Below are 115,343 nucleotides of genomic sequence, written 5' to 3'. Positions count from 1 at the left end.
AAGCAGTTAAACGTCTTTTCAAAGATGTTAAATTAGGTATTGGGCCAGTTATCGAAAATGGTTTTTACTATGATATTGATTCACCGGTACCAATTACTGCTGAAGACTTACCATTAATCGAAAAAGAAATGAAAAAAATTATCAATGAAAATATTGAAATTATTCGTCATGATGTTTCTCGTCAAGTTGCATTTGATAAATTTAAAGAGGATGAGTACAAAGTAGAGCTTCTTGAAGCAATTCCAGAAGGTGAACAAGTTTCGATTTATGAGCAAGGTGATTTCTTTGACCTTTGTCGTGGTGTACATGTTCCATCTACAGGCAAACTTAAGGAGTTCAAACTATTAAGTATTGCTGGTGCATACTGGCGTGGAAATAGTGATAACAAGATGCTTCAACGTATTTACGGTACTGCATTCTTTAAAAAAGAAGAGCTTACACATCATTTGAATATGCTTGAAGAAGCGAAAGAACGCGATCACCGTAAGATTGGGAAAGAGCTAGATTTATTTACAACTTCTCAAAAAGTAGGTCAAGGCTTACCACTTTGGTTACCAAACGGGGCGACAATCCGTCGTGTTATTGAGCGTTATATTGTAGATAAAGAGCTTAAACTTGGCTATAAACACGTATATACACCAGTGTTAGGTTCGAAAGAGCTTTACGAAACATCTGGTCACTGGGATCATTATCAAGATTCTATGTTCCCTCCGATGGAAATGGACAACGAAACATTAGTGTTACGTCCAATGAACTGCCCGCATCATATGATGGTTTTCAAAAATGGTATGCATTCTTACAGAAACCTTCCGCTACGTATTGCTGAGTTAGGTACTATGCACCGTTATGAAATGTCAGGTGCAGTATCAGGATTACAACGTGTACGCGGAATGACATTGAATGATGCGCATTTATTTGTACGTCCAGACCAAATCAAATCCGAATTCCAAAAAGTTGTTGAATTAATCATTTCGGTTTATCAAGACTTTAACTTAGAAGACTACTCTTTCCGTCTTTCTTATCGTGATCCTCAAAACAAAGAAAAATATTTTGATAACGATGAAATGTGGGAAAAAGCACAAAGTATGTTAAAAGAAGCGATGGACGAGCTTGGTTTAGATTACTTCGAAGCGGAAGATGAAGCAGCATTCTACGGACCAAAATTAGATGTTCAAGTGAAAACAGCAATTGGTAAGGAAGAAACTTTATCGACTGTTCAACTAGACTTCTTATTACCAGAACGCTTTGACCTAAATTATGTTGGTGAGGATGGCAAGCAGCATCGTCCAGTTGTTATCCACCGTGGTGTAGTTTCTACAATGGAGCGCTTTGTAGCATTCTTAATCGAAGAGTATAAAGGTGCATTCCCAACTTGGTTAGCACCAGTCCAAGTTGAAATCATTCCAGTTTCAAATGAAGTACATTTTGAATTTGCAAAACAAATTGAAGAGCAATTAGTAGCAGCTAATTTCCGAGTTGAAATGGATGATCGTGAAGAGAAGCTGGGCTATAAGATTCGTGAAGCGCAAATGCAAAAAATTCCGTACATGCTTGTACTGGGTGATAAAGAGCTAGAAGCAGGAAATGTAAACGTTCGTAAATACGGAGAACAAAAATCAGAAAGCATTCCTTTTGCAGAGTTCTTAGAACGATTGAAAGAAGAAGTAGCACATTAATATATTTGGGTGTTGACATGAGTATATCAACATGCTATAGTTAATAAGGTTATTGAATACAAGTTTGCGGTATAAGAAGAGGCTGCCCGCTTCTCACCTGTTTGACACCTACAAGTGTTGTTGACTGGTAAGCACAAGATCGACTGTAACATGTAGTTATTACATGTACTCATATCGGCGGGCAGACATATATCATATGTCTGCCCGCTTTTTTTATGGATCTAAAACGGCGTAACTTATTCGTTTCTACGGAATTTATGCCCAAACCATGTATTCGCGACACTATTTGGAGGTGGATCATTATTAGCAAAGACATGTATGTAAACGATGGCATTCGAGCTCGCGAACTACGAGTTATTGATCAGAATGGTGATCAATTAGGATTAAAAACACGTAACGAAGCACTTGAAATAGCAGGTCGTGTAAATTTGGATCTTGTCCTTGTGGCTCCTCAAGCCAAGCCACCAGTCGCTCGTATCATGGACTATGGTAAATTCAAATTTGAGCAGCAAAAGAAAGATCGTGAAGTTCGTAAAAATCAAAAAATCATCGTGATGAAAGAGGTTCGTTTGAGCCCGACAATCGATGAGCATGATTTCCAAACGAAATTGAAAAACGCGATCAAGTTCCTTGAAAAAGGAGATAAAGTGAAAGCATCTATTCGATTTAAAGGCCGTGCCATTACTCATAAAGAGATAGGACAACGAGTTTTAGATAGATTTGCAGAAGCTTGTACGGAAGTATCCACAATCGAGTCAAAACCGAAAATGGATGGCCGTAGCATGTTCTTAGTGCTTGCACCAAAGAACGAAAAACAGTAATAGAGTACAATTGTTTAGGAGGAATTCGACATGCCGAAAATGAAAACTCACCGTGGAGCTGCAAAGCGTTTCAAAAAAACCGGGACTGGAAAATTAAAACATGACCGTGCTTTTGGAAGCCACTTATTCGCTAACAAATCTACTAAAGCAAAACGTAAACTACGTAAAACTAAAGTAGCATCTTCAGGCGATTACAAACGTATCAAAACTTTATTAACTTACATGAAATAATAACAGAAATTCAATCATTCGAAAGAATAGCAGGAGGTAATGAATCATGCCACGCGTAAAAAGCACACCAGTAACTAAACGTCGTCGTAAAAAAGTATTAAAATTAGCTAAAGGTTATTACGGTTCAAAACATACATTATACAAAGTTGCTAACCAGCAAGTAATGAAGTCATTCATGTATGCATACCGTGATCGTCGTAACAAAAAACGTGATTTCCGTAGACTATGGATTACACGTATCAATGCGGCAGCACGTATGAACGGACTTTCTTATAGCCGTTTAATGCACGGATTGAAATTAGCTGAAATCGAAGTTAACCGTAAAATGTTAGCTGATCTAGCAGTAACAGATTCTCAAGCATTTACACAACTTGCAGATGCAGCTAAAAAAGCAATCGCAAAATAATTTAAGATAAAAAAGCTGATAGAGAATCTATCAGCTTTTTTTGTACAAGGAGCATAATATGTATGACAAACGTTATTCTTATTTTCATATTAATCATGTCCGTTATAGCTTTTTTTGTAATGGGATACGACAAATCACAAGCAAGAAAACATGGTCATCGTATATCGGAAAAAACACTTTGGACACTTGCGATTGTTGGAGGGGGAATCGGAGCGTATATCGGAATGCAACTGTTTCGCCATAAAACGAAGCATACGAACTTTCGTGTTGGATTTTTAATGTTATTGATCTTATATGCTTTCTTGATTTTTTACATATTAACAACAGACAGTTCTATCATTGCATAGGGCTGTCTTTTTTATGTGCTCTGGTTTCAGCGTGAGAGGCCGAGCTTCCTCGGGCGGCGCTAAGCTTCTACCCTGCGGGGTCTCGTCATTCTCGCTGGAGTCGCCGCGTTACACTGCAATCACTAAATTAGTAGATATTAACTTTTAGATTGAATAGAGGTAGTATTATAATAACGATGATTATGAAAAGGGTATATACACAGTAAAGTATTGAGATTTACTTTCTTCATAATTATAGAAATCAAAAATACAAACGAAAACGTATCTTTACATTCATTTATTCAGTGATACAAAGTGGATTCTATTAATTGGAGCGGCTGGCGGCGACTCCAGCGGGAATAGCGCGAGCTGAAAGCCCCGCAGGAACGTAGTGACGAGGAGATTGAAGCCGTGCCCGCGCAAAGCGCCCGCCTAGAGCGGAAATTAGTGTCGCTAGAAATGTGCATTCCGTGTGACAAATGTATATACGTGTATAATATATACACTTCAATCACCGATAGGGAAACTTTCATGTAAAATGTAAAATCAATCACAAAAAGGTTAGTCGAAAACTCTCGACCAACCATTTTTTATTATCACTAGTCATCCTGCATTAATTGCTCAATAGGACTTTTCCAGTTAATTTTGGCATTTGGATAATTCATTTTAATTTCATTTTGTAAGAAACGTAAGTCTTCTTTCGTAAAGCCTTGTAGTTTAGCTGGATCTTTTGTCCATATGAAGATTGAAACGACTTCGAATGCTTGATCGGTCGTTCCTAAATATTTTTCTCCCTCAAATAGAGCACCTTTATACGTGATAAAGAAGTTTTTGCGAACATTTTTTACCTCATCATAATAATAATACTGTTCCTTTTCATATGCCTCATCTAGTTTGCGCTTAGGATCAAATAAATAGCGAAGAATTTTATAAAAAACGTATATGATAAGTATCAAAATAAACAATCTTAGTAAATAGAACATCTCAAATGTCCTCCTTGTAAAATACATTGTACTTGCTATACGATAGAAGAGGTAGTTTGGTTTCAAAATAAATTAAAATATTTGGAGGAAATGATGAATTTATTTAAACTTTTTACAATGCAGCAAGCTTTAGACCAATATATTCAATCAAATAAGCAAGTAACGGAGGATGTTTTTGAAAAAAAGGGGCTGGCACTTATAGTTGAACTCGCGGAACTTGCGAACGAAACTAGATGCTTTAAATTCTGGAGTGAAAAGGGAGCATCAGAACGAAGTGTTATTTTAGAGGAGTATGTTGATTCCATTCATTTTATATTATCGTTAGGAATAGAAAAAGGATTTCAAGATTTAGAGGAATGGCCACATAAAGGTATCGACGGAGATTTAACTGCACTTTTCATAGGCGCAAATAAATCCGTTTTAACGTTTTTAACTGAACCGACTAAAACTCACTACGAAAAAGTGTGGATAATGTATGGTGCAATCGCTAAAAAACTAGGTTTTAGCAATGAAGATGTCTTACAGGCGTATATTGCGAAAAATGAAACGAATTATGAACGTCAAAAAAGTGGTTATTAATTTTGAGTGAAACTTTTTCTCAGACCAGCCGTAAAAATAACAATACATATTAGAATGGCGGTGTAATCTATGAAAAAGTTTCTTTTATCTATTATCTTGGTGTTGCTGTCACTCTCTTTTGGAATAGTAGCAGAAGCAAAGTCCTATTCTATTGAAAAAGTACATATAAAGTCCTGGATTCAACCAAACGGGGATCTTTTAGTAAATGAGGTATTTACATATAATTTTGACGGATCGTTCTCTAGTTTAAGTCGTTCTTTCCCACTGGATCATGGGAAAAACGTAGAACAATTTTATGCATATGAGTTAGCCGGGTTAAACTTGGAACCAGGGTTTATTGATCAGACTATGATGACTCCCTTGACGGTGACCCAAAAAAACAATACGTTCTATTCCAACATAGGTATGCGTGATCAGCAAGTATCGTTTTTATATGCGTATACGCTCAAAAATAGTGTCACTGCCTATGATAATTATAACGAACTAAATGTCGTTTACTTTGAAGATAAGGATGCTCATGATCGGGATTACTTTAATGTAACGATAGATTATATTCTGCCGGAAACAGTTGAAACAAATAGATTTGAAGGAGTTTTATATAATAAAACGAAAGTGGAAACGGAAAAAAATACTTTTGGTATTCGATTTAGCACTCATAGATCCAAAGCTTTTACTGAAACGAAAAGTAGTTTAGTATTTCCGGCAGACCTAATTTCATTTTCTGGAAAAGCCAAAGCACCAATATCCTATAAGGATGCATTGGCTAATGAGAGAGATGAGCAAAAAGAATGGAATAAAAGACTGTCCTACATAGATACAATTATCTCATTCATACCGAAAGTTGCATTTGCAGTGCTAATCATCATTCTATGTTTTCTATTTTTCTTACCACAAAGACATTTTTGGAGAAAAGGAAATAGTGAAGAAGTTTTAAATACGGATGTACTGTATTTGTTTTTTGTTGATAAATGTGGAAAACCACATCCTAAAGCCTTTCTTGTAGGACTCTTTTCATTAGCAGAAAAAGGAGCAGTCAAGGTTAAACATGCAAAGTCTGCACTTCGTTTTAAACACGATCCGAAAGCTCCAGAAGAAACTTTGGACTTCAGGCTTACAGATGGAACTCTGGCGACGTCAGTATTTGAAAAATATATGACTGGTTGGTTATTTACAACTAAAAGTGGCTCTAAAAAGTGGGCATTTCATTTACATGATGCTGCAGGGGCTGCAAAGGATAATAAGAACTCCAAATTCTTTCACACCAAAGTAAAAGTCTTTAAAAAGAAACAAATAGAGTGGCATCAACTAGTAGAAAAAGAGCTAGAAGTGGCGGGAGCTATTAATAGTAAAATTCCTTTACTAGTTATAACTTTTGCTACTCTTATAGTTTCACTGATTACTATGTTCGCTTATTATGCAAATGTACAAAGCTATTTGGCTATTGTTTGTATATGCACATTTACGATTATTTTCTTAGTTATACTTTGGATAAAAAAACGTTCGACATTATTTTTTAGTATATATGCTGTTCTATTATTTTTCTTTATTACCTCCATTGGAAATGATGAGATAGTCGATTTGACCGTTGGACTATTATTGATGGTTGTAATTTTATATTTAGTCATACCAAGAAATATTCTTTCGATGAATGCAGTACGTGCAAAAGATGCAGTACGTTCCTATCGGAAAGAATTAAAGAATGGGATGCCGATTACTTTAAATAATGTTGAACAAGAAAAATGGATAGTTAGAGCTTATTTATTTGGAAGAAAAAATGTAAATATTCCCCTTAAGGATGTCTCTATTCCACTTGCTACAGTGCTACTTGCAAGTACAGATCCGATAGACTATGTGACAAAGTCTTGGTCGTGGACTAAGGTTTCCACTTCATCAGACGGAGCAGGTTCTTACGGAGGAGATTCTTCGGGAGGGGGAGGAGACGGCGGTGGCGGAGCAGGAGCTGATTGAAATTTTATATGTTCAAATTTTGAAAATGTCTTTAATTTAGAATATAATGGAATCGTACATATATTTAGGAGGTCGAAATAATGCCAAAGCTAGATGAAACATTAACGATGTTAAAGGAATTGACAGATGCTAAAGGGATTCCTGGTAACGAGCGTGAACCAAGAGAAGTGATGGAGAAGTACATCGCACCTTTTGCAGATAAAATTGAATACGACAATTTAGGAAGTCTAATTGCTGAAAAAGTTGGAGATGTAAACGGTCCTAAAATTATGGTAGCCGGACATTTAGATGAAGTCGGCTTTATGATTTCAAAAATTGATGACAAAGGGTTTTTGAGCTTTCAAACTGTAGGCGGATGGTGGTCCCAAGTGATGCTTGCGCAGCGAGTAACGATTGTGACACGTAAAGGAGATACGATAACTGGTATTATTGGCTCAAAACCTCCTCATATACTATCTGCAGAAGCGCGTAAAAAAGCAGCGGATGTTAAAGATATGTTCATAGATATAGGTGCATCCTCTAAAGAAGAAGCAATGGAATGGGGCGTATTACCAGGAGATATGGTAGTTCCTTATTTTGAGTTCTCAGTAATGAACAACGAAAAACTTCTGTTAGCTAAAGCGTGGGATAACCGTATTGGTTGTGCAATTGCAATTGATGTATTAAAAGCACTAAAAGATGAAAATCATCCGAACATCGTTTACGGAGTAGGCAATGTCCAAGAAGAGGTTGGCCTTCGTGGTGCCAAAACAACAACTAATAAGATCAAACCTGATATCGGCTTTGCAGTGGACGTAGGTGTTGCTGGAGACACTCCAGGTATTACGGCAAAAGAGTCGACAAGTAAAATGGGTGAGGGTCCACAAATCGTATTATTTGATGCATCTATGGTTTCCCATAAAGGTTTACGTGATTTTGTAACTGATACTGCAGACGAACATAATATACCTTATCAATTTGAAATGATACCGGGTGGGGGAACTGATGCAGGTTCTATGCATATTTCCGTAAATGGTGTTCCTTCTCTATCAATTGGTGTAGCAACTCGCTATATACATTCTCATGCAGGAATCTTGCATAGAGATGATTATGAAAACGCTGTGAAATTAATTGTAGAAGTGATAAAAAAATTAGATCGTGATGCAGTAAACAAAATTACATTCGATTAAATACTAGCGTTTAAAGGATTTAGAATATAAAATCCTTTAAACGTTTTTATTATTTAAAAAATGTATATAAATTCACTTGACTTTATATTTATCCAAACATATAATTGGTATTACATAAATATACGGAAAAAGGAGTTTTTATAAATGAAGTTACTTGAATGGGTGAATTTAAAAGTAGTGGATAGTTTAAAGGGGAAAGACTTATTGACGCTTTTAGATTACTCAAAGGAGGAGGTTAACAGCTTAATCCAGTTGGCTGTTGAGTTGAAGACATTGACTAAGGCTGGGAAATGTCCTCCTTTACTTGAAGGTAAAACATTAGGTATGATTTTTGAAAAACATTCGACTCGTACAAGAATCTCCTTTGAAGTAGGTATGAAACAATTAGGTGGTAATGGTATGTTCATGAATGCACGTGATTTACAGATCGGTCGTGGTGAATCTGTATATGACACAGGGCATGTATTGTCTGGTTATTTAGATGGAATCATGATCCGTGCAAACTCACATGAGATGGTTAAAGAGCTTGCCGAGCATGCTAGTATTCCTGTCATTAATGGATTAACAGATATATTTCATCCATGCCAAGCACTTGCAGACATTTTAACGATTCATGAAGTGAAAGGTTACACTTCAGGACTGAAGCTTGCATATATAGGTGATGGAAATAATGTCGCACATTCACTAGTCATAGCTGCAGCCTATATGGGAATGCATATTTCCGTAGCAACTCCTGTTGGCTATGAAGCTAGTGAGCAAATACTAGAAAAAGCTAAAGCTATTGCTCTAGAAAATGGTGGCTCGTTGTTTGTATCCAACGACCCTGTAGAAGCGGTTGTAAATGCAGATGTTGTATATACAGATGTATGGACTTCGATGGGGCAAGAGGAAGAAGCAGCTAAAAGACTTGCTGATTTTAAAGATTTTCAAATTAATGATGAGTTAGTCGCAAATGCAAAAAAAGATTATATGTTTTTACATTGCTTACCAGCTCATCGTGAAGAAGAGGTTGCAAGCTCTGTAATTGATGGTCCGAATTCGTATATTTTCCAACAAGCAGAAAATCGCTTGCATGCACAAAAAGCGGTACTTGCATCAGTAATGGCTTAAATTAAGTATTAACAAATGGAGAAGACAGGGTTTGTCTCTTTGTTTGGAATTATATATACCGTGATGTCGTTTATCAAGATGGATAACTTCATCACTACATAGGAAGAGTGATTCGGGAGACGCTGAATCACTCTTTATTATTTGTCTAATATTATCTATAGTTACCTTTAAGGCTCTGTAATATTAATAATTTTTTTATTTCTAAGATAAAATTACATAAAAATAAATAGTTGAAACGTTTTACATACCTAGAATATCTAATGATTATAAGAAAGGAGGGGCTATGAATTGTCCGATATAAAGAAGGTACAAAGGGCTAAGAAGGGGAATCATAAGGCATTTCAAGAACTGATTGAAAAAGAAAAAGTGAAGCTTTACAAAATGGCCTATATGTACATGAAGAACGAAGAGGATGCGTTGGAGGTCTTTCAGGAAACTGTATATAAATCTTTTATTTCTATAAAAAACTTAAAAGACGAACGTTACTTTGCCACTTGGTTGACTCGTATTCTTATTAATACAGCCTTAGATCTTATCAAAAAGAAGAGCAGAGTAATCCCTATCGATAGAGAAGCTTTAGAGAGTAAAGTAAATCCTTATATAGCACCTGAAAAAGATCCAGATTTACTTCAAGAAGTTATGAAGCTAGAAGAAAAATATAAAACAGTACTTATCTTACGTTTTTACAGGGATTATACCATTAAGCAAATAGCGGATTTTTTAGAATACCCGGAAGGTACAGTGAAGACTAATATACATCGGGGAGTTAATCTTTTAAGAGAAAAGCTGAAGGAGGAATGTGTAAATGAGTAAACAATGGCCAGATCTAAAAAAAGAAATGGACAAAATATCAGTTCCATTGGATAAGCTCGATTCCATCATTTCTAATACGCTAAAACCAACTAAAAAGAAAAAATCTATAAAAAGAATGACATTCTATTTTGTTAGTGCAGCAATATTAATTATTGGAATTTTTATAAGTACAGCTAGTGTCTCTCCTGCTATGGCTAAGATTGCTGCACAAGTTCCAATTATAGGTGCATTTTTTAATGACGTGCAGGATGAAGGGTTAAAAATAGCAGGGCAAAAAGGATTAACACAAGTTGTAGATCAATCGGCAAAAGATAACGGAATTAGCTTAACGATGAATGAAATTTTTTATGATGGAACCAGACTAACCTTTGGATATACCCAAGAGTCGTTATTTGCTATTGGTGAACTGGAAAGACCGAATATTAAAGTCAATGGAAAAGAAATTAACTTTAGTTCTAGTTCTTCAGGAGATTTTGTTACGCCACAGAAGTACAAAGGAATGATGGATATAAATCCAACTGAAGAACTGCCAGAAGAATTTGATATCAGTATTAGAATCGACGCAATTGGTCTTGTTCCAGGAAAGTGGGAGTTTAACTTTCCAGTGAAACAATCAAATAAAGTGACAGTTATTAGACCGGAGAAAGTAATAACGATTGATAAAGCAGAAGTGAAAATATCATCTTTGAAACTTGGGCCTGCTGGTACTGATCTTGCAGTTCAAGTAATAGCTAGGGAAGAAGAGTCAAAGATAGATCCATTTGATTTAAACTTTTTTGTAGTAGATGAACATGAAAATGTTCTAGATGCATTTAGCAGTAGTGGCCATGGGGATACAGAAGATGGAATGATAAAAGCTAAACTTGATTTTCTTTTTAATCCTTTGAAAGAAGGAGTAAAAAAAGTGAGCGTTATTCCTTATACATTTGCAGAACCGAATGGTGGATTAGAAGAAGTAAGCGTAGATTTGAATAAAAAAATTCCTTTCACACTAAGTCAAGGGGATTTCGGGAATATTCTTATTAAAGATATTCAGTATAAAAAAGATCAAACAATCGTCTACTTTGATGTACAAAGTGATGAAATATACGATAACAGACTATATAGAAATCCAATCTGGCTAAAGGACGCAAGTGGAAATAATTTAATGCTAGAGGATGCTCCTTTTGCAGAAAGAATAGAAGGCAACAGCTTTAAACAAGTATTTAAAGCTAATGAGCAAGAAGGATTACAGTTAGGTACATTTAAGTATCCAAAGCCCGTCACATACGAAGCATTTGAAATAGAATTACCTCAGTAGTTAACGAAAATTAGGTGAAAAATAAAACTGCCTTACAGTCATTTATGACTAGTAAAGCAGTTTTATTTTTATATAAAGCTTCTGAGCATATTTTAAGAAGACGTTTTTAGCATTTTTTCTGAGCTATATTATATTTGAGATGGAGTTTTCTCTAGGATAATAACTTCCTTATTAACTTCCTCTTTAACTGGACGTTTTGACCAGTACGTTGCTAAAATCGGTCCAGAAATATTATGCCATACAGCACCTAATGCACTTGGAAGAGCTGCAAGGGGTCCTAAGTGTGCACCTGCTAGAGCAACACCTAAACCAGAGTTTTGCATACCTACTTCGATAGATATAGCACGACGATCTAGCTCAGATAATCCCATCAGTTTTGCGGCATAATAGCCAAGCAATAAACCTGCTCCATTATGCAAAAATACTCCTAAGAATACTAACAAACCAGCAGAAGCGATATTATTTACATTTCCTGCAACAACAGCAGAAACTATAGTTATTATTGCCAACACGGATATTAAAGGTACAACATTTGTGCTTTTCTCAACGGCAACTGGAAACAATTTTTTCACGATTAATCCAAGTACGATTGGGAAAATTATAACTTGAACGATTGACATAAACATTTCAACTGCATTTACAGGCATCCACTGTCCAGCAAATAAAAGCAATAATGCTGGTGTTAATAGAGGAGCAAGCAGTGTTGAAAAAGATGTCATCGTAATCGATAGTGGCACGTTTCCTTTTGCTAAATATACCATAACATTAGAAGCGGTTCCTCCTGGTACTGAACCAAGTAATACTAGTCCCGCGGCTAACTCACCAGGTAAATTTAACATATAAGCAATTGCAAAAGCGGTAAGTGGCATTATAACAAATTGTGCTATAACGCCGATGATAACTGGTTTAGGGTGTGTTGCGATTAATTTAAAATCGACAGCCTTTAATGTAAGGCCCATACCAAACATAACAACACCTAGTAAAATCGTAATATACTTACCAAATGGTAAAAACGTTTCAGGAGCTAAGAATGCCACTACCCCTACTATAATTACTAGTAGAGCAAAATATTTACCTGCCAAATTACTGATAGATTCCAAAACTTTCATCTTATTCACCAGTACTTTCTATTTTTACGATTTTTTGTGGATTTAATATATTGTTAGGATCAAGGGCTATTTTAATCTTTTCCATCACCTGTAAAGCTGCTCCATGCTCAATAGCTTGGTATTTTTGTTTACCAATACCAACCCCATGTTCTCCTGTACAAGTTCCGTTACGATCTATTGCATAATGCACTATTTTTTCATTAAAACTGTCTGCCCTTGCAACCTCCTCAGCATCATTCATATCAATCATTATTATCGCATGGAAATTACCATCTCCTACATGACCAGTAAGACCGCCAATAAGACCAAGGGAATTTAATTCCTTACGTGCGAAAACCACTGCATCGGCTAGTTCAGAGATTGGTACACACACATCAGTAACCATCATTTTTTTGCCGACATTTCCGTGGATATACGCATACGCTAAGTTATGTCTTGCGTCCCATAGCTTAGTACGTGCTGTATTATCTGTTTCGAATTGGATTTCTTCACAGCCGTGATCTTCCATTATTTCTTTTGTAAACTCGACATCTTGTTTTAAACCTTCTTCATTGCCGTCAAATTCTAAAAATAATGTCGGTCTCTCAGCATAATTCGTTTCGCTAAAACGATTTACTTGTCGGATAGATTCCTCGTCGACCAATTCCACGCGAGCGATTGGAATTCCTGCCTGTAAAATAGAAGTAACGGCTTCTACTGCGTTTTGAACTGTCGGATAGACTGCTCGAGCTGCTGTTGTGAATTCAGGTATCCCGTATACTCTTAAGGTTAATTCTGTAAAACAACCTAGTGACCCTTCAGAACCTACAAATAACCCATTCAAATGATAACCAGAAGCTGATTTTGCTGCTAGACTCCCTGTGTGTATAACAGTGCCATCCGCTAGGACAACTTCTAAATCACGTACCTGATCACGCATCACTCCGTATTTGACAGTCGTTGTGCCACTAGCATTTGTTGCTGCCATACCACCAAGTGTCGCATCTGCTCCAGGATCTACAGAGAAGAATAATCCATATTTTTTTAGCTCTTTGTTTAATTGTGTTCGTGTGACACCAGGTTGCACCTTTACTAGCAGGTCATTTTCACGGACTTCCAATATTTTGTCCATCAATGAAAAATCGATTGTAATTCCATTGTCATAGGGGATTACATGACCTTCTAAGCTTGAACCGCGTCCAAAAGGAACGACGGGTATATGAAGATTGTTAGCAGTCTTTAAAATTTTACTAACCTCATCCGTTTCTTTTGGAAAAACTACTATGTCAGGAAGACTTGCTTCATGATACGACTCATCTTTACTATGTAACTCTCTTACAGTTAGATTGACCGAAATCTGTTCATCGTTTAAAAATTTCTTTAATTCGTTTAACGTATTTTCGATGGATTTACTCATTATTATTCGCCTCTTTAATATATTGATAAATTTATTAGAATATTTACAATGATTCCAATAAAACAATTATAAGCAGTAATTATAAAAAGGTAAACTTATATTATTGTAATTTGTGGATATAAAAGTAATTTAATATATTGTATATTTGGAGAGAATGCTACACGATAGTATTGTAAGCGGTTTAGTAATTTTTGAAATATTTTTTTAAAAAATGAAAAATCCCGCGAAGAATTCAATTTCTTCACGGGATTGCATCATTTTGCAAACGCAGTTGCCAATTCACTCAATACGGATTGTTTGTTCGATTCGTCTGTCATGTTCCACCATTTTTCGAAGAACACACCTAGCCCAGGCAGTAAATGTTCCTCGCCTCTTTGAATCGCGTCTTCTACTACACCTCGAATGTCTGTTGCCGTATGACCTTTCATATTAGCAGTAATAGCTTCTCTAATTTGAAAATCCATTTTCATCACTCCTCGCAATTATCTTCCCCAAACTCTCGCAAGCTATACATGATTTTGTTACACTAAAATAAAAAAGGCGGTTACATATATATGAAACGAATTGAATCTCCCCAAAATTCTCTAGTAAAGCATTGGAAAAAATTATTAAGTGTTAGAAAAGAACGAGACAAAACAGGAGAATTCATTATAGAAGGATATCATTTAGTAGAAGAAGCTATTAAGCAAAAAGAAAATGTACTCACTATAATGATAAGCGATACAGCTGAAGTTCCGGAAAATTGGGATATAGAAAATATGGAAGTTGTAGAAATAAATGATTTGATAAAAAAAGAGCTAGCCGAAACAGAGCATACGCAAGGTATATTTGCGCATTGCAAGCAACAAACTGTGAATGAAGAAGAGCATGTTAACTGGAATCGCATATTATTAATAGATGCGGTGCAAGATCCAGGGAATATCGGCACAATGATTCGTACCGCAGATGCGGCTGGTCTTGATGCTGTTATTCTTGGAAAAGGATCAGCAGATGCCTATAATTCAAAAACATTGCGTTCGGCACAGGGATCTCACTTTCATTTGCCAATCATTAAAGGTAATCTCTCTGATTGGGTAGAAAAGTTGAAAGAACGAAAAGTAACCGTCTATGGTACAGCGTTTGAAAATTCTACACCTTATAATGAAGTGAAAAAAGAAGAATCATTTGCGTTAATCGTCGGAAATGAAGGAAGTGGTATTAGTAAAGATCTTCTTGAGGAAACCGACCAAAATATTATCGTTCCTTTATTAGGACAAGCAGAGTCATTAAATGTCGCAGTAGCTACGGGAATTCTCTTATACGGACTTACGTTAAAATAATTTTGGACCCTGTTATTTTTCTAATTGCTAATTGCTTTATTGATTGAAGTGGAAGGCGGCGACTCCAGCGGGATGAGTGAGACAGATGAGCCATCACAACGGACGCTTGAGCTGTGGTGATGGCTCATCGCTCACCCCGCGGAAAGCGTCCGCCTGAAACGGAAATACTACTTTATAGGTTGTGTGCGCAATGTAGTAGGACTATTATTTTTCTACATTTTCTGAATAAAACAGACTTGAACAAAAATAAAAAAGTCCGTATAATAGATTTAATTTGATAAATAAAAGCTGTAATCGGGAAAAGTATATATGATTATTCGAAATTGAGGGATTTTACACCTTGACTGAAAGTGTAAATGGAGAATGCATATAGAAGTTCACCCCGCTAGCTGCCACCGGGACCAGCAATTGCTGTAAAGGTGTGCCGGTGTAGAGCCGTTAGTCGAATTGAGTGATTGCACTTATCTTAGTGCAATAATCAGGGTGGTACCGCGAAATTAGTCCTCGTCCCTTTTATAGGGGCGGGGTTTTTTATTTTGTCGAAAAGGAGAGTATATAAACATGGAAGCACAACTTCAACAGTTAAAAGAAGAAGTACTACAAAAAATTGAAGCTTCAGGCAACGTTAAAGAACTAAATGACGTGCGTGTTGCCTACTTAGGGAAAAAAGGACCGATTACGGATCTACTAAAAGGAATGGGTAAACTTCCTGCAGAAGAGCGTCCAATAATGGGAGCACTAGTAAATGTCGTTCGTGAAGAGGTAACTACTGTATTAGAAGCGCGTATGACATTACTTCAAGAACAGGCTATCAATGAGCAATTAGAAAAAGAATCTATTGATGTAACTTTACCAGGTCGTCCCGTGAAGACTGGAAATCATCATCCACTTACTCGAGTAGTAGAGGAGATTGAAGATTTATTTATAAGCATGGGTTATGAGATTGCTGAAGGTCCTGAAGTAGAGAAAGACTATTACAATTTTGAAGCATTGAATTTACCAAAAGGTCATCCAGCTCGTGATATGCAGGATTCTTTTTATATTTCAGAGGATATTCTTTTACGTACACACACGTCTCCAGTGCAGGCTCGTACGATGGAAGCAAAGGAAGGCCAACCAATTAAGATTATTTGTCCTGGTAAAGTGTATCGTCGTGATAGTGACGATGCGACACATTCACACCAATTTACACAAATTGAAGGACTTGTTATCGGGGAAAATATTCGCATGAGTGATCTTAAAGGTACTCTTTCTATATTTGCGAAGAAAATGTTTGGGGACGACCGTGAAATCCGTCTACGTCCAAGCTTTTTCCCATTCACGGAGCCTTCTGTGGAAATGGATATTTCTTGCTTTAAATGTGGTGGCGATGGCTGTAACGTTTGTAAGAAAACAGGCTGGCTCGAGATTTTAGGTGCTGGTATGGTTCATCCAAACGTTTTAGAGATGGCTGGCTATGATTCTAAAAAGCTTTCTGGATTTGCATTTGGTATGGGTCCAGAACGTATTGCAATGTTGAAATATGGAGTGGAAGATATTCGTCATTTCTATACGAATGATGTGCGTTTCTTATCGCAATTCCACCGAACAGAAGTGTAAGGAGGAATTTGACATGTTAGTTTCGACGAAATGGTTATCAGAATATGTAAATACACAAGGATTAGATCCAAAAGATTTAGGGGAGAAAATCACGCGTGCAGGTATTGAAGTAGATGCAGTAATTGATCGTTCTCATGGAATGACAAATGTTGTCGTTGGTTATGTGAAAGAAAAAGTTAAGCACCCAGAAGCAGATAAACTAAATATTTGTCAGGTAGATGTTGGTGAAGAAACTACACAAATTATTTGTGGAGCACCTAATGTAGAAGCAGGGCAAAAAGTAATCGTTGCTCGTCCAGGAGCAGTACTTCCAGGGGGCATGAAGATTAAAAAAGCTAAGCTTCGCGGGGAAGAATCGAACGGTATGATTTGTTCTCTTCAAGAATTAGGGATTGAAGGACGACTAGTCTCTAAAGCATATGCTGATGGGATTTATGTTCTTCCCGAAACAGCAGTTCCTGGGGAAAGTGTTCTTCCATTACTAGGTTTAGATGATGTTGTTTTAGAGCTTGGATTAACACCAAACCGTTCGGATGCATTGAGTATGCTTGGTGTAGCGTATGAAGTTGGCGCAATTTTATCCGAAGATATGAAATACCCAGAAGCAGCCTATTCTGAGAGTAATGAAAAAGCAACGGATTACTTAAATCTTAAAGTAGATGCAATCGAAGAAAATCCGATGTATATTGCTAAAGTTGTGAAAAATATTCAAGTAAAAGAATCACCACTTTGGTTACAGCATCGTTTAATGGCTGCTGGAGTTCGCCCACATAATAATGTAGTAGACATTACGAACTATGTACTAATGGAATACGGTCAACCACTTCATGCATTTGACTATGACCGTCTAGAAACAAAAGAAATTGTTGTTCGTCTTGCGGGTGAAGGAGAAAAAATTGTTACCCTTGATGATCAAGAACGTACTTTGAAATCGAATCACTTAGTTATTACAAATGGAAATGAGCCAGTTGCAATTGCCGGTGTGATGGGTGGAGCTAATTCAGAAGTTCACGATGGAACGACGACCGTTGTAATCGAGTCAGCATACTTTGTAGGTGGTTCTGTTCGTCAAACATCAAAAGATCATAACTTACGCAGTGATGCGAGTGCACGTTTTGAAAAAGGTGTCGACCCAAATCGTGTAATTCTTGCGGCTGAGCGTGCAGCAAGCCTTCTTGCAGAGCTTGCAGGAGGAGAAGTGTTGGCGGGTTCTGTGATTGTTGATGAGCTAGACAAAACTCCTATTGAAGTGGTTGTATCTCCAGACTTTATCAATAACCGTTTAGGGATGAAGATTTCCTTAGAGGATATGACATCTATTTTATCTAGATTAAAATTTGATTACCAAGCAGCAAACGGTCTTTTGTACATTAAAGCGCCAACTCGTCGCCAGGATATTAAAATCGAAGAAGATATAATAGAAGAAATTGCTCGTATGTATGGCTATGATGAAATTCCAATGACATTACCAGTCGAGGAATCCAAACCAGGCGGATTATCATCATATCAAGCAAAACGTCGTCAAGTACGTGCCTACTTAGAAGGTGCTGGTCTATATCAAGCAATTACGTATTCATTAACTTCCAAAGAAATGTCACAGAAATTTGCTTTAGAAACTGCTCCAGTGACAGAATTATTAATGCCGATGAGTGAAGAACGTAGCATCCTACGCCAAAGTCTAATCCCGCATTTACTTGAAGCTGTTACGTATAATACAGCTCGTCAAGCGGATACAGTTGCACTATATGAAGTAGGATCAGTTTTCTTAGGTGAAACAGAATCAGGTTTACCTCATGAGCAAGAGCATCTAGCAGCAGTAATCTCTGGTAAATGGTTAGACCATAGCTGGCAAGGTGAGAAAAAAGCAGTGGATTTCTTTGTATTAAAAGGAATTGTGGAAGGATTAATGGACCTTCTTGGACATACAAATGAGCTTACATTTGAGCGTGCAGTAGTAGATGGCTTACATCCTGGACGTACAGCTTCTATTAAGTTAGCAGGAGAAGAAATCGGACTAATCGCTCAATTACACCCATCTGAGCAAAAAGCTCGTGATTTGAAAGAAACATATGTGGTGGAAATGAATTTAGCAAAAGTGCTAAACAAAGAAGTAGAAGCATTATATTATGCACCTGTTTCTAAATTCCCGTCAATTACACGTGATATTGCACTAGTTGTAGACAGTGAAAAAGCTACTGGTGAGCTTCAAGCAATTATTCAACTTTCGGGTGGAAGATTACTGAAAAATGTACATCTATTCGATTTATATGAAGGAGAAAAAATGGAGCCAGGTAAAAAATCGGTTGCATTCTCTCTAACATACTTCGATCCAGAGCGTACCCTTACGGACGAAGAAGTAGTAAATGCACATAACAAAGTATTGAAAGCACTTGCTGAACAAGTAGGAGCAGAGCTTAGAGGATAATATAAAATAATGTAAGGGCAGTACCAAACTATGGTGCTGCTTTTTTCGTATGCTTTTTTTACTACAAGCTTTATATGCATTAAATTATTAAATTAAATTCAGAATAGTGTTTGAATTGTGTGGTACACAGGGAATAGTTCCGAAAGGAGGGATTTCATGGGTTTGAGCTTTTGGACATGGACACTTACGATAGTATTATCACTATTCTTTATCGGAATGTCATTTTTTTTCAAAAAAAAGGCAGATGCTAGTTTTGCACATTATGCAATTGCCGGAGGATCACTACCCTTTTTCTTGCTATTATTTACGGATATTGCGACGATTATGGGTGTCGGGAATTTTGTTGGTCACTCTACAAAGGGGTATGAGATTGGTATAGCGAATATTCCTTTTGTCGTTGGGGAACAGGGAGCAAAGATACTATTTGCAATAGTATTTGCAGGCTTTGCGGCTAAATTTACATATAAAACATTGGCAGAAATGATGGATGATTTAATAGTGCGTGACCGCCTTACTCGTAGTCTGGTCGCAATTTTGACTTCATCTATTATGATTGCTTGGGTAAGTGGGCAGGCTATGGGTATGGGTGCTTTGTTTTCCACCTTTACGGGCACTGATCCAATTCTAATGATACTAGTATTTTCTGCAGTATTTATTATTTATACAGCAGTAGGTGGGATGTACTCCGTTGTGTGGACAGACCTTATACAAGGAGCTATTCTCATTGGAATAGCGGTGTGGTTCTACTTTCAAATATTTAATCGAATTGATTTTAGTTATTCAAATTTAAAAGCTGGTTTGGCCGATGTAGGATCAAGTGAACTAGTTCAAATGAATCTATCTGTAATAGAAGTTATAACACTTTTCGTAACTGGAACTTTAGGTGTTTTAGCTGCTCAAGTATATTGGCAACGCTGCTTTGCTTCCAAAAGTTCAAAGTCAGCAAGTCGTGCCATGCTTATAAGTGGAATTGTAGCAATTATCTTTACGACTCTAGCGACTATTAGTGGATTGGTAGTTAAGATTATAAATCCAACCCTTGATGCAAATAATGCTATTTCGTGGTTGATATTAGAAGAAATGACGCAGCTAGCAGCTCTTGCCTTCTTTATAATGATTTTCATGGCTGCTATATCCAGCGCTTCATCTTTACTTCATTCTGCTGCTGTTGTAATCATCAATGATTTGGTGATTCCGAATATGAAAAAAAAGGAAGATATATTTTATCTCAAGCTAACAAGAGCAAGTGTTGTTGTATTCGGCATGTTCACTATCATTACTGCTATTTGGGCGGATTCTATTATTGACTTGTTTTCTTTAGCATACTCTATGGCAGGAGGAGGAGTGGTACCTGTATTAATTGTAGGGTTAATCTGGAAAAATAATAGAAACTCTACTTTTGTAATGGGTACGAAGAATAGCCGAGTTTCTGTTTGGGGTGCTCGAATCGGTATAGTTTCTGGAGCAATATTCTCCCTAATATTAGGTATTTTATGGGGAGTACTTGCATCCGTAATACTGACAATATTATTCTCAAAACTATTACCTTCAAAAGATATTATGATAAGATCTAGTGAAATGAGTTGATATGACAAAAGAAAAGCCCTGCATTTGCAGGGCTTTTCATTTTGGAGAAATTTGCTTCTGATTAATCCACCAATCAATATGATCCAAATTAAAGACGATCATATCTTTCATTGGTCTTAAGTGAGGAATCTCTTTGTTAATGATGAGATCGTTTATTTCCTCTTCAGTAAGTGGGTATCCAACTGTATCTAAATAAGAAGACAACTTTTTTACCCCATAGGATCTTCTCAATTAATCACCTCCCACCAAAATCTCTTTCTAAAATAAAGAAAGTTTAGTAAAAGGTACTAATTTTAAGGCTATGTATTTTTAATACCCATTTTTAAAGAAAATAATCATACATTAATTTTTTGCTTACGAATAGTCAACAGTATGCCAAAAACTACTCCAATGAAGGACAACGCTGAAATGATGAAATAAAATGTATGCCCACCAAACTCTTTATAGAGAAATCCGCCTGCGTAAGAAGCAATAATGCTAGATAATCCAAAAAATAATAATGCTAGAACAGTTTGTCCCGTAGCACGCCATTCTTTTGGCATAATGTTATACAAGTACTGAATTGCAGCAGTGTAAAAAATAGGGAACGTTAACATCTGCAATAACTGTAATATTGTGAGAGCAATCGGGCTAGTTATAAAACCTGATACAAAAAAACGTAAGAAGTAAAAAAACGTAGCTATCGTAATGATTTCCAATTCTTTACCTTTTCTTAGCCACCAAAAACTAAGAGCAAAAATAATGATTTCACTAGTAGCTGCCAAGAAAAAGGCGATTCCCACCAAGGACGTATCTCCCCCAAGTGCTTTAATATGAATACCTAAAAATGTGTCATTCATTCGAGCAGGTACAGAACTTACAAATACTAATGCTAAAAATAGAAGCATTTCTTTGTTTCGTAATACTGTTTTTAACCCCTCAATAGTCACCGGTTTAGCCGAGGCATGTACATCAGGCATGAACCAAACAATTCCAAACGATAGCATTCCCAATAAAACAAATAAGATCGATAGACTGCTTACCCCAAAATAGTCCATTGCGAATCCAGCTATTAAAGACAAAACTGCATAGCCTAGAGCTCCATATGTGCGAATGGAACCATAGCTAATACGAGCCATTTCGGAAACAGTAAAATTTAAGCTCTCTGTTAATGGATCAAGTGGCATCAGGAAAAAATACACTAACAGAGCAAAAATAATAAGTAACACGAAGCTATCGGAGTTAAATAAAAAGTATCCGGCAACTGCGGTCAAAAAAACAAGCAGAAGCATCACTTTACGAATAGTTTTTGTTCTATCACTTATAAAACCCCATAAAGGCTGGGCAAATAACGTCACAAAACCGCCGGTCCCAATAATAATTCCTATTTCACTCGTAGATAACCCCTGTTCGCCTAAATAAACAGGTAAAAAAGGAATAAAAAGTGCAAGTAAACCAAAAAATAAAAAATTATATCCTTTTAATAAAACATGTGCCTTCAAATAAATTCTCCTTAAGTAAAACCGAAATGATTCCCTTCATTGTAACTGATTTTATCAGCGAATTGTACGGATTATTAGAGGAATAATACTAAATTCAGATATTTATATTAGAAGGAGGAAAAAAACATTTTTAAGAGAATGTAAAAAGTAATGAAGTATGGGGGTGATTTGGTGGATGGAATAGACAAAAGAAATCGTTTAGATGAAAAACCATTCAGTTATAAGATTTCTAAGGATAATACAGTTTTCATAGAATTTCATGGGAAGCGTGTGAAAATATTAAAAGGCAAAGAGGCAGATAAGTTTTTAAAAAGAATAGAAGAGACAGAAAATGATAAGGAACAGCAATTAATTTTAGCAAAAATCACTGGGAACTTTAAACGTGGAAATGAGCGGAAAAAATAGGGGATGTGGGAAAGAGATGTTTAGAAGATACGGCAATCGCTCAGATTGGAAACGAATTATTCAAAGAGAGTACACACAATCTTATGTAGAGAAAAAAGAATTTACAGGATATATCACATTATTAAATATGAAAAAGGTTACAGAGCCACTATGGGTACAGTACGGGGAAAAAAGAATTTGTATTGTAGATGATAATTACATGTGGCTACAGCATTTTCCGATAGGGAAAAATTATTCCGTCACTACGATGTTCGATGCTAGTGGGAAAATAGTGCAGTGGTATATTGATATATGTTATGAAATAGGAATCGAAAATAATGTTCCTTGGTGGGATGACTTGTTTCTAGATATTATCGTATTGCCTACAGGAGAGGTTATTCAACAGGATGAAGATGAACTGGAAGAAGCGCTTGAAAGTGGAAGTATCAATCATAATATGTATGATGTAGCATGGGAGGAAGCAACTAGAATTACTACATGTATTAAGGAAGACCAATTTAAGTTGCTTGGTTTTTCGAAGATCCATAAAGAATTGTTAGAAGAACATTTGCAAGAGGTGAAAAATGAATAAACGTAAAGTATTAGTAGAAAAGTATTCAACTGATTGGAAGAAAAAGTTTGATGAAGAAGCAATACTGCTCCAAAAGATTTTTGGTTTAGAAATTCAAATGATTCATCATATTGGAAGCACGTCTGTAAATGGTTTGAGTGCAAAGCCAATTATCGATATGATGCCCGTTGTACGAGATATAACAAAAATAGATGCATATAACGAAGCAATGATTGCAATCGGCTATGAACCAAAAGGTGAAAATGGACTTTCTGGTCGTAGATACTTCCAAAAAGGAGGAGATAATCGGACGCATCATGTACATATTTATGAACTGGGCAATCGTGAAATTGAAAGACATCTTGCTTTTCGAGATTTTTTGAGAGTGCACCCGGTTATTGCAAAAAAATACGGAGATTTAAAAAAAGCATTAGCTGAGAAATTTCCATACGACATTGACGCCTATATTAATGGAAAAGAAAATCTAGCCAAGGAGATTGAACAACAAGCCATTAAGTGGTATAAGGGAACTGAAAAGAAGAGTATTTGAATTGGATTAAAAACAGTGAATTAGAGATGCAGATTATTATAAAGGACGGACCATGAAACTACGAAAATTAATAAAATCAAACCTCACAAATATTGTAGTTTCAACTGAATAAAGGAATCATCATTAATAGTTTCCTACTCTTTTTTATGAAATCGGAGGCAAAATATGTTTACGAATAATTTTACTAACCTATTAAAAATAGACTTTCCAATTATTCAAGCTCCAATGGCAGGTGGAATTACTACTTCGAAATTCGTAGCTGCTGTTTGCAATAACGGAGCACTCGGAATGATTGGAGCAGGATATATAAGTCCAATCCAATTAAGAGAGCAAATCAGAGAGGTAAAGGAGCTAACTTCGAATAGTTTTGGTGTAAATCTATTTGTCCCTGGCGAATTTGAAATCTCGGAAAACAAGATAGAAATAGCGAATCGTTTATTAAACCGATACCGTGAGCAACTAAACATACAAGAAGAAAAGGTCACTCTTCCAAGTGTAGAAGATGGTTTTCAATCATATATGCAACAGATACAAGTAGTAATAGAAGAAAAAGTACCAATCTGTTCCTTTACATTTGGTGTTCCAACTGCTGATGTCATGAGAAAATTTAAACAACACAATGTAACTACGATTGGAACAGCTACGACTGTGGCAGAGGCAATCTCTATTGAAAAGCTTGGAATGGATGCGGTGGTTGTGCAAGGTAGTGAAGCTGGAGGGCATAGGGGAAACTTTATAGGTGATCATGAGGAAAGCTTAATCGGTTTGATGACTTTGATTCCACAAGTTGCAGACATTGTAAATATTCCAGTAATTGCAGCTGGTGGCATTATGGACGGACGGGGACTAATGGCTTCATTATGTTCAGGAGCAAAGGCTGTTCAAATGGGCACTGCTTTTTTGACTTGTGAAGAAAGTGGTGCGCATCCTTTACATAAAGAAGCAATCATGCATTCGAAGGATGGGGATACGACATTAACTCGTACATTTTCAGGAAAATGGGCAAGAGGCATTAACAATAAATTTATTATGGAAATGGGAGAATACGAAGACACTATTCCAAACTTTCCAATACAAAATGCACTAACCCAATCGATTCGAAAAGCTTCTGCACATCAAAATAACAAAGAATATATGTCACTATGGGCTGGTCAAAATGCGAAACTTGCTAGAGTTGAGACTGTGGAACAACTTGTTCAAAGAGTTATGAATGAAGCGAGAAAAGTGAATGGATAATCTTCAATCAAGTCGAAGATCACCTGCAATTGTTGTAGTTTTAACTATTTAGGGGGAGTTTAGTTGAAAATCGACCATTTAGTTATGAATGTTAGCAAAGATGTTCAGGAAGATAAAAATATGATAGATAGAATTCGTTCAATAGGTTTACCATATGAGCCAAAATGGGGGAAAGGAACAAATGGATTTAAAGTATCGAATATATGGATTGGAAATGAGTATTTTGAATTGGTCAGAATTAAAACGCCAGACGGTGGAGGATGGATACAAAGCTGGACAGAAAAATACCTAAGAGGGCACAGGGGTCTTATAGGTTTTGCATTAGAAGTGGAGGATATAGAAACTACATATCAAAATCTAGTTAGACAAAACATTCAAGTTTCAAAACCTGAACCATTAAAGTTCAGATGGTTCTTCAATCTTTTTAGTAAAACAATGCCTTGGAAAAACTCATATTTATCAGAGTTTGAAGGTATCCCTGTTCAATTCTTTCTACAACAACTTAACGATGAAAAAAGTAAAGTTTATATGCAAAAATATATGGTGCCAAATAGTAAAGATAAACATATTAATGGGATAGTAGAAGTAATGATATATGGCATGTTAACAGAAAGCGATAAAAAAATTATTAGAGCCCTTTTTCAGAATTATAGTGAACAGGACGGTAAAATCCTAATAACTATTGGAGAACAATTAATTTCATTTGTAGAATCAGAGAAACATTCAACAGAAGTAATATTAAATTGCACTAATGAATTGTATTCTTCGCAAGATGTAATGATAGAAAATGTTCACATTCGAAACAGTTAAATTTGTAACATAGGGGGATGAAGAATCCCCCCCTAATTTATATCTCACTATTTAAATTTAACTATGCTTATCTATAATGTTTAACACCAAACAATAATTTCATAGGGTGTGGTTTGAGCAGGGATACTTCTTGTGGTAGGACCGTAGATAACGATCAGATTTCGGTTTGCGGGGTTTCTTGTAAAAGCTTGCCCGTTTGTCAATAATATTGGAGTATATGGTGATATATTTAATTTTAATTGACCATCACTACTTTCAAACTGGCTGTTAAAGAAGTCTACTTTTACATTTTGATTTGGATTATCTTTAACTATGACAAGTGCTCGATATTGAGGTGGGAAAATAAGAGGAACAGGTGCATTTGCATCATAATACCCAGTCACCCGATCTCCTACTACTACCTTTACATGGTCTACAAAATAAGTAGTGGGAGACACCACGAAATTTACTGAAGCTCCATTGCCGTTATCTACGGACATTAATGTATAACAACCTTCTCCTTCACCATTAGACCCTATCATAAAATCACTAATCATGGTAACAGTACCATGAAAACTTTGAAAACTAATCATATTCAATCCTCCATCGCTATTTAAACATGTACTTATCCATATCCATGTTATGCATTACTAAGGCTCTGTGTTACCTGTACTAATTTGCCGATGAGCGGGGCCATAGGAGGAGAAGTGATTCGTTTTATAAGTACAATGTTAAAATTTTTTCTTATTTATCAGCTTAATCGCTTTTTGTGTATTGGCAAAATGCCATTTTGTTATCGACTTAAGAAATTCTTCTCCGTACTTCAAATAAATCTTAGCGGCGATTTCATCGACTTTTGCACTCGCTCCTTTTGGTATCGTGGTATTTGCTAGTGCAGTTAGACGATCCATTTCTTTTAAGAATGCATATCTTGCTATAATAGATGCCGCTGCAACTGAAACATGAAGCTGCTCAGCTTTTGTAGAAAACAATACGTTTTCACGTATGATTTCTTTCTCCGCTTTAATATGATTATAGTAAATGCTACGCTCCGCAAACTGATCTATTAATATAAATGCTGGTTTTTCAGTACCCATTTTTTTCAACACATGATTAAGTGCTTGGTTATGCATAAGTGCTTTTATTTTTCCTTGGGACCACCCGCGAGACTGAATGTCATTGTATTTTTCATTTTTCAACACTAGGACGCTATGTGTTAAAGTCGCCATTAAGTCGGGCGCCATTTTACGCATTACATCATCTGTTAACATTTTAGAATCCTTGACACCTAATTCTTTGACTAGCTCAACTTGCTCGCTACTTACAAAACAAGCTGCAACCGTAATTGGACCGAAATAATCTCCAGTTCCTGTTTCATCAGATCCTAGAACGGATAAAGAAGAAAAGTTAGGAGGTAAAATATCACCCTTAGTTACACTAGTTACTATTGTTTTATTGGCACTTGTACCCCATAAAGATGCCTCCCGTGTAGCACCGTTTCCTTGAAACATAACCTTGCCTGATTTATAGATAGTTATTGTTGTATCTAATAGCTTTGCTGCAAATACCACACCGGGAGCAGAGCGTTCCACCTTAAATTTCATATAATGAGATTTTACTTTTTCTATTTCATTTGGCTTCATTAACAAGACTTCGTTTGACATTCGTTCGTTCCTTTCTTCACATCGTAATCTATTTCGTGTTATTATTAGTATTAGGATTTTCTGAGGAGGGTTATGGCTTTGTCAGAACAAGAAAAAACACGAATTTCGGTTGATATATACGGACAGAATTATAAAATGGTAGGTTCTGAATCTTCAGGCCATATGAGACTAGTAGCTTCAATAGTGGATGATAAAATGAGAGAAATACATTCACATAATAGTCAGCTAGATATTGCAAAGCTTGCAGTGCTCACAGCTGTAAATACTGTACATGATTACATAAAAGTAAAAGAACAATTAGAGCTACTTGAAGAAGAATTGAAAAGGTTAAAGGACTGAAAATATGTTAGATATAATTATATTAATATTACTTGTGGGCGGTTTAATAACTGGCGCAAAGCGTGGGTTGATTGTTCAACTGATCCACATGACTGGTTTTATAATCGCACTAATAGTAGCTTACTCTTATTATAAACCACTTGCAGATAAATTTGTTTTATGGATTCCATTTCCTGCTGTAACTGCTGGTTCTAAATTGACAATTGCAGTAGAAAGTTTAGATTTGGCTCAAACATTTTATCGAATTATTGCCTTTGCGCTTATTTTTATAGTGGTGAAATTTGCCTTGCAAATGATTGCATCTATGTTTGATTTTTTAAAGTATTTACCTATTTTAGGTTTTGTAAGCAATATTGTAGGTGCAATCTTAGGACTTATCGAATTTTATTTTATTTTATTTGTATTACTATATGTGTTTGCTCTTTTACCAATCGATTTTATCCAAAATTTAATATCAGGTTCAGTTTTAACCGGATGGATGTTAGATCATACCCCGATCCTATCGGAAATGGTTAAAAATTGGTGGTATATTTATATTGAAAAGTAACTTCTCTCGGTAGAGGGAAGTTTTTTTAAAGATTAAGAAAGTATATAAAAGTTTCCATTGAACACTGGGTCCATGGGACTTTTAAGAATGAATAATACAGCTGATTTCCGTTTCAGGTGGAGACAAAGGAACGATGGCTAAGAACGCCACCACGCGAGCGCAACGCCTTCGTGACCAACATCCTGTCGGAGTCGCCATCTTTCACTACAATCAATGTAATGTGTAGTACTAAACTATAAGAAGTAGTAAAGGCTATCGCTTAGATGGTAATAGTAGTCAAAGTTAATATATTGATAAGATCATCTGTTGAATTAGGATACTATTCTGTAATGAAGGATGAAAAAAGTAGATTTTCTTTTATACTAGTGGAAATACAGTGAAATAGTAATTGTTTACTAAATAAAGAAGTGAAATAACGAACGAAATTGCATCTTCGGGGCCCGCGTGATGCGGGTCAGGCAGTCGTTGCGACACGATGTCGCGTACCTAGACTGTCATCCCCTCTATGAATAGGACAGTATCTTTTCTTTAGTTATCCCAAAAAGCACTTACCTGTTTCTAAGAGTTTGTAGGAGGGTGACGGACAGATGAACGCCATAAGATTACCGACAAAGAGTGATATTGGTTTTGACGTCCGTCACAACCAATATCACTAAAAATTCACTCGGTAAAAATATAGCAAAACGTCTGTCCAAAGCCCTTCGAAAACAATAGAAACAGGTTTTGAACTTAAAGGAACGGGCATGTTTTTGTCCGATTTTACTTAAGTTAGCTATATTAGTTAATTGAAATGAAAGAGGTGTTATCGTTGGATAAGAAGACGATTATTAAAACTTTAGAAAAAATTGCGTTATATATGGAATTACAAGGAGAAAATCCTTTTAAAGTATCTGCTTTTCGAAAAGCTGCACAAGTTCTAGAATTAGATGACAGAAGTCTATCCGAAATGGATAATATTTTATCTTTAAAAGGGATTGGAGCAGCAACTGGAGCTGTAATAGAGGATTTAATCACTACTGGTGAATCCTCTTTGCTTATGGAGCTACAAGAAACAGTTCCTAGTGGTTTACTACCGATGCTAAAAATTCCAGGACTTGGCGGTAAGAAAATTGCTAAGCTTTATAAGGAATTACATATTGACTCCGTTGACGCATTGAAGATTGCGTGTGAAGAAGGAAAAGTTCAGAGTCTTCCCGGGTTTGCTAAGAAGACAGAAGAGAAAATATTATTAGAAATAGTAAACCTTCAATCTAAACCGGAACGAACTGCTGTTTGGCAAATTGAACCTATCGTAGAGCTAATTGAGCACAAACTTTCGTCCATTTCATTAATTGATAAGTTTTCTGTTGCTGGATCGTTCAGAAGGGTAAAAGAAGCGAGTAAGGATATCGATTTTATAATCGCTACAAGTTCACCACAAGCGGTTAGGGAAGAATTATTAAAAGTACTTCCTGTACAGAAGATAATTGCTGCTGGAGATACGAAAGTTTCAGTAACTCTAGATGTGGAAGTGGAGATTGATGTCGATTTCCGACTTGTGGAGTTAAACCAGTATGCCTCTGCATTAAATCATTTTACCGGTTCGAAAGACCATAATATTAAAATGCGTCAGATCGCAAAAGACCAGGGTAAGAAAATCAGTGAATATGGTGTTGAGCTACCAGATGGAAGTGTGGAGCATTTTGAATCCGAAGAAGATTTTTATGCTTATTTTGATTTACCTTTTATACCTCCAACAGTTCGTGAAGACGGATCGGAATTTTCCAAGCTAGATCAGCTACCTTCATTAGTTAAGCTAAGAGATATACAAGGCGATTTTCATATGCATACTACTTGGTCGGATGGGGCTCACTCTATAGAAGAAATGGTAGAAGCTTGCCGTACGAAGGGCTATTCACATATGGTGATTACGGATCATTCCCACTATTTAAAAGTAGCTAACGGGCTTTCTAAAGAAAGATTATTAAACCAAATTGACATCATACATGAGCTTAATGAAAAATACACAGATATTGAAATACTTACTGGTACCGAGATGGATATACTACCGGATGGCTCACTCGATTTTGAGGATGATGTGCTTTCGCAACTAGATTTTGTGATAGCTTCTATCCATTCTAGTTTTAGTCAGCCTCAAGAAAAGATTATGGAAAGACTCTTAACGGCAGTGAAAAATCCGTATGTACATATGATTGCACATCCAACTGGAAGAATAATCGAACAGAGAGATGGTTATAATCCTGATGTTCCAACTCTTATCGGATGGGCAAAAGAATATGGCAAGATTTTGGAGTTAAATGCAAATCCTTATCGTCTCGATTTAAACACAGAATATTTAAAGTTAGCGCAAGAAAAGGGTGTTCCAATAGCCATTAATACGGATGCTCATCATATTGATCAGCTGAGATATATGGATATTGGTGTTCGATATGCTCAAAAAGCCTGGTTGCATAAAGACAATATCGTGAACACTTGGTCCTTTGAGAACTTTAAGGAATATATCAGAAATAAATAGGAGGTGCCTCGGTTGATAGCTGAAAGAGCACTTAGAACTTTAGAGTATTATAAAATTCGAGAAGAAGTTTCGAATTACTGTACTTCTTCAATTGGAAAAAGCCATATAGATAAACTTATACCTTCAGTTGAGTTTACAGAAGTAACGAAGCTGTTAGAGGAAATGGATGAAGGTATGGCAATTCTTCGATTACGTGGGAATGTTCCGATGGGGGGGATGACAGATATCCGACCTCATGCTAAACGTGCCCAAATTGGAGGTATGCTTAGCCCTACGGAATTAATGGAGATTGCAAGTACTATACGTGCAAGTAAAATATTACGCCAATTTTTAGAAAATGTAGCGGAATCGGAGGATGTTAAAATTCCTCACTTCCTTAGGATAAAAGAGGATATTCCAGTTTTAACTGCCCTTGAACATGAAATTAATGATTGTATAGATGAAAACGGTTCAGTGTTAGATAGCGCTAGTAGTACATTACGCTCTATTCGCCAGCAATTACGCATTCAAGTTAGTCGTGTGCGTGAAAAACTAGAAAGCTATACAAGAGGGGCTAATGCTGCGAAAATGCTTTCAGATTCGATTATTACAATCCGAAATGATCGATATGTTATTCCCGTTAAGTCTGAATATCGTAGTCATTACGGTGGGATTATCCATGACCAATCCTCTTCGGGACAAACTTTGTTTATAGAGCCTTCAGCAGTAGTACAAATAAACAATGATATACGAAGCTTAAAAGTGAAGGAACAGGAAGAGATTAATCGTATTCTCATCAAATTGACAGCTGAGGTAGAAATAGTGGGGCATGACATTTTTCTTTTAGTAAATGTACTGGGAGAAGTTGATGTTATATTAGCTAAAGCAAAATACGGTCAAGCCCAGAAATGTACGATGCCAATCATTAATAACGAAGGATATATCCGTTTAGTGAAAGCAAGACATCCACTTATTCCAATAGAGACAGCTGTGCCAAATACAATCGAATTCGGGAAAGAAATTACAACTATTGTAATCACTGGACCGAATACTGGTGGTAAAACGGTTACACTGAAAACAGTTGGTCTTTGTACATTAATGGCACAAAGTGGACTTCCTATTCCTGCCTTGGATGGCTCTGAAGTGGCGTTATTTGAATCAGTATTTGCAGATATCGGAGATGAGCAATCTATTGAGCAAAGTCTAAGTACATTTTCTTCTCACATGGTTAATATTGTCGATATATTAAAAAAATATGATGATAAATCATTGATTATATTTGATGAGCTTGGAGCAGGAACCGATCCACAAGAAGGTGCGGCACTCGCAATTTCTATATTGGATGCAGTACATGGGACAGGCGCCCGAGTAATGGCTACGACACATTATCCTGAACTAAAGGCATATGGATACAACAGACCTGGTGTTGCTAATGCAAGTGTCGAATTCGACATAGAAACTCTAAGTCCAACTTATAAACTGCTTATAGGCGTTCCTGGTAGAAGTAATGCTTTTGAAATATCCGAGCGACTTGGATTACCAGAATATATTATCAACCAAGCACAAACCTTTACGGGGACAGACCGTGGAGAAGTGAACTCCATGATTGCATCCTTAGAGGACAGTCGTCGTCAAGCAGAAAAAGATGCCGAAGAAACGGAAGTTCATTTAGAAGAAGCACGTAAAGTAAAAATAGATTTAGAACTAAGATTAGCTGAATTGGAACAGAGCAAAGAAAAATTAGAACAAAAAGCAAAAGACAAAGCAAAGAAAATTGTAGATGAGGCTCGTCGAGAAGCAGATGATATTATCAGTGAACTGCGTAAAATGCAATCTAATACTCATAAGCTCGTAAAAGAACACGAATTGATCGATGCAAAAAAACGTCTAGATGCTGCTTTGCCAGATAATCCAGTATTGAAGAAACAAAAGAAGTTAAATGAAATGGCTAAAGAGTTGAAAGCTGGAGATGAAGTGAAAGTAGTAAGCTTCGGTCAAAAAGGAACTCTGCTAGAGAAACTCTCTAACACGGAATGGTCTGTTCAAATTGGTATGTTAAAAATGAAACTAGACGAATCAGATTTAGAATTTGTCAAACCAGAGAAACAAAAACAGACCGTTTCTGTGAATTCAATCCGTGGTAGAGACTCACATGTAAAATTAGAATTAGATCTCCGTGGAGAACGATATGAAGATGCTATAATGCGTACAGAAAAGTATTTAGATGATGCAATTCTTGCAAACTATCCAAGAATCTCTATTATTCATGGAAAAGGCACTGGAGTATTAAGACAAGCTATACAACAGTTTTTGAAAAACCATTCTCGTGTGAAAAGCTATCGTTTCGGTGAGGCTGGTGAAGGTGGTCACGGTGTAACAGTTGTTGAATTAAAATAATTAATTAATAATGAAACTTTTTATCGGGCTCTCCGTATAGAAGGAAAAGTGTAAAAGGGGTTTTTAGCATGCTTCTAAGTTTCTGGTCAAACCCACTCGTAGAGTCTGCAGGTTATTTTAGCGTTGTTATTTTATGCTTACTCGTTTCGATGGTTATTTTTGAAATAGTCACGAAATATAAAAATTGGGAAGAAATAAGAAAAGGTAATGTAGCAGTTGCACTTGCTACTGGCGGGAAAATTTTTGGTGTATGTAATATTTTTAGGTATTCCATTGAACAACATAATTCATTATTTGAAATGATTGGTTGGGGTTTATTTGGTTTCACCCTACTAATTATTGCGTACTTGTTATTTGAATTTTTGACGCCGACCTTTAATGTTGATCAGGAAATCGAAAAGGATAATCGTTCAATTGGATTTATCTCACTAGTTATTTCTGTCGGGTTATCATTTGTTATTGGTGCAAGTATCTCTTAGGAGCGTTTATAATGGAAAAATTGTCGAAAATTTTATTGGCTGTTGGCCTACTATTTGTCTTAGTAGGTATAATATATATCGTTACAAATTAATATAATAAGTTAATAGCGTATTTGAAGACTGCAATGTAGCACTTTTTATCTTAATGATGAGGGAGTGAGCGTTGCAGTCTTTTTTATTTCTTGCTATTGGTGTGTATATACAAATTGCAATATTTAGTGCAGCCCGTATATAAAAAATTCATCGTTATTAAAATAATTCGTGACCAACATCCTGTTGGCCTCGCCCGCGGAAAGCGTCCGCCTGGAACGCAAATCAACAGTATATTCTAATAGCTACTATTTAAGGAGCAATTATTATTTAATTGGTCAGTTTCGAAAGGGTCTAAATGTAATGTTAGGCTAGTAAAATTTAAGAAAACTCTTTTTATTAAATAATTGAATTGTCATTCATTTTTCTCTATAATTAAAAATAGGAATATTCACGCTATTATAAACAAGGGGGCATTCAAATGACAGATAAGCCGTGGTTAGCGCAATATCCACCAGAAATTCCGCATACGCTCGATTATGAACACATTCCTGTTCAAGAATACTTAACGAGAGCGTATAAGAAATTTCCAACAAAGATTGCCATACATTTCATGGGGAGAGATGTATCGTACAAAGAGCTTTACGAGTCATCATTGAAATTTGCTAACTATTTACAATCGCTCGGTATACAAAAGGGAGATAGAGTAGCGATTATGCTACCAAACTGTCCACAAGGGGTAATTGGTTACTACGGTGCATTATATGCGGGAGCAATTGTTGTTCAGACAAATCCTCTTTATACAGAAAGAGAAATTGCATATCAAATGAAGGACTCAGGAGCTAAAGTTATTTTAGCAATGGATATATTATATCCACGTGTTTCAAAAGTATTAAAAGAAACAGATTTAGAGAATATTATCGTTACTGGTATTAAGGATTACCTACCATTTCCTAAAAATCTTGTTTATCCTTTTATTCAAAAGAAACAATATGGATTTAGTGTTAAAGTAGAGCATCGAGGGATGAATCATTTATTCCCGGAAATTATGAAGGTTGGAAAAGCTGAACTGATAAGTATGGCTTTTGATTTTGAAGAGGATATTGCACTATTACAATATACAGGTGGTACAACGGGCTTTCCAAAAGGTGTTATGCTTACACATAAAAATTTAGTAACTAATACTACTATGTGTACTGCGTGGAACTACAAATGTAAAGAAGGCGAAGAAACTATTTTAGGGGTTCTCCCATTCTTTCATGTGTATGGGATGACCACTGTTTTAGTATTTTCTGTTATGCTAGGTAATAGGATGGTATTATTGCCGAAGTTTGATGTGGAAACTGCACTAAAAACGATAGATAAGCAAAAACCAACTATTTTTCCAGGAGCTCCAACGATTTATATTGGTTTATTAAATCATCCGGATATCCAAAAATATGACTTATCATCTATTGTCGCTTGTTTAAGTGGATCTGCTCCATTACCATTAGAGGTACAAGAAAAGTTTGAAAAAATTACGGGTGGTAGATTAGTAGAAGGTTACGGCTTAACTGAAACATCTCCGGTAACTCATGCAAACTTGATATATACTGAGGATCGGATTAAAGGATCGGTAGGTATTCCTTGGCCGGATACAGATGCGGCGATTTTCGCAGTCGATTCGACTACACCATTACCTTTTGGTGAAATCGGAGAAATTGCAGTTAAAGGACCTCAAGTGATGAAGGGTTATTGGAATCGACCAGAGGATACGGAAATGACTATGCGGGATGGTTGGTTTTTAACTGGTGATTTAGGGTATATGGATGAAAGCGGTTACTTTTATGTTGTCGATCGGAAAAAAGATTTAATCATTGCTGGGGGCTATAATATCTATCCTAGGGATGTGGAGGAAGTGCTATATGAACATCCCGCAATTCAGGAATGTGTAGTTGCCGGAGTTCCAGATCCATACAGAGGAGAAACAGTAAAAGCATTTATAGTAGTTAAAGAAGGAGCATCTGTGACAGAAGATGAGTTAAATACATTTTGTCGTGAAAACTTGGCTGCGTTTAAGGTGCCAAGAATCTATGAATTCAGAGCAGAACTTCCAAAGACGGCTGTAGGTAAAATTTTGAGAAGAACGTTAATAGAAGAAGAAAAAGAGAAACAAAAACAAAAACAAGTAGTACAAAGTTAATTGATTATTGACAATCTATAAAATTAAATATAATATAAAAATATGAATGAATCATCATTCATATTTTTTTATTTTATTCAACCAGAATTACAACCCAGGCTGAATAAAGTAAAAGCCGGCGGATGTCATAGATTTAGAAGAGAGTTTTTTAAAAGGTATTAGCCTAAGAACGTCGCATTCATGCGACAAAGGCAACCTGACCTGTATCATGCTGGCCTTAGCTCAATTCAAAATCTGGACGCAATTATGCCATAGCGTAATTGATTAATTGGTGGTGAATTCACATTGAAAAAGGACAAACCAAAATATAAGCAAATCATTGACGCAGCAATTATTGTAATCGCTGAAAATGGGTATCATCAGTCACAGGTTTCAAAGATAGCCAAACAGGCGGGAGTAGCTGACGGAACAATTTACTTATATTTTAAAAACAAAGAAGAAATTTTAGTCTCAGTTTTTGAAGAAAAAATGGAGATATTTGCGGAAAATTTGAAAGAAATTATTCAACAGGACATTAGCTCCTCAGAAAAGCTATATAAAATGATTGAGAATCATTTTATGGTGTTATCAAGCGATCATCATTTAGCGACGGTCACCCAGTTGGAATTAAGACAAGCCAATTTAGCATTGCGATTACGAATTAATGCAGTTTTAAGAAACTATTTAATATTATTAGATACCATCTTAAAAGAAGGGATCGAACAGGGAGAATTTGATCATTCGATCGATATTCGCTTAGCAAGACAAATGGTTTTTGGTACAATTGATGAGACGACTACTACCTGGGTCATGAACGAGCATAAATACGATTTAGTTGATCTAACAGGTAAAGTACATCGTCTATTGTTAAATGGAGTAAAAGGTTAACAAAGGGGAGTGAGAAAATGGAATTTCTGTCATGGACTATAGAAGAGGGTGTAGCTACTGTTACATTAAATCGTCCACCAGCAAACGCTTTGGCAAGAGGGGTTATTTTAGAAGTTAATGACTTGCTAGATGCAGTTGAGAATGATGATGCAGTTCGAGTAATCTTGCTAAAAGGAGAAGGCAGATTTTTCTCCGCAGGGGCAGATATAAAAGAGTTTACCTCCATAACGTCTGGAGAAGCATTCTCGGAGCTTGCGGCAAGTGGACAAACAATTTTCGAAAGAGTGGAAACTTTCTCGAAACCTGTAATTGCTGCAATTCATGGAGCTGCACTTGGTGGAGGTCTTGAACTCGCGATGAGTTGTCATATTAGACTCGTTGCAGAAAATGCAAAACTTGGGTTACCGGAATTACAACTAGGTTTAATACCTGGGTTTGCTGGTACTCAACGACTACCACGTTATGTAGGATTTGCGAAAGCAGCAGAAATGCTATTAACAAGTGATCCGATTAGTGGGAAAGAGGCAGCTCAGTTAGGTCTTGCTAACCAAGCTTACGCGGAAGAAGAATTATTTGAACATGCGAAAGAGCTTGCCGTTAAGATTGCGAAGAAGAGTCCAATTGCTGTAAAAACTGCATTAGCAATGCTTCAGTATTCTAAACCAGCTTCATATCATGAAGGTGTTAAGGCAGAAGCAAATGCTTTTGGAACTGTATTTGTTTCAGAGGATGCAAAAGAAGGCATTTCTGCGTTTATTGAAAAAAGAGAACCTGTATTTAAAGGTAAATAATAATTTACATTGGGAGGATATCTAAATGAATATTTATGTTTTAGTTAAACGTACATTTGATACAGAAGAGAAGATCGTTGTTAGCGGGGGGAAAATTCAAGAAGATGGAGCGGAATTCATCATTAATCCTTATGATGAGTATGCGATTGAAGAAGCGATCCAAGTTCGTGATGCTCAAGGTGGAGAAGTAACAGTTCTTACAATGGGTGGAGAAGATGCTGAGAAGCAACTTCGTACAGCACTAGCAATGGGCGCAGATAAAGCGGTCCTTATTAATATAGAAGATGATGTAGAAGAGTTGGATCAATTTACTGCTGCTCATATTATCTCGGAATACTTAAAGGATAAAAATCCGGATTTAATATTAGCGGGTAACGTAGCGATTGATGGTGGATCAGGACAAGTAGGACCACGAGTTGCTGAAAGCCTTGGTATCAATTATGTAACTACTATTACAAACTTAGAGATTAATGGAACTACAGTGACTATTAAACGTGATGTTGAAGGAGATACGGAAGTATTAGAAACTTCATTGCCATTATTGGTTACTGCTCAGCAAGGTCTAAATGAACCACGCTATCCATCTCTTCCAGGAATTATGAAGGCGAAGAAAAAGCCTTTAGAAGAAGTTGAATTAGATGATTTAGATATGGATGAAGATGATGTAGAAGCAAAAACTGAAACAATCGAAATTTATTTACCTCCTAAAAAGGAAGCTGGAAAAGTATTAGAAGGCGAGCTAGCTGATCAAGTAAAAGAGTTAGTTCATTTACTTCACTCGGAAGCGAAAGTCGTTTAACTTCATTCAGTAAATATTATTTTGCGACGAGTTTGCGCAGAGGCAGGTATGCCGAGGCATATTTGGTTCGAATTAATTTTAATATTAGGAGGAAAAAAGCATGTCTAAAAAAGTATTAGTATTAGGAGAAGCACGTGAAGGTGCTCTTCGTAACGTATCATATGAAGCTATAGCTGCTGCTAAACAAATTTCTAGCGGTGGAGAAGTTGTTAGCGTTCTATTAGGAGATTCAGTGGGAGAGCTAGCTGCTGTGCTTGGAAATTATGGAGCTGATCGTGTTATTACTGTAGAGCATCCACATTTAAAACAATATACTTCAGATGGCTATGGTCAAGCATTGTTAGCTGTGATTGAGCAGGAAAATCCAGAGGCAATCGTAATTGGTCATACAGCTCTTGGGAAAGATTTATCTCCGAAAATTGCAAGTAAGCTGCAAATTGGTTTAGTATCAGATGTAACTTCTATCGAAGGTGAAGGCGATGCAGCTGTTTTCATCCGCCCGATCTATTCAGGTAAAGCTTTTGAAAAAGTAAAAGTGAAGGCTGGTATTGAATTTATCACTATCCGTCCTAATAATATTGCTCCACTTGCAAAAGATGACAGTAAGTCAGCTGACGTTTCTTCCTTGTCGGTAGATATTACAAACCTTCGTACAATTATTAAAGAAGTAGTTCGTAAATCTACAGAAGGTGTGGATTTATCAGAGGCAAAAGTTGTTATTGCTGGTGGACGTGGAGTTAAGAGTGAAGAAGGATTCGCACCTTTAAAAGAGCTTGCAGATGTATTAGGTGGAGCAGTTGGTGCTTCTCGTGGAGCTTGTGACGCTGACTATTGTGATTATTCGTTACAAATTGGACAAACTGGTAAAGTGGTAACTCCAGACCTTTATATCGCAGCAGGTATTTCCGGAGCGATTCAGCATTTAGCTGGTATGTCTAACTCGAAAATTATTGTAGCTATCAACAAAGATCCAGAAGCAAATATTTTCAAAGTGGCAGACTATGGTATCGTTGGAGATTTGTTTGAAGTAATTCCAATGCTTACGGAAGAGTTCAAAAAACTAAAAGTAAACGCTTAATAATTGAAGGAGGCTGTCCAAAAGTACAATATTTTGGACAGTCTCATCTTTTGATATAAAGCATATGGATTATCGAGCTAAGTACATTTTGTTACTGATTTATTAGAAATAAATATCACTACTGAATTCAGTTTCTTGCAGACTTTTTTCGAGGGTCACGACCCATCATTTAAGATTCTCGAAATGATGTAGCATTAGTTTGACCAAAGTCACCCTAAAACGATTCGAGACAGATCTTTCATTGAAGGGGTTGGACTTTTCTCTTTCAAGCTAATATGTAGATGTTGATATTTCTGTCTGTTATAATCATTACATAGTAGACAAAGGAGGAATTTTAATATGGCAATAGTTCACGGAACAGATCAAACTTTTAATTCAGAAATAGAAGAAGGATTAGTATTAGTAGATTTTTGGGCAACATGGTGCGGACCTTGTAAAATGATTGCTCCTGTATTAGAAGAAATGGACGCTGAAATGAGCGACAAAGTTAAAATCGTAAAAGTAGACGTTGATGAAAACCAAGCGACTGCAAGTCAATTTGGTATTATGTCTATCCCAACACTAGTATTATTTAAAGATGGGCAACCAGTAGATAAGGCAGTAGGGTTCCAACCAAAAGAAGCATTAGTCCAATTTGTAGAAAAAAACGCATAATATAAAACCGGGTGCTCTTAGTGCCCGGTTTTTTTAAACGGGTGATAATATGAATGATTTAATAGAACAAAAATGTGCTATCCTTCCAGATGAGCCAGGATGTTACTTAATGAAAGACCGACAAGGAACTATTATCTATGTCGGCAAAGCAAAGATATTAAAAAATCGGGTGCGCTCTTATTTCAAAGGAGCTCACGATGGAAAAACGCTCCGATTAGTGCAAGAAATTGTTGACTTTGAATATATCGTAACTTCATCTGAACTGGAAGCTTTAATACTAGAGCTCCATCTTATTAAAAAGCATGATCCAAAATATAATATTATGTTAAAAGATGATAAAACGTATCCATATATTAAAATTACTGCTGAAAAAGATCCCCGACTGATCATTACAAGACAGGTAAAAAAAGATAAGGGGAAATACTTTGGACCTTATCCAAATTCTCATGCGGCTCATGAAACGAAAAAACTTCTTGATCGTTTGTATCCACTTCGAAAATGTCAAAAGATGCCAAATAGAGTTTGTCTATACTACCATATGGGACAATGTTTAGCTCCCTGTGTGAAAAAAATTGAAGAGAATGCTTATGATGCAATTATTCATGAAATTATAAGTTTCTTGAATGGTGGGCATACTCAAGTGAAAAAAGAATTGGTTGCGAAAATGAATTCAGCTGCAGAAGCACTTGAATTTGAACGAGCAAAAGAGTATCGCGATCAAATTTCACATATCGAACTAGTAATGGAAAAACAAAAAATGACGATGAATGATTTCACAAGCAGAGATATTTTTGGTTTCCATGTAGATAAAGGTTGGATGTGCGTTCAAGTATTCTTTATACGACAAGGGAAGCTTATTGAAAGAGACGTTTCGCTGTTTCCTATTTTCCGGGATCCTGAAGAGGAGTTTATAACATTTTTAGGTCAATTTTATGCGAAGTCGGAACATATTAAACCAAAAGAAATTTATGTTCCTACAAGTACGGATATCGACTTGGCTTCAAAGCTTTTAGAAATGAAGGTTTTCGTTCCGCAAAAAGGGACGAAGAAAAATTTAGTAAAATTAGCAGAAAAAAATGCCCAAATAGCTCTTACGGAGAAATTCCATTTAATCGAAAGACAAGAGGAACGGACGATAGGAGCAGTTGAGCAGCTTGGTGATTCAATGGGGATTGCACCGCCTATGCGTATTGAAGCTTTTGATAACTCGCATATTCATGGGACTGATGCAGTATCAGCAATGGTTGTTTTTATTGATGGCAGGGCCAGTAAAAAGGATTATCGTAAATATAAAACAAAAACTGCAGCAAAACATGATGATTACGGAGCGATGCGTGAAGTTGTACGTAGAAGATATACTAGAGTACTTAAGGAAAATTTGCCGCTACCTGATTTAATAATTATTGATGGGGGAAAAGGGCAAATTGAAGCTGCACGCGAAATTATAGAGGATGAACTAGGGCTAGATATTCCAATTGCAGGTCTTGCAAAGGATGGCAAGCATCAAACTTCCCAGCTTATTTACGGAGACCCTTTGGAGCTAATACCGATGAAGCGGACTAGTGAAGGTTTTTATTTGCTACAACGTATTCAAGATGAAGTCCATCGTTTTGCTATAACTTTCCATAGGCAGCAGCGAGGAAAGCATACTATTGCATCTTCGCTAGATGGTATAGAAGGTATCGGGCCTCAGCGGAAAAAGTTATTATTAAAGCATTTTGGTTCCTTAAAGAAAATACAAGCAGCTAGTAAAGAGGAGTTTATGGAAGCGGGTCTTCCAAGTAAGCAAGCAGAGATTATGGTTAATCATTTTCAGAAAAATGTATTGTCTTCTGAATAATCATATGCTATATTTGAATGAATTTAACTTGAATCAGTACAAGAATATTGCAAATATGCAAATAAAAACTGCTGGTTCAATTTAAGTCTCTGGCAAATGTTACAGATTTTGAAGAGAGTTTTAAAGGGTATTAGCCTAAGTAAGTCGCATTTATGCGAAAAAGGCTACCTGACCTGCATCACGTAGGCCAAAACGCAATTTAAAATTTGGATGCAATTACGCCGAAGTATAATTTAATATTCACTGATTTTAAGTGAAGATAGAGGTGCGATTAGACATCAGTACTCAGCAGGAGGAAGGAAAGTTCCTAGAATAGCTGAGGAAAGGGTCTTTCGCCGAAACATAGAATAGCTTTTCCTATTCTATTGTTGGTTCTGCATTTAATAGATGTAGAATTGTCAGAATTTATATTCTGGAGGGCTATCTCACATGGGCAGATTTTTTGGACCGTGTATGAGACAATGCTTTTCACAATATGTGGAAAGCATTTTTTGATCCTTTCAGGTAAAGAGAAACGACAATCAGTGGGGGGGTTCTTCATCCCTAACTAATTGTTAGTTGAACCATTCGGGCTTTTACGGGCAGTTATTCTCCCACTAAGTCTATTGTGCACTGATGGAGTCGTTAAAGTGGGAGTCTTACTGCGCGTTAAAGCGCGTTAAAAAAGGGAGCGGATGTTCATGACTAAAATTGTAATGAAGTTTGGCGGTACTTCAGTTGAATCAACAGAAAAAATTGCAAATGTTGCGAATCGAGTGAAACTGGAAAAAGAAAAAGGTCATAATATTGTCGTTGTTGTATCTGCAATGGGTAAAACAACGGATGAATTATCAAACCTTGCTTTCGGATTAGCGGAATCACCATCAAAACGTGAAATGGACATGCTATTATCTAATGGAGAGCAAGTTACTATGGCTTTACTAGCTATTAAGTTAAATGCAATTGGGATAGATGCGATCTCTCTAACAGGGGCTCAGGCAGGTCTCATAACAGATAATGTACATAGAAATGCAAAGGTACTAAAACTGGACCCTTCTAAAATTGACGGTCTACTTGCCACAAATAAAGTAGTTATTGTAGCAGGCTTCCAGGGAATATCAGAAGCAGGAGAGATTACGACCCTTGGCAGAGGGGGATCTGATACAACTGCTGTAGCTATTGCTGCTTCTATCGGAGCGGAAATTTGCGATATTTATACGGATGTTGATGGTATTTATACATCAGATCCGCGTTATATTGAGAATGCTCGGAAACTTGAACAACTTGAATATGACGAAATGCTAGAACTAGCTAATTTAGGCGCAGGAGTATTACATCCGCGTGCTGTTGAATTTGCTAAAAACTATAAGGTACCATTACGAGTACGTCCAAGCTATAAAGATGGAGAAGGAACGATTTTGAAGGAGGAAGTAGATGTGGAAAATAATTTAGTAGTTCGTGGGGTAGCGTTTGAATCCGATATCGTTCGATTAACTATAGAATATGAGGTGCCATTTAATGGCTCATTAGCTTCTATTTTCACAACTCTAGCTGCAAATCATATAAACGTGGATATAATTGTTCAGTCGATAGTTGATGGAGTGAAGCCAGCAGTTTCTTTTTCTATTAAAAAGGAATCTCTTGCTGAAGCGATTACAGTTTTAGAAACACATAAACAAGAGCTTGGCTTTACCTTCGCAGATTTTGAAGTAGGACTTTCAAAGGTTTCTATTGTAGGTTCTGGTATGGTATCGAACCCAGGTGTTGCAGCTCAAATGTTTGATCGACTTAGAACAGAGAATATTCCTGTGAAGATGGTAAGTACATCTGAGATAAAAGTGTCAGTTGTTGTACCTCAGCAACATATGATTGATGCTGCTAATGCCTTGCATGACGAGTTCGATCTTGCGTTAACTCATCAATCAGTTTAAACATTTTTTCTTAATTGTTAATAAAAACCGGGCAAAAAAGAGGCCCGGTCCTTTTATGTCAAAATCCTGTTTCTATCGTTTTAGAAGTGCTTAGGACAGACGTTTTGCTATAGGATTACCGTTTGATTTTTAATAAGGCTGGTCGTGACTGCGTCACGACCAGCCTTATTTTCTAGGTAATCTTATGGCGGTTGCCTGTCCGTCGCCCTTCTACAAATATTAGAAATCTTGAAGAACATTTTTATATACGCTAATCTTTTGAAAAAGGGTGACAGGAAAAGTCAAAAATTGACTAACCTGCTACCCTTTAGTTTTAGAATCCCATTTTATTTGTAAAGAGACTAATCCGTTCTTTTTAACTTCCTCGTCATAACATTCGGTTAAATAGCCAGTAAGCTTTTGTTGTTGTTCAGCTAAAAAACCTGCTTCTAATCGATGACTTCTACTTTGTCCACTCTGAGGTAGATTATATGTACTTAACGTATAGAAAGCTGAATCTTTTGTAGTTTTTTCTAAATGTAAAGTGCCCCATCCAGCTTCATTGAAAAACGTGACGGCTTCATCCATTGAATAAAGGGGGAATTTGCGAGCTAAATCTTTCCCAGCCCAATATAATATATCTTTTTCATGTTTTCCGAGAATAGAAGTAAGCACGTGGTCTCTTATTAACTCATATCCAAAGGAAGTTACATGTGAATGTTCCTTTTCATTCAAGTAGCAGCCCTTCTTTCCAAAAATCATCATTGCATATTTATTTTATCACAAAAAAATTAGGAATGGGGACCTGAATAGTTTGTGATTAATTAAACAAATTATTATCCAAAAAAGGTATAGGAATCCAATTGAAATTCCAGAAAGATACCTTGACGCTCCAAATTGATGAGAGTACAATGGATATGTCATAAATACGTAACTTGATGATGTGAAAGTTTTGTTAACAATTGTTTTTTTGCGATAGTATTCAAACTTTCAGTCGAAAATTTGAGGGGGTAATTGTTTTGTCGAACGAGCGCGAATTTTATTGGCGTCGACTGCATTCCTTACTTGGAATTATTCCAGTAGGTCTGTTTTTAACGCAGCATTTAGTAGTAAATCATTTTGCTACGAGAGGTCCAGAAGCATTTAATAGTGCAACTCACTTCATGGAGAGTTTACCTTTTAAATTATTTTTAGAAATCTTTGTGATCTATTTACCATTAATGTTCCATGCATTTTACGGAATTTATATTGCATTTACTGCAAAACATAATCCAAAGAACTTTGGTACATTGAGAAACTATTTATTTATTTTGCAACGCTTTACTGGCATTTTCTTAGTTGTATTTATCGCTTGGCATGTTTTTGAAACACGCTTCCAAGCTGCTATTGGAGCAAAAGAAGTTAATTTTAACATGATGGAAGAGATTTTATCTAACCCATGGATGTTAGGTTTCTATATCGTAGGTGTTATTTCAGCTACTTTCCATTTAGCTAATGGTATTTGGTCGTTCTTAGTTAGCTGGGGTATTACACAATCTGCAAGATCGCAACAAATTGCAACTTATATAACATTAATAATCTTCTTAGCGTTATCTGTAGTTGGCGTACAAGCTCTTCTAGCATTCGTTTAAGAAACTGTAAAGACGTTCAACTACTATTAAATTGAGGAGTGAGAATAACATGGCAAAAAGTAAACTGATTGTTGTCGGCGGTGGATTAGCTGGCTTAATGGCAACAATGAAAGCTGCCGAGGATGGCACGCACGTAGATCTATTTTCTGTAGTTCCTGTAAAACGTTCACACTCTGTTTGTGCACAAGGCGGTATTAACGGAGCTGTAAATACAAAGGGTGAAGGAGATTCTCCAGCAGTACATTTAGATGATACTGTATATGGTGGGGACTTCCTAGCAAATCAAAAACCAGTAAAAGCAATGGCAGATGCTGCACCTGGAATAATTAGTCTATTTGACCGTATGGGTGTTATGTTCAACCGTACTCCAGAAGGATTATTAGACTTCCGCCGCTTCGGTGGAACATTGATGCATCGTACAGCATTTGCTGGTGCAACAACTGGTCAACAACTTCTGTATGCACTGGACGAGCAAGTTCGTCGTTTTGAAGTAGACGGTCTAGTTACAAAATTCGAAGGATGGGAATTCCTTGGAATAATTAAAGACAACGAAGGTGTATGTCGTGGTATTAAAGCACAAAACCTTCTAACTATGGAAATTCGTGCATTCCGTGGAGACGCTGTTATTATGGCTACTGGTGGCCCTGGAATTATTTTCGGGAAAACTACTAACTCTATTATTAACACTGGTTCTGCTGCTTCAATCGTATATCAACAAGGTGCTTATTATGCAAACGGAGAATTTATCCAAATTCACCCAACAGCAATCCCTGGTGACGACAAATTACGATTAATGTCGGAATCTGCTCGTGGTGAAGGTGGTCGTATTTGGACTTACAAAGACGGCAAACCTTGGTATTTCCTAGAAGAAAAATATCCTGCATATGGTAACCTAGTTCCACGTGATATTGCAACACGTGAAATTTTTGATGTATGTGTTAACCAAAAACTTGGTATTAACGGAGAAAATATGGTTTATCTTGATCTTTCGCACAAAGATCCACATGAACTTGATGTTAAACTTGGTGGTATTATTGAAATTTACGAGAAATTCACTGGTGATGACCCTCGTAAAGTACCGATGAAAATCTTCCCAGCAGTGCATTACTCAATGGGCGGTCTTTGGGTTGACGATGATCAAATGACAAATATTCCGGGCTTATTTGCTGCAGGTGAGTGTGATTACTCTCAACATGGCGCAAACCGTTTAGGCGCAAATTCATTGCTTTCAGCTGTATTCGGCGGCAGTGTTGCAGGTCCAAATGCAGTTAAATACATGAGTGAACTAAAAACTCATGCAATCGATTTGGATGATTCTATATTTGAAGCAGAATTAAAGTTAGAACAAGAGAAATGGGATCAAACTATTTCTATGAAGGGTACAGAAAATGCGTACTTGCTTCATAAAGAACTAGGTGAATGGATGACGGATAACGTTACTGTTGTTCGTTATAATGACAAACTAGAAGCAACTGACAAGAAAATTCAAGAATTGCTTGAGCGATATGAAAATATAAATATGGATGATACACAACAATGGTCTAACCAAGGTGCATCATTTACACGCCAACTTAAAAATATGTTATATTTAGCACGCGTTATTACATTAGGTGCGCTTAATCGTAATGAAAGCCGTGGAGCGCATTACAAACCTGATTTCCCAGAACGTAATGATGAAGAGTTCTTGAAAACAACTATGGCGAAATTTGATCCAGCTACAGGGGCTCCAGTTTTCCATTATGATGAAGTAGACGTATCTCTTATTGCACCTCGTAAACGCGATTACTCTGCGAAAGGGGACAATTAATAATGGTAACAGCGACTGAAACAAAAAAAGTAAAATTTGAGATTTTACGTCAAGATACTCCTGAATCTACACCATATTGGGAAAAATTCGAAGTAAATTATCGTCCGAATATGAACGTTATTTCGGCGTTAATGGAAATTCGTCAAAATCCGGTAAATGTAGATGGTAAATCTACAACTCCTGTAACTTGGGATATGAACTGCCTGGAAGAAGTATGTGGAGCGTGTTCAATGGTGATCAATGGTCGTCCACGTCAATCTTGTTCAGCATTAATCGATCAATTGACACAACCGATCCAATTAGCACCAATGAAAACATTCCCGGTTGTACGTGATCTTCAAGTGGACCGTACACGCATGTTCGATTCTTTGAAAAAAGTAAAAGCATGGGTTCCAATCGATGGTTCATACGATCTTGGAGAAGGACCTCGTATGCCAGAACGCAAACGTCAATGGGCATATGAATTGTCTAAATGTATGACTTGTGGTGTATGTCTAGAAGCTTGTCCAAACGTAAACAGTAGTTCTAACTTTATGGGACCAGCACCGCTTTCACAAGTACGTTTATTTAATGCACATCCAACTGGTTCTATGAACAAGGATGAACGTTTAAATACAATTATGGGAGATGGTGGTCTTGCGAACTGTGGTAACGCACAAAACTGTGTTGTTGCTTGTCCTAAAGGCATCCCACTTACAACTTCTATCGCTGCATTGAACCGTGATACTACTGTTCAAATGTTCAAAGACTTCTTCGGAAGCGACCGTATGGTTGATTAATAGAAATGCGTAAGCGCCTATGTATGCCCCGACAAGTAAATGGGAAGATTTGCAGTCCAACTTGTTTGGACGGAAAAGATTCGCATTTAACCTCGAGGGGCAACGTTTTTCTGCGACGAGCTTTGCGCAGGAGCAAGGCGCTGAAGCTAGACAATTGATGCTATAAGAAAATCTGTGTAGAATATTATTATTCTATGCAGATTTTTTCTTTCTCTGTTACAATAAATGAATATTCATTCATTTTAAAGGGAGTGTAATTTATGAAAGCTAAATACATAGAAGATAGTGCGTCATGGGAGCAGGACTTCCGTTTTTATTCAGAGGTTAGTGTACGTTTTTCAGAAACGGATATGTATGGACATTTGAATAATACAGTTACATTTGCTTATTTTGAGTATGCGCGAATTGAATACTTTAAGCATATTCAACTCATGAATGACTGGTTAAATCCAAAGGGAGAAAAAATTCCGGTAGTCGCTGATTTGCAATGTGATTATGTAAAACAAGTATTCTTTGATGAGTTGCTCCACATCTATGTGAAAGCAAATTCCGTTGGTTCTTCCTCTGTGGATATACATTACATGGCGAAGAACGAAAAAAGTGAAATTGTCTTTACTGGACGTGGATCCATTGTTCAAATTGATAAGAATACTGGTCGTGCTGCAAAATGGTCTAAAGAAGAACGAGAAGTTTTTCAAAAGAGTATTAACTAGCCGTCACCTACCATCCCCGTGCTACATACGTTAGTAGGAGAGTGGATAGGGGGCTATGGCATTGTACGACAATAATCAGCATCGTTCGATTTTGACAAGTAGGGAACGTCAAATTTTTCAATTATTAGTAGAAGATAATTCTACGAAAGAAATTTCAGCTTTGTTATCGATAAGCGAGAAAACAGTTAGAAACCATATTTCAAATACAATACAAAAACTAGGAGTTTCGGGTAGGTCTCAAGCGATTGTAGAATTATTACGATTAGGTGAACTATCGTTGAATTGATATGAATCCTTGCCATTTTCCTCATAACACGTCACAATAATAGAAGAAGGTTATTGTTTTGAGGAGTGAAGGAATAGATGGCAGAGGATATAAATAAGACAATATTAGATCAGGACCAAGTTGCTTTTTTAGAAAAAGAGCTTCGACATATATCTGGAATCATTAAACAAAAGGGTCGACAGATTTTAAGTGCCTACACTATTACGCCTCCACAGTTTGTAGCACTTCAATGGCTACTCGAGCTTGGTGATATGACTATCGGAGATTTATCCAATAAAATGTATTTAGCTTTTAGTACAACTACGGACTTAATTGATCGTATGGAAAAAAGTGACCTTGTAAAGCGTATAAGGGATGAACAAGACCGTCGTGTTGTTCGTATACATTTGTTAGAAGAGGGCGCACGAATTATAGAAGAAGTTATAGATAAACGACAACAGTATTTAGAGGATGTACTTCAACAATTTGATCAAGCTGAAGTTGCAAATTTATCCATATTATTAGAAAAATTACATCAAGAGATGAAGAACTGAGGAATTGACGTGAAAGCCCCAATTGGTGTTATAGACTCTGGAGTTGGTGGGTTAACAGTTGCGAAAGAAATTATGCAATTACTACCGAATGAAAAAATAATTTATATTGGTGATACAGCCAGATGCCCGTATGGTCCTAGAACAAGCGAAGAGGTACGAAAATTTACCTGGCAAATGGCTAATGCTTTAGCAAAAATGAATATCAAAATGCTAGTAATTGCGTGCAATACTGCAACTGCAGTAGCACTCAATTCTTTAAGTAATAAGATGCCTTTTCCTGTTATTGGTGTAATTTTCCCTGGTGCTAGAGCGGCGATTAAAGCAACAAAAAGCAGTGAAATAGTAGTGCTAGGTACAAGCGGTACTATCAAAAGTGGTGCGTATGAGGAAGCCATTGCTTCTTTAAATACGTCTAGTAAAGTGATTCCACTGGCATGCCCCACATTTGTACCACTTGTAGAAAGTAATGAATACGAAGGTGAATTTGCTCGAAATATGGTAATGGAAACATTAACGCCACTAAAGAAAGAGCAATTTGATACCGTCATTTTAGGTTGTACGCATTATCCACTTTTGCAAAAGCATATTGAAGAGGCAGTTGGGAATCATGTAAATGTCCTTTCTTCTGCGGAAGAAACTGCTCATGATGTAAAAGAGTATCTAAATTACCATGAACTTAGTAATCCAATTAAACAGAAAGAAACACCAATATTTTATACGACAGGCTCTGTGCCAATATTTAAAACGATCGTAGAGAAATGGTTGGAAATACAGAGTGCAGATGTTCGAACAATTTCATTCAAATGACCCTGTTAGCTTGAGAATCCTCGAATAGCGGGGTCTTCTTTTGCTTGCAGGGTATTGTTAATACACCTAATGTACACCCTTAGGTAAGTTGGCTTTTAAAATTAGAGAAAAAGGACGAGATATCATTGAAACAGATTATTATTGCTACTAAAAATATAGGGAAAGCCAAAGACTTTGAGGCTTTGTTTAACCCACTTGGATATGAAGTTAAAACGCTACATGATGTGGCGGAAGAAATGGATATAGAGGAAACAGGCGCGACCTTTGAAGAAAATGCATTATTAAAAGCTACTTCCTTAGCAAACCACTTACAAACGATGGTTATTGCAGATGATAGTGGTTTAGAGATTGACGTACTTGATGGGCGTCCAGGTATCTATTCTGCCCGTTATGCAGGCGAAGAGAAAAGTGATGAAGCAAATATCGATAAAGTGCTTAAAGAGCTAGAAGGTATCAAAGAATCAGAAAAAACGGCGCGGTTTGTATGTGCTATTGCCGTTGCATCCCCAAACAAAGAACCTTTCACTGTCAGAGGAACATGTGAGGGAATAATTGGGACCGAAAGAAAAGGGACGAATGGATTTGGATATGACCCAATCTTTTATGTTCCCTCCCAACAAAAAATGATGGCTGAACTAACAGCGGAGCAAAAGGGAGCTATTTCTCATCGAGGCAATGCGATAAAAAAACTTTCATTGGGTCTGAAAGAAATAATTTCTGAAGGATAGGTGAGGGAAATGAAGCTATTAATAATGAGTGATACACATAGTGCAACTAACATAATGGAAAAAGTCATTGAGCAACACCAACAGGAAGTGGATGCGATTATTCATTGTGGGGATAGTGAGTTAAATGCAAGTTACTTTGTTGATACTCCTATTCATGTTGTTCGTGGAAATTGCGATATAGATGATCGATTTCCTCTAGAGGAGTTATTTTCTGTCCAAGATGCCAAAGTACTTGTAGTTCATGGTCATAAATACAATGTAAAATCGACTTTAATGCCTCTTTTTTATCGAGCAAAGGAAGTACAAGCCTCAGTAGTTTGTTTTGGTCATTCGCATTTAATTGGAGCAGAAATGCAGGAAGGTATTTTATTTATCAATCCTGGCAGTCTTCAGCAACCTCGTGGACGTAAAGAAAAAAGCTACGCAATAGCTGAAAAAAACGAGGATTCTTGGACAGTTCTGTTTTATTCAGATGAACATATACTACTTGAAAAAGTAACTTTATAATTTTTTGAAATAGTGTTGACTTAACTTCATTATCATTATATAATAAATCTTGTCTTTCCTATCAGTTTAGGTGGGGGAGTACTTGTCTCAGTAGCTCAGCTGGATAGAGCAACGCCCTTCTAAGGCGTCGGTCGGGGGTTCGAATCCCTCCTGGGACATAATATTAAAGGCTATGAACTCTTGGTAAATAAGAGTTTGTGATTAGACAGGGATTAAGTCAGGACTTCGGTCCGAGACTTAGTCCCTTTTTTTATCCCTATCATTTTATGCAAAGTCAGACACGAAACTATCTTCCGATTCTATTGAATGGGGGATTTTTTTATGACAAAGTAAACTGAGCTTGTTTGAAGTATACTATGTTTAAGATAATATTAAGGTAATTGCAGAGCGAATAGGTACCATTTTTCAATACGTAACTCAATCATAGCTGAAATGCTATAATTGGGTTAAGAATCTATTGTAATGTTGTTATATTAAAGTGAAGGTATTATAGTTACGGAAATAATGTAAATTACGAATAGTATTAGGTTTTTGAGGTATTTGAATTGAACTGTAATTTAGGGAGTGTTCTATAAATGAAAAGCTTCATTGTTATGCAAGGAGAAACATATCAGGAAGAAAGAGAATTAGGTATTATTAGGTCTCCACAAAAAGACAGTGGAGGACAAGTACCCCATTCATGGCTAAGAATGAAGGAAGTAAATGAAGGAGACCGTATCTTTCATTATGTCAAAGGAAATATTGTTGCGATTAGTGTTGCTAAAACTGGATGTCAGGTAATATCTAAGACTTTAAGTATGGAAAGTCATAAGTACTCGTCTGATAATGGATATTCAGTAGAGCTAGAATATCATGAATTAGAAGAGCCTTTAAATGTCCATTTAAACTTCAATGAGATTTTAACACTGCTTCCAATAAAGTATTCACCATTTCAACAGGATGGAAATGGAAATTCAGGTTATTTATATCCTTGTAATGAACAACTTGTCATAAAATTATTAGAACTTATAAGTGATCTGAACATCTACCGAGTAGATGTGGAGCAGCTTGAATTAGCAATTGGTACAGTACGCCGTACGGAGCGTAACACCATTATTCCAATGATTGCTGAAATGGAATCTGAAGTAAAATTAAAGATACGTAAAGGCCAAAAAAAGTTTAGGGAAGACTTATTGCCATTGTGGGAAAATAAATGTGCTTTGTGCGATATTGTATTACCAGATTTACTTCAAGCAAGTCACTCTAAACCTTGGAAAGATAGTACGCATAATGAAAGGATAGATCCTTATAACGGTATACTCCTTTGCTGTAATCATGATGCTTTATATAATAAAGGTTATATTGCATTTGATGGACAAGGAAGATTACATATTTCTGCTTCTATTCCAGAGGATGATTATTTAATTTACAATATCTATCAAAAAAAGAAGATTGCTCGATATGAAGAGAATAAACCGTATTTCAAGTGGCATAAAAAGAATATATTTCATTAGAAAAAGAAGTCCTATTTTGGACTTCCTTTTTTTCTAATGCTCTTATTTAAAGTTCAAACTAGGAGAAGGGTTGTTTCTAGATGTTAGGCTAATAATTTTTCGATATAAAGTGTTTAGGATTCTTAATTCAGAATGCAACTTTACGCTTTGTACTAGCCTTCAAAAACTCTTTGAACCAGGTTGCGCTAACATTTAATAACACAAAAAAGGCTACACAAGTCAGTGATTCAACTTGTATAGCCTTTATAAGTTTGTGTATGTCCCAGGAGGGATTCGAACCCCCGACCGACGCCTTAGAAGGGCGTTGCTCTATCCAGCTGAGCTACTGAGACCAGTGCACCCCTAAGGGATATATGGTTATTTTTGATGTAATTCAGGGATCCGTTCATTTTATGTTATTAGACCGAACTACCTACATTCTTATCTTATCACCAAAACCAGCTTGATGGAAGATATTTAATTATTTAGATAACCATTATATTCTAAGTGCACAATGTTTGGTTAAAGTGAATTTTGATAAGGAGGTCGGACTCATCTCCAGATTTTCTAACATTTACATTTAAGATGCTACAAGTGTATCTTACCAACTTAAAGTTTCGAGTAGTATTATGCCGACTAACCGAAGTTCCGCCGATTTGTGGCACATATAGAACTGTTCTACATTTTTACAGGATTACATATAATTTAAAAAGACGGAATATTGTAAAATATCTAAATATTTAACTAGAATTATGGAGAGATTACTTTATAATAAATATAAATAAAAGGAGGGAAGAATGTGAAAACTATTTTTATAAATGGTCAGATATACACGATGAATCCGAAAGAACCTATAGTGCAATCGATCTTTACGCTTAATGAACGAATCGTGGATATGGGGACGAATGAAGAAATTCTACTTCAATGGGGAAGAAATGGAGCCGAAATTATCGATTTAGAAGGTAGGACTGTTTTGCCAGGCTTAATAGATAGTCATTTACATATTTCAAGCGTCGGTATCAACTCTAAGGAACTGGATCTCACTAAAGTAAAATCTACAGATGAATTACTAAATTCCATCGAGAAATGGGTAGTTAATATAAAACCTGGTGAGTGGATTTTAGGAAGGGGTTGGGATGAAAATGTATTTCCAGATAAGAGGATTCCAACTATTGAAGAATTAGACAAGGTTTCGTTGAATACGCCGCTTTTTTTACCTCGTATTTGTGGACATGCGTTTTTGGTCAATAGCAAAGCTCTGAAAATATGTGGCTATCATCCAGATATGAATATTCCCTACGGCGGTACGATCGTATTAGATTCTATTACGAACAAACCTAATGGATTATTGTTGGAAACTGCATCAACAGTAATTTCCAAACATATTCCAGAAAAAAGCTATGAGCAATTAAAGAGTGCTTTACAAGCGGGCTTGCAACAAGCTATTCGTTTAGGGTTAACGAGTATTCACACTAATGACCCAAATTACCTTGGAGGCGCGCGTCAAACATATAGATTATTTGATGAACTTATCAATCAAGATGGAATTGGACCTCGTAGTAATCTATTAATAGATTATGATTATTTAGAGGAAATGAAGACCTTTGGTATGAGCACAGGGTATGGTAATGACAAGGTTATGATAGGAGCGATAAAATTATTTGCTGATGGAGCATTAGGTGGTAGGACAGCTCATCTATCAGAGCCATATCTTGATGATCCAGATAATGTTGGAAATGCGATGTACGATAATGAGGTTTTATTTCAAATAATACGTGACATTAGGCTGCAAAGTATGCCTGTAGCAATACATACGATTGGGGATCAGGCCCTTACTGATGTCCTTGATATTTTAGATCAATTTAAACCGTCCAAATATCGTGATAGGCTCATTCATGTTTCTATATTGAATGAACAATTAATCCAAAGATTAAGCAGTCCTCATCGAATGGTGGATCTGCAGCCTAAATTTGTTTCAAGTGATTATCCTTGGATTGAGGATAGACTCGGAAAACAAAGAGCGAGGTTCGCGTATCCTTTTAAAAGTCTCCTAGATAAAGGTGTAATAAGTGCTGGAAGCTCTGATGCTCCAATTGAACCTTTAAATCCTTTATTAGGTATTCATGCGGCTATTACTAGAAAGAAGGCTGGAGAAAGCCATTATGGATATAATGAGCAAGAAAAATTATCAATGTATGAAGCTATTCGTTTATTCACAGTGGGGGGTGCCTACGCTACCAATGAAGAGAACTTGAAAGGATCATTAGAACGGGGTAAGTTCGGAGATATGACGATTCTATCAAAAGACCCTTTCTTAATGGAAGATCCTGATGAATTATTGACAACCGAAACGGAAATGACCGTAATTGGAGGAGAAATAAGGTATCAAAGATAAGAGCACAAAAATCAGAGAGGGGCTATGCTTTTGGATGCAATACTGGAAACGATCGTTGGTTGGTTATGGGGATTGCCGCTAATATTTACTGTTCTTTTTGTCGGGATATATTTTACAATTGGAAGTAAACTTTTTCAGTTCAGTTATTTACCGCATATTTTTAAAGAAACATTTGGAAAGGTTTTTGGTAAAAAAGATAAAACTGAAAATACAAAAGGAATATTAACGCCATTTCAAGCTGTGGCTACTGCCATTGGTGGAAGTGTTGGGGTAGGGAATATTGGTGGTGTTGCCACTGCAATTGCTATTGGGGGACCTGGAGCAGTTTTTTGGATGTGGATTACTGCTCTACTAGGTATGATTACAAAAACGGTGGAAGTAACCTTATCTGTGTACTATCGCAATACTGATGAAAAAGGCAATCCATATGGAGGACCAACTTACTATATGGAAAAAGGTCTAGGTGAGGAAAAGAATTTCAAGTATTGGAAGGTTCCTGCAATATTATTCGGCTTAGGTATATTCACTACATTTTTTATCACTCTTCAAAATTATACGATTTCGGAAGCAGTCAGCTCTACGTTTAATATTGGAATGATTCCTGCTTCATTTATATATTTAACTATTATCTATATTATTATTTACGGTGGCATCAAACGGATTGGTGAGATTGCCTCTTTGCTCGTTCCGTTTATGTGTTTGTTCTATGTGATTGCTGGCCTTTTTATCATTTTTAAAAATTACACTGAAATCATTCCTGTCTTTTCTTTAATTTTTGATAGTGCTTTTTCTGGAATGGCGGCAGTAGGCGGGTTTACGGGAGCGGCAATTGCTCAGGTAATTCGTATGGGGGTTGCTCGTGCAGTTTATAGTAATGAGGCTGGTTGGGGTACTTCACCAATGATCCATTCTACTGCTAAGACTGCCCATCCTGTGAAGCAAGGAATGTGGGGAGCGATGGAGGTATTCGCAGATACGATTATCGTATGTTCTATTACTGCATTTACTATAATCATAACAGGAGTATGGTCTTCAGGTTTGGACGGTGCAGCGCTAACATTGTCTGCATTTGAAATTGGGATTGGAGAGTTTGGTAGATATATTATTACAATCTCCATCTTCTTATTCGGGTTAACCACTTCTACAGGTTGGTACACGTATTATGAAATATTGTTAAGACATGTATTTAATAATGAAAAGAAGCTTGCATTGAAGTACAAAATACTAACACTGTTCAAATGGCTATATCCAATTCCTGGTTCATTAATGGTAATCTATGCTGTAATGAATGATATGCCTGGAAAAGCAGTTTGGTATTTCGCAGATATAACGACTGCAATCCCCACTTTCGTTAACTTAGTAGTTATATTGATCTTAAGTAAAAAATTCTTCGAACTACTTAGAGACTATAAAGCCAGATATTTAAATATAGGAATTGTCGATCCTAATTTTAGCGTGTTTTACGAAGATAAAGTGAAAAAAGAAAATAGTAAGTAGCCACTACAAAGGACAAATCGTTGAAAATACGGTTTGTCTTTTTGAAAAGATAAGAAAGTATATAAAAATGTAACATCAACACTGGGTTTTTGGTATTTTTTAAAATAAATAATTCGACTGATTTCCGTTTCAGGTGGAGACAAAGGAACGATGGCTAAGAACGCCACCACGCGAGCGCAACGCCTTCGTGACCAACATTCTGTTGGCCTCCGCAGGGTGAGCGATGAACCATCACCGACGCTTGTGATGTTTCATCTGTCTCACTCATCCTGCCGGAGTCGTCACCTTCCACTACAATCAATTTAATGTATAGTACTAAGGATTCAATGATAGATTCAGACAGTAAAATTTCTTTGTACTAGAGTCCATTTCAACATTACTTATTTCCAAATACACTATGAAATAGTAAGTACTATTGACATCAATTTTCCGTTTAATTCAAGTGGAAATGGTTGATTGGAACGCAGGGCGGCGACTCCAGTGGGAACAGCAATGTTTTCTGCACAAAAAACGGAGCGACAGGTGCACGAGCTGAAAGTCCCGCAGGAACGGAGTGACGAGTAGATTGAAGCCGTGCCCACGGAAAGCGTCCGCCCGGAGCGGAAATCAAGGCATATCTATGTTTCTGTTCTTAAAGGACCGGGCGTTTTTTTTGCCCGGTTTTTCTTATCATTTAATAAGTAATACTTTTTTTGTGTTAATTTCTTTTGTTTATAACTATAAAAATAGGGAATCTATTAACTATCACAAATTATTAAATTTCGAAAAGAGGAGAGGAACCAAAATGCCTAACCAAAAGGAAGAAAAGCGATACAATGAAGATCCTAACACTACACAGGAGCAACCAAGTAAAATCGAAGAAATAGAAAGAAGAAAAGAAAACGATAAAGAGGGACAAGAAGATGGAAACTACAAAGAAGATACGATCAGTACAGAAGAAGACGGTGGCTTTCGTAGATGATTATTTAGACAAGTTGTAAAGAGATGCACCTGATCAATTGCCGATTAGGCGCATTTTTTGTGCTTGAGGACATGATAAAATCTATGGCATCTGGATAACTTTTTACAAATGATTCTTAGTCCAGACTCCAGCGCACAGCTCGTCGCACAAGTGCGTTTGTGTTGGCTGAGGAAACTGTCTCCTGGGGTAGCATGGTTGCAACAGGATGTGACGCATTTTGCAAACCTACCTCATCCCCATTTGACTGTCGGGACAGACATAGGCCATTGCGCTTCTGTTCTTGTATCCAAAATTTCTAACTAGATTGTATCAGTGGGCACGGAAAAAATGATATAGTATATATGATTAAGTACATAGATTAGCTAGTGAAGGTGGCGAATTACGTTGAAAAAAAAGAATCATCCAATTCTAAAGGATGAAAACGTCATTTTATTTCCTGGAATGATCGAAAATTACGTTGAAAATGGGCTTAAATTTGCTGAAGAAAACAATTTTGTGGAAGCAGTGTCTTGTTTTGATGAGGCTAACAAATATAAAGAATTAAGTGATATGGTACAAAGCGTTTATATACTTTCACTACTAGAAACAGGAAGAGCATTAGATGCGAAGAAAATATGTGAAACTCTTTACGAAAAAAAATCTCCTTTCTTTGAGCAGGTAATAGAATTATATTTGACGATTTTACTTGATTTAAAAGAATACAAACAATTAAACGAAGTGTTAAATGGATTAATGAAAGATTCGACATACACTTTTCAACAAAAGAAAAATTTTAAACAACTAAAAGAACTTAGCATCAAGATGTTAACAGATACTACATATTCGTCAGAGGAAGACGTGCAAACCAACTTTGATAGTGAACAGTTCAAACTTAGTCATTTTAAAAAACTACCTTATGGCAGGCAAGAACAATTATTACAAGAGGCATTTCAAACAGATATTATAGAGGTAACTAAGGAAATCATCACTATTATCGAAAGCTCGGACATAGTCCCTACTATTAAGTCACTTGCCCTTTTACTACTTGGTACTGCTGGAGTACATAATGAAGTTACCGTTGAAAAATTTGGTTTTAAAGAAACTATTATTCCAACAAAACCCCCGGAAAGTACTGCAGTTGATCGAGTAGAACCTATAAAACGATATATAGAGAATTCGTTAGAAAAAGATCCGACTAAGCTTCAAATGACGTTGGAAATGGTTCATCGACATGCTTATGCCTTGTTTCCATTTGATTGGGTAGGATATACTAATGAAATAGTAGCTAACAGATATATTGAATATGTGGATGTGTTATTTGGTAATCGAGAATTGCGGTCAGATGAGTTCTTTGAGTTGCTCATCGCATTGGAAGAATCACTAGAATTTTTGAGTTATGAATAATGTTGAAACTCTATTCATCTATGCTATAATATACAAGTTGTCAATATAATTAGTGAAAAACTGTTCTGTAAGAGTGTATACAGGCTGCTAAATTATTGTAAATTATTATTTGGAGGTAGAATATATGTCAATGGATTTGTCTGTAAAATGGGAAAAACAAGAAGGCAATAATGGTTTATTAACAGTAGAAGTTACTGCAGAAGAAGTAGCAAAAGGGTTAGATCAAGCGTTTAAAAAAGTAGTTAAACAAATTAACGTACCAGGTTTCCGTAAAGGGAAAATGCCTCGTCCAATGTTCGAAAAAATGTATGGTGTAGAGTCATTATTCCAAGATGCATTAGATATCATTCTTCCACATGCTTATGGGCATGCTGTTGAAGACGCTGGAATTGATCCAGTCGACCAACCAGAAATCGATATCGTAACGATGGAAAAAGGGCAACCTTTAGTTTTCACTGCTAAAGTTGTTGTAAAACCAGAAGTAACTTTAGGAGACTATAAAGGTCTTGAAGCAACAAAATTAGAAGAAACTGTAACTGACGAAGAAATCGATGAGCAACTACAAAGCCAACAAAATCGTTTAGCTGAATTAGTTGTAAAAGAAGATGCAATCGTTGAAGGTGATACTGCTGTAATCGACTTCGAAGGATTCGTTGATGAAGTTGCATTTGAAGGTGGAGCTGGAACAGATTATCCATTAGAAATCGGTTCTAATTCATTCATCCCTGGCTTCGAAGAGCAATTAGTTGGTTCAAAAACTGGAGATGCGAAAGATGTTGAAGTAACATTCCCAGAAGAGTACCATGCTGCTGAATTAGCTGGTAAAGCTGCAACTTTCAAAGTAACTATTAAAGAAGTAAAAGGTAAAGAACTACCTGAACTTAATGATGACTTTGCTAAAGAAGTAGATGCTGAAGTAGAAGGTATCGATGCTCTACGTGCTAAACTTAAAGAAGTAACTGCTGAAGAGAAAAAACAATTAGCTGCTCAAACGCTTCGTGATACATTAGTTGAAGCAGCAGCTCAAAATGCAACAATTGATATTCCTCAAGCAATGATCGCTTCTGAAACTGACCGCATGTTACAAGAATTTGGTCAACGTTTAGAGCAACAAGGTATGAACTTAGATCTTTATTATCAATTCTCAGGTCAAGATGAAGAAGCATTACGTACTCAAATGACAGAAGATGCTAATAACCGAGTAAAAGTTTCTTTAACTCTTGAAGCAATTGCTAAGCAAGAAAATATTGAAGCTTCTGAAGAAGATATAAATGCAGAGCTAGACAAAATGAGCGCACAATTCAACATGAAGATTGAAGATATTAAACGTGCACTTGGTGGTACTGACGTTCTTGCAAACGATCTACGTTTTGCAAAAACAGTTGAATTCTTAGTGGATAACGCTAAAATTTCTTAATTTCAAATCCATAAGTGATTAATACAGATAGAGCAAGGTACAGCACTTAAAACTGTGCCTTGTTCTATCATATACATAGCATTTTATATATTAAAATACATACTTAAACGTATTATTTGATTACTTGATGAGAATCTTGTAACATAATTGCTTGAATAGGGGTGAATATTTTGTTCAAATTCAATGATGAAAAAGGGAACTTAAAATGTTCTTTTTGTGGTAAGCCACAAGAACAAGTTCGTAAGTTAGTAGCAGGACCTGGCGTATATATTTGTGACGAATGTATCGATCTTTGTTCTGAAATTGTAGAAGAAGAGCTAGGAATTGAAGAAGAAGTAGAGTTTAAAGAAGTTCCAAAACCAAAAGAAATTTTAGCAATTTTAGATGAATATGTAATTGGACAAGAACGAGCAAAAAAATCACTTGCAGTAGCTGTTTATAACCATTACAAACGCATCAATTCCAATAGTGTAATCGATGAAGTAGAATTAGCTAAATCTAATATAGTATTAATAGGCCCAACTGGTAGTGGGAAAACATTACTTGCCCAAACACTTGCAAGAATACTTAACGTTCCATTTGCAATTGCAGATGCAACTTCGTTAACAGAAGCAGGATATGTAGGAGAAGATGTTGAGAACATCCTTTTAAAACTAATTCAATCAGCAGATTATGATATTGAACGTGCTGAAAAAGGGATTATATATATTGATGAAATAGACAAAGTTGCTCGTAAATCTGAGAATCCATCTATTACACGTGATGTATCTGGTGAAGGTGTACAACAAGCACTTCTGAAAATATTAGAAGGTACTGTTGCAAGCGTTCCCCCGCAAGGTGGCCGTAAGCATCCTCATCAAGAATTTTTACAAATCGATACAACGAATATTTTATTCGTCGTTGGTGGAGCTTTTGATGGTATCGAACAAATCATTAAGCGTCGTTTAGGTGAAAAAGTAATTGGTTTCGGAGCAGATCCTAACAAGGTGGAGGTTGCGGAAGGTTCAGTACTTTCTCAACTAATACCAGAGGATTTATTGAAATTTGGTTTAATCCCAGAATTCATCGGACGTTTACCAGTACTAGCTAGTCTAGAGCAATTGGACGTGGATGCTTTAGTTCAAATACTGACAGAGCCGAAAAATGCTCTTGCTAAGCAATATCAAAAAATGATTGAATTGGATAATGTGAAGCTAACATTTGAAGATGGTGCACTAGAAGCTATTGCTAAAGAAGCGATAGAACGAAAAACTGGTGCTCGTGGACTTCGTTCTATTATCGAAAATATCATGCTTGATGTAATGTTTGAATTACCTTCAAGAGATGATATTGTAGAATGTGTAATAACAAAAGAATCTATTACAGATAAAGCCAAACCTAAACTATTATTAGAGGATGGCACAGAATTAGAAAAAGATAATGAAAAAACATCGGCTTAATTAGCCATTGATAAAGCTGGCTTCCAATCTGCGCGTGCTTAGCGCATGCAAGGATGTCAGCTTTTTTAACTTAACAGGAACTTTTTTATATAGAGGCATTATTAATGAATTATTCGGACAGAATAAGCTGGAGGTGACTACCCAAATGGCTAATGAAAAAACAGTATTTTATCCAGTACTACCTCTGAGAGGTTTATTGGTTTATCCTACAATGATTTTACATGTAGATGTAGGGCGAGAACGTTCTATCGCTGCACTCAATGAGGCAATGATTCGGGAGGAAAAGTTATTTCTTTCTGTTCAAAAAGATATGACGTTGGAGAAACCCAATATGTCAGATCTTTATGATGTCGGCATAATTGCAAAAGTAAAACAAATGGTGAAGTTGCCAAATGGTACGATGAGGGTTTTAGTAGAAGGATTACAACGTGCAATTTGGGATGATTTTAAAAATCTTGATACATTTGACGAGGTTTCTGTAACTGCATTTATTGAACCAGAAAAAGTGGATCAAGAAGACGAGGCACTCATGCGTACGCTTGTACATAATTTTGGAAAGTATTCAAAATCATCTAAGAGTGTCTCCGAAGAAACGTACAATTCAGTTACTGATATTGAAGAACCTGGTCGTTTGGCAGATATGGTTGCTTCCCATTTACCTTTAAAAATTTCCGGTAAACAGGAAGTATTAGAAATTATGGATGTCAAAGAACGTTTAGAATGGTTAATCGCTCGTTTATACAATGAACAAGAAATATTTGACCTAGAAAAGAAAATAAATACAAGGGTCAAGAATGCGATGGAAAGAACACAAAAAGAGTTCTATCTTCGTGAGCAGATGAAAGCGATTCAAACAGAGCTTGGGGATAAAGAAGGTAAAACAGGAGAAGTAGCCGAATTAAAAAAACGAATTGAGGAAGCAGGCTTACCTGAAGAAACGAAAAAGAATGTGCTAAAGGAATTAGATCGCTATGAAAAACTTCCTACACAGGCTCCAGAAAGCGGCGTAATACGAAATTACATCGACTGGATCGTCTCTATCCCATGGACTAAAGCGACAGAAGACCAGCTAGATATAAAACGTTCCGAACGAATATTGGATAGAGATCATGAAGGATTAGAGTCTGTTAAAGAGCGTGTGTTAGAGTATTTGGCTGTAAGACAATTGACTAAATCCTTAAGAGGACCGATTCTTTGTTTAGCAGGCCCTCCTGGAGTTGGTAAAACCTCCTTAGCTAAATCGATTGCTGAGTCTTTAGGGCGTAATTTTGTTCGTATTTCCCTTGGAGGTGTCCGGGATGAATCTGAGATTCGAGGTCATCGAAGAACCTATGTAGGCTCAATGCCAGGTCGTATCATTCAAGGGATGAAAAAAGCTGGAACAGTTAACCCATTGTTTTTACTAGATGAGATCGATAAAATGTCGAATGACTTTAGAGGAGACCCCTCCGCTGCAATGCTAGAAGTTTTAGATCCTGAGCAAAATAATTCATTTAGTGATCATTATATCGAAGAGACATATGACCTATCCAATGTCCTTTTCATCGCTACTGCAAATGATTTAAGTACTATTCCTGGACCATTACGGGACCGTATGGAAATTATATCGATTGCTGGCTACACAGAGTTAGAAAAGCTCTCTATTGCCAAAAATCATTTATTACCAAAACAACTGAAAGAGCATGGACTAACGAAAAGTCAGCTACAGCTGAAAGACGATGCTTTACTGGATGTAATACGACATTATACTAGGGAAGCTGGAGTTCGTAGTTTGGAGCGGGTACTGGCAAATATTTGTCGTAAAGCTGCCCTACAAATTGTATCAGGTGATAAAAAACGAGTTTCAATCACAACAAAAAGTCTTGAAAATATTATTGGTAAACGAAAATTTAGGTACGGACAAGCTGAAACAGAAAATCAAATAGGAGTGGCTACTGGTCTTGCTTATACATCAGTAGGTGGAGATACGCTACAAATTGAAGTTTCGTTGTCTGCAGGAACCGGCAAGCTCCAATTGACTGGTAAGCTCGGTGATGTAATGAAGGAATCTGCACAAACGGCATTGTCGTATGTACGCTCAAAAGCAGAGGATTTTGGAATTGATTCGAAATTTTATGAAAACAAGGATATCCATATTCACGTTCCAGAGGGTGCTGTTCCGAAAGATGGTCCTTCTGCAGGGGTTACAATAGTTACTGCGCTAGTCTCTGCGCTGTCTAAGCGTCCTATAAAACGTGAAGTCGGTATGACAGGAGAAGTTACATTAAGAGGTCGAGTATTACCTATTGGCGGTTTAAAAGAAAAAACACTAAGTGCACATCGTGCAGGTTTGACGACAATTATTTGTCCGTCAGACAACGAGCGCGATATTGAAGATATACCAGAAAGTGTTCGCGAAGTATTAACATTCCATTTTGTTTCCGATGCTGAAGAGGTGCTTCAACTGGCTCTAGAGGAGGCATAATAATGAAAATCCATAATGTAGAATTACTAATCAGTGCCGTAAGACCAGCTCAATATCCAGAGGGTGATTTACCTGAAATAGCTTTAGCTGGACGTTCAAATGTAGGGAAATCATCCTTTATCAATAAAATGATTGGTCGTAAAAGCATGGCTAGGATTTCTTCTAAACCAGGTAAGACGCAAACGTTGAACTTTTATCAATTAGAGGAAGCTTTGATATTTGTTGATGTACCCGGTTACGGTTACGCAAAAGTATCTAAATCAGAACGTGCTGCATGGGGTAAAATGATTGAAACTTATTTTACCTCTCGCAACATTCTGAAAGCAGTTGTATTAATAGTGGATCTAAGACATCCACCAACAGGTGATGATTGCATGATGTATGATTTTTTAAAGCATTATAATATCCCATGTATTGTTATTGCAACAAAAGCAGACAAAATTCCTAAAGGGAAATGGGATAAGCATAAAAAGATAGTAAAGGAAGAACTTCAAATGGATAAAGAAGATCCATTAATCGTTTTTTCATCAGATACAGGTTTAGGCTTCGATGCAGCATGGGCTGAAATTGAAAGTAGAATTTAATTCTGCTTAGATTAGGGCTAATAGTTGGGAATCTCTAAATATATTTGAATTTCTACAGTTGATTAGTAGTGACTAATTGTATAAAGTATTTCCGAGCGAGTTCTTGAGCGATAAGTCGACCAAGAACTCGTTTTTTTTAAAGAAGAAGGTTCAAATTTTGTGCTTTGGTAATTCGAAGAATAAGGTCTATCTATTAATACTACTGATTTCCGTTTCAAGCGGACGCTTTCCGTTGGCGTTGCCACACGATTTGGGGCACTTAGCCTTCCAACCTTAAACGAGGGATCTTCACCTAACGCTTCCCCACTGGATTCACTGCCTTACACTTTAATCAAAAAATGTGTAGTATTAATAATATGATTTAGCATAGCTTATCGCTGTAATAATATGATTAGATAATTCCCAATTAGTTTGTGATATAAAAAATAGACTTACATTAATATTAATGGACAACAAAGAAATAGTAAGTATCTTCCTAATAAAGAGTATGGAGAGAGCGAAAGTGTATCTTCGATCGCGTCTCTAAAAAGTCAGTCGGTAATAATATAAAAACAAGTCTGTTGAAAGCTCTCCTAAAATAATTGAAACTGGATTCGATATTAATTGGCGCTTGCGCTTTTTTTATTGAACGATGTTAAAAGCATCCGCCAGAAACTGAAATCGACGGTATTTTTAATAAGAGCAGAGACTATAAGCTTAAAACTAATTAATTAGGGAATAATATCCTTAAATTCGACTTTATTTTTTGAATTGTTCTACTTTTATCAATTGGATCAGAATGATTGAATTGGGTAGCATTGTTTGTTATTATTAATTTATAATAATTCTAAATAAGATTTCATATGTTGTTCACAAATATGCGGGGAACTAACGCAAAGCTATGATATAATTGGACTTATGAAATGAACGTGAAGGGGAGACATATTCCATGCATACAATCGTGGTTGGTGTCAATTACCGTACTGCACCTGTCGAAATTCGTGAAAAGCTGTCGTTTGTTGAAGCAGAGCTTCCGAATGCGATGCAAGCATTACAAGACCAAAAAAGTATATTAGAAAATGTCATCGTATCTACATGTAATCGTACGGAGATTTATGCTACTGTAGACCAACTACATACAGGTAAATACTATGTGAAGCAATTTTTAGCAAATTGGTTTGATATTCCATTAGAAAATTTATCTACCTATTTATTTGTTCACGAGGATGACCAAGCTAATAATCATTTGTTCCGTGTTACAGCGGGCATCGATTCGATGGTACTTGGCGAAACACAAATATTAGGGCAAGTGAAGAAAAGTTTTCTAAATGGACAAGAAAACGGTACAACGGGTACTGTATTCAATCAATTATTCAAACAGGCAGTAACATTTGCAAAACGAGCGCATGCAGAGACTGCAATTGGAGAGAATGCTGTGTCCGTTTCTTATGCAGCAGTGGAACTAGGGAAAAAAATATTTGGCTCATTAAAGCATAAGCATGTGGTTATTTTAGGTGCTGGTAAAATGGGTGAACTTGCTATTCAGAACCTATATGGCAGTGGAGCTGAAAAGGTTACGGTGATTAACCGTACTTTTGAAAAAGCGAAAGAGCTTGCTTCTAAATTCGACGGCGATGCTAAACCTATGGACGAGCTTCAATGTGCATTATTGGAGGCAGATATTCTCATTAGTTCAACAGGTTCAACTGAATTTGTGATAGATTATGAACTAATGCAGTTTGTAGAGCGTCTTCGTAAGGGGAACCCATTATTTATGGTAGATATAGCTGTACCGCGTGATTTAGATCCGCGTATTGGTGATCTTCCGAATATGTTCTTATACGATATTGATGATTTACAAGGAATAGTGGAAGCAAACTTAGCTGAAAGAGAACGTGCAGCTCAGCAAATCAATCAGATGATCAAAATAGAAATTGATCAATTTAATGATTGGGTAACGACGCTTGGTGTTGTACCAATTATTTCAGCACTTCGTCAAAAAGCAAATACGATTCAAGCAGAAACGATGGCATCTATTGAAAACAAAATGCCAAATTTAACGGATCGTGAACGAAAAATTTTAAGCAAGCATACAAAATCGATTGTCAATAAGCTTTTAAAAGAACCAATTTTACAAGTAAAAGAATTATCGGCAGCAAAAGATCCTGCAGCTCAGTTACAACTATTCCAGCAAATCTTCGGTATAGAAGAAGATGTTCAAAAGGAAATAGCAGTGCAAGCAGAAAAAGCTAAAATTAACTTAAAACAAACATTAATCGAATCACAGAATTTAAAAGAAAATTTGTTATATAACTAAGTAAAGGAGGCGTTTTTATATCTGTATGGAGACAAATAGATATAATAAACGCCTTTTTACTATGTAAAAGGGGAATATTATGACTGATCTGACGATGACAAGGCTTCATGAGATTATGGTCATTCTTCAAGCTATAAGCCTTGTTTTTTATTTTATTGATTACTTACATAAAGATCGACGTGCACATCAACTAGCGGTGTGGTTACTTTTTGTCGTTGGTACTTTACAAACAATCTTTTTAATCATGTATATGATGGAACTGAAGCGTTTTCCAATACTTTCGTTGTTTGAGGGTATTTATTTTTATGCGTGGTTGATCATTATGCTATCCCTTGTTTTACAATTGGTATTTAGATTGGACCTTCCAGCTTTCTTTTTGAATTTGATTGGATTTATTTTTATGACAATTCATACGTTTGCACCAGATCCAATGGCGCAGTCACTGGTAGGGGATAACCTTAAATCTGAGCTGTTATTCATACATATTATGTTTGCGTTATTAGCTTATACTGCTTTTGCTTTAGCATTTGTTTTTTCGACATTATATTTAATCTTATATAAAGTATTAAAGAAGAAAAAATGGACGAAACAGTTTACTCGATTACCTTCTCTGAAACAAGCTGAGAACGGGATGAGCTTGTCAATTTTAACGGGAATCCCATTATTGTTTGTAAGTTTAGTTCTTGGGTTAGAATGGGCATATATATCTTTAGATGCGTTCCCACTCTATGATATAAAAATAGTTAATTCTTTTATCGTATTAGTAATTTATACTCTTGTTTTATTGATAAGAAAATCGGCAAAGATTAAAGGGACAAATTATGCGTGGATACACATTTATGCGTTTCTATTTGTTTTGATAAATTTCTTATTAGGTAGTCAATTATCTCAATTCCACATTTGGTATTAAAGAAAGGACTTGGACATTTTATGCGTAAAATTATTGTAGGATCTAGACGAAGTAAGTTAGCTTTAACTCAAACAAATTGGTTTATTCAACAGATGAAAGATATGGGAGCACCTTTTGAGTTTGAAGTTAAAGAGATTGTGACAAAGGGTGACCAGATTTTAGATGTTACACTTTCAAAAGTTGGCGGGAAGGGACTTTTTGTTAAAGAAATAGAACAGGCTCTTTACGACAAAGAAATCGACTTTGCTGTGCACAGTATGAAGGATATGCCATCTGTACTTCCAGAAGGTTTAGTTATGGGATGTACCCCAAAACGTGTGGATGAACGTGATGCTTTTATATCAACAGGACATGTGAAATTTGCAGACCTTCCAAAAGGAGCAATTGTAGGAACAAGTAGCTTAAGAAGAAGTGCCCAGCTATTATTATTACGTCCAGATATTGAGATTAAATGGATTCGTGGTAATGTAGATACTCGCTTGCAAAAATTACAAGATGGCGAGTATGATGCGATTATTTTAGCAGCAGCAGGTTTAAAACGCTTGGGCTGGAGCGATGAGGTTGTGACAGAATATTTATCCCCAGAGGATTGTTTACCAGCAGTTGGACAGGGGGCTCTAGCTATTGAGTGCCGTGCGGATGATAAAGAGTTAATTGATGAGCTTTCAAAGCTTTCTGATCGTGATACATGGGTTGCAGTAGAAGCAGAGCGCTCATTTTTAGCGGCAATGGACGGTGGTTGTCAGGTGCCGATTGCTGGACATGCAACGATTAGTGGCGATAAAATTACAATGACTGGACTAGTTGCAGCACCGGATGCTTCTATCGTATATAAAGAAATATTAACTGGTACGAATGCGGATGCACTTGGGAAAGAATTAGCACGAATTGTGACGGAACAAGGGGCATACGATTTAATCCAACAAGTGAAGGCAGATTTGAATGTTTAATAATGCTCCTTTGTTAGGAGAGAATGTCATTTTTACGGGCATTCTAAGGTCTTCGGAAGCATCAGATCTTGTTAAAAGACTTGGTGGAAATGCAGTAATCGCTCCGATGATTGCTACAAAGGAGATAGTTAGTCCTCAAGATTTAGATCAATTAGAGAACTGTAACTTATATGACTGGCTTATTTTTACTAGTCAAAGTAGTGTGAAGGCATTTCAATCGAAGATGGTAAAGTATCGGCTGGATGCAAGTTTTTTTACAGCTAAGATAGCAGTGGTCGGGATAAAAACAGCAAACGCCATTGAAAACGTGGGATTAACTGTCGATTTTACCCCTACTATATTTAGTGCGGATATATTTGTTCAGGAATTTCCTAAGGTAGCATCATTTAAGGACCGGTGTTTATTTGTTAAAGGTAATCTTGCAAAAGATACAATAACAGCCGGACTGAACAATGAAGTAGATGAATGGACAATATATGAAACAGTGGAGCTTGAGGAAAACAAGGAATATGTGAAAAAGCTATTAATGGGCGAGGAAAAGTGTTCTATTATCTTCACAAGTCCATCGACAGCCGAGGTTTTTCATCGAAGTATTGGGGTTACCTTTGGATATGAACATGTCACAGTTTGTGCAATCGGACATATTACAAAGAATTTTTTGGAATCTATGAAGGTTTCTGTGCAGGTTATGCCAGATACGTATACTTTAAGAGATGTAATCGTTAAATTAGCGGAATGGAAAGGAAGAGTGTAATGACTGAATTATTTTTTCAACGTCATCGTCGTTTAAGACAATCAGTTGGAATTCGAGCAATGGTAAAGGAAACTTATTTACATAAGGAAGATTTAATCTATCCTATATTCGTGATGGAAGGCGAGAACATTAAAAACGAAGTATCATCAATGCCTGGCGTTTTCCAATTCTCTCTTGACCGTTTAGCAGAGGAAGTAGACGAAGTAGTGAATTTGGGAATTCCTTCCGTTATATTATTCGGACTTCCTGCCGAAAAAGATGCAGTTGGTTCTGGGGCATATCATGATCATGGAATTGTTCAAAAAGCGATTCGCTTCATCAAAGAGCGTCATCCACATTTAATCGTGATTGCGGATACTTGCCTATGCGAATTTACAGACCACGGGCATTGTGGGGTAGTGGATGAAAATGAACGTATCTTAAATGATCCTTCACTTGATTTGTTGGCGAAAACAGCAATTAGCCAAGCGGAAGCTGGCGCTGATATTATTGCTCCTTCAAATATGATGGACGGTTTTGTAGCTGCAATTCGACTTGGATTAGATGAAGCAGGGTTTAAAGACGTACCAATCATGTCTTATGCAGTAAAATATGCATCCGCATATTACGGCCCTTTCCGTGAAGCAGCGGACGGCGCACCAAAATTTGGTGACCGCAAAACATACCAAATGGATTATTCGAATCGTATGGAAGCAATCCGAGAAGCTTCTTCAGATGTACAAGAGGGAGCAGACTTTTTAATCGTAAAACCAGCATTAGCTTACTTAGATATTATTCGTGACGTAAAAAATACTTTTGCTACTCCCATTGTTGCATACAACGTAAGTGGAGAATATGCAATGGTAAAAGCTGCAGCGATTAATGGCTGGATCAACGAAAAAGAAACAGTGCTTGAAACACTAACAGGAATGAAACGTGCAGGAGCAGATATGATCTTAACATATCATGCAAAAGATGTTGCCCGTTGGTTGGAGGGAAAATAATGACGAAATCATATGAGCAATCCAAACAAGCATTTACAGAAGCGAAAGAGTTAATGCCAGGTGGCGTAAATAGTCCTGTACGTGCATTTAAATCAGTAGATATGGATCCTATTTTCATGGAAAGTGGAAAAGGCGCTATATTAACAGACATCGATGGGAACGAATATATTGATTACGTTCTATCATGGGGTCCGCTTATTTTAGGGCATACGGAACCAAACGTTGTGAAAGCAATCCAACAGGTAGCTGAAACAGGTACAAGCTTCGGTGCTTCCACGTTGATCGAAACTAAATTAGCTAAACTAGTAATGGAGCGTGTTCCATCTATCGAGATGGTTCGTATGGTTTCTTCTGGTACAGAAGCAACAATGAGTGCACTTCGTTTAGCTCGTGGTTATACAGGGCGCAACAAAATTTTGAAATTTGAAGGTAGCTATCACGGACACGGGGACAGCTTATTGATAAAAGCTGGATCTGGTGTTGCTACACTTGGATTACCAGATAGCCCAGGTGTACCTGAGTCTATTGCAAAAAACACAATAGCAGTACCGTATAATGATATAGAAAGCGTACGCCACGTATTTGAAAACTTTGGAGACGACTTAGCAGCGGTAATCGTTGAGCCTGTAGCGGGTAATATGGGTGTTGTTCCTCCAGCTGAAGGATTCTTAGAAGGATTACGCGAATTAACAGAGAAAAACGGAACAGTGTTAATCTTTGATGAGGTTATGACGGGCTTCAGAGTAGGCTACAATTGTGCTCAAGGATATTTTGGTATTACACCGGATTTAACTTGTTTAGGCAAGGTAATTGGCGGAGGGCTTCCTGTAGGGGCATTTGGTGGTAAGCGTGAAATTATGGAAATGATTGCACCTGCTGGACCTGTATATCAAGCTGGTACTCTTTCAGGTAATCCTTTAGCAATGACAGCAGGATATGAAACATTAACTCGATTAAATGAAAAATCATATGATTATTTTATCGAGCTAGGGGATATACTTGAAAAAGGTTTCCGAGAAGCAGCGACAAAATATAATATTCCGCATACAGTGAATCGTGCTGGTTCTATGATCGGTTTCTTCTTAACCAATGAAGATGTAATTAATTTTGATACAGCGAAAACATCTGATTTAGAATTATTCGCTAAGTATTTCCGTCTCATGGCAGAGGAAGGAATTTATCTGCCACCTTCGCAGTTTGAAGGATTATTCTTATCAAGTGCACATACTGTAGAGCATATAGAGAAAACTATTCAAGCGTTCCATACAGTTTTCGAAAAATTATCAAACAACTAAATAGCAATTGGAGCCTTGCAACTGTTGCAGGGCTCTTTTAGTCTAAGTTAATTGACATAAAATGATTACTAAAATATAATTACTTACGAAAAGTAATCTAGATAGAATAATATAGAGATACTATTATGTTTTAAAGAAATGAGGATTTGGAATGACAAATGTTAAGGAAATATCAAATGATGTAGTAAATGTATTAAAAGATAAAATTCAAGTAATTAAAACCGGAGAAAGTTCAATTTATCTAGTTGGACCAATTCGCCTGCCAGTAAATTTAAATGGGAATACAGTTATATTCCAATGGTATAGCTGGTTAAATAGCAGTGAATACACAGAGGACATCCAACAAATCATCAATAATTTATCTTCCTCTAACTTAGCGGAATACCAACAGTCCAGTGTGTTAGTTTACGGAGATTTTAAAGAGACAGAGGAGTCACTAATCCGCATGCACTCCATTTGCCATACAGGTGATATTTTTGGCAGTAAGCGTTGTGATTGTGGTTTCCAACTAAAACAGTCGATGCAAATGATTGTTAATAACGGAGCAGGCGCATTATTCTATTTAGCAAACCATGAAGGTAGAGGGATTGGCCTATTTAGTAAAGCAATGGCCTATATTCTACAAGAAAATGGTTCAGATACTGTTGAGGCAAATGAAAAACTTGGTTTTGTTGATGATTCTAGAAATTACAGTGATGCAATCGAAGTGTTAAAAGTATTACGCACGAAACCAGTAACATTAATAACGAATAATCCAAAGAAAGTAAGAGCATTAAAGGACGCAGGCTTATCTGTAGCGGGACGTACACCATTATGGGGGGACGTTTCGGAATTCAATGAGAAGTACTTACACACGAAGATAAATCGTTCAGGTCATATGGAGGAAGAAGGTACTTTTCAAAATGACTAGTCATGCATTTTACATGGACCTTGCTCTGCAAAATGCTCGTGCTATGAAAGGGCAAACAGATCCGAATCCATTAGTAGGAGCGGTTATCGTAAATGATAATCGTATTGTTGGTATAGGTGCGCATATGAAACCTGGCGAGCCTCATGCGGAAATTCACGCAATCAGGATGGCAGGGGAGCATGCGAAGGGTGCTACTATTTATGTAACACTTGAACCATGTTCGCATCACGGTAGAACAGGTCCCTGTGCAGAAGCAATTGTAGAAGCCGGTATTGAAAAGGTTGTCATTGCAACGCTCGATCCGAATCCGCTCGTTTCAGGTCGGGGAGTGAAAATTTTAGAAGATGCTGGGATAAATGTTATCTCAGGTATTCAAGAGGAAGCTTCTAAAAAAATGAATGAGGTATTCAATAAATTTATCGTAACGGAAAAGCCTTTTGTCACATTAAAATCTGGGATAACGTTAGATGGTAAAATTGCAACGCACACTGCTCATAGCAAGTGGATTACCTCTTCAGATGCACGAGAGGATGTTCATCATCTTAGAAACGAGCATTTGGCAATTTTAGTTGGTGTGAATACTGTTATAGAGGATAATCCCGAACTGACCACTCGTATTGAAAATGGACGTAATCCGATTCGCATAGTTCTTGACTCTACTTTAAAAATCCCATTAGATGCAAAGCTAGTTACGGATCAGCTAGCGGAGACATGGATTTTTACAGGAGCGAATTATGATAATGATAAAAAAGAGAAGCTTGTAAATGAAGGAGTTCGTATTTTCCATACAACAGGTTCTAAACATGTGAATGTACATGAAGTCGTTCAACGTTTAGGTGAAAACTCTATCTCATCATTATTGATTGAAGGTGGAGGCACGATTAATGCGGCGTTTTTAGAAAATAAATTAATCGATAAAGCAGTTATTTATATTGCTCCCAAGCTAATAGGTGGTAAAAATGCTCCGACATTTATGGAAGGTAGCGGTATTGACCTAATGAGTGATGCGGTTGAGCTGGTCGATACGGATGTCCAAAAAATAGGGAAAGACTTTAAGTTTGTTGGTTATCCAACATACAAATAAGATGTAGTTGGTGAGGGATAGAAGATGAAATTTGGATTTGATATTGATGATACATTGATCAATTTAAGAGAACATGCTTTTCATATTTATAATGAAAAATTAGGACAACAAGTGGCATTAGATAAGTTTCATGAGTTAGATAAAGTAGAGATTCATGAGTTATTCGGGATGTCGGATGAAGCAGGTTCAAAAATGTGGAATGAAACATTGGAACAAATATACTACACGAATTGTCCAACTTATCCAGATGCAGTAGAAACGTTAGTTAACCTACATGAACAAGGACATGAGGTTTACTATATTACGGCTAGACCTGCAGAGCATCGAGAAAGAACGATGGAATGGTTAGTTGAACAGGGTTTTCCAGTCGATGTAGAACGGTTTTATTGTGGTATGAAGGATCAAGCTAAAGTGAATATTATTCGAGACTTACAGTTGGATTATTATTTCGATGACAAGCCAGATGTATTAAATACATTGACGGAGGATACATTACAAGTATTTGTAAAAACGCAATCATATAACCGACATCTAACTATTCCAAGGCTAACGAATTGGTTGGAACTAAAGCAGATTGTTGAAGAAAACAACCACAAAAAGCAATTCTAAAGTGAAATATGTTCTATCCCTTTTGTTCCATTCATAAGTTGTCCTATAGAAGGAGGATGACTTATGGCAACAAGAACATGGGATGTAAAAGAACAATTTCGATTTCCGCAAAGCTTCGGGGTTCCTATGGAGATTAAAAATGTAGCAGTAACTCCTCAATGCGAAGTCGCTGAGAAGGAAGATTTTATCCAAGTGGTTGGTATATACCACATCACCTGCCACGTTAAGTTTGAGGAAGGTGAACAGGAACATCATGCTACTAGTGAATTCACGGAAATTGAGGATTTAGATGTGCAAGGTGAGGTCGGTTATTTCGAGTACGCTGTACCAATGAGTATTGAGATTGGGAAAGACAAATTAAAAGAAGGTTCCAAGCCTACAGTTCATGTGAACCATATTAACTCGAAACCAACACAGCAAATGGCTATTGAAATTGGGTGGACAGTACACTGTGATTACGAAGAAGCTCCAGTACCTAAACCAGTTGAACCTCTTGTAGAATTAGAAAGTCCAAATCCTGCCGAGCCAATGGAAGTAAAAAATCCTAAAGGTGAGGAATTTGAACTTCAATTTATTTTGGATTTAGATGATGGATACTCGAAGCTTTCATTTCCATCAAATAATGTTTTTGTAAAACAAAAAGCAGATGAATAGTAATAGTACCAATAAGATGAAATCCCATGTGGTAGGCACAATTAATACTCGTATTAATTGAAAACCACAAATAGGAATACTTACATGCTTACAATAGAAACGTGTTTTACGTAACCAATCAGGCAATAAATATGGATTATATCCTTTTCTCAATGTATTTCTCCTTTCACCATGCTAGACTTGACGACATATAATAATATCCTTTACAATAGGAACAACTGAATAGAGATGCAATGAATGGGAAGAGTAAAATGATATGGTTTTCAAAAGAAAGGAAACAATTTGCTGAAATGTTTCTGTCAACCACCATTTGAAGGTAGCCCACGAGCAGTATTTGTGAAAGTAGAGTAGCAAATGCCGGTTTGAAGCCGTTATCTAATTGAGAGCGTGATGTGCATTTTGCATCTGCGAATAAAGGTGGTACCGCGAACAAACTCCTTCGTCCTTTAATGACGATAGGAGTTTTTTTATATTCTTTTTTTAGGAGGAACAGACAATGACAAACGAAACAACGATGTCCACAAAGTATGATCCGCAGTCGATTGAAAAAGGTCGGTATGAATGGTGGCTAGAAGGAAAATACTTCGAAGCTCATCCAGAAAGCGATAAGGAACCTTACACAATCGTAATTCCACCGCCAAATGTAACGGGTAAACTACATTTAGGTCATGCGTGGGATACTACATTACAAGATATTATTATCCGCATGAAACGTATGCAAGGATACGATGCATTATGGCTTCCAGGTATGGACCATGCTGGTATCGCAACACAAACGAAAGTAGAGGAAAAGCTGCGTTCTGAAAACATTACAAGATATGATTTAGGCCGCGAAAAATTTGTAGAAGAAACATGGAAGTGGAAAGAAGAATATGCTGGTCATATCCGTTCACAATGGGCAAAACTTGGACTTGGCTTAGATTACTCACGCGAGCGTTTCACTTTAGATGAAGGATTATCAAATGCAGTTAAAGAAGTATTCGTAAAGCTATATAACAAAGGATTGATCTACCGTGGCGAATACATTATCAACTGGGATCCAGCAACTAAAACAGCTCTTTCAGATATTGAAGTAATCCACAAAGATGTACAGGGTGCATTCTATCATATGCATTACCCACTTACAGATGGTACTGGATCTATCGATGTTGCGACAACGAGACCGGAAACAATGCTAGGTGATACTGCAGTTGCAGTACATCCAGAGGACGATCGTTACAAGCATTTAATTGGAAAAACAGTAAAACTTCCGATTATTGGTCGCGAAATTCCGATTGTTGGAGATGATTACGTTGATATGGAATTTGGAAGTGGAGCAGTTAAAATTACACCTGCACATGACCCAAACGACTTTGAAATTGGAAATCGTCATAATCTACAACGTATTTTAGTAATGAATGAAGACGGAACGATGAATAAAAATGCTGCTTCCTATGATGGAATGGACCGTTTTGAATGTCGTAAACAAATCGTAAAAGATTTACAAGATGCAGGTGTTCTGTTTAAAATCGAAGAACATATGCATTCTGTTGGTCATTCTGAACGTAGCGGTGCAGTTGTAGAGCCATATTTGTCTTTACAATGGTTCGTAAAAATGCAGCCACTTGCAGAAGAGGCAGTTAAGTTACAACAAGCTGAAGAAAAAGTTAATTTCGTACCTGATCGCTTTGAAAAAACATATCTAAATTGGATGGAAAATCTTCATGACTGGTGTATTTCGCGTCAATTATGGTGGGGACATCGGATACCGGCTTGGTATCATAAAGAAACTGGTGAAGTATATGTTGGTCATGAAGCTCCAGCAGATGCGGAAAACTGGAATCAGGATAACGATGTATTAGATACTTGGTTCTCCTCTGCACTATGGCCATTCTCCACATTAGGCTGGCCAGATACCGACAACGAAGAGTTTAAAAAGTATTATCCAACGAATGCGCTTGTAACTGGTTATGATATTATATTCTTCTGGGTTTCTCGTATGATTTTCCAAGGAATAGAATTTACTGGTACTCGTCCATTCGATGATGTATTAATTCATGGTCTTGTTCGTGCAGAAGATGGTCGTAAAATGTCGAAATCTCTAGGAAACGGTATCGATCCAATGGACGCTATAGACCAATACGGTGCAGATTCACTTCGTTACTTCTTAAGTACTGGATCATCTCCTGGTCAGGATTTACGTTATTCTACAGAAAAAGTAGAAGCTGTATGGAACTTTGCCAATAAAATTTGGAATGCATCTCGTTTTGCATTAATGAATATGGATGGCTTGAAATTCGAAGAGATCAATTTAGACGGAAAAAAATCAGTTGCAGATGCATGGATTCTAACTCGTTTAAATGAAACGATCGAGCAAGTAACAAGACTTTCTGAACGATATGAATTCGGTGAAGTTGGTCGTGCACTTTATAACTTCATCTGGGATGATTTCTGTGACTGGTATATTGAAATGGCGAAACTTCCGCTTAACGGGGAAGATGAAGAAGCGAAAAATATGACACGTTCTGTGCTAGCTTATGTTTTAGACAATACTATGCGTCTATTGCATCCATTTATGCCATTCATAACAGAAGAAATTTGGCAAAACCTTCCTCATGAAGGGGAATCGATTACAGTTGCTGCTTGGCCGACTGTAAACGAAGCGCTTTCTAATAAAGAAGAAGCGGACAATATGAAATTACTTTCTGAAATTATCCGTTCTGTACGTAATATCCGTTCGGAAGTACAGACACCAATGAGTAAAAAGGTTCCATTATACCTTTCGGCGAAGGATGCGAATACATTAGCAGTATTAGAAGCAAATGCTAAGTATTTAGAGCGTTTTTGTAATCCAGAACCACTTGTAATTGGTTTAGATCTAGAAGCTCCAAATCAATCTATGTCGGCAGTAGTTACGGGAGCAGTTTTATATCTACCACTACAAGGGTTAATCGATATAGATGCTGAGAAAGCTCGTTTAACGAAAGAGTTAGAAAAGTGGGCAAAAGAAGTGAAACTCGTTCAAGGAAAACTTTCCAATGAGCGCTTCGTTTCAAAAGCACCAGACGCAGTAGTTGCAGAGGAACGTGCAAAAGAAGCTGACTATCTAGAAAAACACGCATCTGTATTAAAGCGTATGGAAGAATTGAATAATCTATAAAATAGAGCGTGCACCCGTTTATATGGGTGCTCACTTTTTTTAAAGGAGAAAAGGTTCTCCGGATTCCGGTGATTTTTCACTACTTTCAGGTGATGTTTCTATTATTCAGGTGATTCTCGGAAACATTCCTGTGTTTCCATTCAAATGCAAAAAAGAGAGGACGATTAAATCTCGTCGCTCTCTTTTTTTATGAGTTTTCTATTAATATATTCCATAATAGGTTCTGCGATATCTTTCTTGGTAGTTTCAAAATAAGATCTAGCACCAACGGGATCTTCTATTTCATTGAACAGCCAGGATTCGTCAGGTAATAGAAGAAAATCGATGCCAATATAATCACTTTTTAAAGCTTTAGCTATTTTCTTTACGGCTGCGACTTGCTGGGTGTCTAGTGTGTATTTTTCAACTGTTCCACCTAGTGTGAAATTGGATTTGAAGCTATCCTTTGGTCCAGTTCTTTTTACGGCACCCAATACATCCTCGCCTAGCATGAATACACGAACATCAGTAGCATTTGTTTCGATATATTGTTGGGCGATAATCGCATTCTCAGAAAATGTATTCAGAAATGAAGTTGCTTCTTTTCCCGTGTGAACTAATTCTACTTGTTTTCCACCATGACCGTCGATCGTTTTTAATACGACAGGATATTCGTTAATTTCAGAAACTGATGCAATTTTTTTAGTTGGAACAGTTGCAATCCCGAGAAGCTGTACAAGCTGTATTGCCTTTAATTTGTCATTAGCAACAACATTCACTTCTGCACGGTTGAACATTGGTATATTTCTTTGTTCTAATTCCTTTGATAATTGTGGATTTCTTGCTCGGAAGAATATAAAATCTGCTACTGGAATAGTGCCTTGATCATCGACTACAGTTAAAGTATGTTCATGAGTACTAGCAGCATTTACTAATCGTTCAATAAAGTTTTGATTGCGTTCTATTTCCGCTTTTTCGTATATGAGTAACCCCTTCATACAACAGCCGCTCCAACTTTTGAAAGAATATATTCTATCATTGCATCCCCAACATTAATCCCGGTTACATTATAAATGTTACGGATATGGGCTACTCCATTTACTTCACAAACAAGTGGCTCTTCATCGTCCCCAAACAATAAGTCCACTCCTGCAAATTCCGCTTGTAAAGCTTCAGCTGCTTGAATTGCTACATCTTTTTGTCTCTGTGTGAGAATAATAGGAGAAGCAGTGCCCCCATTTGTAATATTGGCGCGGAAATCCGTTTGTGATTCACGAAGCATACAAGCAACTACTTTCCCGCCAACTACATTTACGCGGATATCTCTACCTCGACTATTCTCGATAAATTGTTGGAAGACATACTCGATACCTGCGAGTTCCTCTACTTTCGCAAAGAACTGCTCCCTTGTTTCTATTAAATACACCTTCATACCAAATGAGCCATGTGCTTCTTTAATAATCATAGGTAATGGAATCGTTTGGAGCACCTGCTCGAAATAACCTGACTCTTCGATAGAAAAACCAGGATATACTTTTGGTGCGATAATTGTTAAAGGCATAGGCACTCCAGCATTTGCTAACTTCAAATACTGCCTTGCTTTGTTATCGCAAATTTCAATAACACTTGGATCATTAAATACTTGTATACCTTCATTTTTCAAATACTGTGCAAGCAAAATATCTTTATCAAGAAACACGACAAAATCTGGTTTGGCGTGTAACTTTTGCTGGACATTCATCAGCACCTCATAATTTTTCACTAGAATGGCATGAATATCATGTCGGTCCGCAGCTTCCTTCACTAGGAGTGCTTGATCGATAAATTTATCATGTGTAAGACTACCGTTGTAAACGATCCAACATGTTTGCATAATGAATGACCTCCACTAGTACGTGTTATAATGTGTTCACAAGAAGTTTAGCACGAAATTTAATCAGACGGAATAGGGTGAACATGAGTGGAAATAAAAAATTTTAATAAATACAAAAAAAAGTGGAATATAGAAAGTGAAACGGTTATAAAACCAGGCCTTGAAACGATTCAAGCTGCTCTAAAAAAACTAGGCAATCCCCAGGACAAGCACAAAATAATCCATGTAGCTGGAACAAATGGTAAAGGATCTACGATTGCTTTTTTAACAGCACTAGCAAAAGATCCTGGCTTGTCTTACGCTTCGTTTACTAGCCCAAGTATCGTCGATGTACATGACCAAATTCAGATAAATAGTATGCCCGTTACAGAAAAACAAATGGACGAAGCATTTTCGTATATGCAACGCAAAGGTATTAGCGGCATGTTAACTGATTTTGAATTATTAACTGTTACGGCCTTTGTTGTCTTTGAAACGATGGAATTAGATATTATTTTCATTGAGGCAGGTATGGGGGGGCGACTAGATAGCACAAACGTCATGAAAAACTCCGTATCCATTATACCTAGCATATCTATAGATCACACAAAATTCTTAGGAGATACAATCGAAAAAATTAGTTGGCATAAAGCAGGAATTTTAAAACATAATAGCCAATTAGTTATAGGGCCATTAGTGGAACCAGCAAGAACAGTTGTGTATAAAGAAGCAGAAGATAAAGAAGCTAATGTCTTAGAATACAATAAAAATTTTAGTATAAAGAATCATAAATACAGATTTAAAGAGTATTCTTTTTCTGATTTACATCCCCAAATGATAGGGAGACATCAACAATCTAACATGGCTTTGGCTATAACAGCAATGCTAATAAGTGGTTTTAAGCTAGTTGAAACAAATGTGCAGACGGCTGTGAATAGTGCGAAGTTGCCCGGCAGAATGGAAAAAATACGAGATAACCTTTATATGGATGGAGCTCACAATCAAGAAAGTGTCGATGCATTAGTAGAAACCATTCAAGAAATGTTTCCTAACAAAAATATACATCTAATAGTAGGTATACTAAGAGATAAGGATTATGTCTATATGTTAAGGAAGTTAGAGGGAATTGCTAGTACTTTTGAATTTGTTAATTTCCAACATGAAAGAGCGTTAGATGCAACTATTTTGTATAATCACTGTTCTCACAGTGTAAAGAGTATTACTTTAGATGCAACCAACATCGATTTAAATAAGAATTCTGATAATGGTGTTACAATAGTCACTGGATCATTTTATTTCATTGCTGAGTTGAAGGAAAAAACAGGAATTTAGTAATTTAAACTTTCAGAGAACTTAGTGATATAATAATTTTAGTTCAAAATGTGTATTTAGTATTAGTTATTTAGACTGAAAGGAGATTAATAGTCAGATGGATATTTCAAAAAAAGCTAAGATGAATATTTTCCTTATGTGGCTATTAATTGTGCCTATTGGTATTTGTATAGTTTATTTGACTTCGCCAACGAAACCAAGTGACTGGGATCATTACATCTATTTTCTTATACTTGCTTTACTCACTACGATCTTCCCATTTTTTATAGCGGGATCATTGATGGTGCTTGTTCAATGGGTTAATCTAGCTATCTTTTTAAAATTTGGGATTCTTGCAGAACTAATTTCCATGCAATTATGCATCCTACCAATCCTATTCCACATGAAATTAACTAAAGAAACTAGATATAAGTTGTATTATAATTCATTTATGTTTTTTTGTATTTCCATCATTTGCGGTTCTCTAGTCTTGTGGATAGGATATGAAATCGGAACTTTAGTTATAAATGAAATTCTTTTGTATGGTAGTATCTATATGTTGTTAAATATAGTATTGAATCATCTCTTCTTGTATTTAAGAGAAGTGTTTACGGGATTAAAACCAAAATTCTTTACAAAGGATTTTAGCTGGGATTTTATTTGTTTAATAATTACACTGCCTTTTGGGATTAGTATATATATATTAGAAGGTCGTGTAGGACCGATTGCGTTTATATTACTAGGAGTGCCGTTCCTAGCAATCACACTATTAATACGTATGTATAATGATTCAGAGAAGGTAAATACTGATCTGAACAAGGCGAGTGAATTTGGTCATCAACTCGCGGAGCGGATGACTACTACAGAAGTTTTAGATATGTTCCTGAGGAGAATGTCTGATATGTTCCCGTTCGATACGGGTTATATCGTAGACAATGTAGATAGTGAATTCTTTATTTTGCGTGCTATAGAAGATGGGGAAAACAAAGAATTGGAATATGTCCATGAAGATATAAAATATAGCCTAGCAGGTAAAGGATATGAAAAAGGAGAACCAATTCTTTACAATAAACAGGCAGAATGGACACATATGAAACCACCATTCTTAGCAGATGATATGCAAAGCGTAATGTGTGTGCCTATATACAGAAATCAAAGAATTGAAGGCGTTCTTGTATTGGCCGCAAGAGCGAAGTTTGCATTTGAATCTTATCAACTAAAAATTGTTCACCTGTTATGTTCGTATTTTGCTGTTTCATTAGAAAAAGCCAGATATGTAAAAGAAGCAGTGGAGAAAAGTGAAGTTTGTGATCTAACGAAGATTTATAATTATAGATTCTTAGATAAACAATTGAAATTGGACATGTCGAAGCTGAATAATGGAGTATATAGTACAGTTTCATTGATCATGATGGACATAGATAAATTTAAAGCAGTTAATGATACTTATGGACATCACAGTGGAAACCTCATCTTACAGGAATTTGCAAAAGTAATTCAAAATGAAATTGGTTCAAATGGTACAGTTGCGAGATATGGAGGAGAAGAATTCGTTATTCTCTTACCTAATTATTCAAAACTACAGGCGAAAAATATTGCCGAGCAACTTCGTCGAAAAGTTGAACAAACTCCATTCATGGTACCTCTCGATTTAGGTGAAGTATCACGAGAAGAAATAATATTCATAACTGCAAGTATTGGTGTCTCTACAGCACCAGAAGACAGTGACGAAGGAATGACCCTACTTCGAAATGCAGACCGTGCACTGTATATAGGAGCGAAGCAGGCGGGTAGGAATCGGGTTGCAGAATATGTGAAATAGAGCCAGTCAGATACTATTCTGATTGGCTATTTTATTGTAGATTTTAGATATTTTCATATTTTATTATGGATCGTCCATGTATAATGAAATATAAGAGAGGGGATGAAATGATGCTTTTTAGTATTTTATTAATAGTAAGTGTATTAATCACTTTACTATTAGTTTACTTTATTCGACTTTCTTTTGAAAAAAAGCCTATTTATATTGTGATACTTATTTCTGGAATTACTGTTTTATTTTCATATATTACTTCACAAAATTTGTCGTTATGGTTGGGGATATTATTTTTCTTTGGCATAATCGTTTCTTCTGCCATTTTACTTGGAAAAAGAAAAGAATGGTTAGTAAAGAAAGAGGAAATTGGACAGGCTCAAGTACCTAATAGAAATTTACATAGAGTAAAGAAGCATTTTGAAAATTCTCAAGGAAGATCGATTTATGACGAAGAAAAAAGTCCTCTGTATATACCGAAGGAAATTAACGAAGTAGATTCTATAATAGAAGAAAGTTCTTTTGAAGACTTTTTATTAAATAAACAAGAAGTCGATTTAGCAACTTTAGAAAACAAACAAAATGAATTAGATCCTTTGGTCGAACTGCCAGTTTCAGAAATTATTATTCCTATAGATGACCTAGAGGAAATTGTTGCACCGGTTGTTCCAGACCCGTCCTATGAAGCTGCTTTACAAGAAGCGGCTATGACAGAGATAAATATGGAGCTTAATGATAATTCAAAGGAAAAGTTAGGTCTGACCGTCAATAACGAGACTGAACAAATAGAAGATGCGGAAGAATTATCAGATAAATGGATGGCTAGAAGATTTGATGCCTTGCTGGGCTCAGAGGAAAATCCATTACAAAAGTCATTTCAAGAACCAGATCCGGAAGAAATTATCCGTCCAAATCTTGATGATCTTTCTACTTCAATTCAAGAAACAAAAGAAAAGTTTGATAAAAGAAATGATTTCGAAGATATATCTGCACAATATTTCAATAAACAACGGAGTGATTTAGATGGAACAAAAGAATAGTATACAATTCTTCCTTCTTGTTGCCGGAGCTAGCTTATTTTTATTTGTTTTAACCTTTGGACTTTATAGTGTGGCAAATGCTTTCACCAATGAAGGAGAGAGTGATGGTTATTTTGATGAAAATACATGGATCGGTCCCATCATGGTTGATGGTTTATCAAAGAGTCAGGCAACTCAACTTCTCACTCAAGAGATATCTGATTGGTCGATAAATCAACATTCTTCTCTACAATTTATTTTTGAAGAAAGTATTTTAAATGGCGAAATTATACAATTCCTGCTCGAAGAGTCAGTGGAGCAAGCGGTATCAGAACAACATAATTTATTAATCACACGTATTAATGGGGAAGAATGGGAGACTGCAATTGACAATCTCCAATTAGAGGAGTATCGCGAATTAATAGATGAAAAGCTTCTACAACAACAGATTTTAGAATCTGCTTCTAATTTAACAATAATGGATGAGCCTATTCATATAACGAGGTATTTAAAATCACTAAGTGATGAAAAAATGTTACTGACTAGCGAGACTATCAAGTTAGACGAAACTTCTTTTGGATCATTTAGCTGGATACAGAAGCATAGCGAAGTGGAAGTGAAAGAAGACCAAGTATTCTCTTTAAATGAACTAGTGCGATCTGATTCAGAAGGGTTATACAATGCACAATTTCAAAATGAAGTCTCTTCGCTTCTATATAAAGTCGCTTTAAATAGTCCGTTCTCTATATTAGAACGTCACATCACAACGAATAATGAATTTAACAGTGAAATAGGATACGAAGCATTTATAGATAAGACACATGATTTACGTGTTAAAAATGAATATGGTTACCCAATAACAATTGAGTCCAGTCTAGTAGGTAATGAACTTACGATTTCTATTTTTAGCGTAAACACACCGGTCTTCATACGTTCTGCTAGCGATGAAAAGAAAAATCTAAACCAACGAGTGATTGTTCGTCCTATAACTCTAGACCAACAAGAACGTAAAGTTCCTGGGAAAAATGGGATGGAAGTAAGTGTGAAAAGGAATGTATTTCTAGATGACTCACCATGGAAAAGTTACGATGTTACTATGGATACATATTTACCAGTTCACGAAGTTTGGTATAAATGGAACGACAAGTTACTAAATTCATCAGGAACTTCGAATGGAACAACTGCAGATTTCGGAAATGAAAATGTGGACTCTTCTTCAACCACTCCTCCTACAATTGTGACGGAAGATAAAGGATATGTCGAAGTAGATCCTGAACTTGGAAATGGGTATGTGGGGAAATGAAAAACAGTGAGCAGACAATTTAAGTGTCTGCTCACTCTTTGTTTTGACTACTTATAAATAATTTCATTAGTAAATCCATCGATAGTAGGTGGTGGAATTACTACATTTTCATATGATGGATTGGATGGACTTGAATTTGATCCGAAGTTACAGATTCTATCAAAGTTGACTTTTGAAACATATTCAACATGCTTTAATTTTTTTATTTCAGTTGTATCTGTTACAGTCTCATCTAGAATTACTAAAGAACTATTATCGTTCACTTGAACCTGCTTTTCGTTAAAATCTTTGTTTCTAACACAAAAAATTGAATCTTCCTTAAGTCTGATTATATCCTGATTATTTTTTGTGGTATCAAATTCTAATTTATTTACCAAAACCTTAGAATTTGTGAATTCTCCTTTATTCTGTGCGTAAAATTTTGCGATTCCATCAATTTGAATATGGCTATTAGAAATGGTATTTATTTCAGTAAACTCAGCATCCATATTTACTTGGATAGTGCTATGATTCAACTTGTTAATATTATTAAATTTTGCATTTTTAGCGTATAAAGTAAGATTATTGCCATCCAATGGTCTGTTAAATGTAACTTTATTGCCAGAGTAAATTTTTAATGATTTCATATTATTTGTGGTAAAAAGCTCAATGTCGTCTGATGCATATATTAAGGAATTTGAAGCGTTATCTAGCTCTTTAAATACGGCTTTTCCGTTTATATAATAATTTCTATCGTTAATTGGTTTTAAACTTTCCATTGTAATGTTCGAATTAGCATAAAAATTAGCGAGGCTCTCAAAGTTTTGATTTATATTTTGTATATGAGAAACGCCTGTATAATATAAATTTAATTCTTTGAGTTTATTTAATCCATTTATCGTATCGGAATAACAAGTATTTTTAGTTTGATTTGAACTCATTAATTCCGAACACTTTCTTGTGCCAAGGTGATAATTTGTATCTGGAAAAATAGGTGGAGTTATCAATTTACCAATTCCATTTCCTCCATTCCCAGAACCGTCATCACTACCACCGTCACCAGTAATAGGAGTTGATGTAACTAAATTTGTAGGGAAATAAAATTTAGCAGAAATAATTTTGACTTCTTCCTTTAGTTTGCCTTCAACTTCTATTGTTAAATTTTTTGGATTCTCAACAGAAAAAGATGGTTGAGTAACTAATCTAAAATATTTATGCGCGCTTGGATCTAATGTTGTTTTTTCGGTTTGCCCAAGTGTAATTCCTTGTACTTCATCTCGAAGTTCAATAAGATTATTATCATTTATTTTTTCAATTTTAGTTTGTTTTTCTGTATCTGTTAATTTTGTATCACTCTCTACCGCATTCACTTCAACAACTGTTTTCTGTCTATAAATCTCAACTAGGTTAATTATTTCGGCTCTATAGTATTCTACGCCCATTTCTGCAATAGCAGTGACTTCATAAGTGTCATCTGTAATCTCAACTTGTTTTTGTTGTGTTATAGCAGCAAATGCGAAAGTAGAGAATAGGGATACAATGACGATAATTATGATGAGGGTAAGTATTAATGTATATCCTTTTTCATTTCTAATTATTTTCATGTTTTAATTAACTCCTTACTTTAGTTTGCTAAAAGTAGTTTCTGTTTCAAGTTGAATGGATGAATTTTCAGTAGATGATAACGTTAGTACAAGGTGAAACTCTTTATTCGGAAGATTAATTGGTTCATTTATTTGATATAGTACATTATCTTTATTAAAAGGGAATTCTCCTTTATCGCTTATTATTAATAAGGTAGAACCAGTTGATTCAATTGATGTTATTGTTGAGGAAGTATGCATTTGCTGTATTGTACTAAGAATTAAATTTGTTTCCTGTTGTAATTGATTTTTAGAGACTTCTGCATCGTTATATTTTAATGATTGAAAGAAAAGTCCCCAAATAACGCTTCCAAATATTGTGAATAATACAAGTGCCGCGAGTAATTCTATTAATGTGAATCCTTGTTGATCCAGTCTTTTTTTCATACGTTATACTCCTCTTGAGAAAATCAATTATGCTCCATATAACCATAGGTTGATGTTAAAACAGTGGACTTATCATCTAAGACTTCAATTCTAATTCTATGTAGTTTTTGAATTTCACCACTTATATCTAAGTTAGCATATAGTGATATCTTGACTTTAAAAGATTTATAAGTTCCGTCGATTATTGTTAAATTTGAATTTATATCAATCGAAATATTAGTGATGGGTAAGCTATCCCCATTCTTTATAGATTCAAAGGTCAACTTCTTTATTTCAACCAGCAACTCTTTTCCCACATTTGCTGCTTGAAGATTATCTTCTGTTTTATGATTCATTAGAGTCATTTGAGGGAACAAAGACATAAATGAAATGATTACGATAGAGAGAAGTACAATAGAGGCTAAAACTTCAATCAGTGTTAATCCTTTATTATTATTTAATTTGTTTCTCATATTCTACCAATCACCCTTTATAATTCGTAAGATTCAGCTACCTTTTTATCCTGTGTATCCATTATACTATTTAGTATACTATATCTTAAACAAGTTAAGGAGCGTGAAAAATGGCTATTCGAAAAAGACTTGGAGATTTGTTAGTTGAGGCAAGTATAATATCAGAAGATCAGCTTCAAATGGCGTTACAAAAAAAGACACCTGGACAGAGACTAGGGGATGCCCTCGTTGAACGTGGCTATTTGACTGATCGCCAACTTATTGAAGTATTGGAATTTCAACTTGGAATTGCTCACGTCGCACTTAATTTATTTCCGATAGATACGAAACTTATCCAATTGGTAGGATCAGATTATTCAAGACAAAATTATGCCCTACCTATTGAAAAAGACGAACAGACGATAAAGGTAGCTATGGCAGACCCACTTGACTATGTTGTAATTGATGATATCGAATTGATGACAGGCTTTACGGTGCAGCCTGTTATTTCTTCCCGGAAAGATATTTTGGAAACGATAGATAAACTAACAAAAGAAGCAGCATCTATAGCATTAACCGAAAATTTGTCACAAGAAGGGGCGAATGAGGATGAAGCCCCTGCAATTCGTCTGGTAAATCAAATATTATCACGTGGGATTCAGATTCAGGCTAGTGATATACATATTGATGCACATGAAGACAAAGTGTTAGTAAGATACCGTGTGGATGGTTTACTTGCGACGGATCGAGTAATACAGATGAGTCAATTTCCATCTTTGGTCGCACGTATAAAAATCATGGCAAATCTAAATATTACCGAATCTCGTTTACCGCAAGATGGGCGGGTTCGGTTAACACAAGGTCAACAAACAATCGATATGCGTATTTCCATATTACCTACAGTTTATGGGGAAAAAATGGTTATTCGATTATTAGATTTAGCTAATGCCGTGAAGCCAATTTATCAACTAGGTTTCAATAAAAGGTATGTACAAACATTTATAGAGTTAATAGAAAAACCAACTGGTCTTGTATTGCTTACGGGTCCGACTGGGTCGGGGAAAACGACGACGCTTTACTCCGCTCTTCAACATATAAATCAAGAATCCGTTAATATTATTACAATTGAAGACCCAGTAGAGTACCAAATGGAGGGGATTAATCAGGTTCAAGTAAATCCTCATATCCAGTTGACGTTCGCAAGTGGTTTACGTGCAATTTTACGCCAAGATCCAAATATTGTTATGGTGGGGGAAATAAGAGATGAGGAAACTGCTGAAATTACCATTCGTGCAGCGTTAACCGGGCATCTCGTGTTAAGTACACTACACACAAATGATGCGATCAGTACTATTCCGAGACTTCTAGATATGAATATTGAGCCCTATCTAGTTATTTCAGCATTAAATGGTGCTGTTTCACAAAGATTAGTACGTAAAATTTGCGACGTTTGTAAAGAAGAATATATTCCTTCTTCAATTGAGCAAGAATTATTTGATAAACGATTTATTAAGGTTGAAAAGCTATTTAGAGGTAGGGGCTGCAAAGCTTGCAGTGAAACTGGTTTTAAAGGTCGATTATCAATTCATGAAATTTTCGTAGTGGACAATGAAATTCGTGAGCTGCTATATAACAATCGTAGTATGACAGAAGTGAAAAGAACTGCAATGAAAAATGGGATGATCCCTTTAATTGATGATGGACTATTGAAGGTGAAAGCGGGTTACACCACAGTTGAAGAAGTACTACGTGTCGCAAAAGTAGAGTAGGAGAGGAGGATTACAATTATGAAAGAAAAGCTACATCAGTTGTTACAAGCCTCTTTTGAACTTGGAACCTCTGATTTACATTTAACAGTTGGTATGCCCCCAATGATGCGATTACATGGTGAATTAAAAAGATTTGGACAAGATATATTAAAACCAATAGACACGGAAGAAATGGCCAAAGTAGCTATAGTTCCGAATCTATGGGACACATTTATAGAAAAGGGTGATCTCGATTTCTCATATAGTTTACCTGGAGTTTCTCGATTTCGTGTAAATGCGTACTATCAACGAAATTGTGTGAGTCTTGCCTTCCGTGTAATACCAAAAGTAATTCCAACTTTCGAGGATTTAAATTTGCCAACTATCTTACATGATATTGCAAAGAAACCTCAAGGACTAGTATTAGTAACAGGTCCGACTGGTTCAGGGAAATCTACCACACTTGCATCGATGATTCAAGAAATGAATCAAACTGTCAAAAAACATATTATTACATTAGAAGATCCAATCGAGTATTTACATTCTCATGGCACCTGTATTATCAATCAACGAGAAGTGGGTTTCGATACAAAAACTTTTGCATCTGGATTAAGAGCTTCGCTACGACAAGATCCTGACGTTATACTAGTTGGTGAAATGAGAGATTTAGAAACAATTTCTACAGCAATTACTGCAGCAGAAACTGGCCATCTAGTACTTGCTACATTACATACAACGAGTGCTTCTATGACGATTGATCGAATCATCGATGTTTTTCCGCCCAATCAGCAGCCACAGGTAAGAATTCAATTGGCTTCCGTACTTCAAGCGGTTATTTCACAACGACTTTTCCAATCCATTACTGGTAAAGGTAGAGTAGCTGCATTTGAGATACTTTTAAATGTTCCGGCAGTAAAAAATCTAATAAGAAATGAAAAAATCCATCAAATTCATTCCGTTATGCAGTCAAGCAAATCGATGGGTATGCAAACAATGGAAAGTGAACTAGAACGTCTAGCTAAAGAGAAATTAGTATCAAACGAACAACTAGAACCCTATTTTGCGGAGAAGATGGTATAATGGCTTATTTTCAATATAATGGGAGAGATAAAAAAGGAGAAATTGTGAAAGGTATCATGCGTGCTCCAACAGCTGATGATGCAAAATTAAAGCTTCGTAAAAAAGGTATAGCCGCGCGAGAAATTTCGATGAAAACTGGTTTTTTATACCAAGATTTAAATTTAGGAAGTGGAAAAGTTCCCTTCAAGGATTTAGTTATTTTTATTCGTCAGTTTTCGACTCTCATTAAAGCGGGTATATCCATATTAGATGCGACTTCGATTTTAAAGGATCAAACTTCGCAAAAAAAATTGAAGCAAGTTTTGGCTGAAATAGAAGAGGATCTTCGAGAAGGACATCCTTTTTCAGTTGCAGCAGAGCAGCATCCTAAAGTGTTTCCAGTATTATTTACGAATATGCTAAAGGCTGGGGAAGCGGGTGGACAATTTGACGAGATTTTAGATCAGTTAGCAGTCTATTATGAAAAACAAAATGAAACGAAACAAAAAGTGCAGTCTGCGATGATTTATCCGGCAGTACTTGGTATTGTTGCAGTAGGTGTTGTTATTTTCATGATAGGGTTTATCGTTCCTAGATTTGCGGGTATGTTTACATCATTTGGAGCAGAACTGCCATTCATTACACAATTTCTATTGGATTTAAGTGCTATTTTTCAAACTTGGTGGTGGGTAGCTCTAATATTAATAATCGGCATAAGTATAGCAGTAAGTGTACTAATAAAACGTGATCCATATCGATACTTAGCTCACAGTATAATACTTAGACTACCAATTTTTGGTCCCGTTATTCAAAAGTCAACACTTGCTCGAATGACAAGAACTCTAAGCAGTTTATATGCTGCTAGCGTTCCAGTGACTCAATCGTTATTAGTAGTCCGCAATGTGGTGGAAAATGCGGTTATTGAAGAAATTATTGAAAAAGCTAGTAAGAGTGTTCAAGAAGGTAACTCTTTAGCAACTCCTATGCTGGGTCATTGGGCAATTCCTTCATTTGTATCACAAATGATTGTACTTGGTGAAAAATCGGGGACACTCGACTTTATGCTGGCAAAAGTTGCAGATTTTTATGAGCAGGAAGTGGACACTGCTGCTGAGAGATTGAAGTCTCTAATAGAACCTGCGATGATTTTGTTTTTAGCAGTAGTCATTGGAGGAATCGTGGCAGCTATAATGATTCCTATGTTTTCAATCTTTTCAGAAGTTCAGTGAAAAAAGGTTAAAAGAACTATGTGAAAAGACTTGATATTTTAGTAGTTTTAACCGATATTATTAATAATAGATGTATTGGAAGCGAAGAGTAATTGTCGAATATTTGGGCACTTAGACGATTAGGAGCAATTAGTGCACCCACCCATGCAAATAATTTGTAATAAGGGGAGAATAAAATGAAAAAATGGTTGAAAACGATTAAGAATGAAAAAGGATTAACGCTTATCGAATTATTAGCAGTTGTAGTTATTTTAGGGATTATTGCAGCGATTGCAGTACCGTCAATTTCAGGAATAATTGATAATACAAAAAAAGATGCACATGTATCGAATGCTTTAATGATTATTAGTTCTGCTAAATTAGCAGAGGCGAGTGGTGCTTGGGATACTACTGCAACTTCTACTATAAAGGGAAGTGATTTAGTAGCAGGAAAGTATTTAGATTCTATTCCTAAAGATCCGGATGGGGATGTTGGTTATTCAACTGTTATTGTAAAAAAAGAAGGTATAGTTTATTCAATTAATCTTGTTGGTTCTAAAAGAAAATTAGATGCTTCAGAAACTGACTTAAGCACTAAGGGTAGAGAAGTAGTTAAAGCTAAATAATAAAATTTTATTTGTCAATAGCCCTTTGCATTCGTGCACGGGGCTATTATACTTATATCTATAGTTTTTAAAAGAAAGGCAGGGACATGAATGCTTACATATTGGAAATCACAACCTGCTGTTTTTATTACTTTTACCCAAAGATACATACGTATTTTAGTTGGTGGGCGGAAGAATGAATATATTAAGTTTATACAACAAGTGATTGAAGAGGGGACTTTCCAGTCGGGTCAGATAGTACATGAAGAACGACTTATTCAGCAATTGTCGTCCATTGTCAAAAAACATAAACTACAAGGTATACCAACCTTTTTCTCTTTTTCTCAACATGATTTACTTTTGCGTTCCACTACAATTCCTCAATCCGTTCCTCCGAGTGAATGGAAAGGTCATCTATATTTGGAACTAGGAGAATCTTTTCATCTGCCTTTTTCCGATCCTATTATAGAAATTGTAGGGGATAATCGAGTAACAGGGAAAGACGAAGTTATTGCCCTCGCTGTTCCTGAAAAAGACGTCACTACGATTGAACGGGTACTAATGAAAGCAAAACTTAGACCGGTTATTATTGATGTTCCGTTTTTAAGTTTATATCGTTTATTTGCAGAAATGAACAAGTTAGAAGAATCTGCGCATGTGCTACTAATTCACTTAGAATTAGATGTTATGCAGTTAAGTATGTTTCATGATCATAAACCAGTTTATGTACGAACAATGGGTATTCGACCATTTGAGTCTTTTTCAGGATACGAGACACGCACTGGATTTCAATATATCCAAGTAGATGGAAATGAAATGGTGCTAGAGGATCATCTTGCTATCATAGAGAAAGAAGTTGCTCGTCTGCAATCATTTTATTTATATAATTTACGAAATGGAAAATACTCTATTGATACGATTTGTATTGCAGGGGATCACCCACTGATCCCTATTATTGCTTCTAATCTACAGACGACTGAACTCTTATCTGTGTATCAAATGACGGATGATAAATGGGCGACAAAAGAGGGTGTCCATATTCCCGCTTCTTTTGCAGAGCTTGTTGGACTTTCCTGGAAATAGGTGAATAGATAATGTATATAGATATAAACTTACTTCAGAAGAAAACGAGAAAGATAGAGTGGCTAGCCGTTGCGATTATTCTTGGTATTACTGCTCTGTCTACGGTTTTTTTTCTGTATTACTTACACCACCAAGAGAAGACTGTTGAACAACAGCTAGAAACCAATTTAGAAAATGAATTATTATTGAAGCAAACGGAGCAACAAAATATAGAGACTAGTCTCTCTGATAAAGAGCATTTAGAGATTCTCGTAGAATGGGCGGAGAGTAAACCAGTTCCTACTGTATTTTTGTTAAAACACTTATCACAAAGTCTCCCAGAACACGGGTTTATAAAGCTATTTACTTATACTACTAATAATTCTTCTGTATCACTTATAGGACAATTTGAATCTAATACTGAGGCAGCGCACTATTTAACAACGCTGAAAGCTTCGCCGTATGTTATGGAAGCAACCTTAACATCTCTCGCTACTGATATTGATACTGAGGTAGATATCACAGCTGTTAGTGATACACAACAGTTTCAGCCTCGTGTAGAAGCAAACTATGAAATTATTATAGACATAGAAAGCTTAAAACAAGCATCGGTTGAGGAGGTGCCTGCCTCATGATTCATTTTCAGAAGCAACATTGGTTAACGATTATGATAGGAATATTTCTTATATTTACTGTGGGTATTTTATATTATTTCACTTCATTTTCAACTTTGAAAGTGCATAACTTTACTCTAGAAAAACAACTGACAAATGTAAAATCAGATCAAACTACAGAAATCGATATGGAAAAGTTACAGCAAGACTTATCGGACCTAGTTGTAAAGGTACCTGTTGAAAAGCTAGTAGATTCCATTATTCTCGACCTTGAAGGTGCAGCAGTTGGCTCGGATAGTATTATATTGAATGCGGCTTTTTCTGACGTGCAGAAAGAGGAGCAACCAGTTTCACCAGCAGAAGATACTTCAATAACAGAACAGCCAACTGAAGAACAGTCATATGATTTAGATAATGAGAATGGTGAGTTACTCCCACTAGAGGAAGTGGTTGTAATAACTCCTGATGGATTAGAAGCAATTTCTATATCCTTAACGGTATTATCAAAAGACTTCGATGCTTTGACAAAGTTTTTAGAAAATATCCGAAAAAATCCACGCATTTATGTGGTTGAATCTTTTTCATTTCAAGGGTATGAAGAAGGAGAAGTATTACCAGGACCACAGGAAGATCAGCTTGAATACAGTGTAGTACTTTCTACATATTACGCACCTGTAATAACTGGAGTAGCGAATAAATTTGGATTAGTAATTCCCCCTATTTCTAATAAAAATAATCCGATATATGATGTTTTGGAGGAGCGGCAAGCTCCATCAATTGAAGAAACACCATTGAATGAAACAGAGACTGAGACTGAAGTGGAAGTAGAAGAATTTACTGAGGATGTTTCAGTACAAGGGGAACCTGAAAAGCCTTCCATTAAAACATATAAAGTGCAACCAGGAGATACACTCTATTCTATTTCTATGAAATTTTACAGATCGCGCACGGGAGAATCCATTATCAAAAAAGCCAATAAGCTAAAATCTGATATGGTGATTATTGGTGAAACATTATTAATACCATAATATGAACATGAAGGTAAAGAGGTAGATATGGAAATTATAATCATTTTTTTATTTTTCTTATACGGTCTAGTTTTCGGTTCCTTCTTTAACGTAGTAGGCTTACGCATTCCAAAAGGGGAGTCGATTGTTCGTCCGCCTTCCCATTGTACGATTTGTAATCGAAATTTAACGTTTAAAGATCTTGTGCCTGTATTTTCTTTTGTAGTTCTAAAAGGAAAATGCCGAGGGTGTGGGACAAAGATTCATTGGGTGTATCCAGTGATGGAACTAGTGACTGGCCTTCTTTTTACCTTTGCTTACTATCAGTTAGGTTTCACTTTGGAGCTAGCAGTTGCTCTATTGTTTATTTCACTTTTAGTTATAATTACGGTGTCGGATATTGCGTATATGCTAATTCCTGATAAAATACTGTTATTTTTTTTGATACCTTTAATAGTGTTAAGAGTATTTGAGCCACTTAGCCCCTGGTGGGATAGTATTATCGGTGCGGTTGTTGGTTTTTGTGTGTTATTCCTCATCGCGGTTGTGTCCAAGGGGGGCATGGGTGGAGGGGATATTAAGCTATTCTTCGTAATAGGTTTAGTTTTGGGCTGGGTTCCAACTCTATTGACTCTATTTTTAGCCTCTATTATTGGTACGGTTATTGGTATTATTTCTTTAAGGCGATCTAAACAAGGCAGAAAAACACCTATTCCATTTGGTCCATCGATAGCTATAGCGGCTATTATCGCTTATTTTTATGGTGAGTTGCTTGTCGATTGGTATGTAAATTTGTTTTTTTAACTCGATAACTTTTTTGGACGAGCCGACATAGGTCTCGTCTTTTTTTATAATCTTCGTGATAAGGTTATGAAAAAGAGGTGATTCTATGCCAATTGGTAGACGCAATAATACGAGAAAAAAAGTAATATTAGCTGGCATACAAGGATTGATCATTGGAGTTGTAGGAGTACTATTGTTCGGATTAATATTAAATTTAGCTAATGATAAGAAAGCTGAAAGTGAAGAGGCCGAAATTACGACTCCTAAAGATGAAGGCAAAAAAGTAGAGGTTACAGGAGAAGTTGAAGAGAAATCTCTTCCTTTCCAAGCAAAACAATACGGCATGTTCACTTCTAAAGAAAGTGCGATGGCTTTTATAGGATCACAGCCTTCCCTTGCAAAAGCAAGTATTTTCCAAGTGGACAACCAGTTTTTTGTTTGGAGTGATTTATACGTTACAACTATTCCTACACAAGAAGCAGATGTATTACCTACCTTTATAAAAAGTTTGTACGTTTCGACTAAGGGTTGTGAAGATCCTAAAGTAATAAAAGTAATGGAATTAATACAACAAGAGAACTTAAGTAAAAATTTTTTCGAGTCTCTTGATAAAAAAGAAGAGTATCCAGATGATTTAATGCAAATAGTTCAAGCTATATCAGCGTTTTCAGATGTTCCTTCTGTCATGAGATCACATATTTTTTCTCATTATGTTGCGACGAATAATTGTTTGAAATTGAATTTTTGACGTTAATTTCGCGGCAAAAATTCAATTGTTGTTTTTTATACACAATTTCTATTTTTTCAATAGTTTTGTATGCTATTGAAAAGGAGGAATAAGAATTGAAACTAACAACTAACAATCGATTTATTTTAGCTAGTGAGTCACCTAGAAGAAAGGAACTCTTTAGTAAACTCGGTATTCCATTTGAGGTTATTGCTTCAGGAGCTGCAGAAATAGTGGAAGGAAATATTTCTGTAGAAGAAGTGGCAATAAATATCGCTATTGGCAAAACAACTGCTATTTTAAATGAGAATCCTTCAGCAATCGTCATTGGGGCGGATACAATTGTAAGCTTTGGGGATGAATTATTGATGAAACCGAAAGATAATGCTGAAGCAAAAACTTTTCTACAAAAACTTTCAGGAAATACGCACCAAGTTACTACCGGTGTTGCTATTTATGGTGAGAGCTACTCGATTAGTTTTGCTGAAACTACTTCGGTGAAATTTTTTGATCTTACTGAAGGACAAATAGATGCTTATGTGGCAACGGGAGATTCTTTAGATAAAGCAGGGGCTTATGGAATTCAAACAATGGGTGGATTATTCGTCGAAAGTATCCAGGGAGACTATAACAATGTTATTGGACTTCCAATCAGTCGCTTGTTTAAAGTATTATTGTCACTACGTTTGATAGAAATTGAGCGGGTGGTAAATTCATGAATTCTAAGTTACCGCCTTCCCTTATGATTCGTGATGTACATGTGTCTGATCGTCCAAGGGAACGACTAGTTAGACAAGGTCCCTCAAGCTTATCTAACCAAGAATTGATCGCAATCCTGCTTCGTACCGGTACGAAGCAGGAATCTGTTCTTCACCTCGCTAACCGTGTCCTCAATTATTTTGAACAAATTCAGGAACTAAAAAATGCTTCCATCGAAGAAATAACTGCCGTTAAAGGTATTGGACAAGCAAAAGCGGTCCAACTACTAGCGGCAGTTGAACTGGGGAAAAGACTATCTCAACAAAAGACTGATGGCAAATTTACGATTCGTTCTCCGAAAGATGCGGCTACTTACTTAATGCAAGATATGACTTCATTGAACCAAGAGCATTTCGTCACTCTATTTTTGAATGTCAAAAATCAAATCCTTCACAAACAAACAATTTTTATTGGATCTCTTAATGCCTCGATAGTACATCCTAGAGAAATTTTCCGCGAAGCTGTAAAACGTTCAGCTGCCTCGATAATTTGTGCCCACAATCACCCTTCCGGTAATCCTGCACCATCAACAGAAGATATTGACGTGACGAAAAGACTATATGAAGCAGGTTTAATTATGGGCATAGAATTGCTCGATCACGTGATTATCGGTGATCACCAGTTTATCAGCTTAAAAGAAAAAGGGTATATGTGACACTGTGCATTTTCCGTTCTATCAGTTATAATGAGTGTTATGACTTTATGACAACGAAGTGAAACTTGCTTGAGATAGAAAGGGAGTAAATAATTGTGTTTGGATTTGGATCAAGAGATTTGGGTATAGATTTAGGAACAGCGAATACGCTAGTTTTCATTAAAGGAAAAGGGATTGTGCTCAGAGAGCCATCAGTTGTAGCGAAAAATGTACAAAACGGCGCTATTGTAGCGGTAGGGAACGATGCGAAAAATATGATCGGTCGTACTCCAGGTTCAATAGTTGCAATTCGTCCTATGAAGGATGGAGTTATCGCAGATTTTGATACAACTTCTGCAATGATTGAATATTATTTGAAAAATGCAATGAAAGCATCTGGAATGTCATGGAGCAAACCAAATGTCATGATTTGTGTGCCATTTGGTATTACCTCTGTGGAGCAACGAGCGGTAATTGATGCTGCTAAGCAAGCAGGTGCACGTGATGCTCTAACAATAGAAGAGCCTTTCGCAGCTGCAATTGGTGCAAATTTACCTGTATGGGAACCTACTGGTAGTATGGTCGTTGATATAGGTGGAGGTACTACAGAAGTTGCGGTTATATCATTAGGCGGCATTGTTACAAGTGAATCAGTTCGTGTTGCAGGAGATTCGATGGACCATGCTATTACTGCATATATCCGAAAAACATATAATTTAACGATTGGTGAACGTACAGCAGAAGCGATTAAAATTGAAATTGGCTCTGCGAGAGTGTCCGATCAAGTTGACAAAATGGATATTCGCGGACGTGATCTAGTTACTGGGTTGCCAAAAACAATTGAAATTACCTCTAAAGAAATTTCCAATGCGTTACGTGAGTCAATTTCCTCTATTATTGATGGGGTGAAAAAGACATTAGAACAAACTCCACCTGAATTATCAGCGGACGTGATGGAGCGAGGAATCATGTTAACCGGTGGTGGTGCATTACTGAAAAACCTAGACAAAGTTATCAGTGATCAAACGAATATGCCTGTATTTATTGCAGAAAATCCTCTAGATTGTGTTGCAATTGGTACTGGAAAAGCGTTAGATCATATGAATCTATTGAAACGTCAACAAACAAAACACTAAGGAGAAGTGTGATATGCCACAATTTTTTTCGAATAAGCGATTAATATTGCTGCTTGTAGGGATGATTTTTCTTGTGGCGCTCATCAGCTTTTCTTTGCGAGATCGAAATCATGCATCCCTGCCTGAACAGCTGATCAAAGATGTGGTCGGTTTTGGACAATCTATGTTTTCCAAGCCGACCCAGTATATAACGGGTGTTTTTGATAATGTAGAATCTTTACTTAATACATATGATGAAAATAAACGATTAAAAGTTAGATTAGAAGATTATGTAACACTTCAAGCTTCAGTAAATGATCTACGTCTTGAAAATGATGAGTTGCGCAAAATTGTCGATAAGGAAGAGGATCTTCGTGCGTATAATCCTATCCAATCGACTGTAATCGCTAGAAACCCCGACCAATGGGAAGAAAAAATTATTATTGATAAAGGTGAGATCCACGGAGTAGATGTAAATATGGCAGTGATGACTTCCCAGGGGTTAATAGGGAAAGTAATATTAACCACACCTTATACGTCAACTGTGGAACTTTTATCTACACAAAATCCAAACTATCGAGTTTCAGCTGTAATTGCTGAAGGTCAAGAGGTTTTTGGACTTGTTGAAGGATATGACGAAAAGCGTAAAGAATTAATACTAAAAAGAATCGATTCTGAGTATGAAGTGAAAGTAGGGCAAAAAGTAACTACTTCTGGGCTAGGTGGAATTTTCCCGAAAGGAATTCTAATCGGAGAGGTGACAGAAGTTACAACCGATGATTACGGGTTAACTAAATTAGCATACGTTAAACCTGCGGCTAGTTTCTCAATTTTAGATCATGTAATTATTTCTAAACGTACGATTACTTCAGTGGATGGTACAGATGGAGGAAATACAGAGGCTGATCTAACAGAAGGTGCAGGGGACGGCTCATGATTCGTTTTCTAGTTATTGCGATTTCGGTTCTATTATTTTATTTAGAACCGATTTTTGGTCTTTTTTCGCCAATTGAATTGAATAGTGATTTTTATGTATTAGTTCCACGTTTTCTTATCATCTATCTAATTTTTGTAGCCATCTATTATGATCGGAAACGTGCAATGCTTTATGGTTTGTTTTTTGGGCTCTTGTATGATGTCTTTTTCATTGATATTATTGGATTATATTCTTTTATATATCCTCTAATGTGTTTGGTTGCTAGTTTTACCGTTAAATACATTCACCAGCATCTATTGGTTTCTACAATTCTCACCTTGCTTCTAGTAGCTGGGGTAGAGTTATTATTGTTCTTGTTTTATACTTTTATCGGTATTAAAACGATGACCTTTACTTATTTTTATCAACATAATCTCATTCCTACAATGATTGCAAATGCTGTATTTTTATTAATGTTCGGATGGGCTTTTAAATATATTCTTCTAAATCGGTTTAATCAAAAAGCCTTATTGCTTCAAAAATAGCTTGTTGATTTAACAGTAAATCTGAGGTGACTTGATTGACAAAAAAGCAGTTAATATTCATTAAAGGAACGAAAGAGGGCCTTGTATTACGCCTAGACGATCAGTGTTCATATGCAGAGCTTTTAGATGAATTAACAAAAAAGGTTTCTGATGAAGGGTTTGAAGGTCAAGCAGAAGTACTTTTACATCTAGGTTATCGTTATTGTAACGATGAACAAACGAAAGAAATTATATCTTGCGTCCAACAAACAGAACATCTACGCGTGACTAAAATTCAAAGTGAAGTTATGACAGTGGAAGATTGTAATAAAAGATTACTAGAAAACCAGTCAGAGACTTATGTAGGAATTGTTCGTTCAGGACAAGTCATTACTGCTTTAGGGGATCTGGTAGTTGTCGGTGATGTGAATCCAAACGGAAGAGTCGTTGCTGGAGGGAATATTTTTGTTCTCGGTCGACTAAAAGGAATTGCTCACGCAGGGTCATCTGGAAACAAAGAAGCAGTTATAGCTGCTTCTTGGCTAGAGGCAACGCATTTGATCATCGACAATGTGGTAGAAACGATGACTGATGAGCTGGCTGTTCTATCAGAGCATCCCGAAATGGAATGTGCTTATTTACATACAAATGGTTCAATAGCAATTGATCGATTACAAGATCTTCGTCTGTTAAGACCTAATTTATCAACATTTAAAGGAGGAAGCTAATGTGGGAGAAGCAATCGTTATAACTTCAGGTAAAGGTGGTGTCGGTAAAACGACAACAACAGCTAACCTTGGAACTGCATTGGCCCTGCAAGGGAAAAAAGTTTGTTTAATGGATACGGATATTGGATTGCGTAATTTGGATGTAGTTCTCGGTCTGGAAAACAGAATTATCTACGATTTAGTAGACGTTATAGAAGGTCGATGTAAAATTCATCAAGCGTTAGTGAAAGATAAACGCTTTGAGGATAGACTTTACCTACTTCCAGCAGCTCAGACTGTGGACAAAAATGCCGTAAATCCAGAACAAATGAAAGAACTTGTTTTAGAGTTAAAACGTGAATATGATTATGTACTAATTGATTGCCCAGCTGGTATTGAGCAGGGCTATAAAAATGCGATAGCTGGTGCGGATAAAGCAATTGTAGTCACTACGCCCGAAATTTCAGCTGTACGTGATGCAGATCGTATTATTGGTTTACTTGAGCAAGAAGAAACAATCGATCCACCTAAGCTAATCATCAATCGAATTCGTCAGCATTTGATGAATAACGGAGATGCACTGGATATAAATGAGATTACTACTCACTTATCGATTGATTTATTAGGAATTATCGCGGATGATGAAAATGTTATTACTTCTTCTAACAAAGGTGAACCTATCGTTATGAATCCCGCTAACAGAGCGGCACTTGGATACCGTAACATTGCTCGCCGTATTTTGGGAGAATCAGTACCATTAATGTCTATGGACCTTCCTAAGACAGGTGTTTTTTCTAAGATCAAATCTATTTTTTCTAAATAATATATATGAAACCGACTGCCGAAATTTGATGCAGTCGGTTTATTTTTTGATTAAAAAAGAAGAATTATCATAGAACCCAGTGTCTGTAGTAATTTATAGAAATAAAAGATACACAGATTTTCGTTTCAGGTGGACGCTTTCCACGGGGTGAGCGATGAGCCATCACCGCCGCTTCGCGTACGGTTGTGATGGCTCATCTGTCTCACTAATCCCGTTGGAGTCGCCACCTTCCACTTCAATCGATTAAGAGAGCAGCATCCAACATTAAGATTAGAAAAGTCTATTGTCAAGATGATAGGATTAGTTTAAGTTATTGTAGTGAAAATACTATTTTGTAATCGGTATTGAATTAGGGATGCTCTCATTTTTCTAAATTACAGTGAAAGCTTACGTGAGTAATTGTAGGGGGTTAATTCATTTATTTACCACATTATTAGTGATCGAGGCAGTATTATAGTACTGAAATGAAAGTGAAAATGTAAGCATACGTAAGTGCGCCCGAAATTGTATTTTCGGGCGTTTCTTCAACAAGTAAGAAAGAATTACTTCCCTTCTTCCGAAAAGCTTTATGAATCTGTTTCTTAAAGTTAAAGGGGGGCGACGGACAGAAAAAAGCCATAGGATCACCGAAAAAAAAGGAGGGTCGTGACTGAGTCACGCCCCTCAAGATTCCCGGTAATGATATAGCCTTAGTCTGTCCAAAGCCATTCGAAAACGATTCGTAACAGTTTTTGTACTTAATGGGTCACTTAAGCTTTTCATATAAAGTTAAGAACCTATCATCTATTTCCTCAAAATCTCTTCAAAAAATAAGTACATATTCATTAAACAACTTTGTCCTTCATATATTCTTCTTAGGGGGAATGTTATGCTTTCGAAAAGAAAATGGGTACTTTCATTTATATTTGTATTATCATTTGTTTTATTATCAAAGTTAGAAGGAAATAGTACTTTATCCACCAATTATGCCAGCCTATTATTAGAACCTCAAAAACCAACAGAAATATATAAACAAGTAGTGGCTTGGATTACTCGTTCAGATGAATTAATCAGTGTTAGTGCACCAGTATCTAATCCTCCATTAATCGAATATAAATCGATTCAGCCTTTAGAAGACGGTGCAGTTCTATCAGTTGATAAATCCCAAGACCTGTATGCGTCTGAAGATGGACTAATTATTTATACTGGTTATAGAAAGAAGACTGGTAAAACGATGTCTATTTTATATGATACTGGAGAAACAGCTACATATGGTTTTGTAGATGAGTTCCGTCAATTGCCATATACGACTATAAACGCGGGAGATATATTTGGCACTATCGATAACGAAATTCTTTATGTTCAGGTGGAAAAAGAAGGGGAGATGTTGGAAACGGATGAGCTGATTGAGTGGCTTGCCGTAACCTATGAATAAACAACTATTTCGTGTACACCCTATAATGATTCCTTTTTTTCTTTTCTTTTATTTATCTGGGGAAATAGCTATGTATGCACTCGTGTTTGGTTCGTTGTTGGCTCATGAACTTGGCCATCTATTTGTTGCAGTATGTATGGGTGCAAAAATTCAATCTTGCATTATTTTACCATATGGCGGTGAAATTAAGATGGAGCAATTCTCTAAGCTTACGAAAACGATGCAGGTGTGTGTAATCTTAGGAGGGCCATTTAGTACGCTTCTTTTACTCTTATTTGGTATGCTCGTAGATTTTCCTCAAGCTAATATATTTATCATGATTCAATATCTTATTTTAGGCTTAAATCTATTGCCAATCTTCCCTTTAGACGGAGGACGGATCATACATTCTATTTTTCCAGAGAGGTATGAGGAGCTGATCGGCTTTTCGGGATGTATTTGTGTTATCATTTTTGTGATAAGTTGTTTTTATTTTCCGAAAGGGTTGGCTTTTACGCTTATATTTTTGTTTCTTGCCTTTCAAAACTTTTCCTACTGGAGATTTCGTAAGTACAAGCTTGCATTTGATTGGATAACGAAAAGCGCTTGACTATGAATATTATGTGTGATAATATTTTAATGTTATCGTTTGTAGCAGCACCCGTTGCTACAACCGCTCTGAAAAGGTTCAAGTATTCGAGTTTCGAATCACCTTTTGGAAGGCGAGTCTTAGTCTAAGAGGAGGTGCAAGTATGTACGCAATTATTGAAACTGGTGGTAAACAAATCAAAGTTGAACAAGGGCAAGAAATCTACATTGAAAAATTAGATGTTAATGCTGATGAAGTTGTAACTTTTGAAAAAGTTTTATTCGTAGGTGGAGAAGATGTTAAAGTTGGCGCTCCATTCGTGGATGGTGCTACAGTTACAGCGAAAGTTGTAAAAAATGGCAAAGCTAAAAAAATTACAGTCTTCAAATACAAAGCGAAAAAGAACTATCACAAAAAACAAGGTCACAGACAGCCATACACTAAATTAGTAGTAGAATCTATTAGTTTATAAGATGATTAGAGTGACTATAACAAAAGACCAATCCGGTCATATTCATTCTTTCGAGATGAAAGGCCATGCTGATTTTGCGGAACATGGAAAAGATTTAGTATGTGCAGGAGCTTCCGCTGTATCCTTTGGTGCAGTTAATGCTGTGATCGCACTTACAGAAATTACTCCCATACTTGCGCAAAAAGGGGACGGAGGCTATTTATACGTCGAGGTTCCAAGCATTTCAAATCTGGAAAAGGCTGCTCAAATACAGCTGATTTTAGAAGCGATGGTTGTTTCTTTACAAACAATTGAGCAAGATTATGCCAAGTATATAAAAATAACCTTCAAAAAGTAGGAGGTGGAACATATGTTAAAATTAAATCTTCAGTTTTTCGCATCCAAAAAGGGAGTAGGTTCGACTCGTAATGGTCGTGACTCTCAATCGAAACGTCTAGGCGCTAAACGTGCTGACGGACAATTCGTATCAGGTGGATCAATTTTATACCGTCAACGCGGGACTAAAATTCATCCAGGTGAAAACGTTGGACGTGGGGGAGATGACACACTTTTTGCGAAAGTTGACGGTGTAGTGCGCTTTGAGCGTTACGGCCGCGACAAGAAAAAAGTAAGTGTATATCCTGTAGCTCAAGAAGCTTAATGAATAATAAAAGGACTGCATTTATGCAGTCCTTTTTCATTTCAAAAATTTCATAAAAGTAAGGTATACTCTAAAAGCATAAAAGAACTATTCCTGTTATACTAGAGAAGATAGTAAATGTTGGGGTGTGTATACTGATATGGATCATAATGAGATTACTTTAAATGAAGTACTTCGGCATACAATGCATGATTTTTTAAATAACATGTATCTATTACAGATGAACTTAGATATGGGAAAGCCCGAGGAAGTTAGGGCCTTGATAAAAAAGTATTCCCAAAAATGCAATCAATTCTTTGATTTAAATAATATTGGCTTATATAAAACAAATGAATGGCTACAAACATTTAGTATTAAATATAATCAATTAACTTTAGATGTTCAAACATCTCTTCTAAATAGAAAAGCAGATAAGTACGATGATGCTTTGATAGATTATCTAAATAGATTTGTGCAAGCTATTTACCCGCATTTTAGAGGATATCAAGAGCAGTTACTGAAACTTCATATCATTTCAGATGAATTTTTGGAAATACTAATAGATATTCGGGGAGATTGGTCTAATAATAACTGGCAGGATGAACTAACAGAAGGGTTATTTCAGCTGGAAATATTAGAAGCAACCAACAATTCGATAAAAGTAAAACTAATTGCAAGTGGAAGATTGGAGTGAAATAAATGTTTGTTGATCACGTGAAAGTATATGTCAAAGGTGGCGACGGCGGAGATGGTATGGTTGGATTCCGTCGTGAGAAGTATGTTCCTTTAGGAGGTCCTGCAGGTGGGGACGGAGGAAATGGTGGCGACGTTATCTTCGAAGTAGAAGAAGGTCTACGTACATTAATGGATTTCCGCTATAAGCGAATTTTTAAAGCGGATAGAGGAGTTCATGGTGGTAGTAAGAATATGCATGGTGCCAATGCCGACGATTTAATCATTAAAGTTCCGCCGGGTACAGTTGTTAAAAATGAAGAAACTGGGGAAGTAATTGCTGATTTAGTTGAGCATGGTCAAAAAGCTGTAATTGCAAGAGGTGGTCGTGGTGGTAGAGGGAACTCTCGTTTCGCAACGCCTGCAAATCCGGCTCCAGAGCTTTCTGAAAAAGGAGAGCCAGGTTTCGAGTTGAATGTTGAGTTAGAGCTAAAAGTTCTAGCTGACGTCGGTTTAGTTGGATTCCCAAGCGTTGGAAAATCAACGCTACTCTCAGTTGTATCAGCAGCTAAGCCTAAAATTGCTCCATACCATTTTACTACAATTGTACCAAACCTAGGAATGGTGGAAACAGAAGATCATCGCAGCTTTGCGATGGCGGATCTACCAGGACTAATCGAAGGTGCACATGAAGGAGTAGGGCTTGGTCATCAATTCTTACGTCATATTGAACGTACGCGTGTAATCGTACATGTCATCGATATGTCTGGTATGGAAGGTCGCGATCCTTACGAGGATTATTTAACAATTAATGAAGAACTAAAACAATACAATCTTCGTTTGACGGAAAGACCACAAATTATTGTAGCCAATAAAATGGATATGCCAGATTCCGAAGAAAACTTAAAAGAATTTAAAGAAAAAGTCGGATCAGATTTAAAAGTATTCCCGATTTCAGCAATTTCTCGTCAGGGTTTACAAGAGTTATTATTTGCTGTAGCAGACATGTTAGAGGTTGCACCAGAATTCCCATTAGAGGAATTAGTGGAAGAAGAAACAGAAACCTCTGTTATGTACAAGTATCAAGCTAAACCAGACGACTTCACTATTTCAAGAGATGACGATGGGGCATTCGTACTTTCTGGTGGATCAGTAGAGAGATTATTTAAAATGACTGACTTCAGTAGAGAAGACTCTATCCGTAGATTCTCTAGACAACTACGCGGAATGGGAATTGATGATGCCCTACGTCAACGTGGAGCTAAAGATGGGGATACAGTACGATTATTGAAATTTGAATTTGAGTTTATCGAATAGAAGAAAGTAGGGAACCGCATGAAAGATGTGACAAGCCAGAGATTTTTTTTAGTACGGGAGGACGTGCTGACAGAGGCAATGCAAAAAACCTTGGAAGCAAAACACCTCCTGCAATCTGGGAAGGTAACTTCGATTTGGGATGCAGTAAAAGAGGTAGATTTATCTCGAAGTGCTTTTTATAAATATCGTGATGCGGTTTTTCCATTCCATTCGATCGTTCAAGAACGAATTTTAACTGTCTTTCTACAATTAGAAGATAGAGAAGGAACACTTGCTAGGCTATTGCAATTGGTGGCTGACTCTACATGTAATGTGTTGACAATCCATCAAACGATACCGATTCAAGGAAGAGCTAGTGTAACATTATCACTTGATGTAACAGCGATGAACAAGGAATTAGATGAATTTATAAATGAAATGAAGCGACTGGACTTTGTCGAATCTGCAGAAGTAATCAGCTCTGGCGCTTTATAAGAGAAGCGCCAGCGACTATAGATGGGTACAGTCTAAGTACGCGTCGTCCTGGTGCTCCTGCGCAAAGCTCGTCGCAAATTAAAAATATTTTGCAACGACTGTATGACCTGCCTCCGACATGCAAATGTTCTTTCCCCAAAGAAGTCGTTCTTGTATTCATTGGGGTTAGGTTAATTGACACCGAGGGGGAGGGCGCTGGAGCTAACCAATAAAGGAGGCTTTTTATGACAACCAAACAAGTTGCTTTTCTAGGGCCAGAAGCTTCTTTTACACATTTAGCGGCGAAATCATTATTTCAACAAGATTTGTTAGTGCCAATTCGTACTATACCTGAATGTATTGAAGCTGTTGCTACTGGAGAAGTAGATATAGCGGTAGTTCCTCTGGAAAATGCATTAGAGGGCACAGTTCCGTTAACGATAGATTATTTATTCCATGAGGCAGAGCTTTACGTAATTGCAGAGCTTCTATCTCCAATCGAGCAGCATTTGATGGTCCATCCAAGTAATGCGGAACGATGGGAAGAAATGACAACCGTATACTCCCATCCACATGCTTTGGCGCAATGCCACAAATATTTGTATTACCGATTTGGAAAAGTACCATTAGAACAATCATCTTCAACCGCAGCGGCAGCAAAATACGTTTCTGAAAACGAAGATTTATGTATCGCCGCGATTGGAAATACTTCAGCCGCATCGGAATATGGTTTGAAAATTGTTGAACAAAATATACATGATTTTCATTTTAATCACACACGCTTTTTTGTGATTTCTAAAAAGAATCATTGTATCGATCGAGATGGTCATACAGACCAAGTGAAAACAACGGTAATGATCACATTACCTAAAGATGATCGCTCTGGAGCCTTACATCAGGTGCTTTCTGTATTTGCATGGAGACAGCTCAATTTAAGTAAAATTGAGTCTAGACCATTAAAAACAGGTTTAGGGCAATATTTCTTTATCATGGATGTTCTAGAAGACGAAAAAAAGCCAATGATGATCGGTGCATTAGAAGAGTTAAAGGCTCTTGGCTGTGGCGTAAAATCATTAGGCTCGTATTATACATACGAAACAAAAAACGAAGCAATCCGTTCATAAATGGATTCGCTTCGTTTTTTTATTAACAGTGTAAATGAAAAAGTACTATAAGCATTGGGTACGGGGTACTTGAAAGAATGAAAATGCTACTGATTTCCGTTTCACGTGGACGCTTTCCGCGGGCGAGGCCGAGCCTCCTCGGGCGGCGCTACGCTTCTTCCCTCCGGGGTCTCGACTTTCTCGCTTATTCCGCTGGAGTCGCCAGCTTCCACTGCAATCAATTAAGTGAGTAGTACCCAACAAGAAGATTTAGCATAGCCTACCGCTAAGATAATAATAGTAGTCAAAGTTAATATAGTGATAAAACCGTCTGCTGAATTTGAGATACTATTCTGTTATGAGGATGAAGAAAGTATATTTTCTTTTATACTACTAGTGGAAATAAAAAGAAATAGTAAGTGTTCTCTAAATAAAGAAGAGAAATAGCGAACGAAATTGCATCTTCGAGAGCTTCCTCTATTTATAAGAAAGGATCTTATCTCTAGTTATTCAAAAATGCATTAACCTGCTTCTAAGAGTTGTAGGAGGGTGACGGACATACCAACGTCATAAGATTACCGAAAAAAGAAAGGCTGGTCGTGACTCCAGTCATGACCAACATTTCAAAAAAATCACTCGGTAATCATATAGCAAAAGTTCTGTTCAAAGCCCTTCGAAAACGATAGAACCAGGTTTTGAACTTAAAAATTATCCTTCCATCAAATAACCTTTTTCTCTAATTGCACTGATAGCTCTATTTAAAATTTCTTCGGTTGGTGCGGACAATAAATGCAAATGAATTCCGGCAGTAAGCTCCAATAAAAATGGAGCGTCCGTATCTCGCACTTTCTTTAAAAACATTTCTACGTCATGTCGATTAGAGACCATGATAGAGGAAGTGATTTCCCCGTAAACAGGGTGTTCAATGGTAACGTTCTCTACAGTGACCCCAGCATCAACAAAAGCTAATAGCTCATCCTCTGAATGAATGGATTGATGATTGCATGCTACTCGTCTTTGAACATATGGGGTGCTTTCTTTATCAGGTAGTACAATATAGCCTTGACTAGTAGACATTATAGGGGCATTAGTTGCTTTTAATAATGTTATATCATTTACAATCACCTGTCTGCTGACATTGGTGAGCTTTGCTAACTCTGTGCCTGTCACAGGTGCATGTTGTTCCTTTAAATAGGAAAAAATCCAATTTCTACGGTCCTCACCTTTTAACTTTTTCATGATTAACCCCTCCGAACTTGCATAATGACTTGGTTCCTATTCATAAGTTTATCATGAAGGGATGGTTGTTTGTTTAAAATCTGTGACCAATTTAAGGTGTTACACATAATTTAAAGGAGAAGGAAGGAGGAAGGCAGTGCAAACTCATATTGTTGTAAAAGGGGACACTCTGTGGAAAATTTCCAGAAATTATGGTGTTTCTTTTGAGGAATTAAAGAAAGTTAATGCCCATCTCGCTAATCCGGAATATATCGTGCCGGGTATGAAGATTTTTATTCCAAATTCAAAAAAAATGGAATCGACAACACATCCATACAGTGATAATCGACCAGTAAAGAAAGAAATGGTCAAAAAAGAAATGATGAAAAAGGAGGAAGTGAAAATTTCTGATAAAACGAAGATGCAACAAGTACCACCAGTAGTGCCAGTAGTGCCGATGCCGCAACCGATGCAACCAGTGGCTCCTACGTATCAACAGCCACAACAACCCAAGGCACAACCACCAAAGCAACAACAAAAGCCGCAAACCCAGCCATCCTATACATTCCCAATTCAAATGATGCCTGTCCCTGACATTGATATGACCCCGTCTCCCCAAGGCTGGAGATTGATGGAGTCTACGTCTATTCACATTCATAACCATATTGAGAATTATGATATAAACGTTGATAAAACACCAGCACCGCAACCAACACCGCCGCCTGTCCAACCAATACCTATTCAACCAACACCACAGCTAACAAGCCCGATATCGGAAGAAGCTTCACCTATGTTCGAAGCTTCACCTACATTCCCGACAATGTATCCGTGCCCACCATTTCAACAATTTCCATACATGCATCACCAAGCAGACTACGGAGGATTTCCTTGTGTACAGATATGTTATGTTCCTGTATACCCATGTCCTCCCTATCCCTATCATCATTATTAAAACGTGAGTACGTATATTCGGCAGATTAAGAAAAATGTATGGAAATGGAAAAATGAAAACGGCGTATTTTCAGTAAAAAAATATCCGACCATTGAACAGGCAGAAAAAATTCGTCTTATTCATAAAGAGCTAGAATCCATCGACAAACCATTTATACTTCCAATTATTGAATCGACACAAGAGGATTTTATAATCCAACCATGGTATAAAGGGACGCATACGGTTTCCTATCGTTTGAAAGAAGACAGAAAAGCAATCTATTCTCTCCTAAATCAAATTCATGATACCAATCGCATAGTTGACTGGGAAGACAGTAATTTATTTTATTCTTTTAATCTTATCTCTAAATGGCAGAACAGGAAATGGAAGATGAATGAAATCTCATTTTTCATCGAGTCACATATAGGATGTAATCAGACAAAACTACTATTGCTTTGTGGTGATGTTGCATTACGAAATATGAAACCATTTAATATGGAAAAACGTACCTTACTGCATGGAGATGTTGTTCATCATAATTTTTTATCAGATAGTTCCGATTATAAAATAATTGATTTTGATTTGGCTGTGATAGGTCCAAGAGAAATGGAAAATATATTATGGATGCATCGGGTCCTTCCGGAATTAGACTATGATATTCTGTTGCTTCTCCAAGAATTTCCGCATCTTGAAAAAGTGGTTCGACGATATAAGGAAGCGATGATGTATCCAAATGAGCTATACCGTGAATGGTTGTACGCGTATTCATTACCCGATGAGCGTAAACAGAAATTTATCGATCAGTTAATACCTTATACGAATAAAGCACTAACAGAATGGCCTAATTTATGCTATACTTTAAGTAAACTATAATCGTTCTATTTAGGAGTTGGTCGCTCGGGATTTGAGCGGCCTTCTTTGTTTGTTATGCTATAATAACAGTATGAATTGTGAGGGATTTAAAGGATGTATGATTACATAAAAGGACAAGTAACTCGGGTCACACCAGAGTATGTGGTAGTAGAACAGCAGGGAATAGGTTATCAACTCTTTACACCAAATCCATTCGCCTTCAGAAAAAGTGAGGAAATGGTCCAAGTATATACGCACTTTCATGTCCGAGAGGATGCAGAGCAGCTAATGGGATTTCCCAGCCTTGCGCAGAGGGAATTATTTCGTAAGCTCATTTTAGTTTCAGGTATTGGCCCAAAGGGTGCTTTGGCTATATTAGCTAGTGGAGAGCCTACACACGTCATTCAAGCAATCGAAAGGGAAGATGAAACATTTTTAGTGAAATTCCCTGGAGTAGGAAAGAAAACTGCTCGCCAAATGATATTAGATTTAAAAGGAAAATTAAATGATTTAATAGATTTTGAACAGCTAGAATTCGAAGATGATGAACCTAACTTATTCGATAATGGGGAAGCTGATCATGAACTAGAAGAAGCAATGCTCGCGTTAACAGCATTAGGATATTCGGAAAGAGAATTAGCTAAAATTCGCCCACTACTTAAAGCTGAGGCTGGACTTCAAACAACCGATCAATTTATGAAGAAAGCTTTACAATTATTATTTTCAGGTAAATAAACAAAAGAAAGGAGATTCTAAGTATGGATGAACGTGTCATTTCAAGCGAAATTTCCAATTTTGACGAACCTTTCGAGCAATCACTTCGTCCTCAGTTTCTTCAGCAATATATTGGGCAAGATAAAATTAAACATAATTTAGAAATTTTTATCGAAGCAGCTAAAATGAGAAGTGAAAGTTTAGATCACTGTCTTTTATACGGACCTCCTGGACTTGGTAAAACTACACTAGCTGCTGTAATTGCAAATGAAATGGACGTACAAATTCGAATGACAAGTGGTCCAGCTATCGAGCGTCCCGGTGATTTAGCGGCAATTGTTAGTTCTTTGGAGCCTGGAGATGTATTATTCATAGACGAAATTCATCGGTTGAATCGATCCATCGAGGAGGTTCTTTATCCTGCAATGGAGGACTTTTGCTTGGATATCGTTGTAGGAAAAGGACCTGCCGCTAGAAGTGTGCGTCTTGACTTACCACCATTTACCTTAATAGGTGCCACTACTAGAGCTGGTGCATTATCTGCACCTTTACGTGATCGTTTTGGAGTCTTGCTGCGGCTAGATTACTATGATGAAGATGCATTAACCTCGATTGTTGTTCGAAGTGCAGAGTTGTTTAATGCATCCATTGACCATGAATCTGCTGGAGAGATCGCTAGAAGGTCGAGAGGTACTCCCCGTATCGCTAACCGCTTGTTAAAAAGAGTACGAGACTATGCACAGGTTCGCGGAAATGGGCATATCTCGGTTAATATTGCTAAAGAGGCATTGGAGCTGCTTCAAGTAGATCCTCGTGGATTAGATCATATTGACCATAAACTAATTATGTCCATGATTGAACGATTTAGAGGTGGTCCTGTCGGCTTAGATACCATTGCAGCAAGTATTGGAGAAGAGTCTGCTACGATTGAAGATGTATATGAACCGTACCTACTACAAATTGGTTTTATCCAACGTTCCCCTAGAGGAAGAATTGTTACACCACTTGCTTATGAACATTTCGGGATTTCATTGCCAGTGGAAAGAAATGAATAAAAAAGGATGTCCTATATATGAGAGTAGAAGATTTTGATTTTGAATTACCGGAAGAACTAATCGCCCAAACACCACTTTTGGACAGAACGAGCAGTAAGCTATTAATAGCTGATTTTGAAAAACAGTCGTATACACACACTCACTTCAAGGGAATACTAGACGAATTAAATGAAGGAGATTGCCTTGTGTTGAACGATACGAAGGTAATGCCTGCTCGTTTGATGGGTATGAAAGAAGAAACTGGAGCCAATGTAGAAGTTCTTTTATTGACACAAATAGAAGGGGATCAGTGGGAGACACTTGTGAAACCTGCAAAACGAGTCAAAATAGGCACAGAAATTACATTTGGTGAAGGATTGTTGAAGGCTGTCTGTACAGGTATAAAAGATCATGGTGGGCGAATTTTTCGTTTTGAATATGCGGGAGTATTTTTTGAAGTATTAGACCAATTAGGAGAAATGCCGCTTCCCCCATATATTCATGAAAAACTGGAAAATAAAGATCGATATCAAACAGTCTATGCAAAAGAGCAAGGTTCTGCAGCGGCTCCAACAGCCGGGCTACATTTCACAGATGCATTATTAGACGACATTCGACTAAAAGGTGTTAAAATAACGTTTGTGACATTACATGTTGGACTTGGAACTTTCCGCCCCGTTAGTGTAGATTCTATTGATGATCATGAAATGCATTCTGAGTTTTATCGGATTACACAGGAAACAGCAGATATTATTAACCAGGTGAAAGCCTCGGGAGGAAAAGTTGTTGCAGTTGGAACTACCTCTACAAGAACATTGGAAACAGTGGCAACAAAATTTGATGGACAACTTCAAGCAGACAGTGGTTGGACTTCGATATTTATATATCCAGGTTATGAATTTAAGTGTATAGATGGAATGATTACAAATTTCCATTTACCTAAATCTACCTTAGTAATGCTTGTTAGTGCACTTACTTCTAGAGAGTTTATACTCCGTGCCTATAAAGAAGCAGTTGACTTAAAGTATCGCTTTTTCAGTTTTGGAGATGCAATGTTTATAAAAGGAAGGAATTATTAAATGACAGCAATTACGTATGAACTT

111 protein-coding genes, 2 tRNA genes, 1 pseudogene, 2 riboswitches and 4 other annotated features (2 of these 120 cut by a window edge) are annotated in these 115,343 nt (G+C 36.6%); of the genes and pseudogenes, 98 read left to right on the top strand and 16 right to left on the bottom strand.

Annotation, left to right across the window (positions count from 1 at the left end):
• From thrS to KD050_RS03205, 5 genes are all read left to right on the top strand, one after another.
• Positions 1 to 1,676, top strand: the 3' portion of a protein-coding gene (gene thrS, locus KD050_RS03225) for a threonine--tRNA ligase (RefSeq protein ID WP_211894826.1). 250 nt of this gene lie to the left of the window's left edge; only the last 1,676 of its 1,926 coding nucleotides appear in the window; the start codon falls outside the window, past its left edge; the stop codon is at positions 1,674 to 1,676.
• A gap of 67 nt (positions 1,677 to 1,743) precedes the next feature.
• Positions 1,744 to 1,894 (top strand) — a sequence feature (ribosomal protein L20 leader region).
• Between the two features lie 81 nt (positions 1,895 to 1,975).
• Positions 1,976 to 2,497: a translation initiation factor IF-3 gene (infC, locus tag KD050_RS03220; protein WP_211896192.1), complete on the top strand. Its 522-nt coding sequence runs from the start codon at positions 1,976 to 1,978 to the stop codon at positions 2,495 to 2,497.
• Positions 2,498 to 2,527: 30 nt separating this feature from the next.
• Positions 2,528 to 2,728, top strand: a complete 201-nt coding sequence (rpmI, locus tag KD050_RS03215; protein WP_053588661.1) for a 50S ribosomal protein L35 — start codon at positions 2,528 to 2,530, stop codon at positions 2,726 to 2,728.
• A 46-nt stretch (positions 2,729 to 2,774) separates the two neighbouring features.
• Positions 2,775 to 3,134, top strand: coding sequence for a 50S ribosomal protein L20 (rplT, locus tag KD050_RS03210; RefSeq protein ID WP_090564198.1), 360 nt, complete (start codon positions 2,775 to 2,777; stop codon positions 3,132 to 3,134).
• A gap of 62 nt (positions 3,135 to 3,196) precedes the next feature.
• Entirely contained in the window at positions 3,197 to 3,481 is a 285-nt protein-coding gene (locus KD050_RS03205) for a DUF1294 domain-containing protein (protein WP_211894825.1), read from the top strand.
• A gap of 578 nt (positions 3,482 to 4,059) precedes the next feature.
• Here KD050_RS03205 and KD050_RS03200 read toward each other — a convergent pair.
• Positions 4,060 to 4,443, bottom strand: a complete 384-nt coding sequence (locus tag KD050_RS03200; RefSeq protein ID WP_211894824.1) for a sigma-w pathway protein ysdB — start codon at positions 4,441 to 4,443, stop codon at positions 4,060 to 4,062.
• 93 nt (positions 4,444 to 4,536) lie between these two features.
• On the opposite strand from KD050_RS03200, the gene KD050_RS03195 reads away from it, so the two are divergent.
• The 6 genes from KD050_RS03195 (at position 4,537) to KD050_RS03170 (ending at position 11,382) form a co-directional block, all read left to right on the top strand.
• On the top strand, positions 4,537 to 5,022 hold the full coding sequence (locus KD050_RS03195; RefSeq protein WP_211894823.1) for a dUTP diphosphatase: 486 nt from the start codon (positions 4,537 to 4,539) through the stop codon (positions 5,020 to 5,022).
• Between the two features lie 69 nt (positions 5,023 to 5,091).
• Entirely contained in the window at positions 5,092 to 6,990 is a 1,899-nt protein-coding gene (locus KD050_RS03190; protein ID WP_211894822.1) for a DUF2207 domain-containing protein, read from the top strand.
• An 80-nt stretch (positions 6,991 to 7,070) separates the two neighbouring features.
• Complete coding sequence (locus KD050_RS03185) at positions 7,071 to 8,159, top strand: M42 family metallopeptidase (RefSeq protein WP_211894821.1); 1,089 nt, start codon at positions 7,071 to 7,073, stop codon at positions 8,157 to 8,159.
• A gap of 144 nt (positions 8,160 to 8,303) precedes the next feature.
• Positions 8,304 to 9,269: an ornithine carbamoyltransferase gene (gene argF / locus KD050_RS03180; RefSeq protein WP_211894820.1), complete on the top strand. Its 966-nt coding sequence runs from the start codon at positions 8,304 to 8,306 to the stop codon at positions 9,267 to 9,269.
• Positions 9,270 to 9,557: 288 nt separating this feature from the next.
• A complete protein-coding gene (locus tag KD050_RS03175) occupies positions 9,558 to 10,082 on the top strand; it encodes a sigma-70 family RNA polymerase sigma factor (protein ID WP_211894819.1) in 525 nt (174 codons plus the stop codon).
• The gene (locus KD050_RS03170) at positions 10,075 to 11,382 is read left to right on the top strand and encodes a DUF4179 domain-containing protein (protein ID WP_211894818.1); all 1,308 of its coding nucleotides are present in this window, start codon (positions 10,075 to 10,077) and stop codon (positions 11,380 to 11,382) included. The genes KD050_RS03175 and KD050_RS03170 overlap by 8 nt, the downstream gene beginning before the upstream one ends.
• Before the next feature lie 128 nt (positions 11,383 to 11,510).
• On the opposite strand, the gene KD050_RS03165 is transcribed toward KD050_RS03170, so the two are convergent.
• From KD050_RS03165 to sspI, 3 genes are all read right to left on the bottom strand, one after another.
• Entirely contained in the window at positions 11,511 to 12,491 is a 981-nt protein-coding gene (locus KD050_RS03165) for a bile acid:sodium symporter family protein (protein ID WP_211896191.1), read from the bottom strand.
• 1 nt (position 12,492) lies between these two features.
• Positions 12,493 to 13,887 carry an FAD-binding oxidoreductase gene (locus KD050_RS03160; protein WP_211894817.1) on the bottom strand — a complete coding sequence of 465 codons (1,395 nt, stop codon included), beginning with the start codon at positions 13,885 to 13,887 and terminating at the stop codon, positions 12,493 to 12,495.
• A 254-nt stretch (positions 13,888 to 14,141) separates the two neighbouring features.
• A complete protein-coding gene (gene sspI, locus KD050_RS03155; RefSeq protein WP_090564172.1) occupies positions 14,142 to 14,351 on the bottom strand; it encodes a small acid-soluble spore protein SspI in 210 nt (69 codons plus the stop codon).
• Between the two features lie 90 nt (positions 14,352 to 14,441).
• On the opposite strand from sspI, the gene KD050_RS03150 reads away from it, so the two are divergent.
• The 4 genes from KD050_RS03150 to KD050_RS03135 all read left to right on the top strand — a co-directional run bounded on the left by KD050_RS03150 (position 14,442) and on the right by KD050_RS03135 (position 20,817).
• Positions 14,442 to 15,206 (top strand): TrmH family RNA methyltransferase, encoded by a 765-nt coding sequence (locus tag KD050_RS03150; protein WP_211894816.1) that lies wholly within the window; start codon positions 14,442 to 14,444, stop codon positions 15,204 to 15,206.
• A gap of 281 nt (positions 15,207 to 15,487) precedes the next feature.
• Positions 15,488 to 15,721, top strand: a binding site (T-box leader).
• 46 nt (positions 15,722 to 15,767) lie between these two features.
• Positions 15,768 to 16,805: a phenylalanine--tRNA ligase subunit alpha gene (gene pheS / locus KD050_RS03145; RefSeq protein WP_211894815.1), complete on the top strand. Its 1,038-nt coding sequence runs from the start codon at positions 15,768 to 15,770 to the stop codon at positions 16,803 to 16,805.
• A 13-nt stretch (positions 16,806 to 16,818) separates the two neighbouring features.
• Positions 16,819 to 19,230: a phenylalanine--tRNA ligase subunit beta gene (gene pheT, locus KD050_RS03140; protein WP_211894814.1), complete on the top strand. Its 2,412-nt coding sequence runs from the start codon at positions 16,819 to 16,821 to the stop codon at positions 19,228 to 19,230.
• A 156-nt stretch (positions 19,231 to 19,386) separates the two neighbouring features.
• Positions 19,387 to 20,817 carry a sodium:solute symporter family protein gene (locus KD050_RS03135; protein WP_211894813.1) on the top strand — a complete coding sequence of 477 codons (1,431 nt, stop codon included), beginning with the start codon at positions 19,387 to 19,389 and terminating at the stop codon, positions 20,815 to 20,817.
• Between the two features lie 36 nt (positions 20,818 to 20,853).
• Here the strand turns inward: KD050_RS03135 and KD050_RS03130 are convergent, their stop codons facing one another.
• Both KD050_RS03130 and KD050_RS03125 read right to left on the bottom strand, forming a co-directional pair.
• Entirely contained in the window at positions 20,854 to 21,048 is a 195-nt protein-coding gene (locus KD050_RS03130) for a hypothetical protein (RefSeq protein ID WP_211894812.1), read from the bottom strand.
• Positions 21,049 to 21,152: 104 nt separating this feature from the next.
• Positions 21,153 to 22,298: an MFS transporter gene (locus KD050_RS03125; RefSeq protein ID WP_211894811.1), complete on the bottom strand. Its 1,146-nt coding sequence runs from the start codon at positions 22,296 to 22,298 to the stop codon at positions 21,153 to 21,155.
• 171 nt (positions 22,299 to 22,469) lie between these two features.
• On the opposite strand from KD050_RS03125, the gene KD050_RS03120 reads away from it, so the two are divergent.
• From KD050_RS03120 to KD050_RS03100, 5 genes are all read left to right on the top strand, one after another.
• Positions 22,470 to 22,703: a hypothetical protein gene (locus KD050_RS03120; RefSeq protein WP_211894810.1), complete on the top strand. Its 234-nt coding sequence runs from the start codon at positions 22,470 to 22,472 to the stop codon at positions 22,701 to 22,703.
• A 16-nt stretch (positions 22,704 to 22,719) separates the two neighbouring features.
• Positions 22,720 to 23,274, top strand: coding sequence for a ribonuclease FAU-1 family protein (locus KD050_RS03115; RefSeq protein ID WP_211894809.1), 555 nt, complete (start codon positions 22,720 to 22,722; stop codon positions 23,272 to 23,274).
• Complete coding sequence (locus KD050_RS03110) at positions 23,267 to 23,803, top strand: GrpB family protein (RefSeq protein WP_211894808.1); 537 nt, start codon at positions 23,267 to 23,269, stop codon at positions 23,801 to 23,803. Before KD050_RS03115 ends, KD050_RS03110 begins: the two co-directional genes overlap by 8 nt.
• A gap of 165 nt (positions 23,804 to 23,968) precedes the next feature.
• A complete protein-coding gene (locus KD050_RS03105; RefSeq protein WP_211894807.1) occupies positions 23,969 to 25,039 on the top strand; it encodes an NAD(P)H-dependent flavin oxidoreductase in 1,071 nt (356 codons plus the stop codon).
• A 63-nt stretch (positions 25,040 to 25,102) separates the two neighbouring features.
• Complete coding sequence (locus KD050_RS03100) at positions 25,103 to 25,849, top strand: VOC family protein (protein ID WP_211894806.1); 747 nt, start codon at positions 25,103 to 25,105, stop codon at positions 25,847 to 25,849.
• Positions 25,850 to 25,929: 80 nt separating this feature from the next.
• Here the strand turns inward: KD050_RS03100 and KD050_RS03095 are convergent, their stop codons facing one another.
• Together KD050_RS03095 and rnhC are read right to left on the bottom strand one after the other, a co-directional pair.
• Positions 25,930 to 26,421: a hypothetical protein gene (locus KD050_RS03095; protein WP_211894805.1), complete on the bottom strand. Its 492-nt coding sequence runs from the start codon at positions 26,419 to 26,421 to the stop codon at positions 25,930 to 25,932.
• A gap of 138 nt (positions 26,422 to 26,559) precedes the next feature.
• Positions 26,560 to 27,492 carry a ribonuclease HIII gene (rnhC, locus tag KD050_RS03090; protein ID WP_211894804.1) on the bottom strand — a complete coding sequence of 311 codons (933 nt, stop codon included), beginning with the start codon at positions 27,490 to 27,492 and terminating at the stop codon, positions 26,560 to 26,562.
• 78 nt (positions 27,493 to 27,570) lie between these two features.
• On the opposite strand from rnhC, the gene zapA reads away from it, so the two are divergent.
• From zapA to KD050_RS03025, 13 genes and pseudogenes are all read left to right on the top strand, one after another.
• Positions 27,571 to 27,831, top strand: a complete 261-nt coding sequence (gene zapA / locus KD050_RS03085) for a cell division protein ZapA (protein ID WP_211894803.1) — start codon at positions 27,571 to 27,573, stop codon at positions 27,829 to 27,831.
• 4 nt (positions 27,832 to 27,835) lie between these two features.
• Positions 27,836 to 28,378: a CvpA family protein gene (locus KD050_RS03080; protein ID WP_211894802.1), complete on the top strand. Its 543-nt coding sequence runs from the start codon at positions 27,836 to 27,838 to the stop codon at positions 28,376 to 28,378.
• An 808-nt stretch (positions 28,379 to 29,186) separates the two neighbouring features.
• Positions 29,187 to 30,893 (top strand): DNA polymerase/3'-5' exonuclease PolX, encoded by a 1,707-nt coding sequence (polX, locus tag KD050_RS03075; protein WP_211894801.1) that lies wholly within the window; start codon positions 29,187 to 29,189, stop codon positions 30,891 to 30,893.
• A 12-nt stretch (positions 30,894 to 30,905) separates the two neighbouring features.
• Entirely contained in the window at positions 30,906 to 33,269 is a 2,364-nt protein-coding gene (locus KD050_RS03070) for an endonuclease MutS2 (protein ID WP_211894800.1), read from the top strand.
• A 68-nt stretch (positions 33,270 to 33,337) separates the two neighbouring features.
• Positions 33,338 to 33,748: a DUF350 domain-containing protein gene (locus KD050_RS03065; RefSeq protein ID WP_211894799.1), complete on the top strand. Its 411-nt coding sequence runs from the start codon at positions 33,338 to 33,340 to the stop codon at positions 33,746 to 33,748.
• Between the two features lie 511 nt (positions 33,749 to 34,259).
• Positions 34,260 to 35,960 carry a long-chain-fatty-acid--CoA ligase gene (locus tag KD050_RS03060; RefSeq protein ID WP_211894798.1) on the top strand — a complete coding sequence of 567 codons (1,701 nt, stop codon included), beginning with the start codon at positions 34,260 to 34,262 and terminating at the stop codon, positions 35,958 to 35,960.
• Between the two features lie 285 nt (positions 35,961 to 36,245).
• Positions 36,246 to 36,827, top strand: coding sequence for a fatty acid metabolism transcriptional regulator FadR (locus KD050_RS03055; protein ID WP_211894797.1), 582 nt, complete (start codon positions 36,246 to 36,248; stop codon positions 36,825 to 36,827).
• Between the two features lie 17 nt (positions 36,828 to 36,844).
• Positions 36,845 to 37,618 carry an enoyl-CoA hydratase gene (locus KD050_RS03050; RefSeq protein ID WP_211894796.1) on the top strand — a complete coding sequence of 258 codons (774 nt, stop codon included), beginning with the start codon at positions 36,845 to 36,847 and terminating at the stop codon, positions 37,616 to 37,618.
• Positions 37,619 to 37,643: 25 nt separating this feature from the next.
• Positions 37,644 to 38,417, top strand: a complete 774-nt coding sequence (locus KD050_RS03045) for an electron transfer flavoprotein subunit beta/FixA family protein (RefSeq protein ID WP_211894795.1) — start codon at positions 37,644 to 37,646, stop codon at positions 38,415 to 38,417.
• 100 nt (positions 38,418 to 38,517) lie between these two features.
• On the top strand, positions 38,518 to 39,495 hold the full coding sequence (locus KD050_RS03040; protein WP_211894794.1) for an electron transfer flavoprotein subunit alpha/FixB family protein: 978 nt from the start codon (positions 38,518 to 38,520) through the stop codon (positions 39,493 to 39,495).
• Between the two features lie 330 nt (positions 39,496 to 39,825).
• A pseudogene (trxA, locus tag KD050_RS03035) lies at positions 39,826 to 40,149 on the top strand (thioredoxin); the annotation flags it as partial.
• A 49-nt stretch (positions 40,150 to 40,198) separates the two neighbouring features.
• Positions 40,199 to 41,989: an excinuclease ABC subunit UvrC gene (gene uvrC, locus KD050_RS03030; protein ID WP_211894792.1), complete on the top strand. Its 1,791-nt coding sequence runs from the start codon at positions 40,199 to 40,201 to the stop codon at positions 41,987 to 41,989.
• Between the two features lie 252 nt (positions 41,990 to 42,241).
• Positions 42,242 to 42,420, top strand: a riboswitch (Lysine riboswitch).
• A gap of 249 nt (positions 42,421 to 42,669) precedes the next feature.
• Positions 42,670 to 43,899, top strand: coding sequence for an aspartate kinase (locus tag KD050_RS03025; protein ID WP_211894791.1), 1,230 nt, complete (start codon positions 42,670 to 42,672; stop codon positions 43,897 to 43,899).
• A gap of 300 nt (positions 43,900 to 44,199) precedes the next feature.
• Here the strand turns inward: KD050_RS03025 and KD050_RS03020 are convergent, their stop codons facing one another.
• Positions 44,200 to 44,613, bottom strand: a complete 414-nt coding sequence (locus KD050_RS03020) for a YslB family protein (protein ID WP_235753908.1) — start codon at positions 44,611 to 44,613, stop codon at positions 44,200 to 44,202.
• A 284-nt stretch (positions 44,614 to 44,897) separates the two neighbouring features.
• On the opposite strand from KD050_RS03020, the gene KD050_RS03015 reads away from it, so the two are divergent.
• The 11 genes from KD050_RS03015 to KD050_RS02965 all read left to right on the top strand — a co-directional run bounded on the left by KD050_RS03015 (position 44,898) and on the right by KD050_RS02965 (position 53,162).
• Complete coding sequence (locus KD050_RS03015) at positions 44,898 to 45,509, top strand: succinate dehydrogenase cytochrome b558 subunit (protein ID WP_211894790.1); 612 nt, start codon at positions 44,898 to 44,900, stop codon at positions 45,507 to 45,509.
• Between the two features lie 49 nt (positions 45,510 to 45,558).
• Positions 45,559 to 47,316: a succinate dehydrogenase flavoprotein subunit gene (gene sdhA, locus KD050_RS03010; protein ID WP_211894789.1), complete on the top strand. Its 1,758-nt coding sequence runs from the start codon at positions 45,559 to 45,561 to the stop codon at positions 47,314 to 47,316.
• A 2-nt stretch (positions 47,317 to 47,318) separates the two neighbouring features.
• The gene (sdhB, locus tag KD050_RS03005) at positions 47,319 to 48,095 is read left to right on the top strand and encodes a succinate dehydrogenase iron-sulfur subunit (RefSeq protein WP_211894788.1); all 777 of its coding nucleotides are present in this window, start codon (positions 47,319 to 47,321) and stop codon (positions 48,093 to 48,095) included.
• Positions 48,096 to 48,355: 260 nt separating this feature from the next.
• Positions 48,356 to 48,808 carry an acyl-CoA thioesterase gene (locus tag KD050_RS03000; RefSeq protein ID WP_211894787.1) on the top strand — a complete coding sequence of 151 codons (453 nt, stop codon included), beginning with the start codon at positions 48,356 to 48,358 and terminating at the stop codon, positions 48,806 to 48,808.
• A 61-nt stretch (positions 48,809 to 48,869) separates the two neighbouring features.
• On the top strand, positions 48,870 to 49,094 hold the full coding sequence (locus KD050_RS02995; protein WP_370627162.1) for a helix-turn-helix domain-containing protein: 225 nt from the start codon (positions 48,870 to 48,872) through the stop codon (positions 49,092 to 49,094).
• A gap of 77 nt (positions 49,095 to 49,171) precedes the next feature.
• Positions 49,172 to 49,627 carry a MarR family winged helix-turn-helix transcriptional regulator gene (locus tag KD050_RS02990; RefSeq protein ID WP_211894785.1) on the top strand — a complete coding sequence of 152 codons (456 nt, stop codon included), beginning with the start codon at positions 49,172 to 49,174 and terminating at the stop codon, positions 49,625 to 49,627.
• A gap of 9 nt (positions 49,628 to 49,636) precedes the next feature.
• Positions 49,637 to 50,434, top strand: a complete 798-nt coding sequence (gene racE, locus KD050_RS02985; RefSeq protein ID WP_211894784.1) for a glutamate racemase — start codon at positions 49,637 to 49,639, stop codon at positions 50,432 to 50,434.
• Positions 50,435 to 50,559: 125 nt separating this feature from the next.
• Positions 50,560 to 51,162, top strand: a complete 603-nt coding sequence (locus KD050_RS02980; RefSeq protein ID WP_211894783.1) for an XTP/dITP diphosphatase — start codon at positions 50,560 to 50,562, stop codon at positions 51,160 to 51,162.
• A 9-nt stretch (positions 51,163 to 51,171) separates the two neighbouring features.
• Positions 51,172 to 51,669: a metallophosphoesterase family protein gene (locus KD050_RS02975; RefSeq protein ID WP_211894782.1), complete on the top strand. Its 498-nt coding sequence runs from the start codon at positions 51,172 to 51,174 to the stop codon at positions 51,667 to 51,669.
• A gap of 84 nt (positions 51,670 to 51,753) precedes the next feature.
• Positions 51,754 to 51,827, top strand: a tRNA-Arg gene (locus tag KD050_RS02970).
• Positions 51,828 to 52,244: 417 nt separating this feature from the next.
• Positions 52,245 to 53,162 carry an HNH endonuclease gene (locus KD050_RS02965; protein ID WP_211894781.1) on the top strand — a complete coding sequence of 306 codons (918 nt, stop codon included), beginning with the start codon at positions 52,245 to 52,247 and terminating at the stop codon, positions 53,160 to 53,162.
• Between the two features lie 258 nt (positions 53,163 to 53,420).
• On the opposite strand, the gene KD050_RS02960 is transcribed toward KD050_RS02965, so the two are convergent.
• Positions 53,421 to 53,494, bottom strand: a tRNA-Arg gene (locus tag KD050_RS02960).
• Between the two features lie 446 nt (positions 53,495 to 53,940).
• Here KD050_RS02960 and KD050_RS02955 point away from each other — a divergent pair.
• From KD050_RS02955 to KD050_RS02865, 19 genes are all read left to right on the top strand, one after another.
• Positions 53,941 to 55,536: an amidohydrolase gene (locus KD050_RS02955; RefSeq protein WP_235753907.1), complete on the top strand. Its 1,596-nt coding sequence runs from the start codon at positions 53,941 to 53,943 to the stop codon at positions 55,534 to 55,536.
• A 30-nt stretch (positions 55,537 to 55,566) separates the two neighbouring features.
• On the top strand, positions 55,567 to 57,033 hold the full coding sequence (locus tag KD050_RS02950; protein ID WP_211894780.1) for an alanine/glycine:cation symporter family protein: 1,467 nt from the start codon (positions 55,567 to 55,569) through the stop codon (positions 57,031 to 57,033).
• Between the two features lie 784 nt (positions 57,034 to 57,817).
• Positions 57,818 to 57,994, top strand: a complete 177-nt coding sequence (locus KD050_RS02945; RefSeq protein WP_211894779.1) for a hypothetical protein — start codon at positions 57,818 to 57,820, stop codon at positions 57,992 to 57,994.
• 384 nt (positions 57,995 to 58,378) lie between these two features.
• The gene (locus KD050_RS02940) at positions 58,379 to 59,377 is read left to right on the top strand and encodes a hypothetical protein (RefSeq protein WP_211894778.1); all 999 of its coding nucleotides are present in this window, start codon (positions 58,379 to 58,381) and stop codon (positions 59,375 to 59,377) included.
• A gap of 136 nt (positions 59,378 to 59,513) precedes the next feature.
• On the top strand, positions 59,514 to 60,794 hold the full coding sequence (gene tig / locus KD050_RS02935; RefSeq protein ID WP_211896188.1) for a trigger factor: 1,281 nt from the start codon (positions 59,514 to 59,516) through the stop codon (positions 60,792 to 60,794).
• A gap of 170 nt (positions 60,795 to 60,964) precedes the next feature.
• Complete coding sequence (gene clpX / locus KD050_RS02930) at positions 60,965 to 62,233, top strand: ATP-dependent protease ATP-binding subunit ClpX (RefSeq protein WP_211894777.1); 1,269 nt, start codon at positions 60,965 to 60,967, stop codon at positions 62,231 to 62,233.
• A gap of 145 nt (positions 62,234 to 62,378) precedes the next feature.
• Positions 62,379 to 64,697: an endopeptidase La gene (gene lon, locus KD050_RS02925; protein ID WP_211894776.1), complete on the top strand. Its 2,319-nt coding sequence runs from the start codon at positions 62,379 to 62,381 to the stop codon at positions 64,695 to 64,697.
• 2 nt (positions 64,698 to 64,699) lie between these two features.
• The gene (gene yihA, locus KD050_RS02920; RefSeq protein ID WP_211894775.1) at positions 64,700 to 65,281 is read left to right on the top strand and encodes a ribosome biogenesis GTP-binding protein YihA/YsxC; all 582 of its coding nucleotides are present in this window, start codon (positions 64,700 to 64,702) and stop codon (positions 65,279 to 65,281) included.
• Positions 65,282 to 66,209: 928 nt separating this feature from the next.
• On the top strand, positions 66,210 to 67,577 hold the full coding sequence (gene hemA, locus KD050_RS02915) for a glutamyl-tRNA reductase (protein WP_211894774.1): 1,368 nt from the start codon (positions 66,210 to 66,212) through the stop codon (positions 67,575 to 67,577).
• A 79-nt stretch (positions 67,578 to 67,656) separates the two neighbouring features.
• Positions 67,657 to 68,487 carry a cytochrome c biogenesis protein gene (locus KD050_RS02910; RefSeq protein ID WP_211894773.1) on the top strand — a complete coding sequence of 277 codons (831 nt, stop codon included), beginning with the start codon at positions 67,657 to 67,659 and terminating at the stop codon, positions 68,485 to 68,487.
• Positions 68,488 to 68,507: 20 nt separating this feature from the next.
• Positions 68,508 to 69,437 (top strand): hydroxymethylbilane synthase, encoded by a 930-nt coding sequence (hemC, locus tag KD050_RS02905; RefSeq protein WP_211894772.1) that lies wholly within the window; start codon positions 68,508 to 68,510, stop codon positions 69,435 to 69,437.
• Positions 69,430 to 70,191, top strand: coding sequence for a uroporphyrinogen-III synthase (locus tag KD050_RS02900; protein WP_211894771.1), 762 nt, complete (start codon positions 69,430 to 69,432; stop codon positions 70,189 to 70,191). The genes hemC and KD050_RS02900 overlap by 8 nt, the downstream gene beginning before the upstream one ends.
• A complete protein-coding gene (hemB, locus tag KD050_RS02895; protein WP_211894770.1) occupies positions 70,191 to 71,174 on the top strand; it encodes a porphobilinogen synthase in 984 nt (327 codons plus the stop codon). Before KD050_RS02900 ends, hemB begins: the two co-directional genes overlap by 1 nt.
• Positions 71,174 to 72,469, top strand: coding sequence for a glutamate-1-semialdehyde 2,1-aminomutase (gene hemL, locus KD050_RS02890; protein WP_211894769.1), 1,296 nt, complete (start codon positions 71,174 to 71,176; stop codon positions 72,467 to 72,469). Before hemB ends, hemL begins: the two co-directional genes overlap by 1 nt.
• Positions 72,470 to 72,620: 151 nt before the next feature.
• Positions 72,621 to 73,379 carry a GTP cyclohydrolase II gene (locus tag KD050_RS02885; protein ID WP_211894768.1) on the top strand — a complete coding sequence of 253 codons (759 nt, stop codon included), beginning with the start codon at positions 72,621 to 72,623 and terminating at the stop codon, positions 73,377 to 73,379.
• A complete protein-coding gene (ribD, locus tag KD050_RS02880) occupies positions 73,372 to 74,463 on the top strand; it encodes a bifunctional diaminohydroxyphosphoribosylaminopyrimidine deaminase/5-amino-6-(5-phosphoribosylamino)uracil reductase RibD (RefSeq protein WP_211894767.1) in 1,092 nt (363 codons plus the stop codon). Before KD050_RS02885 ends, ribD begins: the two co-directional genes overlap by 8 nt.
• A gap of 24 nt (positions 74,464 to 74,487) precedes the next feature.
• A complete protein-coding gene (locus KD050_RS02875) occupies positions 74,488 to 75,072 on the top strand; it encodes a 5' nucleotidase, NT5C type (protein WP_211894766.1) in 585 nt (194 codons plus the stop codon).
• Positions 75,073 to 75,135: 63 nt separating this feature from the next.
• Positions 75,136 to 75,726 carry a hypothetical protein gene (locus tag KD050_RS02870; RefSeq protein WP_211894765.1) on the top strand — a complete coding sequence of 197 codons (591 nt, stop codon included), beginning with the start codon at positions 75,136 to 75,138 and terminating at the stop codon, positions 75,724 to 75,726.
• Positions 75,727 to 75,950: 224 nt separating this feature from the next.
• Positions 75,951 to 76,176 (top strand) — a binding site (T-box leader).
• Between the two features lie 46 nt (positions 76,177 to 76,222).
• Positions 76,223 to 78,865 carry a valine--tRNA ligase gene (locus tag KD050_RS02865; protein WP_211894764.1) on the top strand — a complete coding sequence of 881 codons (2,643 nt, stop codon included), beginning with the start codon at positions 76,223 to 76,225 and terminating at the stop codon, positions 78,863 to 78,865.
• 164 nt (positions 78,866 to 79,029) lie between these two features.
• On the opposite strand, the gene KD050_RS02860 is transcribed toward KD050_RS02865, so the two are convergent.
• Positions 79,030 to 79,842, bottom strand: a complete 813-nt coding sequence (locus KD050_RS02860; protein ID WP_211894763.1) for an ATP-grasp domain-containing protein — start codon at positions 79,840 to 79,842, stop codon at positions 79,030 to 79,032.
• Positions 79,839 to 80,717 carry an ATP-grasp domain-containing protein gene (locus KD050_RS02855; RefSeq protein ID WP_211894762.1) on the bottom strand — a complete coding sequence of 293 codons (879 nt, stop codon included), beginning with the start codon at positions 80,715 to 80,717 and terminating at the stop codon, positions 79,839 to 79,841. The genes KD050_RS02860 and KD050_RS02855 overlap by 4 nt, the downstream gene beginning before the upstream one ends.
• Positions 80,718 to 80,804: 87 nt before the next feature.
• Here KD050_RS02855 and KD050_RS02850 point away from each other — a divergent pair, with 87 nt between their 5' ends.
• From KD050_RS02850 to KD050_RS02835, 4 genes are all read left to right on the top strand, one after another.
• Positions 80,805 to 82,028 (top strand): bifunctional folylpolyglutamate synthase/dihydrofolate synthase, encoded by a 1,224-nt coding sequence (locus KD050_RS02850; RefSeq protein ID WP_235753905.1) that lies wholly within the window; start codon positions 80,805 to 80,807, stop codon positions 82,026 to 82,028.
• Positions 82,029 to 82,125: 97 nt separating this feature from the next.
• On the top strand, positions 82,126 to 83,829 hold the full coding sequence (locus tag KD050_RS02845; protein ID WP_211894761.1) for a sensor domain-containing diguanylate cyclase: 1,704 nt from the start codon (positions 82,126 to 82,128) through the stop codon (positions 83,827 to 83,829).
• Positions 83,830 to 83,939: 110 nt separating this feature from the next.
• On the top strand, positions 83,940 to 84,860 hold the full coding sequence (locus tag KD050_RS02840; protein ID WP_211894760.1) for a hypothetical protein: 921 nt from the start codon (positions 83,940 to 83,942) through the stop codon (positions 84,858 to 84,860).
• Complete coding sequence (locus tag KD050_RS02835; protein WP_211894759.1) at positions 84,844 to 86,142, top strand: VanW family protein; 1,299 nt, start codon at positions 84,844 to 84,846, stop codon at positions 86,140 to 86,142. The genes KD050_RS02840 and KD050_RS02835 overlap by 17 nt, the downstream gene beginning before the upstream one ends.
• Positions 86,143 to 86,189: 47 nt before the next feature.
• Here KD050_RS02835 and KD050_RS02830 read toward each other — a convergent pair whose 3' ends face one another.
• The 3 genes from KD050_RS02830 to KD050_RS02820 are packed head-to-tail and all read right to left on the bottom strand — an operon-like array spanning position 86,190 to position 88,603.
• Positions 86,190 to 87,725, bottom strand: a complete 1,536-nt coding sequence (locus tag KD050_RS02830) for a hypothetical protein (protein ID WP_211894758.1) — start codon at positions 87,723 to 87,725, stop codon at positions 86,190 to 86,192.
• Positions 87,726 to 87,740: 15 nt separating this feature from the next.
• Positions 87,741 to 88,151, bottom strand: coding sequence for a PulJ/GspJ family protein (locus KD050_RS02825; protein WP_211894757.1), 411 nt, complete (start codon positions 88,149 to 88,151; stop codon positions 87,741 to 87,743).
• Between the two features lie 23 nt (positions 88,152 to 88,174).
• Positions 88,175 to 88,603 (bottom strand): type IV pilus modification PilV family protein, encoded by a 429-nt coding sequence (locus KD050_RS02820; RefSeq protein WP_211894756.1) that lies wholly within the window; start codon positions 88,601 to 88,603, stop codon positions 88,175 to 88,177.
• 110 nt (positions 88,604 to 88,713) lie between these two features.
• Between KD050_RS02820 and KD050_RS02815 the strand changes: the two genes are divergently transcribed.
• The 25 genes from KD050_RS02815 to pheA all read left to right on the top strand — a co-directional run bounded on the left by KD050_RS02815 (position 88,714) and on the right by pheA (position 109,512).
• Positions 88,714 to 90,351, top strand: a complete 1,638-nt coding sequence (locus KD050_RS02815; protein WP_211894755.1) for a GspE/PulE family protein — start codon at positions 88,714 to 88,716, stop codon at positions 90,349 to 90,351.
• Positions 90,352 to 90,369: 18 nt separating this feature from the next.
• On the top strand, positions 90,370 to 91,410 hold the full coding sequence (locus KD050_RS02810; RefSeq protein WP_211894754.1) for a type IV pilus twitching motility protein PilT: 1,041 nt from the start codon (positions 90,370 to 90,372) through the stop codon (positions 91,408 to 91,410).
• Positions 91,410 to 92,618: a type II secretion system F family protein gene (locus KD050_RS02805; RefSeq protein WP_211894753.1), complete on the top strand. Its 1,209-nt coding sequence runs from the start codon at positions 91,410 to 91,412 to the stop codon at positions 92,616 to 92,618. The genes KD050_RS02810 and KD050_RS02805 overlap by 1 nt, the downstream gene beginning before the upstream one ends.
• A gap of 68 nt (positions 92,619 to 92,686) precedes the next feature.
• Positions 92,687 to 92,770: riboswitch (cyclic di-GMP riboswitch) on the top strand.
• Positions 92,771 to 92,794: 24 nt separating this feature from the next.
• Positions 92,795 to 93,223 carry a competence type IV pilus major pilin ComGC gene (locus KD050_RS02800; RefSeq protein WP_211894752.1) on the top strand — a complete coding sequence of 143 codons (429 nt, stop codon included), beginning with the start codon at positions 92,795 to 92,797 and terminating at the stop codon, positions 93,221 to 93,223.
• A 90-nt stretch (positions 93,224 to 93,313) separates the two neighbouring features.
• Positions 93,314 to 94,285 carry a type IV pilus biogenesis protein PilM gene (pilM, locus tag KD050_RS02795; RefSeq protein WP_211894751.1) on the top strand — a complete coding sequence of 324 codons (972 nt, stop codon included), beginning with the start codon at positions 93,314 to 93,316 and terminating at the stop codon, positions 94,283 to 94,285.
• A gap of 11 nt (positions 94,286 to 94,296) precedes the next feature.
• Positions 94,297 to 94,899: a PilN domain-containing protein gene (locus tag KD050_RS02790; protein ID WP_211894750.1), complete on the top strand. Its 603-nt coding sequence runs from the start codon at positions 94,297 to 94,299 to the stop codon at positions 94,897 to 94,899.
• Positions 94,896 to 95,906 carry a LysM peptidoglycan-binding domain-containing protein gene (locus KD050_RS02785; protein WP_211894749.1) on the top strand — a complete coding sequence of 337 codons (1,011 nt, stop codon included), beginning with the start codon at positions 94,896 to 94,898 and terminating at the stop codon, positions 95,904 to 95,906. The genes KD050_RS02790 and KD050_RS02785 overlap by 4 nt, the downstream gene beginning before the upstream one ends.
• Positions 95,907 to 95,933: 27 nt before the next feature.
• On the top strand, positions 95,934 to 96,689 hold the full coding sequence (locus KD050_RS02780) for a prepilin peptidase (protein ID WP_211894748.1): 756 nt from the start codon (positions 95,934 to 95,936) through the stop codon (positions 96,687 to 96,689).
• A gap of 85 nt (positions 96,690 to 96,774) precedes the next feature.
• Positions 96,775 to 97,416 carry a hypothetical protein gene (locus tag KD050_RS02775; protein WP_211894747.1) on the top strand — a complete coding sequence of 214 codons (642 nt, stop codon included), beginning with the start codon at positions 96,775 to 96,777 and terminating at the stop codon, positions 97,414 to 97,416.
• A 95-nt stretch (positions 97,417 to 97,511) separates the two neighbouring features.
• Positions 97,512 to 98,114, top strand: coding sequence for a Maf family protein (locus tag KD050_RS02770; RefSeq protein WP_211894746.1), 603 nt, complete (start codon positions 97,512 to 97,514; stop codon positions 98,112 to 98,114).
• Positions 98,111 to 98,809, top strand: a complete 699-nt coding sequence (gene radC, locus KD050_RS02765; RefSeq protein ID WP_211894745.1) for a RadC family protein — start codon at positions 98,111 to 98,113, stop codon at positions 98,807 to 98,809. The genes KD050_RS02770 and radC overlap by 4 nt, the downstream gene beginning before the upstream one ends.
• Positions 98,810 to 98,904: 95 nt before the next feature.
• On the top strand, positions 98,905 to 99,924 hold the full coding sequence (locus KD050_RS02760) for a rod shape-determining protein (RefSeq protein WP_211894744.1): 1,020 nt from the start codon (positions 98,905 to 98,907) through the stop codon (positions 99,922 to 99,924).
• 13 nt (positions 99,925 to 99,937) lie between these two features.
• On the top strand, positions 99,938 to 100,840 hold the full coding sequence (gene mreC, locus KD050_RS02755; protein WP_211894743.1) for a rod shape-determining protein MreC: 903 nt from the start codon (positions 99,938 to 99,940) through the stop codon (positions 100,838 to 100,840).
• Positions 100,837 to 101,364: a rod shape-determining protein MreD gene (gene mreD, locus KD050_RS02750; RefSeq protein WP_211894742.1), complete on the top strand. Its 528-nt coding sequence runs from the start codon at positions 100,837 to 100,839 to the stop codon at positions 101,362 to 101,364. Before mreC ends, mreD begins: the two co-directional genes overlap by 4 nt.
• Positions 101,365 to 101,399: 35 nt before the next feature.
• Entirely contained in the window at positions 101,400 to 102,071 is a 672-nt protein-coding gene (gene minC / locus KD050_RS02745; RefSeq protein ID WP_211894741.1) for a septum site-determining protein MinC, read from the top strand.
• 1 nt (position 102,072) lies between these two features.
• Entirely contained in the window at positions 102,073 to 102,873 is an 801-nt protein-coding gene (gene minD, locus KD050_RS02740; RefSeq protein ID WP_211894740.1) for a septum site-determining protein MinD, read from the top strand.
• An 868-nt stretch (positions 102,874 to 103,741) separates the two neighbouring features.
• Entirely contained in the window at positions 103,742 to 104,287 is a 546-nt protein-coding gene (locus KD050_RS02735; RefSeq protein WP_211894739.1) for a hypothetical protein, read from the top strand.
• 70 nt (positions 104,288 to 104,357) lie between these two features.
• The gene (locus KD050_RS02730) at positions 104,358 to 104,876 is read left to right on the top strand and encodes a site-2 protease family protein (RefSeq protein WP_211894738.1); all 519 of its coding nucleotides are present in this window, start codon (positions 104,358 to 104,360) and stop codon (positions 104,874 to 104,876) included.
• 51 nt (positions 104,877 to 104,927) lie between these two features.
• Positions 104,928 to 105,006: a sequence feature (ribosomal protein L21 leader region), on the top strand.
• 12 nt (positions 105,007 to 105,018) lie between these two features.
• Complete coding sequence (rplU, locus tag KD050_RS02725) at positions 105,019 to 105,327, top strand: 50S ribosomal protein L21 (RefSeq protein ID WP_211894737.1); 309 nt, start codon at positions 105,019 to 105,021, stop codon at positions 105,325 to 105,327.
• A 1-nt stretch (position 105,328) separates the two neighbouring features.
• On the top strand, positions 105,329 to 105,664 hold the full coding sequence (locus KD050_RS02720) for a ribosomal-processing cysteine protease Prp (protein WP_211894736.1): 336 nt from the start codon (positions 105,329 to 105,331) through the stop codon (positions 105,662 to 105,664).
• Between the two features lie 12 nt (positions 105,665 to 105,676).
• A complete protein-coding gene (rpmA, locus tag KD050_RS02715) occupies positions 105,677 to 105,967 on the top strand; it encodes a 50S ribosomal protein L27 (RefSeq protein ID WP_211894735.1) in 291 nt (96 codons plus the stop codon).
• Positions 105,968 to 106,106: 139 nt separating this feature from the next.
• On the top strand, positions 106,107 to 106,640 hold the full coding sequence (locus tag KD050_RS02710) for a Spo0B domain-containing protein (RefSeq protein ID WP_211894734.1): 534 nt from the start codon (positions 106,107 to 106,109) through the stop codon (positions 106,638 to 106,640).
• 5 nt (positions 106,641 to 106,645) lie between these two features.
• Positions 106,646 to 107,935, top strand: a complete 1,290-nt coding sequence (gene obgE, locus KD050_RS02705) for a GTPase ObgE (RefSeq protein ID WP_211894733.1) — start codon at positions 106,646 to 106,648, stop codon at positions 107,933 to 107,935.
• A gap of 18 nt (positions 107,936 to 107,953) precedes the next feature.
• Positions 107,954 to 108,409: an ACT domain-containing protein gene (locus KD050_RS02700; protein ID WP_211894732.1), complete on the top strand. Its 456-nt coding sequence runs from the start codon at positions 107,954 to 107,956 to the stop codon at positions 108,407 to 108,409.
• A gap of 224 nt (positions 108,410 to 108,633) precedes the next feature.
• Positions 108,634 to 109,512, top strand: a complete 879-nt coding sequence (gene pheA, locus KD050_RS02695; RefSeq protein ID WP_211894731.1) for a prephenate dehydratase — start codon at positions 108,634 to 108,636, stop codon at positions 109,510 to 109,512.
• A 687-nt stretch (positions 109,513 to 110,199) separates the two neighbouring features.
• Here the strand turns inward: pheA and KD050_RS02690 are convergent.
• Positions 110,200 to 110,730, bottom strand: coding sequence for a transcription repressor NadR (locus tag KD050_RS02690; protein WP_211894730.1), 531 nt, complete (start codon positions 110,728 to 110,730; stop codon positions 110,200 to 110,202).
• 136 nt (positions 110,731 to 110,866) lie between these two features.
• Between KD050_RS02690 and safA the strand changes: the two genes are divergently transcribed.
• From safA to tgt, 6 genes are all read left to right on the top strand, one after another.
• The gene (safA, locus tag KD050_RS02685) at positions 110,867 to 111,661 is read left to right on the top strand and encodes a SafA/ExsA family spore coat assembly protein (protein WP_211894729.1); all 795 of its coding nucleotides are present in this window, start codon (positions 110,867 to 110,869) and stop codon (positions 111,659 to 111,661) included.
• A gap of 3 nt (positions 111,662 to 111,664) precedes the next feature.
• Entirely contained in the window at positions 111,665 to 112,513 is an 849-nt protein-coding gene (locus KD050_RS02680) for a phosphotransferase (RefSeq protein WP_211894728.1), read from the top strand.
• Between the two features lie 93 nt (positions 112,514 to 112,606).
• Positions 112,607 to 113,227: a Holliday junction branch migration protein RuvA gene (gene ruvA, locus KD050_RS02675; RefSeq protein ID WP_211894727.1), complete on the top strand. Its 621-nt coding sequence runs from the start codon at positions 112,607 to 112,609 to the stop codon at positions 113,225 to 113,227.
• 23 nt (positions 113,228 to 113,250) lie between these two features.
• A complete protein-coding gene (ruvB, locus tag KD050_RS02670; RefSeq protein WP_211894726.1) occupies positions 113,251 to 114,261 on the top strand; it encodes a Holliday junction branch migration DNA helicase RuvB in 1,011 nt (336 codons plus the stop codon).
• 17 nt (positions 114,262 to 114,278) lie between these two features.
• Positions 114,279 to 115,319 (top strand): tRNA preQ1(34) S-adenosylmethionine ribosyltransferase-isomerase QueA, encoded by a 1,041-nt coding sequence (gene queA / locus KD050_RS02665; protein ID WP_211894725.1) that lies wholly within the window; start codon positions 114,279 to 114,281, stop codon positions 115,317 to 115,319.
• Positions 115,320 to 115,343 carry the 5' portion of a tRNA guanosine(34) transglycosylase Tgt gene (gene tgt / locus KD050_RS02660; protein WP_211894724.1) on the top strand. Its footprint extends 1,116 nt past the window's final position, so 24 of the gene's 1,140 nt are visible here — the first part of the coding sequence; the start codon lies at positions 115,320 to 115,322; the stop codon falls past the right edge of the window.

Source organism: Psychrobacillus sp. INOP01 (assembly GCF_018140925.1).
GTDB lineage: Bacteria > Bacillota > Bacilli > Bacillales_A > Planococcaceae > Psychrobacillus.
This window is presented reverse-complemented; position numbering and strand designations above follow the sequence as displayed.

Excerpts from the sequence above, each read along its gene's own strand:
- KD050_RS02885 (WP_211894768.1), top strand. The coding sequence starts at position 72,621 with ATGACAAATGTTAAGGAAATATCAAATGATGTAGTAAATGTATTAAAA.
- pheS (WP_211894815.1), top strand. The coding sequence starts at position 15,768 with ATGGAAGCACAACTTCAACAGTTAAAAGAAGAAGTACTACAAAAAATT.
- pilM (WP_211894751.1), top strand. The coding sequence starts at position 93,314 with ATGCTTACATATTGGAAATCACAACCTGCTGTTTTTATTACTTTTACC.
- KD050_RS02855 (WP_211894762.1), bottom strand. The coding sequence starts at position 80,717 with ATGCAAACATGTTGGATCGTTTACAACGGTAGTCTTACACATGATAAA.
- KD050_RS02800 (WP_211894752.1), top strand. The coding sequence starts at position 92,795 with ATGAAAAAATGGTTGAAAACGATTAAGAATGAAAAAGGATTAACGCTT.
- ruvB (WP_211894726.1), top strand. The coding sequence starts at position 113,251 with ATGGATGAACGTGTCATTTCAAGCGAAATTTCCAATTTTGACGAACCT.
- queA (WP_211894725.1), top strand. The coding sequence starts at position 114,279 with ATGAGAGTAGAAGATTTTGATTTTGAATTACCGGAAGAACTAATCGCC.
- KD050_RS03045 (WP_211894795.1), top strand. The coding sequence starts at position 37,644 with ATGAATATTTATGTTTTAGTTAAACGTACATTTGATACAGAAGAGAAG.
- KD050_RS02810 (WP_211894754.1), top strand. The coding sequence starts at position 90,370 with ATGAAAGAAAAGCTACATCAGTTGTTACAAGCCTCTTTTGAACTTGGA.
- pheA (WP_211894731.1), top strand. The coding sequence starts at position 108,634 with ATGACAACCAAACAAGTTGCTTTTCTAGGGCCAGAAGCTTCTTTTACA.
- KD050_RS02785 (WP_211894749.1), top strand. The coding sequence starts at position 94,896 with ATGATTCATTTTCAGAAGCAACATTGGTTAACGATTATGATAGGAATA.
- KD050_RS02900 (WP_211894771.1), top strand. The coding sequence starts at position 69,430 with ATGTTTAATAATGCTCCTTTGTTAGGAGAGAATGTCATTTTTACGGGC.
- KD050_RS02805 (WP_211894753.1), top strand. The coding sequence starts at position 91,410 with ATGGCTTATTTTCAATATAATGGGAGAGATAAAAAAGGAGAAATTGTG.
- hemA (WP_211894774.1), top strand. The coding sequence starts at position 66,210 with ATGCATACAATCGTGGTTGGTGTCAATTACCGTACTGCACCTGTCGAA.
- yihA (WP_211894775.1), top strand. The coding sequence starts at position 64,700 with ATGAAAATCCATAATGTAGAATTACTAATCAGTGCCGTAAGACCAGCT.
- KD050_RS02845 (WP_211894761.1), top strand. The coding sequence starts at position 82,126 with ATGGATATTTCAAAAAAAGCTAAGATGAATATTTTCCTTATGTGGCTA.
- rpmA (WP_211894735.1), top strand. The coding sequence starts at position 105,677 with ATGTTAAAATTAAATCTTCAGTTTTTCGCATCCAAAAAGGGAGTAGGT.
- KD050_RS03060 (WP_211894798.1), top strand. The coding sequence starts at position 34,260 with ATGACAGATAAGCCGTGGTTAGCGCAATATCCACCAGAAATTCCGCAT.
- KD050_RS03110 (WP_211894808.1), top strand. The coding sequence starts at position 23,267 with ATGAATAAACGTAAAGTATTAGTAGAAAAGTATTCAACTGATTGGAAG.
- lon (WP_211894776.1), top strand. The coding sequence starts at position 62,379 with ATGGCTAATGAAAAAACAGTATTTTATCCAGTACTACCTCTGAGAGGT.
- KD050_RS03040 (WP_211894794.1), top strand. The coding sequence starts at position 38,518 with ATGTCTAAAAAAGTATTAGTATTAGGAGAAGCACGTGAAGGTGCTCTT.
- ruvA (WP_211894727.1), top strand. The coding sequence starts at position 112,607 with ATGTATGATTACATAAAAGGACAAGTAACTCGGGTCACACCAGAGTAT.
- KD050_RS02815 (WP_211894755.1), top strand. The coding sequence starts at position 88,714 with ATGGCTATTCGAAAAAGACTTGGAGATTTGTTAGTTGAGGCAAGTATA.
- KD050_RS02865 (WP_211894764.1), top strand. The coding sequence starts at position 76,223 with ATGACAAACGAAACAACGATGTCCACAAAGTATGATCCGCAGTCGATT.
- rpmI (WP_053588661.1), top strand. The coding sequence starts at position 2,528 with ATGCCGAAAATGAAAACTCACCGTGGAGCTGCAAAGCGTTTCAAAAAA.
- sdhA (WP_211894789.1), top strand. The coding sequence starts at position 45,559 with ATGGCAAAAAGTAAACTGATTGTTGTCGGCGGTGGATTAGCTGGCTTA.
- sdhB (WP_211894788.1), top strand. The coding sequence starts at position 47,319 with ATGGTAACAGCGACTGAAACAAAAAAAGTAAAATTTGAGATTTTACGT.
- KD050_RS03080 (WP_211894802.1), top strand. The coding sequence starts at position 27,836 with ATGTTAGATATAATTATATTAATATTACTTGTGGGCGGTTTAATAACT.
- KD050_RS03170 (WP_211894818.1), top strand. The coding sequence starts at position 10,075 with ATGAGTAAACAATGGCCAGATCTAAAAAAAGAAATGGACAAAATATCA.
- KD050_RS02870 (WP_211894765.1), top strand. The coding sequence starts at position 75,136 with ATGGCAACAAGAACATGGGATGTAAAAGAACAATTTCGATTTCCGCAA.
- KD050_RS03025 (WP_211894791.1), top strand. The coding sequence starts at position 42,670 with ATGACTAAAATTGTAATGAAGTTTGGCGGTACTTCAGTTGAATCAACA.
- KD050_RS02945 (WP_211894779.1), top strand. The coding sequence starts at position 57,818 with ATGCCTAACCAAAAGGAAGAAAAGCGATACAATGAAGATCCTAACACT.
- KD050_RS02720 (WP_211894736.1), top strand. The coding sequence starts at position 105,329 with ATGATTAGAGTGACTATAACAAAAGACCAATCCGGTCATATTCATTCT.
- KD050_RS03115 (WP_211894809.1), top strand. The coding sequence starts at position 22,720 with ATGTTTAGAAGATACGGCAATCGCTCAGATTGGAAACGAATTATTCAA.
- uvrC (WP_211894792.1), top strand. The coding sequence starts at position 40,199 with ATGAATGATTTAATAGAACAAAAATGTGCTATCCTTCCAGATGAGCCA.
- KD050_RS03150 (WP_211894816.1), top strand. The coding sequence starts at position 14,442 with ATGAAACGAATTGAATCTCCCCAAAATTCTCTAGTAAAGCATTGGAAA.
- hemL (WP_211894769.1), top strand. The coding sequence starts at position 71,174 with ATGACGAAATCATATGAGCAATCCAAACAAGCATTTACAGAAGCGAAA.
- KD050_RS02790 (WP_211894750.1), top strand. The coding sequence starts at position 94,297 with ATGTATATAGATATAAACTTACTTCAGAAGAAAACGAGAAAGATAGAG.
- KD050_RS03105 (WP_211894807.1), top strand. The coding sequence starts at position 23,969 with ATGTTTACGAATAATTTTACTAACCTATTAAAAATAGACTTTCCAATT.
- KD050_RS02730 (WP_211894738.1), top strand. The coding sequence starts at position 104,358 with ATGTATGCACTCGTGTTTGGTTCGTTGTTGGCTCATGAACTTGGCCAT.
- KD050_RS02840 (WP_211894760.1), top strand. The coding sequence starts at position 83,940 with ATGCTTTTTAGTATTTTATTAATAGTAAGTGTATTAATCACTTTACTA.
- KD050_RS03185 (WP_211894821.1), top strand. The coding sequence starts at position 7,071 with ATGCCAAAGCTAGATGAAACATTAACGATGTTAAAGGAATTGACAGAT.
- KD050_RS02860 (WP_211894763.1), bottom strand. The coding sequence starts at position 79,842 with ATGAAGGGGTTACTCATATACGAAAAAGCGGAAATAGAACGCAATCAA.
- KD050_RS02690 (WP_211894730.1), bottom strand. The coding sequence starts at position 110,730 with ATGAAAAAGTTAAAAGGTGAGGACCGTAGAAATTGGATTTTTTCCTAT.
- radC (WP_211894745.1), top strand. The coding sequence starts at position 98,111 with ATGAATTCTAAGTTACCGCCTTCCCTTATGATTCGTGATGTACATGTG.
- rplU (WP_211894737.1), top strand. The coding sequence starts at position 105,019 with ATGTACGCAATTATTGAAACTGGTGGTAAACAAATCAAAGTTGAACAA.
- mreD (WP_211894742.1), top strand. The coding sequence starts at position 100,837 with ATGATTCGTTTTCTAGTTATTGCGATTTCGGTTCTATTATTTTATTTA.
- KD050_RS02700 (WP_211894732.1), top strand. The coding sequence starts at position 107,954 with ATGAAAGATGTGACAAGCCAGAGATTTTTTTTAGTACGGGAGGACGTG.
- KD050_RS03205 (WP_211894825.1), top strand. The coding sequence starts at position 3,197 with ATGACAAACGTTATTCTTATTTTCATATTAATCATGTCCGTTATAGCT.
- KD050_RS02820 (WP_211894756.1), bottom strand. The coding sequence starts at position 88,603 with ATGAGAAACAAATTAAATAATAATAAAGGATTAACACTGATTGAAGTT.
- KD050_RS02775 (WP_211894747.1), top strand. The coding sequence starts at position 96,775 with ATGCCAATTGGTAGACGCAATAATACGAGAAAAAAAGTAATATTAGCT.
- KD050_RS02830 (WP_211894758.1), bottom strand. The coding sequence starts at position 87,725 with ATGAAAATAATTAGAAATGAAAAAGGATATACATTAATACTTACCCTC.
- rplT (WP_090564198.1), top strand. The coding sequence starts at position 2,775 with ATGCCACGCGTAAAAAGCACACCAGTAACTAAACGTCGTCGTAAAAAA.
- KD050_RS02735 (WP_211894739.1), top strand. The coding sequence starts at position 103,742 with ATGCTTTCGAAAAGAAAATGGGTACTTTCATTTATATTTGTATTATCA.
- KD050_RS03190 (WP_211894822.1), top strand. The coding sequence starts at position 5,092 with ATGAAAAAGTTTCTTTTATCTATTATCTTGGTGTTGCTGTCACTCTCT.
- ribD (WP_211894767.1), top strand. The coding sequence starts at position 73,372 with ATGACTAGTCATGCATTTTACATGGACCTTGCTCTGCAAAATGCTCGT.
- KD050_RS03095 (WP_211894805.1), bottom strand. The coding sequence starts at position 26,421 with ATGATTAGTTTTCAAAGTTTTCATGGTACTGTTACCATGATTAGTGAT.
- KD050_RS02780 (WP_211894748.1), top strand. The coding sequence starts at position 95,934 with ATGGAAATTATAATCATTTTTTTATTTTTCTTATACGGTCTAGTTTTC.
- KD050_RS02835 (WP_211894759.1), top strand. The coding sequence starts at position 84,844 with ATGGAACAAAAGAATAGTATACAATTCTTCCTTCTTGTTGCCGGAGCT.
- KD050_RS03160 (WP_211894817.1), bottom strand. The coding sequence starts at position 13,887 with ATGAGTAAATCCATCGAAAATACGTTAAACGAATTAAAGAAATTTTTA.
- KD050_RS03195 (WP_211894823.1), top strand. The coding sequence starts at position 4,537 with ATGAATTTATTTAAACTTTTTACAATGCAGCAAGCTTTAGACCAATAT.
- KD050_RS02965 (WP_211894781.1), top strand. The coding sequence starts at position 52,245 with ATGAAAAGCTTCATTGTTATGCAAGGAGAAACATATCAGGAAGAAAGA.
- KD050_RS03000 (WP_211894787.1), top strand. The coding sequence starts at position 48,356 with ATGAAAGCTAAATACATAGAAGATAGTGCGTCATGGGAGCAGGACTTC.
- pheT (WP_211894814.1), top strand. The coding sequence starts at position 16,819 with ATGTTAGTTTCGACGAAATGGTTATCAGAATATGTAAATACACAAGGA.
- KD050_RS03065 (WP_211894799.1), top strand. The coding sequence starts at position 33,338 with ATGCTTCTAAGTTTCTGGTCAAACCCACTCGTAGAGTCTGCAGGTTAT.
- hemB (WP_211894770.1), top strand. The coding sequence starts at position 70,191 with ATGACTGAATTATTTTTTCAACGTCATCGTCGTTTAAGACAATCAGTT.
- argF (WP_211894820.1), top strand. The coding sequence starts at position 8,304 with ATGAAGTTACTTGAATGGGTGAATTTAAAAGTAGTGGATAGTTTAAAG.
- KD050_RS03200 (WP_211894824.1), bottom strand. The coding sequence starts at position 4,443 with ATGTTCTATTTACTAAGATTGTTTATTTTGATACTTATCATATACGTT.
- obgE (WP_211894733.1), top strand. The coding sequence starts at position 106,646 with ATGTTTGTTGATCACGTGAAAGTATATGTCAAAGGTGGCGACGGCGGA.
- rnhC (WP_211894804.1), bottom strand. The coding sequence starts at position 27,492 with ATGTCAAACGAAGTCTTGTTAATGAAGCCAAATGAAATAGAAAAAGTA.
- sspI (WP_090564172.1), bottom strand. The coding sequence starts at position 14,351 with ATGGATTTTCAAATTAGAGAAGCTATTACTGCTAATATGAAAGGTCAT.
- mreC (WP_211894743.1), top strand. The coding sequence starts at position 99,938 with ATGCCACAATTTTTTTCGAATAAGCGATTAATATTGCTGCTTGTAGGG.
- KD050_RS02910 (WP_211894773.1), top strand. The coding sequence starts at position 67,657 with ATGACTGATCTGACGATGACAAGGCTTCATGAGATTATGGTCATTCTT.
- KD050_RS03165 (WP_211896191.1), bottom strand. The coding sequence starts at position 12,491 with ATGAAAGTTTTGGAATCTATCAGTAATTTGGCAGGTAAATATTTTGCT.
- KD050_RS02710 (WP_211894734.1), top strand. The coding sequence starts at position 106,107 with ATGGATCATAATGAGATTACTTTAAATGAAGTACTTCGGCATACAATG.
- KD050_RS02975 (WP_211894782.1), top strand. The coding sequence starts at position 51,172 with ATGAAGCTATTAATAATGAGTGATACACATAGTGCAACTAACATAATG.
- hemC (WP_211894772.1), top strand. The coding sequence starts at position 68,508 with ATGCGTAAAATTATTGTAGGATCTAGACGAAGTAAGTTAGCTTTAACT.
- KD050_RS02990 (WP_211894785.1), top strand. The coding sequence starts at position 49,172 with ATGGCAGAGGATATAAATAAGACAATATTAGATCAGGACCAAGTTGCT.
- KD050_RS02825 (WP_211894757.1), bottom strand. The coding sequence starts at position 88,151 with ATGAAAAAAAGACTGGATCAACAAGGATTCACATTAATAGAATTACTC.
- KD050_RS03135 (WP_211894813.1), top strand. The coding sequence starts at position 19,387 with ATGGGTTTGAGCTTTTGGACATGGACACTTACGATAGTATTATCACTA.
- KD050_RS03050 (WP_211894796.1), top strand. The coding sequence starts at position 36,845 with ATGGAATTTCTGTCATGGACTATAGAAGAGGGTGTAGCTACTGTTACA.
- KD050_RS02875 (WP_211894766.1), top strand. The coding sequence starts at position 74,488 with ATGAAATTTGGATTTGATATTGATGATACATTGATCAATTTAAGAGAA.